This is a genomic window from Neorhizobium galegae (genome assembly GCF_021391675.1).
GTDB classification, from domain to species: domain Bacteria; phylum Pseudomonadota; class Alphaproteobacteria; order Rhizobiales; family Rhizobiaceae; genus Neorhizobium; species Neorhizobium galegae_B.
In genome coordinates this window covers 3,425,658-3,539,195 of sequence record NZ_CP090095.1, presented here as the reverse complement: position 1 = coordinate 3,539,195, position 113,538 = coordinate 3,425,658, and the positions used below count along the sequence as shown (strand labels likewise).

The 113,538-nt window shown below is 62.4% G+C and carries 107 protein-coding genes and 1 pseudogene (2 of these 108 running past the window's edge); 72 read left to right on the top strand and 36 right to left on the bottom strand.

The genetic code is table 11. The annotated features are described in order from the left end of the window. Positions 1–570, top strand: the 3' portion of a protein-coding gene (glgX, locus tag LZK81_RS17605; protein WP_233954076.1) for a glycogen debranching protein GlgX. 1,509 nt of this gene lie to the left of the window's left edge; 570 of the gene's 2,079 nt are visible here — the last part of the coding sequence; its start codon lies off the left edge, out of view; it ends in the stop codon at positions 568–570. A gap of 77 nt (positions 571–647) precedes the next feature. Here glgX and glgA read toward each other — a convergent pair whose 3' ends face one another. Next, positions 648–2,132 carry a glycogen synthase GlgA gene (glgA, locus tag LZK81_RS17600; RefSeq protein ID WP_233954075.1) on the bottom strand — a complete coding sequence of 495 codons (1,485 nt, stop codon included), beginning with the start codon at positions 2,130–2,132 and terminating at the stop codon, positions 648–650. A gap of 299 nt (positions 2,133–2,431) precedes the next feature. Next, positions 2,432–2,782 (bottom strand): DUF2934 domain-containing protein, encoded by a 351-nt coding sequence (locus LZK81_RS17595; protein WP_046608313.1) that lies wholly within the window; start codon positions 2,780–2,782, stop codon positions 2,432–2,434. A 173-nt stretch (positions 2,783–2,955) separates the two neighbouring features. On the opposite strand from LZK81_RS17595, the gene LZK81_RS17590 reads away from it, so the two are divergent. Further along, on the top strand, positions 2,956–3,204 hold the full coding sequence (locus LZK81_RS17590; RefSeq protein ID WP_233954074.1) for a hypothetical protein: 249 nt from the start codon (positions 2,956–2,958) through the stop codon (positions 3,202–3,204). Positions 3,205–3,311: 107 nt separating this feature from the next. Here LZK81_RS17590 and LZK81_RS17585 read toward each other — a convergent pair whose 3' ends face one another. After that, positions 3,312–3,809 carry a ferritin-like domain-containing protein gene (locus LZK81_RS17585; protein WP_037077652.1) on the bottom strand — a complete coding sequence of 166 codons (498 nt, stop codon included), beginning with the start codon at positions 3,807–3,809 and terminating at the stop codon, positions 3,312–3,314. Positions 3,810–3,893: 84 nt separating this feature from the next. Then, positions 3,894–4,286 (bottom strand): BON domain-containing protein, encoded by a 393-nt coding sequence (locus LZK81_RS17580; RefSeq protein ID WP_052756717.1) that lies wholly within the window; start codon positions 4,284–4,286, stop codon positions 3,894–3,896. 145 nt (positions 4,287–4,431) lie between these two features. Between LZK81_RS17580 and LZK81_RS17575 the strand changes: the two genes are divergently transcribed. Further along, the gene (locus LZK81_RS17575) at positions 4,432–4,761 is read left to right on the top strand and encodes a hypothetical protein (protein WP_046604393.1); all 330 of its coding nucleotides are present in this window, start codon (positions 4,432–4,434) and stop codon (positions 4,759–4,761) included. Between the two features lie 19 nt (positions 4,762–4,780). On the opposite strand, the gene LZK81_RS17570 is transcribed toward LZK81_RS17575, so the two are convergent. Both LZK81_RS17570 and LZK81_RS17565 read right to left on the bottom strand, forming a co-directional pair. Then, a complete protein-coding gene (locus LZK81_RS17570) occupies positions 4,781–4,960 on the bottom strand; it encodes a hypothetical protein (RefSeq protein ID WP_233954073.1) in 180 nt (59 codons plus the stop codon). A gap of 192 nt (positions 4,961–5,152) precedes the next feature. Next, the gene (locus tag LZK81_RS17565; RefSeq protein WP_046608317.1) at positions 5,153–5,353 is read right to left on the bottom strand and encodes a hypothetical protein; all 201 of its coding nucleotides are present in this window, start codon (positions 5,351–5,353) and stop codon (positions 5,153–5,155) included. A gap of 106 nt (positions 5,354–5,459) precedes the next feature. Here LZK81_RS17565 and LZK81_RS17560 point away from each other — a divergent pair, with 106 nt between their 5' ends. Then, positions 5,460–6,266 (top strand): Ku protein, encoded by an 807-nt coding sequence (locus LZK81_RS17560; RefSeq protein ID WP_233954072.1) that lies wholly within the window; start codon positions 5,460–5,462, stop codon positions 6,264–6,266. Between the two features lie 177 nt (positions 6,267–6,443). Here the strand turns inward: LZK81_RS17560 and ligD are convergent, their stop codons facing one another. Together ligD and LZK81_RS17550 are read right to left on the bottom strand one after the other, a co-directional pair. Next, a complete protein-coding gene (ligD, locus tag LZK81_RS17555) occupies positions 6,444–8,960 on the bottom strand; it encodes a DNA ligase D (RefSeq protein ID WP_233954071.1) in 2,517 nt (838 codons plus the stop codon). A gap of 2 nt (positions 8,961–8,962) precedes the next feature. Then, positions 8,963–9,811: a Ku protein gene (locus LZK81_RS17550; protein WP_233954070.1), complete on the bottom strand. Its 849-nt coding sequence runs from the start codon at positions 9,809–9,811 to the stop codon at positions 8,963–8,965. A 207-nt stretch (positions 9,812–10,018) separates the two neighbouring features. Here LZK81_RS17550 and LZK81_RS17545 point away from each other — a divergent pair, with 207 nt between their 5' ends. Further along, positions 10,019–10,510, top strand: coding sequence for a sigma-70 family RNA polymerase sigma factor (locus tag LZK81_RS17545; protein WP_233956602.1), 492 nt, complete (start codon positions 10,019–10,021; stop codon positions 10,508–10,510). A gap of 110 nt (positions 10,511–10,620) precedes the next feature. Here the strand turns inward: LZK81_RS17545 and LZK81_RS17540 are convergent, their stop codons facing one another. Continuing rightward, entirely contained in the window at positions 10,621–11,346 is a 726-nt protein-coding gene (locus tag LZK81_RS17540) for a glutathione S-transferase (protein ID WP_233954069.1), read from the bottom strand. Positions 11,347–11,524: 178 nt separating this feature from the next. Between LZK81_RS17540 and LZK81_RS17535 the strand changes: the two genes are divergently transcribed. Continuing rightward, positions 11,525–13,867: a glucose/quinate/shikimate family membrane-bound PQQ-dependent dehydrogenase gene (locus LZK81_RS17535; RefSeq protein ID WP_233954068.1), complete on the top strand. Its 2,343-nt coding sequence runs from the start codon at positions 11,525–11,527 to the stop codon at positions 13,865–13,867. A 73-nt stretch (positions 13,868–13,940) separates the two neighbouring features. On the opposite strand, the gene LZK81_RS17530 is transcribed toward LZK81_RS17535, so the two are convergent. After that, positions 13,941–14,216, bottom strand: a complete 276-nt coding sequence (locus LZK81_RS17530) for a BON domain-containing protein (protein WP_233954067.1) — start codon at positions 14,214–14,216, stop codon at positions 13,941–13,943. Between the two features lie 52 nt (positions 14,217–14,268). After that, entirely contained in the window at positions 14,269–16,212 is a 1,944-nt protein-coding gene (locus LZK81_RS17525) for a hybrid sensor histidine kinase/response regulator (RefSeq protein WP_046604399.1), read from the bottom strand. Between the two features lie 275 nt (positions 16,213–16,487). Between LZK81_RS17525 and LZK81_RS17520 the strand changes: the two genes are divergently transcribed. From LZK81_RS17520 to LZK81_RS17510, 3 genes are all read left to right on the top strand, one after another. After that, a complete protein-coding gene (locus LZK81_RS17520) occupies positions 16,488–17,090 on the top strand; it encodes a TetR family transcriptional regulator (protein WP_046604400.1) in 603 nt (200 codons plus the stop codon). 70 nt (positions 17,091–17,160) lie between these two features. Then, on the top strand, positions 17,161–18,318 hold the full coding sequence (locus LZK81_RS17515; RefSeq protein WP_233954066.1) for an efflux RND transporter periplasmic adaptor subunit: 1,158 nt from the start codon (positions 17,161–17,163) through the stop codon (positions 18,316–18,318). A gap of 26 nt (positions 18,319–18,344) precedes the next feature. Further along, a complete protein-coding gene (locus LZK81_RS17510) occupies positions 18,345–21,500 on the top strand; it encodes an efflux RND transporter permease subunit (RefSeq protein ID WP_046604402.1) in 3,156 nt (1,051 codons plus the stop codon). On the opposite strand, the gene LZK81_RS17505 is transcribed toward LZK81_RS17510, so the two are convergent. After that, a complete protein-coding gene (locus LZK81_RS17505) occupies positions 21,449–22,435 on the bottom strand; it encodes a LysR family transcriptional regulator (RefSeq protein WP_046604403.1) in 987 nt (328 codons plus the stop codon). The two genes, LZK81_RS17510 and LZK81_RS17505, sit on opposite strands and share 52 nt — an antisense overlap. A 181-nt stretch (positions 22,436–22,616) precedes the next feature. Between LZK81_RS17505 and LZK81_RS17500 the strand changes: the two genes are divergently transcribed. The 13 genes from LZK81_RS17500 (at position 22,617) to LZK81_RS17440 (ending at position 35,226) form a co-directional block, all read left to right on the top strand. Further along, a complete protein-coding gene (locus LZK81_RS17500) occupies positions 22,617–23,831 on the top strand; it encodes an ABC transporter substrate-binding protein (RefSeq protein WP_233954065.1) in 1,215 nt (404 codons plus the stop codon). Beyond that, positions 23,831–24,613 (top strand): ABC transporter ATP-binding protein, encoded by a 783-nt coding sequence (locus tag LZK81_RS17495; protein WP_233954064.1) that lies wholly within the window; start codon positions 23,831–23,833, stop codon positions 24,611–24,613. Before LZK81_RS17500 ends, LZK81_RS17495 begins: the two co-directional genes overlap by 1 nt. Further along, the gene (locus LZK81_RS17490) at positions 24,613–25,314 is read left to right on the top strand and encodes an ABC transporter ATP-binding protein (RefSeq protein ID WP_046604406.1); all 702 of its coding nucleotides are present in this window, start codon (positions 24,613–24,615) and stop codon (positions 25,312–25,314) included. Before LZK81_RS17495 ends, LZK81_RS17490 begins: the two co-directional genes overlap by 1 nt. 4 nt (positions 25,315–25,318) lie before the next feature. After that, the gene (locus LZK81_RS17485) at positions 25,319–26,206 is read left to right on the top strand and encodes a branched-chain amino acid ABC transporter permease (protein ID WP_046634394.1); all 888 of its coding nucleotides are present in this window, start codon (positions 25,319–25,321) and stop codon (positions 26,204–26,206) included. A 1-nt stretch (position 26,207) separates the two neighbouring features. Further along, positions 26,208–27,206, top strand: coding sequence for a branched-chain amino acid ABC transporter permease (locus LZK81_RS17480; RefSeq protein WP_233954063.1), 999 nt, complete (start codon positions 26,208–26,210; stop codon positions 27,204–27,206). Positions 27,207–27,275: 69 nt separating this feature from the next. Continuing rightward, a complete protein-coding gene (locus LZK81_RS17475) occupies positions 27,276–28,871 on the top strand; it encodes a GMC family oxidoreductase (RefSeq protein WP_233954062.1) in 1,596 nt (531 codons plus the stop codon). Between the two features lie 13 nt (positions 28,872–28,884). After that, positions 28,885–29,964, top strand: coding sequence for an enoyl-CoA hydratase/isomerase family protein (locus tag LZK81_RS17470; protein WP_233954061.1), 1,080 nt, complete (start codon positions 28,885–28,887; stop codon positions 29,962–29,964). Positions 29,965–29,987: 23 nt separating this feature from the next. Further along, on the top strand, positions 29,988–30,881 hold the full coding sequence (mmsB, locus tag LZK81_RS17465; protein WP_233954060.1) for a 3-hydroxyisobutyrate dehydrogenase: 894 nt from the start codon (positions 29,988–29,990) through the stop codon (positions 30,879–30,881). A 125-nt stretch (positions 30,882–31,006) separates the two neighbouring features. Continuing rightward, complete coding sequence (locus LZK81_RS17460; protein ID WP_046604630.1) at positions 31,007–31,210, top strand: DUF1059 domain-containing protein; 204 nt, start codon at positions 31,007–31,009, stop codon at positions 31,208–31,210. 209 nt (positions 31,211–31,419) lie between these two features. Next, positions 31,420–32,418 (top strand): sulfate ABC transporter substrate-binding protein, encoded by a 999-nt coding sequence (locus LZK81_RS17455; protein WP_233954059.1) that lies wholly within the window; start codon positions 31,420–31,422, stop codon positions 32,416–32,418. A gap of 80 nt (positions 32,419–32,498) precedes the next feature. Next, the gene (cysT, locus tag LZK81_RS17450) at positions 32,499–33,320 is read left to right on the top strand and encodes a sulfate ABC transporter permease subunit CysT (RefSeq protein WP_233954058.1); all 822 of its coding nucleotides are present in this window, start codon (positions 32,499–32,501) and stop codon (positions 33,318–33,320) included. A 2-nt stretch (positions 33,321–33,322) separates the two neighbouring features. Continuing rightward, entirely contained in the window at positions 33,323–34,210 is an 888-nt protein-coding gene (gene cysW / locus LZK81_RS17445; protein ID WP_233954057.1) for a sulfate ABC transporter permease subunit CysW, read from the top strand. Beyond that, positions 34,207–35,226, top strand: a complete 1,020-nt coding sequence (locus tag LZK81_RS17440; RefSeq protein ID WP_233954056.1) for a sulfate/molybdate ABC transporter ATP-binding protein — start codon at positions 34,207–34,209, stop codon at positions 35,224–35,226. The genes cysW and LZK81_RS17440 overlap by 4 nt, the downstream gene beginning before the upstream one ends. A 261-nt stretch (positions 35,227–35,487) precedes the next feature. On the opposite strand, the gene LZK81_RS17435 is transcribed toward LZK81_RS17440, so the two are convergent. The 3 genes from LZK81_RS17435 to LZK81_RS17425 form a co-directional block, all read right to left on the bottom strand. Beyond that, positions 35,488–36,588, bottom strand: a complete 1,101-nt coding sequence (locus LZK81_RS17435; RefSeq protein WP_233954055.1) for a DNA alkylation repair protein — start codon at positions 36,586–36,588, stop codon at positions 35,488–35,490. A gap of 130 nt (positions 36,589–36,718) precedes the next feature. After that, positions 36,719–38,155, bottom strand: a complete 1,437-nt coding sequence (locus tag LZK81_RS17430; protein WP_038549634.1) for an NAD-dependent succinate-semialdehyde dehydrogenase — start codon at positions 38,153–38,155, stop codon at positions 36,719–36,721. A 142-nt stretch (positions 38,156–38,297) separates the two neighbouring features. Further along, positions 38,298–38,870, bottom strand: a complete 573-nt coding sequence (locus LZK81_RS17425) for a cupin domain-containing protein (RefSeq protein WP_370649317.1) — start codon at positions 38,868–38,870, stop codon at positions 38,298–38,300. Between the two features lie 228 nt (positions 38,871–39,098). Between LZK81_RS17425 and LZK81_RS17420 the strand changes: the two genes are divergently transcribed. After that, positions 39,099–39,572, top strand: coding sequence for a VOC family protein (locus LZK81_RS17420; protein ID WP_046604419.1), 474 nt, complete (start codon positions 39,099–39,101; stop codon positions 39,570–39,572). A gap of 12 nt (positions 39,573–39,584) precedes the next feature. Continuing rightward, positions 39,585–40,079, top strand: coding sequence for an SRPBCC family protein (locus tag LZK81_RS17415; protein WP_046604420.1), 495 nt, complete (start codon positions 39,585–39,587; stop codon positions 40,077–40,079). Between the two features lie 95 nt (positions 40,080–40,174). On the opposite strand, the gene LZK81_RS17410 is transcribed toward LZK81_RS17415, so the two are convergent. Further along, positions 40,175–41,290 (bottom strand): acyl-CoA dehydrogenase, encoded by a 1,116-nt coding sequence (locus tag LZK81_RS17410; RefSeq protein WP_233956600.1) that lies wholly within the window; start codon positions 41,288–41,290, stop codon positions 40,175–40,177. Between the two features lie 174 nt (positions 41,291–41,464). Here LZK81_RS17410 and LZK81_RS17405 point away from each other — a divergent pair, with 174 nt between their 5' ends. Further along, positions 41,465–42,382: a LysR family transcriptional regulator gene (locus tag LZK81_RS17405; RefSeq protein ID WP_046604422.1), complete on the top strand. Its 918-nt coding sequence runs from the start codon at positions 41,465–41,467 to the stop codon at positions 42,380–42,382. Between the two features lie 148 nt (positions 42,383–42,530). Here the strand turns inward: LZK81_RS17405 and LZK81_RS17400 are convergent, their stop codons facing one another. After that, positions 42,531–43,958 (bottom strand): amidase, encoded by a 1,428-nt coding sequence (locus LZK81_RS17400; RefSeq protein WP_046604423.1) that lies wholly within the window; start codon positions 43,956–43,958, stop codon positions 42,531–42,533. Between the two features lie 150 nt (positions 43,959–44,108). Here LZK81_RS17400 and LZK81_RS17395 point away from each other — a divergent pair, with 150 nt between their 5' ends. The 22 genes from LZK81_RS17395 (at position 44,109) to LZK81_RS17290 (ending at position 66,446) form a co-directional block, all read left to right on the top strand. Further along, complete coding sequence (locus tag LZK81_RS17395) at positions 44,109–45,206, top strand: LacI family DNA-binding transcriptional regulator (RefSeq protein WP_233954054.1); 1,098 nt, start codon at positions 44,109–44,111, stop codon at positions 45,204–45,206. Beyond that, positions 45,203–46,237 (top strand): ABC transporter substrate-binding protein, encoded by a 1,035-nt coding sequence (locus LZK81_RS17390; RefSeq protein ID WP_046604425.1) that lies wholly within the window; start codon positions 45,203–45,205, stop codon positions 46,235–46,237. Before LZK81_RS17395 ends, LZK81_RS17390 begins: the two co-directional genes overlap by 4 nt. 100 nt (positions 46,238–46,337) lie before the next feature. After that, on the top strand, positions 46,338–47,180 hold the full coding sequence (locus tag LZK81_RS17385) for an ABC transporter permease (RefSeq protein WP_046604426.1): 843 nt from the start codon (positions 46,338–46,340) through the stop codon (positions 47,178–47,180). After that, on the top strand, positions 47,177–47,959 hold the full coding sequence (locus LZK81_RS17380) for an ABC transporter permease (protein WP_046624683.1): 783 nt from the start codon (positions 47,177–47,179) through the stop codon (positions 47,957–47,959). The genes LZK81_RS17385 and LZK81_RS17380 overlap by 4 nt, the downstream gene beginning before the upstream one ends. Then, positions 47,952–48,977, top strand: a complete 1,026-nt coding sequence (locus LZK81_RS17375) for an ABC transporter ATP-binding protein (RefSeq protein ID WP_233954053.1) — start codon at positions 47,952–47,954, stop codon at positions 48,975–48,977. The genes LZK81_RS17380 and LZK81_RS17375 overlap by 8 nt, the downstream gene beginning before the upstream one ends. An 11-nt stretch (positions 48,978–48,988) precedes the next feature. Then, positions 48,989–49,930, top strand: a complete 942-nt coding sequence (locus LZK81_RS17370) for a nucleoside hydrolase (RefSeq protein WP_233954052.1) — start codon at positions 48,989–48,991, stop codon at positions 49,928–49,930. Then, positions 49,927–51,714, top strand: coding sequence for an adenine deaminase (locus tag LZK81_RS17365; protein ID WP_233954051.1), 1,788 nt, complete (start codon positions 49,927–49,929; stop codon positions 51,712–51,714). Before LZK81_RS17370 ends, LZK81_RS17365 begins: the two co-directional genes overlap by 4 nt. 9 nt (positions 51,715–51,723) lie before the next feature. After that, positions 51,724–52,401: a phosphoribosyltransferase gene (locus LZK81_RS17360; RefSeq protein ID WP_046604431.1), complete on the top strand. Its 678-nt coding sequence runs from the start codon at positions 51,724–51,726 to the stop codon at positions 52,399–52,401. 92 nt (positions 52,402–52,493) lie between these two features. After that, the gene (locus tag LZK81_RS17355; RefSeq protein ID WP_233954050.1) at positions 52,494–53,543 is read left to right on the top strand and encodes a dipeptidase; all 1,050 of its coding nucleotides are present in this window, start codon (positions 52,494–52,496) and stop codon (positions 53,541–53,543) included. A gap of 47 nt (positions 53,544–53,590) precedes the next feature. Beyond that, positions 53,591–55,198, top strand: coding sequence for an ABC transporter substrate-binding protein (locus LZK81_RS17350; protein WP_233954049.1), 1,608 nt, complete (start codon positions 53,591–53,593; stop codon positions 55,196–55,198). A gap of 39 nt (positions 55,199–55,237) precedes the next feature. Further along, positions 55,238–56,284, top strand: coding sequence for an ABC transporter permease (locus LZK81_RS17345; RefSeq protein ID WP_370649349.1), 1,047 nt, complete (start codon positions 55,238–55,240; stop codon positions 56,282–56,284). Further along, a complete protein-coding gene (locus LZK81_RS17340; protein WP_233954048.1) occupies positions 56,281–57,213 on the top strand; it encodes an ABC transporter permease in 933 nt (310 codons plus the stop codon). The genes LZK81_RS17345 and LZK81_RS17340 overlap by 4 nt, the downstream gene beginning before the upstream one ends. Then, on the top strand, positions 57,210–58,055 hold the full coding sequence (locus tag LZK81_RS17335; RefSeq protein WP_233954047.1) for an ABC transporter ATP-binding protein: 846 nt from the start codon (positions 57,210–57,212) through the stop codon (positions 58,053–58,055). Before LZK81_RS17340 ends, LZK81_RS17335 begins: the two co-directional genes overlap by 4 nt. After that, positions 58,052–58,801 carry an ABC transporter ATP-binding protein gene (locus LZK81_RS17330; protein ID WP_233954046.1) on the top strand — a complete coding sequence of 250 codons (750 nt, stop codon included), beginning with the start codon at positions 58,052–58,054 and terminating at the stop codon, positions 58,799–58,801. The genes LZK81_RS17335 and LZK81_RS17330 overlap by 4 nt, the downstream gene beginning before the upstream one ends. Positions 58,802–58,882: 81 nt before the next feature. Continuing rightward, positions 58,883–59,812 (top strand): LysR family transcriptional regulator, encoded by a 930-nt coding sequence (locus LZK81_RS17325; protein WP_233954045.1) that lies wholly within the window; start codon positions 58,883–58,885, stop codon positions 59,810–59,812. Between the two features lie 145 nt (positions 59,813–59,957). Then, complete coding sequence (locus LZK81_RS17320) at positions 59,958–61,487, top strand: ABC transporter substrate-binding protein (RefSeq protein ID WP_233954044.1); 1,530 nt, start codon at positions 59,958–59,960, stop codon at positions 61,485–61,487. Between the two features lie 193 nt (positions 61,488–61,680). After that, entirely contained in the window at positions 61,681–62,631 is a 951-nt protein-coding gene (locus LZK81_RS17315; protein ID WP_233954043.1) for an ABC transporter permease, read from the top strand. Positions 62,632–62,641: 10 nt separating this feature from the next. Continuing rightward, positions 62,642–63,460, top strand: coding sequence for an ABC transporter permease (locus tag LZK81_RS17310; RefSeq protein WP_046604440.1), 819 nt, complete (start codon positions 62,642–62,644; stop codon positions 63,458–63,460). Between the two features lie 21 nt (positions 63,461–63,481). Then, positions 63,482–64,876 carry an amidase gene (locus LZK81_RS17305; RefSeq protein ID WP_233954042.1) on the top strand — a complete coding sequence of 465 codons (1,395 nt, stop codon included), beginning with the start codon at positions 63,482–63,484 and terminating at the stop codon, positions 64,874–64,876. 220 nt (positions 64,877–65,096) lie between these two features. Further along, positions 65,097–65,444 (top strand): DUF883 family protein, encoded by a 348-nt coding sequence (locus LZK81_RS17300; protein WP_046608358.1) that lies wholly within the window; start codon positions 65,097–65,099, stop codon positions 65,442–65,444. A 23-nt stretch (positions 65,445–65,467) separates the two neighbouring features. Further along, a complete protein-coding gene (locus tag LZK81_RS17295; RefSeq protein WP_233954041.1) occupies positions 65,468–65,899 on the top strand; it encodes a hypothetical protein in 432 nt (143 codons plus the stop codon). A 208-nt stretch (positions 65,900–66,107) separates the two neighbouring features. Beyond that, positions 66,108–66,446: a hypothetical protein gene (locus LZK81_RS17290; RefSeq protein ID WP_233954040.1), complete on the top strand. Its 339-nt coding sequence runs from the start codon at positions 66,108–66,110 to the stop codon at positions 66,444–66,446. A 25-nt stretch (positions 66,447–66,471) separates the two neighbouring features. Here LZK81_RS17290 and LZK81_RS17285 read toward each other — a convergent pair whose 3' ends face one another. Together LZK81_RS17285 and LZK81_RS17280 are read right to left on the bottom strand one after the other, a co-directional pair. Beyond that, positions 66,472–67,038, bottom strand: a complete 567-nt coding sequence (locus tag LZK81_RS17285; RefSeq protein ID WP_037077490.1) for an RNA polymerase sigma factor — start codon at positions 67,036–67,038, stop codon at positions 66,472–66,474. Next, complete coding sequence (locus LZK81_RS17280; RefSeq protein ID WP_037078171.1) at positions 67,035–67,217, bottom strand: NepR family anti-sigma factor; 183 nt, start codon at positions 67,215–67,217, stop codon at positions 67,035–67,037. The genes LZK81_RS17285 and LZK81_RS17280 overlap by 4 nt, the downstream gene beginning before the upstream one ends. 168 nt (positions 67,218–67,385) lie before the next feature. Here LZK81_RS17280 and LZK81_RS17275 point away from each other — a divergent pair, with 168 nt between their 5' ends. From LZK81_RS17275 to LZK81_RS17265, 3 genes are all read left to right on the top strand, one after another. Beyond that, positions 67,386–68,180 carry a response regulator gene (locus LZK81_RS17275; protein ID WP_046604444.1) on the top strand — a complete coding sequence of 265 codons (795 nt, stop codon included), beginning with the start codon at positions 67,386–67,388 and terminating at the stop codon, positions 68,178–68,180. Between the two features lie 81 nt (positions 68,181–68,261). Continuing rightward, entirely contained in the window at positions 68,262–68,426 is a 165-nt protein-coding gene (locus LZK81_RS17270) for a DUF1328 domain-containing protein (RefSeq protein WP_007758228.1), read from the top strand. Between the two features lie 163 nt (positions 68,427–68,589). Continuing rightward, positions 68,590–69,531, top strand: a complete 942-nt coding sequence (locus tag LZK81_RS17265) for a sensor histidine kinase (protein ID WP_233954039.1) — start codon at positions 68,590–68,592, stop codon at positions 69,529–69,531. A gap of 382 nt (positions 69,532–69,913) precedes the next feature. Here LZK81_RS17265 and LZK81_RS17260 read toward each other — a convergent pair whose 3' ends face one another. From LZK81_RS17260 to LZK81_RS17250, 3 genes are all read right to left on the bottom strand, one after another. Next, on the bottom strand, positions 69,914–70,840 hold the full coding sequence (locus LZK81_RS17260; RefSeq protein WP_046604446.1) for an ABC transporter permease: 927 nt from the start codon (positions 70,838–70,840) through the stop codon (positions 69,914–69,916). Then, entirely contained in the window at positions 70,833–71,843 is a 1,011-nt protein-coding gene (locus tag LZK81_RS17255; protein WP_046604447.1) for an ABC transporter permease, read from the bottom strand. Before LZK81_RS17255 ends, LZK81_RS17260 begins: the two co-directional genes overlap by 8 nt. 77 nt (positions 71,844–71,920) lie before the next feature. Next, positions 71,921–73,630: a peptide ABC transporter substrate-binding protein gene (locus tag LZK81_RS17250; RefSeq protein WP_046604448.1), complete on the bottom strand. Its 1,710-nt coding sequence runs from the start codon at positions 73,628–73,630 to the stop codon at positions 71,921–71,923. 325 nt (positions 73,631–73,955) lie between these two features. On the opposite strand from LZK81_RS17250, the gene LZK81_RS17245 reads away from it, so the two are divergent. Next, the gene (locus LZK81_RS17245) at positions 73,956–75,119 is read left to right on the top strand and encodes a M20 aminoacylase family protein (RefSeq protein ID WP_233954038.1); all 1,164 of its coding nucleotides are present in this window, start codon (positions 73,956–73,958) and stop codon (positions 75,117–75,119) included. A 16-nt stretch (positions 75,120–75,135) separates the two neighbouring features. Next, on the top strand, positions 75,136–76,983 hold the full coding sequence (locus LZK81_RS17240) for an ABC transporter ATP-binding protein (protein ID WP_046608361.1): 1,848 nt from the start codon (positions 75,136–75,138) through the stop codon (positions 76,981–76,983). Positions 76,984–77,047: 64 nt separating this feature from the next. On the opposite strand, the gene LZK81_RS17235 is transcribed toward LZK81_RS17240, so the two are convergent. After that, a complete protein-coding gene (locus LZK81_RS17235) occupies positions 77,048–77,569 on the bottom strand; it encodes a hypothetical protein (protein WP_233954037.1) in 522 nt (173 codons plus the stop codon). Next, positions 77,556–77,876, bottom strand: coding sequence for a nucleotidyltransferase domain-containing protein (locus LZK81_RS17230; protein WP_233954036.1), 321 nt, complete (start codon positions 77,874–77,876; stop codon positions 77,556–77,558). The genes LZK81_RS17235 and LZK81_RS17230 overlap by 14 nt, the downstream gene beginning before the upstream one ends. Positions 77,877–78,110: 234 nt before the next feature. Between LZK81_RS17230 and LZK81_RS17225 the strand changes: the two genes are divergently transcribed. The 8 genes from LZK81_RS17225 (at position 78,111) to LZK81_RS17190 (ending at position 87,348) form a co-directional block, all read left to right on the top strand. Then, positions 78,111–79,064, top strand: coding sequence for a sugar-binding transcriptional regulator (locus LZK81_RS17225; protein WP_233954035.1), 954 nt, complete (start codon positions 78,111–78,113; stop codon positions 79,062–79,064). A gap of 145 nt (positions 79,065–79,209) precedes the next feature. After that, on the top strand, positions 79,210–80,535 hold the full coding sequence (locus tag LZK81_RS17220) for an ABC transporter substrate-binding protein (protein WP_046608365.1): 1,326 nt from the start codon (positions 79,210–79,212) through the stop codon (positions 80,533–80,535). Between the two features lie 217 nt (positions 80,536–80,752). Beyond that, positions 80,753–81,625 carry a carbohydrate ABC transporter permease gene (locus LZK81_RS17215; RefSeq protein ID WP_037077461.1) on the top strand — a complete coding sequence of 291 codons (873 nt, stop codon included), beginning with the start codon at positions 80,753–80,755 and terminating at the stop codon, positions 81,623–81,625. Between the two features lie 9 nt (positions 81,626–81,634). Then, positions 81,635–82,459, top strand: a complete 825-nt coding sequence (locus LZK81_RS17210; protein ID WP_233954034.1) for a carbohydrate ABC transporter permease — start codon at positions 81,635–81,637, stop codon at positions 82,457–82,459. Between the two features lie 11 nt (positions 82,460–82,470). After that, positions 82,471–83,475, top strand: coding sequence for an ABC transporter ATP-binding protein (locus LZK81_RS17205; protein ID WP_046608367.1), 1,005 nt, complete (start codon positions 82,471–82,473; stop codon positions 83,473–83,475). 23 nt (positions 83,476–83,498) lie between these two features. Further along, positions 83,499–84,980: a mannitol dehydrogenase family protein gene (locus LZK81_RS17200; protein ID WP_233954033.1), complete on the top strand. Its 1,482-nt coding sequence runs from the start codon at positions 83,499–83,501 to the stop codon at positions 84,978–84,980. Positions 84,981–84,992: 12 nt separating this feature from the next. Beyond that, positions 84,993–85,703: an HAD family hydrolase gene (locus LZK81_RS17195; protein WP_233954032.1), complete on the top strand. Its 711-nt coding sequence runs from the start codon at positions 84,993–84,995 to the stop codon at positions 85,701–85,703. Between the two features lie 52 nt (positions 85,704–85,755). Then, positions 85,756–87,348, top strand: a complete 1,593-nt coding sequence (locus LZK81_RS17190) for an FGGY-family carbohydrate kinase (RefSeq protein ID WP_233954031.1) — start codon at positions 85,756–85,758, stop codon at positions 87,346–87,348. A gap of 27 nt (positions 87,349–87,375) precedes the next feature. On the opposite strand, the gene LZK81_RS17185 is transcribed toward LZK81_RS17190, so the two are convergent. Next, positions 87,376–89,130, bottom strand: a complete 1,755-nt coding sequence (locus tag LZK81_RS17185) for a peptidoglycan D,D-transpeptidase FtsI family protein (protein WP_233954030.1) — start codon at positions 89,128–89,130, stop codon at positions 87,376–87,378. Positions 89,131–89,494: 364 nt separating this feature from the next. Between LZK81_RS17185 and LZK81_RS17180 the strand changes: the two genes are divergently transcribed. After that, positions 89,495–90,208: a sulfate transporter family protein gene (locus LZK81_RS17180; protein WP_233954029.1), complete on the top strand. Its 714-nt coding sequence runs from the start codon at positions 89,495–89,497 to the stop codon at positions 90,206–90,208. 59 nt (positions 90,209–90,267) lie between these two features. Here the strand turns inward: LZK81_RS17180 and nth are convergent, their stop codons facing one another. Further along, entirely contained in the window at positions 90,268–91,071 is an 804-nt protein-coding gene (gene nth, locus LZK81_RS17175) for an endonuclease III (RefSeq protein WP_233954028.1), read from the bottom strand. A gap of 36 nt (positions 91,072–91,107) precedes the next feature. On the opposite strand from nth, the gene LZK81_RS17170 reads away from it, so the two are divergent. From LZK81_RS17170 to LZK81_RS17160, 3 genes are all read left to right on the top strand, one after another. Then, positions 91,108–91,590: a DUF2244 domain-containing protein gene (locus tag LZK81_RS17170; protein WP_233954027.1), complete on the top strand. Its 483-nt coding sequence runs from the start codon at positions 91,108–91,110 to the stop codon at positions 91,588–91,590. A 146-nt stretch (positions 91,591–91,736) separates the two neighbouring features. Continuing rightward, positions 91,737–92,618, top strand: coding sequence for a methylated-DNA--[protein]-cysteine S-methyltransferase (locus LZK81_RS17165; RefSeq protein ID WP_233954026.1), 882 nt, complete (start codon positions 91,737–91,739; stop codon positions 92,616–92,618). Between the two features lie 146 nt (positions 92,619–92,764). Further along, on the top strand, positions 92,765–93,013 hold the full coding sequence (locus LZK81_RS17160; RefSeq protein WP_037077420.1) for a PilZ domain-containing protein: 249 nt from the start codon (positions 92,765–92,767) through the stop codon (positions 93,011–93,013). 41 nt (positions 93,014–93,054) lie between these two features. Here the strand turns inward: LZK81_RS17160 and LZK81_RS17155 are convergent, their stop codons facing one another. Then, complete coding sequence (locus LZK81_RS17155; protein WP_233954025.1) at positions 93,055–94,059, bottom strand: sugar-binding transcriptional regulator; 1,005 nt, start codon at positions 94,057–94,059, stop codon at positions 93,055–93,057. A gap of 181 nt (positions 94,060–94,240) precedes the next feature. On the opposite strand from LZK81_RS17155, the gene tal reads away from it, so the two are divergent. Further along, positions 94,241–95,206: a transaldolase gene (gene tal / locus LZK81_RS17150; protein ID WP_046604464.1), complete on the top strand. Its 966-nt coding sequence runs from the start codon at positions 94,241–94,243 to the stop codon at positions 95,204–95,206. Positions 95,207–95,293: 87 nt separating this feature from the next. On the opposite strand, the gene LZK81_RS17145 is transcribed toward tal, so the two are convergent. The 3 genes from LZK81_RS17145 to LZK81_RS17135 form a co-directional block, all read right to left on the bottom strand. Then, complete coding sequence (locus LZK81_RS17145; protein WP_046624707.1) at positions 95,294–96,091, bottom strand: class I SAM-dependent methyltransferase; 798 nt, start codon at positions 96,089–96,091, stop codon at positions 95,294–95,296. Positions 96,092–96,215: 124 nt separating this feature from the next. Continuing rightward, positions 96,216–97,511, bottom strand: coding sequence for an MFS transporter (locus LZK81_RS17140; protein ID WP_046608376.1), 1,296 nt, complete (start codon positions 97,509–97,511; stop codon positions 96,216–96,218). A gap of 75 nt (positions 97,512–97,586) precedes the next feature. Beyond that, the gene (locus tag LZK81_RS17135) at positions 97,587–97,988 is read right to left on the bottom strand and encodes a MarR family winged helix-turn-helix transcriptional regulator (RefSeq protein ID WP_046604467.1); all 402 of its coding nucleotides are present in this window, start codon (positions 97,986–97,988) and stop codon (positions 97,587–97,589) included. 218 nt (positions 97,989–98,206) lie between these two features. On the opposite strand from LZK81_RS17135, the gene LZK81_RS17130 reads away from it, so the two are divergent. Beyond that, the gene (locus LZK81_RS17130; RefSeq protein ID WP_233954024.1) at positions 98,207–99,592 is read left to right on the top strand and encodes a hypothetical protein; all 1,386 of its coding nucleotides are present in this window, start codon (positions 98,207–98,209) and stop codon (positions 99,590–99,592) included. 227 nt (positions 99,593–99,819) lie between these two features. Here the strand turns inward: LZK81_RS17130 and LZK81_RS17125 are convergent, their stop codons facing one another. From LZK81_RS17125 to LZK81_RS17110, 4 genes are all read right to left on the bottom strand, one after another. After that, complete coding sequence (locus LZK81_RS17125) at positions 99,820–100,353, bottom strand: putative immunity protein (RefSeq protein WP_233954023.1); 534 nt, start codon at positions 100,351–100,353, stop codon at positions 99,820–99,822. A gap of 189 nt (positions 100,354–100,542) precedes the next feature. Next, entirely contained in the window at positions 100,543–102,039 is a 1,497-nt protein-coding gene (gene lysS / locus LZK81_RS17120) for a lysine--tRNA ligase (protein ID WP_233954022.1), read from the bottom strand. A 178-nt stretch (positions 102,040–102,217) separates the two neighbouring features. Continuing rightward, positions 102,218–103,675: a glutamate--tRNA ligase gene (gene gltX, locus LZK81_RS17115; RefSeq protein ID WP_233954021.1), complete on the bottom strand. Its 1,458-nt coding sequence runs from the start codon at positions 103,673–103,675 to the stop codon at positions 102,218–102,220. Between the two features lie 115 nt (positions 103,676–103,790). Then, complete coding sequence (locus LZK81_RS17110; protein ID WP_233954020.1) at positions 103,791–105,563, bottom strand: SLC13 family permease; 1,773 nt, start codon at positions 105,561–105,563, stop codon at positions 103,791–103,793. Between the two features lie 208 nt (positions 105,564–105,771). Between LZK81_RS17110 and LZK81_RS17105 the strand changes: the two genes are divergently transcribed. Both LZK81_RS17105 and LZK81_RS17100 read left to right on the top strand, forming a co-directional pair. Beyond that, complete coding sequence (locus tag LZK81_RS17105; protein ID WP_046604471.1) at positions 105,772–106,314, top strand: glutathione peroxidase; 543 nt, start codon at positions 105,772–105,774, stop codon at positions 106,312–106,314. A 59-nt stretch (positions 106,315–106,373) separates the two neighbouring features. Next, complete coding sequence (locus tag LZK81_RS17100) at positions 106,374–106,736, top strand: VOC family protein (RefSeq protein ID WP_046624713.1); 363 nt, start codon at positions 106,374–106,376, stop codon at positions 106,734–106,736. Between the two features lie 12 nt (positions 106,737–106,748). Here the strand turns inward: LZK81_RS17100 and LZK81_RS17095 are convergent, their stop codons facing one another. Both LZK81_RS17095 and LZK81_RS17090 read right to left on the bottom strand, forming a co-directional pair. After that, positions 106,749–107,516 carry a TerC family protein gene (locus LZK81_RS17095; RefSeq protein WP_046604637.1) on the bottom strand — a complete coding sequence of 256 codons (768 nt, stop codon included), beginning with the start codon at positions 107,514–107,516 and terminating at the stop codon, positions 106,749–106,751. A gap of 98 nt (positions 107,517–107,614) precedes the next feature. After that, on the bottom strand, positions 107,615–108,316 hold the full coding sequence (locus tag LZK81_RS17090) for a TetR/AcrR family transcriptional regulator (protein ID WP_046604475.1): 702 nt from the start codon (positions 108,314–108,316) through the stop codon (positions 107,615–107,617). A gap of 135 nt (positions 108,317–108,451) precedes the next feature. Between LZK81_RS17090 and LZK81_RS17085 the strand changes: the two genes are divergently transcribed. The 4 genes and pseudogenes from LZK81_RS17085 to xylB form a co-directional block, all read left to right on the top strand. After that, positions 108,452–109,666: an HlyD family secretion protein gene (locus tag LZK81_RS17085; RefSeq protein WP_233954019.1), complete on the top strand. Its 1,215-nt coding sequence runs from the start codon at positions 108,452–108,454 to the stop codon at positions 109,664–109,666. A 21-nt stretch (positions 109,667–109,687) separates the two neighbouring features. Then, a pseudogene (locus LZK81_RS17080) lies at positions 109,688–111,281 on the top strand (DHA2 family efflux MFS transporter permease subunit). 143 nt (positions 111,282–111,424) lie between these two features. Then, positions 111,425–112,465, top strand: a complete 1,041-nt coding sequence (locus tag LZK81_RS17075; RefSeq protein WP_233954018.1) for a LacI family DNA-binding transcriptional regulator — start codon at positions 111,425–111,427, stop codon at positions 112,463–112,465. A 22-nt stretch (positions 112,466–112,487) separates the two neighbouring features. Then, positions 112,488–113,538: the 5' portion of a xylulokinase gene (xylB, locus tag LZK81_RS17070; RefSeq protein ID WP_233954017.1), read on the top strand. 404 nt of this gene lie beyond the right edge of the window; 1,051 of the gene's 1,455 nt are visible here — the first part of the coding sequence; the start codon lies at positions 112,488–112,490; the stop codon falls past the right edge of the window.

Here is a 113,538-nt window from a genome sequence, read left to right as displayed (position 1 = left end):
ATCAATGCGGTGCGCGACCGCCAGAAGCGCAATTTCCTCGCAACCCTGTTCTTCTCGCATGGCACGCCGATGCTGCTTGCCGGCGACGAGTTCGGCCGCAGCCAGATGGGCAATAACAACGGCTATTGCCAGGACAGCGAAATTTCCTGGGTTCATTGGGAGAACCTGCCTGAGACCTGCGAGGAGCTGCGCGAGTTCACCCGCCAGATCATCAAGCTGCGCCGCGAACAGCCCTTGCTGCGCCGCGAGAACTGGCGCGACGGCCTGGAGATCAAATGGTTCAACGCCGGTGGCGGTTTTCAGACGCCGGAGCAGTGGGACGAAGGTTCCACGCTCGGCCTCCATATCGGCCGGACCGATCTTCGGGAAGAGGCGGGCATCTGGCACGACGTGCTGCTGCTCTTCAACCCGTTCGAAGGCAATGTACCGTTCCGCATCCCGCAGTTCGGCGAGGGCGGCTGGGTGCTTGAACTCACCACCTCCGACCTTTCCAAGCGCGGCCTGGTGATCACCAAGGAAAAGGATTTCGAGCTTGAAGCGCGCAGCCTGGCACTCTTCCGCAGGCCGTAAGGCCTTCGAACTTCTTGCCTATGCCCCATAAAAAACCGGCCTTCGAGCCGGTTTCTTTTTGTCCGCTGGCGGGAAGACTATAGCGTCGCGCGACGGATATCCGAGCTTGTCGAGGCAACATGACCGGACTTCAGCACCAGATTGGCATAAACGGCGGCATATTGCTGGGCACTGCGTTCCCAGGAGAATTTCGCCTTCATGCCCTGGTTCTGCAGCCGCGCCCACATCTTCGGGTCGCCATAGGCGTGCAGTGCGCGGCGAAGTGCGAGCCTCAGTCCGTCCGTGGTCACAGGATGGAACTGAAAACCGGTTGCGACGCGCGCCGACATGGCTGCGTCATTGGCATCGATGATCGTTTCCGAAAGTCCGCCGGTGCGGGAGACGACGGGGACGCAGCCGTAGCGCAACGCGTAGAGCTGGGTCAGTCCGCAGGGTTCGAAGCGGGAGGGCTGCACGATGGCGTCGGACCCGCCGTGGACCAGATGCGCCGTCGGTTCGTCGTAGCCGAAATGCACCGCCATCCGGCCCGGAAAACGCGCGGCGGTATCCGACAGAGCCCGCTCGATCTCGCGGTCGCCCTGCCCGAAGACGATGACCTGGCCGCCGTGGCGGATGATCTCGTCCGCCGTGTCGGCGAACATGTCGAAACCTTTCTGCCAGGTCAGCCGGCTAACGGCGGAAAACAGGGGGCCTTCCTGCGCTGGGTTCAGTCCGAATTTTTGAAGCAGCACGGCGCGGTTCTCGCGCTTACGGCGCAGCGTGCCGACATCGTAGTTGCGTGGCAGGTGTGGATCCGTCGACGGGTCCCAGATATCGAGATCGATGCCGTTGACGATGCCGCGCAGGACGGAGACGCGAGCATTCAGGACCCCGTCCATACCCATGCCGAAGCGTGGGGTGAGGATTTCCCGGGCATAGGTCGGGCTGACGGTGGTGATTGCATCGACCGTCTGCAGGCCACCCTTCAGAAAGCTGATATCGCCGAAATATTCCATGCGGTTCATGGAATAGGCCTCTGGCGGCAGGCCGATGCTCATCAGTACGCCGGCAGGATATTGGCCCTGGAAGGCGAGGTTGTGGATGGTCAGCACCACCGGCGTCTTGCAGCCGCGTTCGCGCATGTAGACGGAGGTCAGCGCCGACTGCCAGTCATGGGTGTGAACCAGGTCCGGAACCCAGCCCGGCAGTAATCCATCGGCGATTTCTGCCGCGGCGAGGGAAAGTGCGGCGAACCGTTTCCAGTTGTCGGGATGATCGATGCCCTCTTCGTCGACATAAGGGCCGCCGGGCCGGTCGTAGAGAGCGGGCGCATCGAGGATGAAAAGGCTGAGGCCTTCGACACGGGTATGGAGGAGCGCTGCTTTTTCGCCGAGCAGGTTGTCGAAGGTGACCAGCGGCATGGCGCTCTTCAGCTGCTGCATGACCTGGGGATAACCGGGGATCAGAGAGGTGGTCTCGATGCCGAGGGGGCTAAGCGCCTTGGGCAGAGATCCGGTCACGTCTGCAAGGCCACCCGTCTTCACAAGGGGGAAGATTTCGGAGGTGACCGAAAGAATTCTCATGCCGGGAAGCCCCCGCTTTCCATAACTTGTATTGATCCCCTGTTCCGCCGCGCTCCGCTCATCTCGACGAGGGTCGTCGATCGGGACGTAAGCGTTCATCATGCGTGCCTCCGCCATCTGCCAGTCTCACCCTCCAGAACGTTTTCGCCCTGGCCAACGTTCCTCCGTCAGGGCGGAACCGAGACCAAGTTCAGACGCAAAAGCCATTTCGATTTTCCAGGATAAACGAACCCGCGGCCGCGATGATATCAGTCGCCGCGACCAGTAACGATAGTGATGAAGCTGGGTGGCAGGCGGCGTCAGGCGCCAGCTGGAACCTTCTTGGAACGCTTCTTGGCCGGCTGGACTGCTTCCGGCATGGCAGCGGCCGGTGCCTTGGAAGTTGTCTTCGCCGGAGAAGCCTTGGCTGCGGCGGTTTTCGCCGCCGGTTTGGAAGTTGCAGCCTTCGACGCCGCTTTCGGCGGCTTCACGGAGGTGGCGGACTTGCCGCGCGATCCTGCCGCAGGCGATTTTGAAGCGGTCGGCCCGAGCGTCGCATATTCCAGCTTGGCTCTTTCCCAATGCTCCCTATCCTTGCCCGAGGGATAGCCTTCTTCTTCCCACAACGTGTAGGCCCGCTTTCTGATCCAGACTTCTTCGGATTCCGCCATTCTTGTCTCCATTCGCCCAAGCGCCCCAACGTGTGCGGCGCAGAAAAGTTCCCTGGTCAAAACGAAAAATCGCAACCGGCCGAGACATGGCCAACACTCGAAAAAAACTTCCCCGGAGGCGGAACTTTTGACTGTCGAATGTACTTATGGCCGCCGGGAAGGAGACACATCCAATGGGAAAGTACTGCGATATCGTTCCACACGCAACCGGCTGGGTCTACGTCATAGACGGCGTGCAGTCTGCGTCTTATTACCACACCTATGAACTTGCCATGGAGGCCGCCAAGGCCCATGTGGCGCGCGACCGAAGCGGCCGGGTGGAGATTTTCCGCCGACAGGCGCCGAACGGCGAGATGTTGCCGATTCCGACCATGCACGGACACGCCGATGCTTCGGTTCTGAGGCGATCTTTCCCGGCTTGAGGAGGCCGGAAGGGAGGAAAAACCCGGCGGCTGCCGGGTTTTTTGTATGTTTGGGTCACGAAAAAGACGCGGCCGAGGCCGCGCCCTTCTTCCGATCGCTCGAAATGTCACGCGGCCTTCTGGGCCGCCGTGTTGACGGCAGTCTTGGCAAGGGTCGTCAGAGCCTCGTCGGTCTTGCTTTCTTCGGCGAGCGTCTGTTCGAGAAGCGTTACCGCATCCCGGTGGCCGAGCTGTTGAGCCCAGGCGCGCAGGGTGCCATAGCGGCTGATCTCGTAGTGTTCGACCGCCTGCGCTGCGGCGAGCAGGCCGGCGTCGAGGGCCGGAGTGCCCTTGAACTCGTCAAGGATTTCCTCGCCTTCTTCGATGATGCCATCGATGGCCGGGCAAGTCTTGCCCTGGGCCCGTTTGCCGATGATCTCGAAGACCTGCTTCAGGCGATCGATCTGGCCTTCGGTTTCTTCCTTGTGCTTTTCGAATGCCGCCTTCAGCTTCGGATCCTGGGCGCCCCGCGCCATCTTCGGCAGCGCCTTCACGATCTGGCGCTCGGCGTAATAGATGTCCTTCAGGGTTTCATGGAAAAGGTCGTCGAGGGTCTTGTTGGCCATGGGTGTCTCTCCTTGTTGATGAGTATTCTTGAGGCAGGATTGCGAGGCATCTAACGAGTGACCGCCTCACAGGTTCCACGCAGATCAGTGCCTTTCGGGGGCTATTCGAAGATTGTTGCGGCAGGCGGCGACACCCTGGATGTCGAGGACGACGTCCTGGGCGCGTGCCTTGTCCGCAAGATGCGCAACGTATCCCTCCAGCGTCACTTCGCCGTTCTCCACCGAGACCGTCATGTTGGTCGGGTCGAGAAAGGCATCCTGTGTCAGTTGCTCATTCACGTCCTGTGCGATCAGATCGTCGGGGCGTTCGTAACCGTCCGGTCCCTTGCCGATCTGCTTTTCCTGCTCCGGTCCCTCGGCAAAGATATTGGCTTCGCCCTGAAGATAACCGCTTGGGCGGCTTTCCGCCGGGCCCTCCCATCGAGGCCATTGCGAGGTCTCGCCGGGACGGCCAGCTTTCGGCTGCTCATTCTTCATCGGCTTTCTCCTTCTCAGGGGCATGATCGCCCGCAGCGGAGAAACCCATGGTTGCCGGAAAGGTTCCGCACGATGTGATGGAACCGGAACGCATGACCTGCGTTTAGGTCTTCAACTATAAAAATGCTTACGACGGGAGAGAGACATGCAGGACAGGCTGAAGATCTATCGGCTGGTGCCGACGGCTGCCCCAAACGATCCGAGCTGGCAGAATTCGCCGCCGCATGGCGAAGTGCTGGTCCGGGCAAAGACCGCCGGCGATGCGCGGCTGGTGGCGAGCCAGGCGGAACTGGATTTCATGGAAATCGACACCTCGCCCTGCGAGGGCAATTCGACCGAGATGGCGAGCGCCTTCCGCAGCGACAAGCTCTATACGGTGATCGAGGATACTAGCTGCCGGTTCGCGCCGAACGGGCCGCGGGGCGTGATCGGTGGCCGGGTGCGCATCGACAACATGATTTCGACCAAACCCTGACTGGCTTGGACGGAGAGCATCAGCCGGCGCGGCCGTCGATCTTTTCGTTGAGTGCCCTCTGCAGCTCACGCGCCAGGTCGAGCAGCCGATCAGGAACATCTTCCTTCTCGATTTCGGTCAGAAGGACCGAGACCTTGCGGTTGACCCGCCGTCCCATTCTGACGTCCTGTTCCGCAACCGGAGTGTCTTGTTTCGTCATCCCGACCTCTGACGTGATCACCGCCGGCAGATCCGTTGCCGAACAATGTCCGCCCGCCATAACCCTACATTAGCTTTCCATACATCATTACGGCTAACTTCGAATATCCCGAAAAAGTCACAGAGGACAAATGAAATAAAGCGACTCCCTATCCGGGAGCCGCTTCATTTGTTCCAGAGGTTTTTTGGAAACTCAGTGCTTGGGCGGTTTCGCCGTGCCGGTGGGAATGGATGTCACCGTGCTCGAGACGGGATCGCTCGCCGGAAAGGTATCTTCCAGCCCCTCGTTGAGCTGCTCGTCCAGCTCCTTCTTTTCACCGCGCTGGCGAGCCGACTGCTCGGCTTTTTTGTGTGGGTCCTTCTGCACGGAGTTGGGAGTGCTGTTGGTGCTCATCTGATTTCTCCTGGCCTGTTTCATCACGAAAACGGTTTGGATCGAACGTTTGTTCCGGAACCAAGCGGAGGCGGCGCGGGTTATCGGGCAAACGAAGGAGTTTTCCGTGGCGCCGCGCGTATTCTGGAAAGGTTATCTGAAGCTCTCGCTGGTCACCTGCCGCGTGACGATGACGCCGGCCGTCTCCGAAGGAGCCAAGGTTCGGTTCCACAATATCAACAGCAAGACCAACAATCGCGTCCTCAGCCAGTATGTCGATGCCGAGACTGGTGAGGCGGTCGAGGACGAAGATCAGGTCAAAGGCTATCCGAAGGGCGAAGACGATTATGTTCTCCTCGAAGACGAGGAGATCGAGGATGTCGGGCTCGAAAGCACCCGTACCATCGATATCGAAACTTTCGTGCCGGCGGGCTCGATCGACTGGATCTGGTACGATCGGCCACATTACCTGGCGCCGGACGACGAGGTGAGTGCCGAGGCGTTTGCGGTGATCCGGGAGGCCATGGCAAAGACCGGTACCGGCGGCATTGCCCGGCTCGTCATGTACCGTCGCGAGCGGGCGGTTCTGCTGCTGCCCAAGGACAAGGGGATCGTGGTCTGGACCTTGCGTTACGGCGACGAAGTACGCGACGCCGACGAATACGCCACCGAGAAGCCGAAGGAGAAGGCCCAATCCGAACATCTGGCGATGATGAAGAAGATCATCGACGAGCGCACCGAAGCCTGGAAGCCTTCAATGGCGGACGACCCGGTCCAGGACCGGCTGCTCGAAATCATCGCCGAACGCAAGAAGAGCCGGAAGACCAGGAAGAAGGTCGAGGAGAAGACGCCCGAACGCACCAGCAATGTGATCGATATTACCGCGGCGCTGAAGAAGAGCCTGGAGGCGGAGCGAAGTTTGCCGCGGAAGTGAGGCGGTGCGGCATACTCCCATCTCCCCCTTGCGGGGGAGATGTCACCGAAGGTGACAGAGGGGGTGACGCCGCGAGTTCAATTGGCGATGAGTATGCGGCAGCACCCCCCTCTGCCCTGCCGGGCATCTCCCCCGCAAGGGGGGAGATTGGCAAGACGCAGCCTCTCATCTCAGCCTCTACCGCTTCTTCTTCCCGTTGAACTCAATCACCGCTTCCGCCTTGCGAAAATCTCCCCACGGATCGTTCGTCTGCTGGGCGATGCGCGCAGGCGCATTGGTAACCGTGAAATAGTTGGGGCCGATCGCTCCGCCGAGTTCGTCCCATTCGACCGGCATGGAGACTGGTGCGCTAGGCCGGGCACGGGTGGAGTAGGGCGCCACGGCGGTATTGCCGCGCCCGTTGCGCAGGTAGTCGATGAGGATCTTGCCGCTTCGCTTCGACTTGGTGATCGTCGAGACATATCTGTCTGGATCGTCGCCGGCCATGCCGTCGGCCAGCGCCTTCATTGCCGCTTTCACCTCCGGCCATTCCGCCTTGGGTTTGACGGGTGCGACGACATGCAGGCCCTTGCCGCCCGAAGTCTTGACGAAGGCCACCAGCCCCATGTCCTCGAAACGACGCTTCACGTCATGCGCCGCGGCAATGATGTCGGTCCAGGATACGCCTTCGCCGGGGTCGAGGTCGATATTGACCATGTCCGGCTTTTCCCAGTCGTCGAGGTTGGAACCCCAGGGGTGGATTTCCAGTGTCGCGCCCTGAACAAGGCCGAGCAGCCCGTCGAGGTTGCGGATGGTGATGTCCTCTTCCGCCGGATCGGCCGGGTCCTTCACCAGTACGGCATTCTCGGTCATGCCCTTCCAGCCGTGTTTCTGGAAGAAAAGCTGTTTGCCGATGCCGTCGGGTCCACGTACCAGCGCCAGCGGGCGATTGACGACGAAGGGCGCCATCAGCCGCCAGACTTCGGTGTAATAGTCGGCAAGCCCGGCCTTGGTCACGCCGGCATCCGGCCAGTAGACCCGGTCCGGATGGGTGAGATTGACCGTCCGCTTCGGCGGCTTCGGTTCTTCCACTGAATTCACTGGCCCGCCCTCCCGGACGATATCCCTCGGGTCCTTGTCTTCCCGCAAGCCCCGGAAGGCCGCATGGCGGATATGCGCATCCGCCGTCCAGCCGCGGAACTCCACTTCCGCCACCAGCTCGGGCCGCACGAAAACGACATCCTTCTTTTCCACCCCGGCAAGCTTTTCGTCAAACGGGCTTTCGTCGGCCTGGATCTCGGTGAGGCTCTTGAAGAGCGATTGCGCCACGGCGTTGGAATAGCCGGTGCCGACCCGGCCGGCATGCCGCAGCTTTCCCCTGTCGTAATATCCCATGACCAGCGATCCGATCGCCGTCCTGGAAACGGAGGAGGGGGCAAAACCCGCGACCACGAATTCCTGACGGGCCGAACATTTCGACTTCACCCAGTCGCGGCCGCGGCCGGGGCGATAGGGCGCTTCCGCGATCTTGGAGATGATGCCTTCGAGGCTCAGCCGGCACGCATGTTTCAGCACCAGCCCGCCTTCGTCGCCGAAATGCTCGCTGTAGCGCAGCGCCGGGCCGCTGCCTATCAGCAGCGTTTCGAGCGCCTCCTTGCGCTTCAACAGCGTGGCGCCCGTCAGGTCGTAACCGTCGAGATGCAGCAGGTCGAAGGCGTAGAAGGTGAACCGGTCGTCCCGGCCTTCGCTGAGGTCCTGTTGCAGCAGGGAAAAATCGGTGGCGCCGGAACCCGCTTCGACCGCTGCCTCGCCATCGACGATCGCCCTGGAAGCGGCGAGTTTTCCGAATTCCGTGATGATTTCGTCTCCGAACTTGTGCGTCCAATCCAGCCCGGTGCGCGTCAACAGCTTCACCTTGCCATTTTCGACACGGGCCTGCAGGCGATAGCCGTCGAGCTTGATCTCGTGGACCCAGCGTTTGCCCGACGGCGCGCTCTTCACCAGCGTCGCAAGCTGCGGCTCGACGAAATCCGGGAGCTCGGCTTTCCGGGCTCCCCTGATATTCGAAGCTGCGATGTCGGACTTTTCCGGTTCTGGATCGGATTTCGCCTTCGCTTTCGGTTTGGCCGTATTCTTTGCCGGCGGTGCCTTGCGGCCCCAGATTTCGTCCAGCGTCTTGCCCGACTTCACCGAAAGCGGCATTTCGTCGAGAATGTCCTTGTCGCCCTCGGCGCGGGCGAATTCGTCCTCGCCCTTCACCAGCAGCCAGTTCTCGTGTTTTTCGCCTTGCCTCTGGGCCATGCGGATCAGGTGCCAGCGGCCTTCCAGCTTCTCGCCCTTCAGCTCGAATTCCATATGGCCTTTCTTATAGCCCTTGTGAGGATCGCCGATGGGTTCCCAGGTGCCCCGATCCCAGAGCAGCACGGCGCCGGCGCCGTAATTGCCTTTCGGGATCATGCCTTCGAAACCGCCATAGTCGAGCGGGTGGTCTTCCACATGCACCGCAAGCCGCTTTTCGCCAGGCACGAAGCTCGGGCCGCGGGTGACGGCCCAGCTTTTCAGGACGCCATCCATTTCCAGCCGGAAATCGTAATGCAGGCGGGTGGCGTCGTGTTTCTGGATGACGAAACTGTTGCCGGTCGCCTTGGCCTTGCGACCGCGGGGCTCCGGAGAGGCCTCGAAGTCCCGCTTCTGGTTATAGGTTTCGAGCGCCATGATCAGCTCGCCTTTCTCTGCGGGGCGGCAGTCTTACGAGATACGGTTTTCTTGGCGGGGTTCTTCGATGCAGTCTTCTTGTCGCCGGCGCTCTGGCGCAGCGCATCGAGCAGGCTGGAAACCTTCTTCGGTTCCGGCTTCGTCTTCTTCTTGAGCTTGCGGCCCTCGATCTTGGCCTTGATCAGCTCCGCGAGCGCCGCCTCGTAGCGGTCGTCGAACTCGGCCGGATCGAACTCGCCGCGTTTGGTTTCGATGATGTGCTCTGCGAGGTCGAGCATCTCGCCGTCGATCTTGAAGGTCTTGATGTCGGAGAAGATTTCCTTGGCCGGCCGGACCTCGTAGTCGTAGTTGAGCGTGCTGGCGATCATGCCCTTTTCGCTCGGGCGGATAAGCACCGTCCGGAGCCGCCGGAAGAGCACCGTGCGGGCAAGTGCTGCGACATTCTTCTCCCTCAGCCCCTTGCGGATCAGCTCGAACACTTCTGCTGCAGGCTTGTCGGCCGGCGCCAGATAATAGGGACGGTCTATAAAGATGGTGTCGATGCCGTTGCAGGGGATGAAGGTCTCGAGTTCCAGCGTCTTGTCGCTCTCCGGCACCGCTGCCTTCACTTCGTCAGGCTCCAGGAAGACGTATTGGCCGCTCGAAACCTCGTAACCCTTGACGATGTCCTCGCTTTCGACCTGCCTGCCGGTGTCGGCATCGACCATCTGGCGATGGACGCGGTTGCCCGTCTCCCGGTTGATGATGTGAAAGCTGACGCGGTCGGATGTCGAGGCGGCCGTATAGAGGGCCACCGGGCAACTCAGCTCTCCAACCTTCAGGTACCCTTTCCAGTTTGCACGCGGTGCCATATGAGAACTCCCGGCAGAACTCCATGAAAGTCCTATCAACAGGCGTGCCGGGCGCTTTGTTCCGCGTGGGGAAAGAAGTGGTCTTCTCACGAAGATGAACAGGGCATTCATCTCAGCGGAACCAAATACGCAAGGCATGCGTTTGCCCCCGTCATTCCAGCAGCCATGAAGACTTCGGAGAGGTAGGCAACGGTGTCTGAATCACAGTTGAATGGTGATCCTGCACGTGCAGACATAGTAAGGCTTATTCCGGCTCTCCGCGCATTTGCCCGTACTTTCTGCCGCAATCCCAGCGATGCAGACGACTTGGTGCAGGAGACGCTGATGAAGGCGCTCGCCAATCTCGACAAGTTCGAGCCGGGCACCAAGCTGAAGAGCTGGCTCTTCACCATTATGCGCAACACCTTTTATACGCGCATCAAGGTGCTTGGCCGCGAGGCGCCGGGGATCGAGGAGAACATCTCCGGGGATACGCCGGTAGCGGCGAGCCAGGAGGTTGCTGCTCGGGCGCGGGAAGTTCAGCGGGCGCTTCAGAAACTGCCGCCGCATTATCGTGAAGTGCTGACGCTGGTCGCGATCCTCGGAGAAAGTTACGAGGCGGCGGCGGAGATTTGCGATTGCGCGGTGGGCACGGTGAAGAGCCGCCTAAACCGAGCGCGGCATCAAATTCTGCAGGAACTGGGAGAAGAAACCAACTGAGCTGCCGCATCGCGACAGCTTTTCTTTGGAGGTCGTCATGAAGTTCACATTGATCGCGGTGGCGATCGTCCTGGTGACGATCGCCCCGATTTTCGCGTTTATCTAGCCGATCAGAGCGGATCCTGGTCGAGGTCAGGGTAATGCCGGAATATGCCCGACTCGTTGAAGGCGAGCCGGCGCTTCGACTTCAGATAGGCTTCGATATTCGGACGTCCGGCGACCGCGTCGCGCAGCTTGGCGACGTTTGGATAATCGCCGTCGAAGTTTTTCATGGCGCGCGGGAAGGCGTAGTTGAGGCCCTCGGCGAGCTGGAAGAGCGACAGGTCGACATAACTCAGGGCTTCGCCCACCGCATGGCCGTTCTTTGCGGGATTTGCGGTGATGATGCGATCGAAATAGCCGATAAATTTCGGCACACGGTGCTTCAGAAAGGCCCTGGAACGAGCCTTGGCCTCCTGCCGCTGATCCTCGTAATAATCGGCGGTGCTGATCGGGTGGTGCGTGTCGTGCACTTCCGTAATGAAATCGGTGATCGTCAGCTGCAGCCCGTGGGCGAAGAGCCGGGATTTTTCGTCCTCCGGCACCAGATTCAGCTTCGGCCCGAGATAGTTGAGGATGTTGGCGACATGCGAGACGATCAGGTCGCCATCTTTAAGGAAGGGTGGTGCGAAGGGCATGTCGTAGCCGTGTTTGCCGTGGATATGGTCCATCATCTTTCCTGTGCCGCGATCGGTACGGGCAACATCCACATAGTCAGCTCCGGCCTCTTCCAGCGCCAGCCGCACAAATTCGCCGCGGCCCTGAAGGCCGTCCCAATAATAAAGTTCGTAGGTCATTTCAGTTTCGGACTCCCTTAAGCGAAGGCACAACCGGCTTGCCGGTGTGACTGTTCCTTTAAATCTGCATGACGGCAGCACAAGTTGGAACTTTTGCACAGAGGTTGGGTTGAAGGCTCGGATGGTGTCGCGACGTTTTTCGCGCCCGGCAGTTTCGCCTTTGGACAGGGTTTTGAATATGGCTATCAGGATTACCGCGATCCTTTTCACGTTGATCGGGGTGGCGCTGGCCATCGGCGGCGGGCAGCTGGTGATGCTCGGCGGCAGCGCCTACTACATCATCTGCGGTCTCGGCTTCGTGCTGACCGCCATCCTGCTTTTCCTCAGAAATGCCATGGCGCTCAGGGTCTATGCCGTGCTGGTACTGGCCTCGCTTGCCTGGGCGGTTTGGGAAGTCGGCCTCGACTGGTGGCAACTCGGCCCGCGCGGCGGGTTGATCATCCTTCTCGGCCTCTGGCTCTTGACCCCTTGGGTCCGCACCCCGCTCGGCTTCGCGAGCCCGACGGGCATGCGCTACGGCGCAAGCGCCCTGCCGCTCGGCATTTCGCTGATGATCGCGATCGTTGTCGCTGTCGTCTCGATGTTTCTTGATCCGCACGACCAGAGCGGCGAGCTTCCGGAACAGTCCGTCGCCGCGGCTCCGCCGATGGGTGGCAACGTGCCGCCCGGCGAATGGCACCAGTATGGACGCACGCCTTTTGGGCAGCGTTACTCGCCGCTCGACCAGATCAAGGTCGACAATGTCGCTCACCTCACGGAAGTGTGGCGCTACCAGACCGGCGACGTGAAGCGGCCTGACGATGTTGGCGAGACGACCTATCAGGTGACGCCGCTCAAGGTCGGGAATTCGCTCTATCTCTGCACGCCGCACAATCTTGCAATCGCGCTCGACGCCACGACCGGCAAGGAGAAATGGAAATACGACCCGAATTCCGGCATGAACCCCGACCGGCAGCACCAGACCTGCCGCGGCGTCAGCTATTACAAGGACGCGGCTGCCGCAGCCGGCAGTCCGTGTGCGGAACGGGTTTATCTGCCGACCTCGGACGCGCGGCTTATCGCGCTCGATGCCGCGAACGGTCAGGTCTGCACCTCCTTTGCCGACAACGGAACGCTGCAGCTCACCAGCGGCATGCGGTACAATCCGGCCGGTTACTACTACTCGACTTCGCCACCGGCGATCGCCGGCAACAAGATCATCATCGGCGGGGCGGTCAACGACAACTATTCCACCCAGTCGCAGTCCGGCGTCATCCGCGCCTTCGACGTCAACACCGGGCAGCTGATCTGGAACTGGGATTCGGGGAACCCATCTCAGACGCAGCCGCTGCAGCCCGGCCAGACCTATACGACGAACTCTCCGAACAGCTGGTCGGTGTTCAGCGTCGACGAGGAACTGGGCCTCGTCTATATCCCGCTCGGCAACCAGGTGCCCGACCAGCTCGGTATGGGCCGCAGCGAGAATGTCGAGAAATATTCCTCCTCGATCGTCGCGCTCAATCTTAATACCGGCGCCGATCGATGGGTGCGCCAGACGGTGCATCACGATCTATGGGACATGGACGTCCCCGCCCAGCCGGTTCTCCTCAACATCACCAGGAAGGACAATACGGTGGTGCCGGCGCTGGTCGGTCCGACCAAACAGGGCGACATCTACGTGCTCGACCGGCGCACCGGCGAACCGATCATCCCGGTCACCGAGGAACGGGCACCCGGAGGTGCCATCCCGGAAGATCGTACCGCGCCGACGCAGCCGACCTCGGCCTTGTCGTTCAAGCCAAGGCCGCTCGAGGAACGGGACATGTGGGGCATCACAATGTTCGACCAGATGGTTTGCCGCATCTGGTACCACCAGTACAACTATCTCGGCCGATACACCCCGCCGTCGCTCAAGGGGACGATCGTCTATCCCGGCAATTTTGGCACGTTCAACTGGGGCAGCGTCGCGGTCGATCCGGAACGGCAGGTGATGTTCGGCATGCCGACCTATCTCGCCTTCACCTCGAGGCTGGTGCCGCGCGCGGATATTCCGCCCAAAGGCCAGGACGAAAAAGCCAGCGAGCAGGGCCTCAATCGCAACGAGGGCGCGCCATATGGCGTCTTCATGGGGCCGTTCCTCGGACCGCTGCAGATTCCCTGCCAGGCGCCGCCGTGGGGCTACGTCTCGGGCGTCGACCTCAGGACCGGCCAGATCGCCTACAAACACCGCAATGGCACGGTCTATGACATGACGCCGCTGCCGCTGCCCTTCAAGCTCGGTGTTCCCGGCATCGGCGGGCCGATGATCACCAAGGGCGGCGTGGCGTTCCTCGGCGCTGCGGTCGACAACTACCTGCGTGCCTACAACCTCACCAACGGTCGCGAACTCTGGAAGGCGCGGCTGCCGGCCGGAGGCCAGGCGACGCCGATGACCTATGCGGTCGACGACGGCCGCCAGTTCGTGGTGATGGTGGCCGGCGGACACGGTTCGGTCGGCACCAAGCCCGGTGACTACGTAATCGCCTACGCGCTGCCGCGATAAGGCAGGCCCGAACAAAAAGGCCCCGAGCGTCCGACGCCCGGGGCCTTTTTCGTTCATCATCGGTGTCGGGAGGTCACCGCGGGCGGGTAAAACGGAGTCCGTTGCGCACGGTGGCCACTCCGGCGACGCCGAGTGCAACCTCCTCGGCTCGAGCAATCTCGCTTTCCAATTGGACTGTCCCGCTCAACGTGATCTCGGATCCACTGGCGATGACGGCGACGTCGCTTGCATCGATACCGCCGGCAGACGCCAGCGCATCGGAGACCGCCCCTTCGAGCGTTGCGCTTGGCGGAAATTCCGCCTCGACCTCAGGGGACGTCTCGTGAAAATGCTGATGCTTGAAGACCATTGTCGTACTCCGTTCTGGCACGGCACGACAACGCATGGAGAGGGCGATTGGTTCAGCGCCCGCCGGCGAGAACCGTGGCGATGATCTCCTCAAGCTGGTTCTGCGAGAAGGGTTTCGGCAGTCGCGGCAGGCGGTTGTCGCCGCCGGTGGGCAGTTCGGCGTAGCCGGTTGCCAGCACCACGGGAAGGCCTGGTCTTTCTTCGCGGATGACGGCGGCCAGTTCCGAGCCGGTCATGCGCGGCATCGAATGATCGGTGATCACGAGATCGATGTCATGGGCGCCGCTTCTCAGTTCCTTCAGGGCATCGGTCCCGCTATAGGCCTCGATCACGGTGTGGCCGAGATCCTCCAGCATCAGCGTGGTGTTCATCAGGACAAGCGCGTCGTCATCGACGGCAAGAATGGTCAGGCGTCCTCGGGGAGTTGCAACTGGTGAAGGCATTTTCTTCTCCGAAGACTGCGGACAATCGTTTGCATCTGCCGCAGGCAGATAGAGCGAAACAGTGGTGCCCTTGCCCTTTTGGCTTTCGATATCGAGTTTGCCGCCCGACTGCTCGGTCAGGCCCTGCACCATGGAAAGTCCGAGCCCCGTCCCCTTGCCGACACCCTTGGTCGTAAAGAAAGGCGTCGTCGCGCGGATCAGGGTCTCCTCGTCCATGCCTTCGCCGCTGTCGGCGACCGAGAGCCGAACATATCGGCCGGGCTTCAGCCTATCGGTCTTCTCGTCGGCCGAATACTCCTCGGCATTGATGACGATCGTGCCGCCGCCGGCCATCGCGTCTCGGGCGTTGACGACGAGGTTCAGAAGCGCGGTCTCGAGCTGAACCGGGTCGCTCGCGACGTACGGCAGGTTTTCGGCAAACCGGGTTTCCACGGAGGCGGAGGCGCTGAGCGAGCGCTGAACGAAATCCATCATGCCGCCTACGAGTGCCGGCACGTCGATGGCCTGCATGTTCAATTCCTGTCGCCGGGAGAACGCCAGCATGCGCTGGGTCAGCGCGGCACCCCGTTCGGCACCCTGAATGGCATTGTCCAGCAGAGGCGTCAGCGCCGGATCGTCGGGCAGGCGTTTCTTCAGGATTTCCAGGCTGCCCAGCACGGCCATGAGCAGATTGTTGAAGTCGTGGGCGACACCACCGGTGAGCTGGCCGATCGCCTCCATCTTCTGGGATTGGAAAAGTTCCTCGCGCGCCTGGGTGAGAGCCTTCTGCGCCTCGACTTTTTCAGTGATGTCGCGCGTGATCTTGGCGAAGCCGAGAAGCGTGCCTTCCTCGTTGCGGATCGCATCGATGATCACATGCGCCCAGAAACGTGTGCCATCCTTGCGCTGCCGCCAGGCTTCCTTCTCGAATCGGCCCTCGCGCCGTGCGGTCTCCAGGCTACGGTTGGGTTCGCCGCGCTCGCGGTCCTCCGGCGTGTAGAACTTTGAAAAATGCTGGCCGACGATTTCGTCCGCCGTATAGCCCTTGATGCGCGCGGCACCCGCGTTCCAGTTGCTGACACAGCCGTCCGGGTCGAGCATGTAGAGAGCATAGTCGGTGACCCCTTGGACGAGGAGCCGGAATTTCTCCTCGCTCAATCGGAGCTCCGTTTCGGCTTTTTTCCGTTCGGTCAGGTCGCGGGTCACCTTGGCGAAGCCGAGAAGCTCGCCGGAGCGGCCCCAGATCGGGTCGATGATGACATGAGCCCAGAAGCGGCCGCCGTCCTTGCGGACCCGCCAGCCTTCCTTTTCGAAGCGGCCTTCTGTCGCAGCGGTCCGCAGAGCGTGCTCGGGCGCCCGCGCCAACCGGTCTTCCGGGGTATAGAAGCGGGAAAAGTGTTCGCCGAGGATTTCCCAGGCCTCGTATCCCTTGAAGCGCTGGGCGCCGGGATTCCAGCTGACGATCTTACCCTCAGGGTCAATCATGTAGATCGCATAGTCGGTGATGGCGTCTACGAGAAGACGATAACGTTCCTCTTCAAGCAACGTAACGTCGTAACTTTGCGGCACACTCATCAATTGTCCCCGGCCCACGAAGTTTGTCGTCTAATGCGCTGTAACAACGAATAGTTGTGACTGTGCAACAGGATCATTACTCTTCCCCGGCCCACGAAGCCCGTGGTCTAACGCGACATAATGTCCAAGTCCCATTTTTGGTTCCCTGTTTCCCAAACTTTTTATTTTACGCCCCAAGCGGCGGCGAGCCGACAAGGGTTGACGGATGACAGGTTTTCCTTTACGACTGACGAAAGATGAAAATCGTCATACGTAAAACGAAAGACTTCAGCGGTATGGATACCAACGAAAATACGCTGGACACGTCGCGGCAGGACAATATCACCCGCATCCTCGATGCGGCGGAGCGGCTGTTCAAGCACTACGGCTATACCAAGACCAACGTTGCCGACATCGCCCGCGATCTCGGCATGTCGCCAGCCAACATCTACCGTTTCTTCTCGTCGAAGGCGGACATCCACAAGGCGCTGGCACATCGGATGTTGGAAGCCAGCCGTGCTGTGGCGCGCGCCAATGCGGCCCGTCCGGTCAGTGCGGCGGAGCGTCTGCGCGACCATTTCCTACAGCAGCATCAGATCACGGTGGAAACCTTTCTACATGAAAACAAGGTCCACGAGATGGTGGTCATTGCCATCGAGGAACAGTGGTCCGTCGTTGAGGATCATATCAAGCAGTTGCAAGCGATCGTCGCCGATGTCATCCGCGAGGGTATCGCCGTCGGCGAATTTCGTGAGCAGGATGCCATTCTTGCATCGGAGTGCATGTGTGCCGCTGTCGTCACGCTCTGCCATCCGCAGATCGTCGCGGAATGCTTGATCGAGGACCGGCGCATGATGCCGGCCGATCTCGTCGACTTCGCCCTCAGGGCCCTCAAGTAAACACTGACGCCCACTCCCATTGTTTACAGGGGCGTCTTGATCGAAAACCCGCCACCAGGAGTGCGGAACCATGTTTTTCGTAAAGACCAGACATAATGTCTCGTTTCTCATCAAGGGCCTTTTAGTCGCGACCGCGTTCGGCGCGCTGACGGCCTGCTCGGAAGAGAAAAAAGCCGAAGCACCGGAAGTCGTCCGCCCGGTCAAGGTGACCGAGGTTGCCGCTGCCGATCACGGCCGCAGGCTTCAATATTCCGGCTCAGTCAAGGCGCGCACCGAAATGAACCTCGGCTTCCGCGTCGCCGGCAAGATCACAGAGCGGCTCGTCGATGTCGGCCAGCGCGTTCGCCCCGGCGATGTGCTCGCAAAGCTTGACGCCGTCGATTACCAGCTCGCGGTGCGTCGCGCCGAGGCCGATCTCGCCTCCGCCCAGAAGCAGGTGGAAATCTCCGGCCTCGCCCGTCGCCGGGCCGAGACGCTTGCCGAGAAGAGCATTTCCTCTCAATCGCAGTTCGAACAGGCGCAACTCGCCAACGACCAGGCCATTTCGCAAAGGGAATCGGCCCAGTCGGCGCTCGACCAGGCTCGCAACCAGGTCGCCTATACGGAATTGAAGTCGGACCAGAACGGCATCGTCACCGCGGTTAGCGCCGATATCGGTCAGGTGGTCGCGTCCGGCACGCCGGTTCTCTCCGTCGCCGTTGAGGGCAGCAAGGAAGTGCAGATCGCCGTTCCGGAAATGGACGTCGCTCAGTTCAAGCCGGGCAAGACGGTGAAGGCCCGTTTCTGGTCGGCCACCGATCTCGTGCTCGACGGCAAGGTCCGCGAAGTGGCCGGCAGCGCCGATGCGCAATCGCGCACTTTCGCGGTTCGCGTCAGCCTGCCTGAGGATACGCGGGTCCTGCTCGGCATGACCGCGACGATCGAGGCGGACGAAGACAATGCCGTCGCGACCTATGCCGTTCCGCTTGCCGCGCTTTCCAAGAAGGACGGCCAGTCCGTCGTCTGGATCGTCGACCGGGGCAAGGGCACCGTCAACTCACGCACCGTCAAGGTCGCCGATTTCTCCGACGACGGCGTTCGTGTCGCCGACGGCGTTGCCAAGGGCGACCTCGTCGTCTCGGCCGGCACGCAGTTTATGAAGGAAGACATGAAGGTCAAGCTGCCGGAAAACATTGCCTCACGCTTCGGCAGCGTCAGCAGCCTTACCACCGCTTCGCTCGCGCCCTGATCGCCCGGCTTAAAGGACCCAAGACCATGAGCTCCTCTCATCAGGCAAATCCCCCGGAAAAGGGCCGGTTCAACCTGTCCCGCTGGGCGATCGCCCATCCGAGTATCGCCCGTTTTCTCTTCGGCCTCATCATCGTCATGGGTGCGCTCGGCGTCATGAACATGGGGCAGAAGGAAGACCCGGACTTCACCTTCCGCGTCATGGTCGTGCAGACCGTCTGGCCCGGCGCCTCCATTCAGGAGATGCAGGACCAGGTCGTCAACAAGATCGAGCGAAAGCTGCAGGAAACCCCGCATCTCGACTGGGTCAAGTCCTATACCCGCGCCGGCGTGGCGATCACAACGGTACAGATCAAGGGCGACACCAATACCGCCGAGGTCAACGACGCCTTCTACCAGGTCCGCAAGAAGATCGGGGACATCACCCAGGATCTGCCGGCCGGCCTGCTCGGTCCGTATTTCAACGACGAGTTCGGTGATACCTACATCACCCTTAATTCGATCAGCGGCGAAGGCTACAGCTATCCTGAGCTGAAGCAGTTCGCGATCGAGGCCCGCGACATGCTGCTCGCCACGCCCGGCGTCGAAAAGGCGGTCATTCTCGGCGACCAGCCGCAGAAGATCTTCATCGACGTATCGTCGAAGGCGCTCGCCGAGCGCGGCCTCACCGTTCTCAACATCCGCGACGCGCTGTCCGGCCAGAACAATATCGATCCAGCCGGGAGCGTTCAGACCGCCGATCGGTCGGTGCGGATTGCGGTCGAAGGCGGCGTCACCACCCCGGAAGACATCCGCGAACTGCGCCTCAAGGCCGGCAGCCAGGTGATCCGGCTCGGCGATATCGCCACCGTCACCGCCGGCCTCGAAAACCCCTATCAGCGCAAGTTCCGTTTCAATGGCCACGACAGCGTCCAGGTTGGCGTCGTCATGGCGAAGGGTTTCAAGGTAACCGACGTCGGGCACGAGATCGAAGCCACCTATGAGCGCTTCGAACAGACGCTGCCGGTCGGCGTTTCCGTCGAGCAGGTCTCCAATCAGCCGGAAGTCGTCACCGAAGCGGTCGGCGAATTCACCCAGGCCCTGCTGGAGGCGCTCGTCATCGTCCTCATCGTCTCGCTGATCTCGATCGGCTGGCGTTCGGGCATCGTCATCGCCATCACCATTCCGCTGGTTCTGTCAGCCACGTTCGCGATCATGTTCTACATGGGCATCGAGCTGCAGCGCATCTCGCTCGGCGCGCTGATCATCGCGCTCGGCCTGCTCGTCGACGATGCGATGATCGTCGTCGAGATGATGGAGCGGAAGCTGGAGGAGGGGCTCGCACGCCTCGATGCCGCCACCTTCGCCTACTCGTCCACCGCCTTTCCGATGCTGACCGGCACATTGATCACCACCGCCGGCTTCATCCCGGTCGGGTTCGCCGATTCCACCGCCGGCGAATACGTGCGCTCGCTGTTCTACGTGGTGGGCATCGCGCTCGTCGTGTCGTGGTTCGTGGCCGTCTATTTCACTCCCTGGCTCGGCTACATGATCCTCAAGCAGCGGGCGCACGCAGGCACCCATCACGATGCCTACGACACCCGTATGTATCGCGGCGTCCGGCATGCGGTCGGCTGGTCCGTGCGTCACAAGGCGATCGTGCTGCTTCTCACTCTCGGCGCCTTCGTCGGCAGCCTGTGGTCGTTCCAGTTCATCCCGCAGAGCTTCTTCCCACAGTCCTCGCGGCCGGAGATCCTGGTCGACATGTGGCTGCCGGAAGGCACGGCGATCGAGGAAGTCGAACGCCAGGCGAAAGCCCTTGAAGACAAGATCCTGCCCGACGCGGACAAGACCTTCGTCGCGACCTATATCGGCGAGGGCGCGCCGCGCTTCTTCCTGCCGCTCGACCAGCAGCTCCGCAATCCCAACTACGCGCAGCTCCTGATCATGTCGAAGGACGTCGAAGCCCGCGAGCGTCTGATCGTCAAGCTGCGCGCCATCCTTGCGCAGGACTTCCCGACCGTGCGCGGCAAGGTCGACCGCCTGTTCCTCGGCCCGCCGGTCGGCTGGCCTGTTCAGATGCGCGTCACCGGCCCGGATCCGGCGGAAGTGCGCCGCATCGCGGACCAGGTCAAGGAACGTTACCAGCAGCAGCCGCTGTTCGGCGCGATCCATGACGACTGGATGGAGCCGGTGACAGCCATGAAACTGGTCATCGACCAGGATCGCGCCCGGGCGTTGGGCGTCACTTCGCAGCGTGTCCGCCAGATGCTGCAGACAGCAGTCTCCGGCGCTCCGGTCAGCGACTTCCGCGATGGCGAGGAAACCGTCTCGATCGTCGTCCGCGAGCCGGATGCAACCCGCAACCTGCTCTCGGCGGTCCAGTCGGTCTATGTACCGACGGATTTCGGCGGCTTCGTCCCGGTCTCGCAGATTGCCAAGGTCGTGCCGGTCCTCGAACAAGGCATCGAATGGCGCCGTGACCGCCTGCCGACCATCACCGTCAAGGCAACGCTCCCGGATGGCGTCGAACCGACCCAGGTATCGATGAACCTCTACAGCAGCATGGCCGACCTGCGCGCCAGCCTGCCTGCCGGCTATCATGTCGAGATCCAGGGCGGTGCGGAAGATGCGGCCGAAAGCCAGAACTCGATCGCTGCCAAGGCGCCGATCATGCTCCTGGTCATCCTCGTGCTGCTGATGATCCAGCTGCAGCATTTCGGCAAGGCGATGCTGGTGCTGGCGACCGGCCCGCTCGGTATCATCGGCGCTGCCATGGCGCTGCTCATGACCGGTGCGCCGTTCGGCTTCGTGGCGATCCTCGGCGTCATCGCCTTGCTCGGCATCATCATCCGCAACTCGATCATCCTGGTCGACCAGATCGACCAGGACATCGCGGCCGGCATGGAGCGGATGGAGGCGATCGTCGGCGCGGCCGTACGCCGTTTCCGGCCGATCATGCTGACGGCGCTGACAGCCGTGCTGGCGCTGTACCCGATCTCGCGCGGCGTGTTCTGGGGGCCGCTCGCCTACGCAATGATGGGCGGCATCCTGGTTGCGACCGTGCTGACCATCCTTGTCCTGCCGGCCGCCTACGCCCTCTTCTTCGGCCGCGAGCCCAAGAAGAACAAGGACGACCGGTCGCCCGCCAATCAGGGCGACCTCTTCGAAAGCCGTGACGACCTGCCGATGGCAGCGGAGTAACGGCGAGCGCCTTCCTCGGGAGCCTGGTAACTCCTGAGGAAGGCGTCCTGATTTGCTTTGACGGACTGGAAGATATAGTCCCTGACCATCCGCACCCGGGGGATCTGGCTCAGGTCACGATGGCACATCAGCCAGTAGCCGCGCCTCAGTTCCACCTCGTCCGGCAGCACGATTTCGAGATCCGGCCGCGTGCGGGTGATGAAGTTCGGCAGCACGCAAAGACCGAGACCGTTCAGCGTCGCGGTCAGCTGCGCAAAGATGCTGGAGCTCTGGAAACGCGCCTTGATGCCCGGATGGACGTCGCCAAGATAGTCGAGCCCGGGCGCGAAGATCATGTCCTCGATATAGCCGATGAAGGGGTGCGACAGCAGATCCTGCCGGTTGCGGATCGGACCGGCCTTGGCCAGGTAGGATTTCGCGCCGTAGACGTTGAGACTGTAGTCGGTGAGCTTTTCCGTCAGATAAGGCCCGTCCTTCGGCGGATCGAGCGAGACGGCGATATCCGCTTCCTTGCGCGACAGCGACATGATCTGCTGGATCGTCACCAGTTCCAGCGAGATGTTCGGATGGCTGTCGCAGAAGCTGCGGATCTTGTCGGCGAAGAAGAAATTCGCAAACCCCTCCGGGGTGCTTAAGCGAACGACGCCACGCTGCGCCGTGGTGCCGGAGGCGACATCCGCCTGCAGCCGGTCGGCCTCGGTCTCGATGCGCTCCGCCGTCTCGATGAAGCGCTGCCCCATGCCGGTCAGGACATACCCACGTGGATTGCGCTCGAACAGTTTGACCTTGAGGGCGAACTCCAGCCGGTCGATGCGCCGGGACACGGTGGCGTGGCTGGTGCGCAATTGACGTGCCGCGGTGGACAGCTGTCCACTGCGCGCCACGGCCAGGAAATATTGCAGATCGTCCCAGGTGAAGTTCTGATTGGTGCTCAATTCGTTCCCGTCTGTTCAAAAATGCACAGATGCTGTTTGCAATTAATTACAGCGGCCTGCTTGCGTCAACGGCCGTTTTCCTGAACCATGCAATCCGGAGCAGCCGCTTTGAGGAGAGCGGCTCACCAATTTTGAACAGACCCTTCAAATTTTCTGGGCCTATTCTCTGGGAGGAGAAATTATGCACAAGTCAATTCTGACGTCATTTGTAACGTCCCTGGCCGTCGTTCTCGCAAGCAGCGCGGCATTCGCGCAGAGTGCGTCCGACAACAAGGTCAAGATCGGCATCCTGAACGACCAGTCCGGCGTCTATTCCGAGTTCGGCGGCAAGTCGTCGGTCGAGGCGGCCAAGATGGCGGTCGAGGATTTCGGTGGCAAGGTTCTTGGGGCTTCGATCGAGATCGTCGATGCCGACCATCAGAACAAGGCGGACATCGCCTCCAACATCGCCCGCCAGTGGTACGATACCCAGCAGGTCGATGCGATCATGGAGCTGACGACCTCGTCCGTCGCGCTCGCCGTTCAGGCGATCGGCAAGGAAAAGAAGAAGATCGACATCGTCACGGGCGCGGCGACCACCGATCTGACCGGCAAGGCCTGCAGCCCCTACGGCTTCCACTGGGCTTATGATACGCATGCGCTGGCGGTCGGTACCGGCGGCGCGCTCGTCAAGCAGGGCGGCGACAGCTGGTTCTTCCTCACCGCCGACTATGCCTTCGGTTATTCGCTCGAGCAGCAGACCGGCGACTTCGTGAAATCCTCCGGCGGCAAGATCGTCGGCGCGGTCCGCCATCCGCTCGCCACCACCGATTTCTCGTCCTTCCTGCTGCAGGCACAGTCCTCCGGTGCCAAGGTCGTCGGCCTTGCCAATGCCGGCCTCGACACGGCGAACGCCATCAAGCAGGCGGCGGAGTTCGGCATCACCGCCGGCGGTCAGCGCCTCGCAGCACTGCTCTTCACGCTCGCCGAAGTGCACGGCCTCGGCCTGCAGGCGGCCCAGGGCCTGACCCTGACCGAGGGATATTACTGGAACCTCGACGACAAGAGCCGCGAATTCGCGAAAAAGTTCTTCGCCCGTACCAAGAAGATGCCGAACATGGTTCATAGCGGTACCTACTCGGCCGTCACGCAATATCTGAAGGCAATCCAGAAGGCCGGCAGCGACGACGCGGATGCCGTCTCCAAGGCACTGCACGAAATGCCGGTCGACGATTTCTTCGCCCGCGGCGGCACGGTCGCCAAGAACGGCCGGATGATCCACGACATGTACCTGCTGCAGGTCAAGAAGCCGGGCGAAAGCAAGGAACCCTGGGATTATTTCACCGTACTCGCCACCATCCCGGGCAAGGACGCCTACATGGATCCCGCCAAGAGCGGCTGCGAACTGGTGAAGTAATGGCGGTTTCCGCGACAGCAAAACAAGAAGAGCCGCGGGTGGTATTGTCCGCCCGCGGCCTCTCGAAAAGCTTCGGCGCCTTCATGGCGGTGAAAAACGTCGATCTCGACGTCCATCACGCGCGCGTCCATGCGCTGATCGGCCCGAACGGCGCCGGCAAGACGACCGTCTTCAACCTGCTTACAAAATTCCTGCAGCCGACGGCGGGTTCGATCACGCTTCTGGGCACGGACATCACCAAAACTCCGCCGGACAGGATCGCCCGCATGGGGCTGGTCCGCTCCTTCCAGATTTCGGCGGTCTTTCCGCATCTGACGGTGCTCGACAACGTGCGCATCGCGCTGCAGCGACCGAACGGTCTCTCGACGCAGTTCTGGCTGCCGGTCTCCTCGCTCGACCGGCTGAATGCGCGGGCCGACGAATTGATCGAGTCGGTCGGCCTGAAGCGCGAACGCAATGCGCTCGCCGCCGACCTTTCCTACGGCCGCAAGCGCGTGCTGGAGATCGCCACGACGCTGGCGCTCGATCCCAAGGTGCTGCTGCTCGACGAACCGATGGCCGGCATGGGGCAGGAGGATATAGGCACCGTTTCCAACATCATCCGCGAGGTGGCGAAGACCCGCGCGGTGCTGATGGTCGAGCACAATCTCTCCGTCGTCGCCGACATCTGTCACCACGTGACGGTGCTCCAGCGCGGGGAGATCCTCGCCGAGGGCGACTACGCCGAGGTCAGCCAGGACCCGCGGGTGCGCACCGCCTATATGGGCACGGAGGAGGCTTGATGGCACCGTTGTTGCAAGTTTCCAACCTCAATGCCTGGTATGGCGAAAGCCACGTCCTGCACGGCGTCGACATGACGGTCGGCGAGGGCGAGACGATCACCATTCTCGGCCGCAACGGCGTCGGCAAGACGACGACGCTCAGGACCATCGTCGGCATCATCCGCGAGCGGAAAGGCGAAATCCGCTTTGCGGGCAAGGATATGCTCGGCGTGCCGCTGCATCGCACGGCGCATAACGGCATCGGCTTCGTGCCGGAAGAGCGCGGCATCTTTTCGACTTTGACCGTCGAGGAAAACCTGATGCTGCCGCCGGTCGTGGCTGAAGGCGGCATGTCGCTCGAAGAGATCTACGAGCTCTTCCCCAACCTTGAGGAGCGCCGCTCCAGCCCCGGCACCAAGCTTTCCGGGGGCGAGCAGCAGATGCTGGCGATCGCCCGCATCCTGCGCACCGGCGTCAAGCTGCTGATCCTCGACGAGCCGACCGAAGGCCTGGCGCCGGTCATCGTGCAGCGGATCGGCGAGGTGCTGAAGACGCTGAAGGAGCGCGGCATGACGGTGCTCCTGGTGGAGCAGAATTTCCGCTTCGCGAGCCGCGTCGCCGACCGGTTCTATCTGATGGATCACGGCCGGATGGTGGCGAATTTCCCGGTCGGCGAGCTGCCTGATCGCATGGACATGTTGCACAAGGTTCTGGGAGTGTGACGCTATGACGATGATCTTCGGCATACCGCTTCAGGCCTTTCTCGGGCAGCTCCTGATCGGCCTGATCAACGGGTCCTTCTACGCGCTCCTGAGCCTCGGCCTTGCGGTCATCTTCGGCCTTCTGCGCGTCATCAACTTTGCCCATGGCGCGCAGTACATGCTCGGCGCCTTTGCGGCGATGCTGATGCTGGAGTATTTCGGCATCAACTACTGGGCCGCGCTGATCCTCGGGCCGATCGTCGTCGGCCTGTTCGGAGCCATCATCGAACGAACGATGCTGTCACGGCTCTACGATCTCGATCCGCTCTACGGCCTGCTCTTCACGTTCGGCTTGGCGCTGACCATCGAGGGCACGTTCCGCTACCTCTACGGCGCGGCCGGCCAACCCTATTCGGTGCCGGCGCAGCTTGCCGGGGGCACCAATCTCGGTTTCATGTTCCTGCCGATCTATCGCGGCTGGGTGGTCGTCGTGTCGCTGGTCGCCTGCATCGGCACATGGCTGCTGATCGAGAAGACCAAGCTCGGCGCCTATCTTCGCGCCGCGACCGAAAATCCGGTGCTCGTGCAGGCTTTCGGCGTCAACGTGCCGGTGCTCCTGACGCTGACCTACGGGCTCGGTGCGGCGCTCGCCGCCTTTGCCGGCGTGCTGGCCGCGCCGATCTACCAGGTCTCGCCGCTGATGGGCTCGAACATCATCATCGTCGTTTTCGCGGTGGTCGTGGTCGGCGGCATGGGCTCGATCATGGGCGCCATCATCACCGGCTACATGCTCGGTATTGCAGAGGGCCTCACCAAGGTGTTCTATCCGGAAGCGTCCAATATCGTGATCTTCGTGATCATGGCAATCGTGCTTCTACTCCGGCCAGCCGGCCTTTTCGGACGGGATGCGTGAGATGAGCGAGATGACCCAAACCGCCGCCAAGCCGCATATCGAGCGCTCGGCCACCGCTTCCAGGACCTACACGATCTTCGTGATCATCGGCCTGGCGGCTCTGATCCTCGCGCCGATGTTCTTCTATCCAATCTTCCTGATGAAGCTCTTGTGCTTCGCGCTATTTGCATGCGCCTTCAACCTGCTGCTCGGTTATACCGGGCTCCTGTCCTTCGGCCACGCGACTTTCTTCGGCGGCGCGGCCTATTTCACCGCCCATGCGGTCAAGGAATGGGGCTTTCCGCCGGAACTCGGTATCCTGACCGGCGTCGTGGGCGCAGCATTGCTCGGGCTGATCATGGGGTTCTTCGCGATCCGCCGGCAGGGCATCTATTTCGCGATGATCACGCTCGCTCTGTCGCAGATGTTCTTCTTCTTCTGCCTGCAGGCGGAGTTCACTCAAGGCGAGGACGGCATCCAGTCGGTGCCGCGCGGCCATCTGTTCGGTTTCATCGATCTCAACAGCTCGACCAATATGTATTACTTCGTGCTGGGCGTATTCCTGATCGGCATGGTGATCATCTGGCGGTTCATCAACTCGCCCTTCGGCATGATCCTCCGGTCGATCCGCGAGAACGAGCCGCGGGCCATTTCGCTCGGCTACTCTGTCGCCCGCTACAAGCTCGGGGCCTTCGTGATGTCGGCGGCCTTAGCGGGCCTTGCGGGCGGGTTGAAGTCGCTGGTCTTCCAGTTCGCGACGCTCACGGATGTCGCCTGGCAGATGTCCGGCGAAGTGATCCTGATGACGCTTCTCGGCGGTATCGGCACGCTGATCGGGCCGATCTTCGGCGCTGGTCTGGTGGTCACGCTGCAGAACTATCTGGCGACGTCGCAATTTCCGGTGACGATCGTCACCGGCGTGATCTTCATGGTCTGTGTCCTCGTCTTCCGGCGGGGCATTATCGGGGAATTCTACGCCTCCCGGCTCGGCCGGAAGCTCGGTTTCGAGCATAGACGATAAGATAGAGGGAGGGTGCAGGGATGCGGCTTGCGGGCATGGTTCGCAGGGCGCTCTCCCTGGAGCATAAGCATGGAAAATTACGACTACATTGTCATCGGGGCGGGCAGCGCGGGCTGCGTATTGGCCAATCGGTTATCGAAGGACCCGGGCAACCGCGTACTGATCCTCGAAGCGGGCGGCAACGACAATTATCATTGGGTGCATATTCCTGTCGGTTACCTCTACTGTATCAACAATCCGCGCACGGACTGGTGTTTTACCACCGAGAAGGAAGAGGGGCTGAACGGCCGTTCGCTCTCCTATCCGCGTGGAAAGATCCTCGGCGGCTGCTCTTCGATCAACGGCATGATCTACATGCGCGGCCAGGCTTACGACTACGACATGTGGCGGCAGATGGGCTGCACCGGCTGGGGCTGGGACGATGTCCTGCCTATCTTCAGGAAGAGCCAGGATTTCTACAAGGGCGCCGATGACATGCACGGCGCAGGCGGCGAATGGCGCATCGAGAAGTCGCGGGTGCGCTGGGCCGTGCTCGACAGTTTCCAGAAGGCCGCCGAAGAGGCCGGTATTCCGATCGTCGACGACTTCAATCGTGGCAACAACGAAGGCTCAAGCTATTTCGACGTCAACCAGCGCTCCGGCATCCGCTGGAACACGTCCAAGGCCTTCCTGCGCCCGGCGATGAAGCGGCCGAACCTCACGGTGCTTACCAAGGCGCATGTTCGGAAGCTGATCATCGAAAACGGCGAGGTGAAGGGTGTAGAGTTCCAGCACGATGGGGTGGCGAAGAAGGCCTATGCGAAACGCGAAACCGTGCTCAGCGCCGGCGCGATCGGCACGCCGCATATCCTCGAGCTCTCCGGCATCGGCCGCGGCGATGTGCTCGCCAATGCCGGTGTCGAGGTGGTCAAGGAGGTCAAGGCTGTCGGGGAGAACCTGCAGGACCACCTGCAGCTCCGCCTCGTCTACAAGGTGACCGGCGTTCCGACCCTCAACGAAAAGGCGTCGAGCCTGATCGGCAAGGCCTCGATCGGCCTGGAATACGCCTTCCGGCGCTCCGGGCCGATGTCGATGGCGCCGAGCCAGCTCGGCATCTTCACCAAATCCGGGCCGGACAAGGAGACGCCGGATCTCGAATATCACGTCCAGCCCGTGTCGCTCGACAAGTTCGGCGAACCGGTCCACTCGTTCCCGGCAATGACCGCGAGCGTGTGCAATCTTCGTCCCGAGAGCCGTGGGTCCGTGCATCTGAAAAGCCCGGATTTCGCCGCGGCACCGGGCATCCATCCGAACTACCTGTCGACCGCCGCCGACCGCGACGTCGCCGTCAAGTCGATCCGGATCACCCGCGAGATCGTCAAAAAACCGGCGTTTGCGCGCTATCATCCGGAGGAATACAGGCCCGGCCCCTCCTGCGAGACCGATGCGGACCTCGAAAAGGCGGCCGGCGACATCGGTACGACGATCTTCCACCCGGTCGGCACCGCGCGTATGGGATCCGATCCGGACAGCGTCGTCGATCCCCGCCTGAAAATGCGCGCAGTCGGAAGGCTGCGTATCGCCGATGCCTCGATCATGCCCAATATAGTCTCCGGCAACACCAATTCGCCGACGATCATGATCGCCGAAAAGGCGGCCGAGATGATCCTGGCGGACAATCGGTAGACCGGAGAAACGCATGCCCGACACACCTGCCCAGAGCGACGAAGTCCTCATCGACCGTATCGGTTCGGCCGCCGTCATCCGGCTCAACCGGCCGAGGGCGCTGAACAGCCTGAACTTCGCCATGGTGCGGGCGATGAAGCAGGCGCTGGAGCGGTTTGCGCGCGATCCGGACATCTCCTGTGTCATCCTGAAAGGCGAGGGAGAGCGCGGTCTTTGCGCCGGAGGAGATATCCGGGTCATCTACGAAAGCGGCAAGTCGGACGATCCTGACGTCACGCGGTTCTGGCGTGAGGAATTCCCCGTCAACTATATGATCTCCCGCTACGAAAAGCCGTATGTGGCGCTGATGGACGGCATCGTCATGGGCGGCGGCGTCGGCGTCGCCTCGCACGGAAAACACCGGATCGTCACGGAGCGCACCCGTCTTGCCATGCCCGAGACCGGCATCGGCTACGTGCCCGATGTCGGCGCCACCTGGCTGCTTCCCCGCGCGCCCGGCGAGACCGGAACCTGGATGGGGTTGACTGGCGAGGTGATCGGCGCGGCGGACGCCATCTATACCAACCTTGCCGATGTCAACGTGCCCTCGGAGCGGCTCGGCCCGCTTGTCGAGGCGCTGGGAGAACTGAAAGGCGGCGCATCCGACGAGCAGGTGAGGGCGGTGATCGATCGTCTCGCCGTTACGCCGGGCGAAAGCCAGCTTGAGGCCCATCGCGACCTGATCGACCGGGTTTTTCGCTTCGATACGGTCGAGGAGGTTGTGGAAGCCCTGAATAGAGAGGATGATGAATTCTCCATCAGGACGCGCGACATCATCGCCAAGCGCTCGCCGACCAGCCTCAAGCTCGCGCTTCGGCTCATCCGGCGCGGCCGCGAAAGTTCGAGCCTGGTCGAATGCCTGGAGCGGGAATTTACCGCCGGCGCCGAAATCCTGCGCAACCACGATTTCTACGAGGGCGTGCGCGCCGCGATCATCGACAAGGATCGCAACCCGAAATGGTCTCCGGCAACGCTGGAGGAGGTCGGGGATACGGATCTCGACCGCTATTTCGCTGCGCGGCATCCGGTGCTGTTTCCGGATCACAGGCTTTAAGACAAGAAAGACGGGAGGAAGACATGACCAAGATCGCTTTCGTGGGCCTTGGCAATATGGGCGGGCCGATGGCTGCCAATCTCGTGAAAGCCGGTCATGAGGTGCGCGGATTCGATCTGTCGGAAGCGTCGGTGAAGGCGGCCGCCGAGACGGGCGTGATGGCTGCCGATGCGCTGGCGGAGGCGGTGCGCGATGCGGAATGTGTCATCACCATGCTGCCGAAGGGGCAGCACGTCACGGCCGTGTGGACCGATATCACCACGCTCATCCCCGAGGGCACTCTCGTCATCGACTGCTCGACCATCGACGTGGAAAGCGCCCGCAAGGCGCATGAACTGGCGGATGTCATGAACTGCATCTCGCTCGATGCACCCGTCTCCGGCGGCACCGGCGGGGCTGTGGCCGGCACGCTCACCTTCATGGTCGGCGGTTCGGAAAAGGCGTTCGCCCTGGGCAAGCCGATCCTCGAGGCGATGGGCAAGAAGATCGTCCATTGCGGCGACGCCGGCGCGGGCCAGGCGGCAAAAATCTGCAACAATATGATATTGGGCATCTCGATGATCGGCGTCTGCGAGGCATTCGGGCTGGCGGAAAAGCTCGGCCTTTCGCATCAGGCGCTGTTCGACGTCGCCTCCACCTCGTCAGGCCAGTGCTGGTCGCTCACCACCTATTGCCCGGTGCCGGGTCCGGTGCCCACCTCGCCGGCGAATAACGACTACAGGCCAGGTTTCGCCGCAGCGCTGATGTTGAAGGACCTGACGCTGTCGCAGGAGGCCGCAAGACAGTCTGGCGCAGCCACGCCGCTCGGTGCCCACGCGGCCGAGCTTTATGCCGAGTTTGAAAGGACCGGGCACGGCGCGAACGATTTTTCCGCCATCATCCAGATGCTGCGCGAGAAGGCCGGCAGGAACGGTTGAGTGGGAGCGCCCGTGTCTTGGAAGCTGCGTGGATAGACCCTTTGGCGTATGTTTCCTGCGGGCAAAGAGAGTAAAATCCGTGTCTTCCTGGCAGATCGATGTCAGGACTTGGGATGGAGGTCAGCATGGGACGCAAATTTATCGATTGCCGCGAGTTTCCGAGCGAGATGAAATGCACCGTAGCCATCTCGGCCGACAGCATGGACGAACTCGTCAACGCTGCGGTACAGCACGCCATTACCGTACACGGTCATCAGGATACGCCGGAGTTCCGTTCGGAAATCACCAAGGTCATCCACGAGATGGAACCGTCGCGCAGTGTCGCGTGAGGTATCCGTAATCGAGTTGCGGTGGCTTAGATGGCGCTTCCTCCTTCGACGGTGGGAGCGCTTCTCTGGAGCTTGAGCGAAAAGCTCCGCCAACATGGCGAAAAATGGACAAAATTTCTAAGGTGCTCGCAAAGCAGGGTGCGGGGTTTCTCGCGGTTTGATGGACATACCGGTAGTTTCATCGTCACCATCGAACACCGGAGACTTGCATGAACCGCCTCCTGATCCTCGGCACCGCCCTTATTGCTCCCTTGGCCGCGCTTTTTGTTACTCCTGCGCTGGCCCAGTCGCCGACGAAACTGCTCAATGCCTCCTACGACGTTTCGCGCGAGCTGTTCGTCGCCGAGAACGAGGCCTTCATCAAGAGGCATCCGGGCGTCGCCGTCGACCAGTCGCATGCAGGCACCTCGAAGCAGGCCCGTTCGATCGCCGAAGGCCTTGAAGCCGACGTCGTGACCTTCAACCAGTCGACCGACATCGATTTCCTCGCCAGACAAGGCTTCGTGGCCAAGGACTGGACCAAGGCATTCCCGAACAATGCCTCGCCCTTCTATTCCTTCCCGTCGTTCCTGGTGCGCGCCGGCAATCCCAAGAACATCAAGGACTGGGGCGATCTGGCCCGCGCCGATGTGCATGCCGTGTTCCCGAACCCGAAGACCTCGGGCAACGCCCGCTACACCTATCTCGCCGCCTACGCCTGGGCCAAGGAAGCCTATAAGGGCGACGAAGAGAAGATCGATGCCTATATCACCAAGATCTTCGACAATGTGCCGGTCTTCGATACCGGCGGCCGCGCCTCCACCACCACCTTCGTCGAGCGCGAAACCGGCGACGTGCTGATCACCTTCGAGGCCGAGACCCGCGGCATCGTCAAGCAGTACGGCGCCGACAAGGTCGAGAGCGTCATCCCGTCGGTCAGCCTGCTCGCCGAATTCCCGGTTGCGGTGGTCGAGAAGGTTGCCAAGAAGCACGGCACGGAAGCCCTCGCGAAGTCCTATCTCGACTTCCTCTACACGGAAGAAGGCCAGCGGATCGCTGCCCAGTTCGGCCATCGTGTCCAGAACGAAAAGGTCGCCGGCGAGTTCAAGGATCAGTTCCCGGCGATCCGCCTCGTCAAGGTCGACGACGTCTTCGGCGGTTGGGACAAGATCCAGAAGGACCACTTCGCCTCCGGCGGCACTCTCGACAAGCTGTACGGCAGCCGCTAAGCGCAGACTGGACTTCAACCAAGCCTCGCCCGGCGAACGAAAGTTCGCCGGGCTTTGCCGTGCAAAGAGGAATCGACCGCTTGAGACGCAATGTCCTGCCCGGGTTACGCCTGTCGCTGGGGGTGACGCTGTTTTATGTCGGGCTGATCGTGGTCCTGCCCCTGGCAGCTCTGGTCTTCAAGGCCGCGAGCCTCGGCCCGGAGGATTACTGGCGGATCGTCTCCTCGTCCCGGGCGCTCGCGAGCTATCGCGTCACCGTGCTTTCGGCGCTCGGCGCCACTGTCTTCAACCTGTTCTTCGGCCTGGCGCTCGCCTGGGTGCTGACGCGCTATCGGTTCCCGGGCTGGCGGATCGTCGATGCCATGGTCGATCTGCCCTTCGCGCTGCCGACGGCGGTGGCCGGCATTGCCCTGACGGCGCTTTTCACCACCAACGGCTGGTTCGGTTCCATCCTTGCCGAACTCGGCATCAAGGTCGCCTATACGCCGCTCGGCATCATGATCGCGATGTGCTTCACCTCGCTGCCGTTCATCGTGCGCACCGTGCAGCCGGTGCTGGAGGATCTGGATCCTGCGCTGGAAGAGGCGGCGCAGTCGCTTGGCGGCTCGGACTGGCAGATTTTCCGCAAGGTCATCCTGCCGCTTCTGACCCCGGCGTTGCTCGCCGGCGTGTCGCTCTCTTTCGCCCGCTCGCTCGGTGAGTTCGGCGCGATCATCTTCATCGCCGGCAACCAGCCGATGTCGACGGAGATCACCGCTCTTCTCGTCTTCATCCGGCTGGAGGAATACGACTACCAGGCCGCCGCCGCCGTCGCCTCGGTGCTGCTGATTGCGGCCTTCGTCATGCTCGCGCTCACCAACTGGATGCAGTCGCGGGCGCTTCGTTACACGGTGAGGGGGTGACCATGGGCGCGACCCGTACAGGCAGAAAGCCGCCGCGCGTCGGCGACCAGCCGCTCTTCCGCCGAATGCTGATCGGCATCGTTCTGGTGATCGTCGCCCTGCTGATCGTCGCGCCGCTGGTGGTCATCGGCGTCGAGGCCTTTTCGAAGGGGTGGTTTGTCTATCGCGACACGATCATTCATCCGGATACGCTGCATGCGATCGGGCTCACGGTGTTTCCGGCGATTGTCGCCGTGCCGGTCAACACGGCTTTCGGTATTGCAGCCGCCTGGTCGATCACCAAGTTCGATTTCTGGGGCAGGCGTTTCCTGCTGGTCGTCATCGAAATCCCGTTTTCGGTCTCGCCGATCGTCGCGGGTGTCGCCTATCTCTTCGTTTATGGTTTGCAGGGCGTCTTCGGTCCGGCGCTGGACGAATACGGGCTCAAGATTCTGTTCGCGATCCCCGGGATCATCCTCGCCTCGATGTTCGTCACCGCCCCCTTCGTCGCCCGCGAGCTGATCCCGCTGATGCAGGCGCAGGGCCGCGATCTTGAGGAAGCCGCCACCTCGCTCGGCGCGTCCGGCTGGCGCACCTTCTTCTCGGTGACGCTGCCGAACATCAAATGGGCGCTGCTCTACGGCGTCGTGCTCTGCAACGCCCGCGTCATGGGTGAGTTCGGCGCGGTCTCGGTCGTTTCGGGCAATATCCGCGGCCAGACCAATACGCTGCCGCTGCATATCGAGCTGCTCTATCACGACTACCAGGCGGCCGGCGCCTTTGCCGCGGCCTCTATCCTGGCGCTCATCGCCGTCTTCACCATCATCGCCAAGGTGGCGCTGGAGCGCCAGGGAGCCGGTCGCGCCCGTCGCCCGACTCTGGTCACCAATCCCGCGGAGAAAACCCAATGAAAATCCGCCTCGAAAACGTCGTCAAGACCTTCGAGACCTTTCGCGCCGTGCGGGATGTCTCGCTGGAGATCGAAAGCGGCGAACTCGTCGCGCTGCTCGGCCCTTCCGGTTCCGGCAAGACGACCATCCTGCGCATGGTCGCGGGCCTCGAATATGCCGATGGCGGCCACATCTATTTCGGCGACCAGGACGCCACCGACATTCCGGTGCGCGACCGCGGCGTCGGTTTCGTCTTCCAGCATTACGCGCTGTTTCCGCATATGACGGTGGCGGAAAACATCGCCTTCGGCATGAAGGTCTCGAAGGTGAAGCGCGAGAAGGCGGCGATCGAGGCGCGCGTCGTAGAGCTGCTGAGATTGGTGCGCCTCGAAGGTCTCGGCGACCGGTTCCCGGCGCAGATTTCCGGCGGTCAGCGGCAGCGCGTGGCGCTGGCCCGGGCGCTGTCGGTCGATCCCAAGGTGCTGCTGCTCGACGAGCCGTTCGGCGCGCTCGACGCCAACGTGCGCCATGACCTGCGCCGCTGGCTGCGCGAGATCCACCGCGAGCTCGGCATCACCACGATCTTCGTCACCCACGACCAGGAGGAGGCGCTGGATCTCGCGGACCGCGTCGTCATCCTGAAAGACGGCCATATCGTCCAGCAGGGTACGGCGGAAGAGGTCTGCCGCAATCCGCAATCCGCCTTCGTGATGAAGTTCCTGGGCGACGCCAACGTGCTCGCCGCGGAAGTGCGCGACGGCAAGGCTTATGCAAGCGGTGCGGCGATCGACGTTTCCGGCATGGCGGACGGCAAGGCGGAACTCTATGCCCGCCCCGCCGATCTCGACTGGTCCGCGCAGGGGCCTGGCATTCCGGCCAGCATCACCCGCGTGCTCGACCGCCCGGACGGGCGGCGGGTGCTGGCGACCACAGAGACCGGCGAACAGCTGGAATTCGACGTCGAGCCGGAGCGCGCACTGAGGGCCGGCGACGGCGGCTTCGTGACGTTGCGCAGGGCGAAGGTGTTTGCGGTCTAGGCGGTTCTCTTTGGGTCACTTTGCCAGGAAGAGATTCTAGCAATATAGGTCTGCGCCAGCCTCGCCCCCTCATCCGACCCTTCGGGCCACCTTCTCCCCGCTGGGGAGAAGAGGTTATGAGGCACTGTCTCTGGCTCCTTCTCTACCGAAGAGGGAAAAGGCGCTGACGCTCCCGTTCATCCTCTCCCCTCGGGGAGAGGTCCGCCGAGCGAAGCGGAGGCGGGGTGAGGGGGCAGCGCCTGCAAACTTGGCCGAAAGGGCTCAAGCCAGAAGCTCGAACGCACCCTCCGCCAGCACCTCGCCATTGACGATCAGCTCGACCGGATGCCGCCCTGCATAATGCACGCGGGTGGTGAAGTCGCGGATGGCGCGGCTGATCGTGAGTTCGCAAATCTCGCCGGCACCCAGCGTGATCTCCTTCCACTTGAAGACCTTCTTCGAGGTGCCGCCGGCCTTCTTGACGTAGTGGACCGCGTAGTCGATGACGAGCTTCTGCGGTGCGGACGCTGACGATACGAGCCTGGCCGATATCTTCACCGCGCCGCCGAGTTTCAACGACGATGGTGTCACCGCGAAACTCTCGATCTTCACCTCTGCCTTGTGACCGGCGCCGAAGACGTGGAGCGCCCGGGCGTCGCCCTTCTTGATCAGCGTGCGCAGCGCCTGTTTGATGATCCAGGCGGTGCGCGGGTCGTCCTTCGGCCAGTCGGTGATCCTGTCGAACACCCAGGCGGGGTGGTCCTTGGTAATGTCGTTCAGATGGTTGGCCACCGACTTGCGCACGTAAAGGCTCGGGTCGCTTCTCAGGTTTTCGAGGATCGGAGCGACAGGCGAGGGGTCGGCAATCAGGTCCTTCAGCTGGAAGGACCAGGGCAGGCGCGGCCGGCAGCCTTCGCTCGAAAGCCGGCGCACGTGCTCGTTGTCGTCCCGCGACCAGCGCTCCATCACGTTCAGCGTCCGGACGAGGTCCTTCAGGAGAAAATGCCGGATGGCGAATTCCGACGAGCCGAAGCGGGTGAAGAAGGCGAGCGCATCCATCGACAGGTCGAAATGGTCATGGCCGTGGAGCGCCACATATTCCGGCAGCACGATGGAGGCGAAGCCGTGGTTGATGCGGGGCGCCAGCGCCCGCAGGATGTCGATATTCTTTTCAAACCCGCCGGGCAGGACCGCATGGTAGGCGATGGCGATCTGACGCAGGCGCTGCATGATGCTCAGATCGTCGAGACCGGCTGAAGTCAGCGCTAGAAATCTCTCCCCATCGAAGCCGGGATGGATGGCCTTGGTCTCTGCCGCAAAATGCCGGAGGCGATCACGGTTGAAGATTTCCTTCAGGAGCGGTGCTGCTTCAGTCTCGGCCATGGCGCTTTATCCGATGTTCACTGTTTGTTTTGGTATTTGACTCGGGTGACACCGGCAAGGGCAAAAGAAAACGCCGGCCGGTGCGGGGGCACCGACCGGCGTCGAGAACTCGGTTCTAAAAAGCCGTCAGTCAGCTCATCTGGCTGACGAAGCGGGTTTCGAGATAGGCTTCGGTGGCTTCCGAGCCGCCTTCCGTGCCGTAGCCGCTGTCCTTGATGCCGCCGAACGGTACTTCCGGCAGCGCAAGGCCGTTGTGGTTGATGGTCAGCATGCCGGCTTCCACCTGGCGGCTCAGCGCATGCGCGGTCTTGACCGAGCCGGTGAAGGCGTAGGAGGCGAGGCCGAAGGGCAGGCGGTTGGCCTCGGCGATCGCATCGTCGTAGTGCGAGAAGCGGTTGATGATGGCGATCGGGCCGAAGGGCTCGTCGTTCATGATCTTGGCCGAGGTCGGTACTTCGGAGAGCACCGTCGGCTCGAAGAAGTGGCCCTTGTTGCCGATGCGGTGGCCGCCAGTCTTCAGCTCGCCGCCATGGGTGATGGCGTCCTGGATCAGCGCTTCCATCGCCGGGATGCGGCGCTCGTTGGCGAGCGGCCCCATGGTCACGCCGTCTTCCAGGCCGTTGCCGACCTTGATCGCCTGGGCCGCCTTGACGAAGCCGGCGGTGAACTTGTCGGCGATGCCGTCCTGAACGAGGAAGCGGGTCGGGGCGACGCAGACCTGGCCGGCGTTGCGGAATTTCGACATCGCGGTGACTTCGATCGCCTTTTCGAGATCGGCATCGTCGAAGATCATCACCGGCGCATGGCCGCCGAGTTCCATGGTGGCGCGCTTCATGTGCTTGCCGGCAAGGGCGGCCAGATGCTTGCCGATCGGTGTGGAGCCGGTGAACGAGATCTTGCGGATGACCGGATGCGGGATCAGGTATTCGGAAATCTCGGCCGGAATGCCGTAGACGAGGTTGACGACGCCTGCAGGCACACCGGCGTCGATGAAGGCGCGGATCAGTTCGGCCGGCGAAGCGGGCGTTTCCTCAGGCGCCTTGACGATGATCGAGCAACCGGTCGCAAGGGCTGCGGAGAGCTTGCGAACCACCTGGTTGAGCGGGAAATTCCAGGGCGTGAAGGCGGCGACCGGGCCGACCGGCAGCTTGATCGCCATCTGCGAGACGCCGCTCATGCGGGCCGGGATGATCTGGCCATAGGTGCGGCGGGCTTCTTCGGCGAACCAGTCGATCGTGTCGGCGGCGCCCATGACTTCCATCTTCGACTGGGCGAGCGGCTTGCCCTGTTCGCGGGTCATGTAATAGGCGATCTGGTCGACGCGCTGGCGCAGCAGGTCGGCGGCCTTGCGCATCAGCTTCGAGCGGTCGAAGGGCGAGGTGTCGCGCCAGATCCTGAAACCCTTTTCGGCGGCTTCCAGCGCCAGGTCCAGGTCCGCCTTGCGGGCATGAGCTATTTTCCCGATCACTTCTTCTGTCGCGGGATCGGAAACATCGATGGTTTCGCCGCCAATGGCATCGCGCCATTCGCCGTTGATGAAAAGCTTGACGTCGGGATAGCTATGCATGGTGTCCACTTTCGTTCTAATCGCTGGAAATGGCCGGGGAGGCGGCGCGGGGAGGAGATGAGGTGTGTTGATCTGACCTAAAATAATTGACAGGAACAATCAATATTCAGATGCGCAGGATGAAATCTTTGGTGCGCTGCGATTAAAGATAGGGTGGTGTTACGGCGCTTACTACCTCGCAGCGCTCATTTCCGACATTGCGATACCGATGCGGCAGGCGGCTGTCGAACAGGAAGGCATCGCCTTTCTTCAGGATGCGCGTCTGGCTGCCGACGGTGAGTTCAAGCTCGCCGGCGACCACGACGCCGCCTTCCTCCGCCTCGTGTTGCAGCATGGCTTCGCCGGTATCGGCGCCGGGCTCGTAGAACTCGTGGAAAATCTGGACGCTGTGGGATTTGGCGTCGCCGACCTGCAGCAGCGTCAGAGCGCCGGTCGAAAGCGGCGTCAGTTCATCGGCGCGGTAGAACACCTGGTCGACCGGCGGTAGCGTCAGCGCGAAAAAGTCGGTCAGCGGGTAGTTGATTGCTTCGAGGATCTTCTTCAGCGAGGCGACCGAGGGGCTCACCTTGTTCTTCTCGATCAATGAGACGAGGGAATGGGTGACGCCCGCCTTGACCGCCAGCGCCCGCTGCGACAGGCCGTGCTGCTTGCGCACCAGACAAAGACGCTCGCCGACATTGAAACCGCCACCGGCCCCTTCCGCCGCATTCTCCATGGCGTGCATTCTTCAAAACGACCTTTGTTTCATTTCCTCGCCGCCGATCACGGCAGCGTTTCACTGATACACCGAAGGCGGGAATTTCTCCAATGACGAAAAACGGCACTGTTGGTGAGTGGACGTAACTTTTTTCGGCTGGATGTCGGATTAGCGAAAGCACCTGCGTCTTTAAGATATGGTCGCCATCGGCGACCGCGCAACCAGGATTGAAAAGGGAGAAATGCAATGGCGAAGAACACGATCTGCCTATGGTTCGACAAGGACGCCGAAGAGGCTGCCCGCTTCTATGCCGAGACTTTTCCGGACAGCGCGGTCGGCGCCGTAATGCGCGCGCCCGGCGATTACCCGGACGGCAAGCAAGGAGATGTGCTGGTGGTGGAATTCACCGTTGCCGGAGTGGCATGCATCGGCCTGAACGGCGGCCCGACCTTCAAGCACAACGAAGCGTTTTCCTTCCAGATTTCGACCGAGGACCAGGAAGAGACCGATCGCTACTGGAACGCCATCGTCGGCAACGGCGGTCAGGAAAGCGAATGCGGCTGGTGTAAGGATAAATGGGGTATCTCCTGGCAGATCACGCCGCGCGTCCTCATGGAGGCGATGGCGGCCGGCGGCGGCGAGGCGAAACGTGCCTTCGAGGCGATGATGACCATGAAGAAGATCGACGTTGCGGCAATCGAAGCTGCTCGGCGTGGCTAGGGGAGGCAACCAATGGACGAAAACGTGAGCAATGGCCGCACGGCGGTCGTACGGAGATCCGAGCGCGAACTCGTCGTGACGCGCAGCTTCAACGCCCCGGTTCGCCTCGTGTTCGATGCATGGACCAAGCCCGAATTGTTCAAGCTGTGGTGGGCGCCCAAGTCCAGCGGCGTCCCGCTTCTCGCCTGCGAGATGGATGTCCGCGCCGGAAGGGGCTATAGCGTCACGTTCGGACATGACGCCGCAAACTCCATGACCTTCTTCGGAAAATATCTCGAAGTGTCGCCGCCCTCGCGCCTCGTCTGGACCAATGACGAAAGCGAAAACGGCTCCGTCACCACGGTCAGCTTCGAGGAGGAGGAGGACGGCAGGACGCTGTTGGTCCTGCATGAACTTTATCCTTCCAAGGAAGCGGCCGACGAGTCTTGTGCCGGCATGGAAGGCGCGATGCCCGAACAGTTCGGGCAGCTGGATGAACTTCTCGTCACCCTGGACGCGAGCGCCTAAATCCACGATCGCTGGTTTGGCCGAAACGCGGAAATAGGAAGGCCCGGCGCGCTGGAAAGCGGCCGGGCCGGTTTGTCGAAAGGGCGAAACGCTCTTTAGAAAAACGCCTGAATACCCGTCTGCGCGCGGCCGAGGATCAGTGCGTGGACGTCGTGTGTGCCTTCGTAGGTGTTGACCGTTTCCAGGTTCTGCGAATGGCGCATGACGTGGTACTCGATCTGGATGCCGTTGCCGCCGTGCATGTCGCGGGCTTGCCTCGCGATATCCAGCGCCTTGCCGCAATTGTTGCGCTTGACGATGGAGATCATTTCCGGGGCCATCTTGTGCTGATCCATCAGCTGGCCGACGCGAAGCGAAGCCTGCAGGCCGAGGGTGATTTCGGTCTGCATGTCGGCGAGCTTTTTCTGGTAGAGCTGCATGCCGGCGAGCGGCTTGCCGAACTGCTTGCGGTCAAGACCGTACTGGCGGGCGCGGAACCAGCAGTCTTCGGCGGCGCCCATGACGCCCCAGGAAATGCCGTAGCGGGCGCGGTTGAGGCAGCCGAAGGGACCCTTGAGGCCCGAAACGTTCGGCAGGATCGCATCCTCGCCGACCTCGACGCTGTCCATGACGATCTCGCCGGTGATCGAGGCGCGCAGCGACAGCTTGCCGCCGATCTTCGGGGCCGACAGGCCCTTCATGCCCTTTTCGAGCACGAAGCCGCGGATCTCGTTGTTATGGGCTTCCGATTTCGCCCAGACGACGAAGACGTCGGCGATCGGCGCGTTGGAAATCCACATCTTCGAGCCGCGCAGGCGGTAACCGCCTTCGATCTTTTCGGCGCGGGTCTTCATGCCGCCCGGATCGGAGCCGGCATCCGGCTCGGTCAGGCCGAAACAGCCGATCAGTTCGCCGGAGACGAGGCCCGGCAGATACTTTTGCTTCTGCTCATCGGAGCCATAGGCGAAGATCGGATAGATGACCAGCGAGGACTGGACGCTCATCATCGAGCGGTAGCCGCTGTCGATACGTTCGATCTCGCGGGCGACGAGGCCGTAGGCGACGTAGGAAGCGTTGGCAGCGCCGTATTCTTCCGGCAGGGTCACGCCGAGCAGCCCGGTCTGGCCCATCAGCTTGAAGAGGCCCTTGTCGGTCGTCTCGTCGAGATAGGCTTCCTGAACGCGCGGCAGGAGTTCGGCCTTGGCGAAGGCGGCAGCAGCGTCACGGATCATCCGCTCCTCGTCGGTCAGCTGCTCTTCGAGAAGAAAGGGATCGTTCCAGGAAAAAGCCAAGGGTCTGCCTCCGGTTTGAAATCTGGCAAGTTGAAGTTTAAAGGATTATCGCCAGCATAGCGCCGGAGAGCAAGCACCGTTTACTCATCAAGCCATGATCTATAGTAATAGGCGATGGTCAGCCTCTCGCGAAAACTGCTTCCCTCCACCTCCGCGCTCGCGGCCTTCGATTCCGTTGCCCGGCTCGGCAGTTTCTCAGGCGCGGCGGAAGAGCTGTCGCTGACGCAAGGGGCGATCAGCCGGCAGGTTTCCGGCCTGGAGGAGCAATTGGGGATCCAGCTTTTCCACCGTACCAGCCGCGGCGTCAGCCTCACCTCCGCCGGCGCCGACTATGCCAAGGCGGTGGCGAACGCACTGTCGCAGATCCGCTCCGCCTCGCTGCAGGTCATGACCAAACGGCATAGTGACCAGCTGAACCTGGCAATCCTGCCGACTTTCGGCACCCGCTGGCTGATGCCGCGCATCCCGCAATTCGTGGCAAGGCATCCGGAGATCACGCTCAATTTCGCCACCCGCATCGGGGTCTTCGATTTCGACCGCGACGGCATCGACATGGCGATCCATATCGGCCAGCCGGACTGGCCGGGCGCGGAATGCACCTTCCTGATGGAGGAAATGGTGGCGCCGGTCTCATCGCCGGCATTCCTCGCTTCGCACCCGATCAAAAAGGCCGAGGATCTGATGCGCCTGCCGCTGCTGCACATGGCCTCGCGGCCGGGGGCTTGGAACCACTGGTTCGAAAGCCTTGGCATCACCGGCACGCCGTCGCAGGGAATGCGCTTCGAGCAGTTCGGCAACGTCGCCCAGGCCTGTATCACCGGGCTTGGCGTTGCGCTGATGCCGCTTTTCCTGATCGACTCGGAGCTTGCGACCGGCCAGCTTGTCGAGGCCTTTCCGCATCAGGTCAGAGGCACCAGCGCCTATTACGCGGTCGCCCCGCTCAGCAAGACGGATTTCCACCCGGTCGTCGCGTTTCGTGCTTGGCTGATCGAGGAGATCGGCCGGTACAGGGAAGAAGTTGTGGGGTGGTAGCCACATCCATCTCCCCCTTGCGGGGGAGATGCCGGCAGGCAGAGGGGGATGGCTCCGCATATTCCATCGGCCGTTGAATTCGCGGTACCACCCCCCCTCTGTCATCTCCGATGACATCTCCCCCGCAAGGGGGAGAGGGCGAGTACCGTTAAAGCTTGGGCCGCTTATCCAACCAATCCGTGGCCGCTTCATAGGTAAGCGCAATCTCCAGTACTGCCTTGTCGGCGCGCGGGCGGCCGATGATCTGGATGCCGGCGGGCAAGCCGTTTGCGCCAAAGCCGGCGGGCATGGCGGCGACCGGCAGGCCGGCCATCGAGGCCGGGACCACCACCTCCATCCACCGGTGATAGGTGTCCATCGTCCGGGTGCCGATCTCCTTCGGCCAATGGGTTTCCGCATCGAAGGGGAAGACCTGGGCGGACGGCAGGATCAGGTAATCGTACCGGTCGAACACGGTCAGCAGGTGTTGATACCAGGCACTGCGGCGTTTCGAGGCGAAATGCACCTCGCGCGCGGTCATGTCGAGCCCGCGCTCGATTTCCCAGATGATCTCGGGCTTCATCTTGGCGCGCTTTTCCGGATCGTCGTAGTTGTCGCGCATGCCGCTCGCGGCGAGCCAACTGCGCAGCGTCGTCCAGGAGCGCCAGAGGTCGTCCATGTCGAAGTCCGGAACGAACGCGTCCACCGCGCAGCCGATTCGTTCGAAGACCGGAAGCGTCGCCCGGCAGAGTTCAAGCACGCCGGGTTCGAAAGGCAGGTAACCGCCGAGATCGCCGAGCCAGGCGACGCGGGCGCCTGAAAAGTCGCGGCTGTCATCTGGCGTCAGGTCCTCGGTCGGCAGGGATAGCGGATCGCGCGGATCGTAACCGGCCTGGGTCGAAAGCAAGGCGGCAACATCGCGCACCGTGCGGCCCATCGGTCCAAGGACGGAGAGCTGGCCCATGAAGTTCTCGAGCTTCAGGGAGGAGGGGACGCGGCCGAAACTCGGGCGGAAACCGACGACATTGTTGAAGGCCGCGGGGTTGCGCAGCGAGCCCATCATGTCGCCGCCATCGGCGACCGGCAGGAGATGGGCCGAAAGGGCCGCCGCCGCGCCGCCGCTCGAGCCGCCGACCGTCTTGGTCAGGTCGTAGGGGTTCCTGGTGATACCGTGCACCGGATTGTAGCTCTGCGAGCCAAGCCCCTGTTCCGGCGTGTTGGTCTTGCCGATGATGATCGCGCCGGCCGCGCGAATGCGCTCGACCATCACCTCGTCCTTCTCAGGCACGAAATCGGCAAAGATCGGCGAGCCGTAGGTGCAGCGGATGCCCTTCACTTCGCAGAGGTCCTTGATGGCGATCGGCATGCCATGCATCCACCCGCGCGATTTGCCTGAGGCAAGCTCTGCGTCGCGTTCCGTGGCCTCGGCCAGAAGCTCTTCCCGGCTGCGCAGGCTGACGATCGCGTTGATTGCGGGATTGAGCCTGTCGATCCGTTCGAGATAGGCCGTCATCACTTCGACGCAGGAGGCCCGGCCATCATGGATTGCTTCCGAAAGTGCTGTCGCGGAAAGGCCGGTTGTCTCGTCGTCCTGCATCACTGTTTCCTTATGAAACCCGAGGATTTCCACAGGTCGGGGCGGGGAAGTCAAGGCCGCATTGGGGATATCCGGACTGGTATTTACAAACGACTCGACAAAGTCTTTCGAGCAAAGTATTCGTGCTTAAACGTTTAATCAGAGCATCCTATGGCTTTACCTCGTCCCGGACCGAACATGAGCGCCATCGCTGCCGCCCTCGGCGTGTCGGCGGCGACCGTGTCGAATGCGCTTTCCGGCAAGGGACGCGTGTCGCCGGAGCTTATCGAGAAGGTGCGGGCCAAGGCAAGCGAGCTCGGTTACGTGCCGAGCCTGACCGCCCGGGCGCTGCGCACCGGCCGTACCGGCGTCCTCGGGCTCGTCCTGCCGGATATCGCCAACCCGCTCTTCCCGCAGATCGCCCAGGCGATCGAGAATGCGGCCTCGAATGCCGGCTATGGCGTGCTCATCGCCGACTCCCGCGGCGATATCGCGGCGCAGACCGAGGCGATCGGCCGGCTTCTGGAACGCGGCGTCGACGGCATGGTCATCGTTCCCCGGCGCGGCACGCGGATCGCCGATGTCGGCTGCCCCGTTGCCGTGATCGATACGCCTTCCACGCCCGGCAATACCGTTTCGGCCGACCATTGGGAAGGCGGCAGCCAGATGGGCCGCCATCTTGCAGAGCTTGGCCACCGCAAGGTCCTGCTGATCGGCACCAGCGCCTCCTCGAACGTGCAGAACGACCGCATCGGCGGGCTGAAGGCCGGCCTCGGCGCGCAGGTCGAATGCGATACGATGTGGATCGAGAAAGTCGAGGCGATTTCGGGCGAAGGCTGCCCGCTCGGTCTGGCGGACAAGGCCAGGGCGGGTTTTACGGCCTTTGCGGCTGTCTCCGATCTTTCGGCGCTTCGGGCGCTGACGGAACTGCAGCGCGCCGGCATCGGCGTGCCGGAAACGGTCAGCGTCACCGGTTTCGACGATCTCATCTGGTCGGCGGTCGTCACGCCGGCCCTCACCACGGTACGGATGGACATGGCGACGATCGCCGATCTGGCGATTGCCGCGCTGATCCGTGCGATCGAGCCCGAGGGAGAGGCCGAGAACGGAGCCGAGGAGGTTGCGACCGGCAACGTTACCTCCGAGACGGACCGCGTCCCGATGCAGCTCATCGCGCGCCAGTCGACGGCTGCCCCGTACGCCGGCCGCACACCGAATTTGCATGCCCCAACCCCCAACACGCCGACAGCAGGAGAAATCACATCATGAACAAGGTCATTCTTGCGTCGGGCGCCGCCCTGATGCTCGCCATGGGTGCCGCGCAAACCCCGGCCCTCGCCCAGGAAAAGACGCTGACGATTTCCGTCTATGCGCTCGCCCAGGACGAATACAAGCAGATCGTCTACGATCCCTTCCAGAAGATCTGCGGCTGCAAGCTGGTTGTCGAGACCGGCAACAGCGTCGAGCGCCTCGCCAAGATGGAGGCCAACAAGGCCAATCCCGTCGTCGACATGGCCGTCATCTCGATGGCGGATGCGCTCGCTGCCTCGCGCGCCGGCCTGATCGACAAGGTCGACACCTCGAAGATTTCGAATTTCGGCAAGCTCTATGACATTGCCAAGGATCCGAACGGCGACGGCATGAGCGTCGGCTACACGTTCTACGCCACCTCGATCGCCTATCGCTCCGACAAGATGAAGATCGACAGCTGGGCCGATCTGCTGAAGCCGGAATATGCAAGCCACGTCGCATGGCCGAACGTCACCACCAACCAGGGGCCGCCGGCGCTCTACATGCTGGGCCTGGCGCTTGCCAAGGACACCCCGGACCTGAAGGCTCCGATCGAAGCGGTTGGCGCCAAGAAGGGCGAGATCGTCACCTTCTACGAAAAGTCGTCGCAGCTGGTGCAGCTGATGCAGCAGGAAGAAATCTGGGCCGCGCCGATCGGCCGCTTCACCTGGGCGCCCTTCACCAAGCTCGGCTTCCCGATCGCCTGGGCCATGCCGAAGGAAGGCCAGACGGGCGGCATGAACGTCATGACCGTCACCAAGGGCTCCAAGAACCGCGATCTCGCGCTGCAGTTCATGGATTTCTGGCTCTCGACCGAAGTCCAGACCAAGCTCGCCGAAAAGCTGATCGACAGCCCGTCCAACAAGGACGTCAAGCTTTCCGAAGCGCTCGCCAACAACCTCACCTATGGCGAGGAAACGGCAAAGAGCCTGAAGCTGATCCCGTCCGCCGTCGCACTCGACAACCGTGCAGGCTGGATCAAGACCTGGAACGAGAAGGTCGGCCAGTAAGGGCCAACGCAACCACGGAATAGCCTCCCAAGGCTGAGGGATGCGGGCAGCGCGCCAATGCCTGTCCGCATCCCGACTTATTGAACAGGATCGAACCACCATGTTCCAGAACAGGGCTGAAGCGCTGGCACTTGCGCTGCCGGCCGCGATCTTCGCGGCGGCGGTGTTTCTCGTGCCTGTCGTGATCCTGCTATCGGATGGATTTCGCGTGCCGACCGGCGGCTGGACGATTTCCGCCTATACGGACTTCTTCTCCAATTCGCTGAACCAGACGGTCTTCCTGCGCACGCTCAGGCTCGGTGCGATTGTCACGATCGCCTCGGCGGTGATCGGGTATGCGGCGGCGTTCGCGATCGTCAGCCTGGAGCCCGGCGCCAAGGGCAAGGTCACCGGCCTTGTCGTGCTGCCGCTGATGATCTCGCCGGTCGCCCGCACCTATGCCTGGATCGTCATCCTCGGCCGCACCGGCATCGTCAACCAGGCTTTCCAGGCGCTCGGCATCACCGAGGCGCCATTGCGGATCCTGTTCTCGGAGACGGCTATTTTCATCGGCCTGCTGCAGCTCTTCCTGCCGCTGATGATCATCTCGTTGATCTCGGCGCTGGAAAACATGCCGAAGGACGCCATTCCGGCGGCCCGCGTGCTCGGTGCCAACTGGTTTCAGGTGTTCTGGAAGGTCATCCTGCCGCTCACCAAGGAAGGCTTGGTGATCGGTGGAACGCTGGTCTTCACCGGCTCGCTGACCGCCTATATCACTCCCGCGATCCTCGGTGGTTCCAAGGTGCTGATGCTCGAAACGCTGCTCTACCAGCAGGTTGCGGTCTCCAACAATTTCGTCGCTGCAAGCGTCATCGCCTTCATCCTGATCGTCATGAGCTTTGCCGCCAACATCCTCCTCAAGCGGGTCGCCACGGCGCGCAACAAGCAGAGGAGCCAGGCATGACGCTGCGCAGCCTCTTCATCCCGATCACGCTCTTGCTGGTGATCGCCTTCCTGATCGGGCCGTTCCTGATCATCGTCGCAGCCTCCTTCTCGGCCGGCGAGACGCTTGCCTTCCCGCCGCAGGGATTTTCGCTGCGCTGGATCGCCAAGGTGTTCACGGTCGAAAGTTTCCGCGCCTCGTTCGGCATGTCGCTGTTTTTGGCGATCGGGGGCACGGCGGCGGCGCTCATCCTCGGCATCCCGGCCTCCTACGCCCTGTCGCGCTACAAGCTGCCGGGCGCCGAGATCGTCCGGACCATCGTTTCGGCGCCGATCATCGTGCCGGGCATCATCGTCGGCCTGGCGCTGCTGCGCTATATCGTCGTGCCCTTCCAGGTCGGCATCACCCTGGCGCTGTTCCTCGCCCATACGGCGCTGGTCCTGCCCTATGCGGTGCGGGTCGTTTCCGCCAGCCTCGACAACCTGCGCTCCGACATCGAGGAAGCGGCGGTTCTTCTCGGTTCCTCGCGGCTCGGCGCCTTCTTCCGGGTGGTGATGCCGAACATCCGCGGCGGCATCATGTCGGCCTTCATCCTCGGCTTCGTCACCAGCTTCAACCAGGTGCCGGTCTCGCTGTTTCTCTCGGGGCCTGGCGTGCGCACCCTGCCGGTCGACATGATCGCCTATATGGAAATCGTCTTCGATCCGTCCGTCGCAGCGCTCTCCTCGCTGCTCGCCTTCCTCTCCATCGGCATCGTCTTTATTGCCGAACGTTTCCTGGGGTTCTCCCGCTATGTCTGATGCATCCTATCTCTCGCTCGAAAAGCTGACGCTCGCCTATGGCGATTCCGTCGCCGTCGCGAACCTCGATCTCGACATCCGCAAAGGCGAGCTGATCGCGCTGCTCGGCCCCTCCGGCTGCGGCAAGACCACGACGATGCGGGCAATCGCCGGCCTGCTGGCGGTGAAAAGCGGCCATGTCCGCCTCGACGGCGCCGACATCACCCGGGTGCCTGCCAACAAACGCGCCGTCGGCCTGATGTTCCAGTCCTATGCGCTGTTCCCGCATCTCTCCGTCTACGAGAACGTTGCCTTCGGGCTGAAGCTCAAGGGCATGCGTGGGCCGGAGCTCGAGACCAAGGTCCAGTCTGGCCTCAAGTCCGTCGGACTGTCGGCCTTCGCCAACCGCAAGCCGGCCGAGCTTTCCGGCGGCCAGCAGCAGCGCGTGGCGCTCGCCCGTTCGATGGTGATGGAGCCGAAGGTGCTGCTGCTCGACGAGCCACTGTCTAATCTCGACGCCCGCCTGCGGCTGGAAATGCGCACCGAGTTGCAGCGCGTCCAGAAGGAGACCGGCGTGACGATGATTTTCGTCACTCACGACCAGGCCGAAGCTTTGGCGCTCGCCGACCGCATTGTGGTCATGAAGAGCGGTAAGATAGAGCAGATCGGTTCGCCGGAAGACATCTACAACCGCCCGACATCGTCCTTCGTCGCGGACTTCGTCGGGTTCGAAAACATTTTCCCGCTCGAAAACGGAAAGATGAAGACCAGCGCAGGTCTCATCGATCTCTCGGGCAAGGCCCCTTCAGCGGCGGGCCTTGCTTGGCGGCCGCGTATGGTGACCCTGGGGACAGGTCCTTTCCAGGGCACCGTGCGCGGTACTTCCTTCGCCGGCGACGCACGGGAATACCTGCTCGATACCGCGCTTGGCCCGATCAAGGCAGAGGTCGAGGCAAGCCAGCCGGCGCATGCGCTGGGTGCCGGCCTCACCTTCGACCTGCCGGCCGAAAAGGCCGCGCCGCTCTCGCGATTCGTGTAGGATTTGCTGACATGGGTATCTGGATCGACACGGACATGGGTTTCGACGACATCGCTGCGATCATGGTCGCAGCGCATGCGGGGCTCGGCGTCGACGGCGTTTCACTGGTCTTCGGCAACGCGCCTATCGAGCATGTCCGCCGCAATGCAGCCGGCGCGGCCTCCGCTTTCGTCTGGCCCTTCCCGGTCCATGCCGGACGCGCTGCACCGGTGCTGGCCAAAATGGAGACTGCGACAGGCATACTAGGCCAGACCGGTATCCCGACCGCGGGCCGGGCCTTGCCCGAAGCGCCGGATGCGTTTCATACCGATGCCTTCGAGGCGCTCTGTTCCTGGCTCGAAAAGGGCAAAGGCGATGGTGAAGAGGGGGGCAATCGCCGCATCATGGCGCTTGGACCGCTCACGAATATCGCGGCGGTGGCGCTCGCCCGGCCGGATCTTGCAGCCAGAATCACCGATCTCACCTGGATGGGCGGCGGGGTCACCAACGGCAATCATACCGCATCCGCCGAGTTCAACGCCTTTGCCGATCCGGAGGCGTTGGCGATCGTGCTCGCTCACAAGATCCCGTTGCGGATGGTCGATCTCGATCTTTGCCGCAAGGTGCTCTGCGCGCCGGACGATGTTGCGCCGATCCGGGCTGCCGGCGGGCGTAATGCGGAACTGGTTGCCGATCTTCTCGCAGGGTTCGTGGCGATCGCCACCAGCCGCGGCCGTCCGGCCATGGCGCTTTACGATGCGGTCGCGGCCGTCGCCTTCGCCTTTCCGGAACATGTCACCTGGCGCGAGGCGCGCATCGATGTCGAACTGTCCGGCACGCTGACGCGCGGCCGCACCGTCGTCGAGACGCGCACCGGCCGGGGCGAATTCAACGCGGCCTATGGCGTCGATATCGACGTCGAAAAGGCGAGAGCCATCATTCTTGAAACACTGCGGGCAGAGGCAAGCTGGTGAAGAGTATCATCTCGAGTGTACAGGAATTCACCGAGCCGGGCTTACGTGACCGTGCCGTCACCGCCGCGCGTGGCGATGCGCCGTTCGACATCCTGATATCGGGCGGGACGCTGGTCGACATGGTGACCGGCGAACTGCGCCCGGCCGATATCGGTCTCGTCGGGCCGGTGATTGCCAGCGTCCACGAGGCCGGCTCCCGCTCCGATGCCGCGGAGATCATCGACGCGACGGGTACGTTCATCTCGCCCGGCCTCATCGACACGCATATGCATATCGAAAGTTCGATGGTGACGCCGGCGACCTATGCGGGCGCCGTGCTGCCGCGCGGGGTGACCACCGTCGTCTGGGACCCGCATGAATTCGGCAATGTGCACGGGACCGAAGGTGTCGCATGGGCGCTCGAAGCGGTGAAGCCGCTGCCGCTGCGCGCCGTCGTTCTGGCGCCGTCCTGCGTGCCGTCTGCGCCTGGCCTAGAAATGGCCGGGGCCGATTTCGATGCGGCGACGATCGAGGAAATGCTGTTCTGGCCGAAGATCGGCGGGCTTGCCGAGGTCATGAACATGCGCGGCGTCATCGACCGCGATCCGCGCATGAGCGCCATTGTGCAGGCGGCGCTGGTGTCCGAAAAGCTGGTCTGCGGCCATGCCCGCAGCCTCGCCGGGCCGGATCTCGCAGCCTTCATGGCGTCGGGCATTACTTCCGACCACGAACTCGTCTCCGCTGCCGACCTGATGGCCAAGCTGCGTGCGGGGCTGACCATCGAGATGCGCGGTTCTCACGACCACCTGCTGCCGGAATTCGTCGAGGCGCTCAACGCGCTTGGCCGCCTGCCGCAGACGGTGACGCTCTGCACCGACGACGTCTTTCCGGACGATCTCGTTGAGGGCGGCGGCCTCGACGACGTGGTGCGCCGGCTGGTGCGCTATGGCATGAAACCGGAATGGGCGCTGCAGGCGGCGACACTCAACGCTTCGGCGCGCCTCGGTCGTCCCGACCTCGGCCTGATTGCCGCAGGTCGCCGGGCCGACATAGTGCTCTTCGAGGATCTCGCGGATTTCCGCGCCCGCCACGTCTTTGCCAGCGGCACGCTGATCGCGCGGGACGGCGTCATGACGGTCGAACTCCATGCGACCGCCCCCTGCGTTCTGCAGGATTCGGTCAAGCTCAAGCCGCTTCGGGCGGAAGATTTCAAGCTGCCCGCAAAGGGCCGCAGAGTCAGGCTCGCGACGATCGATCGTCCGCGCTTCACGAACTGGGGGCAGACGGATGCGGATGTCGTCGATGGTTCCGTGGTACCCCCGGAAGGCACGACGTTGATCGCCGTGACCCACCGCCACGGCCGCGCCGACAGCCGCACCCGTCTTGGGTTCCTGACCGGCTGGGGCACCTGGAAGGGTGCATTCGCCACCACGCTTGCCCATGACAGCCACAACCTCACCGTCTTCGGGTCCGATCCGGCCGATATGGCCGCCGCCGCCAATGCGGTGATCGACGCCGGCGGGGGCATGGCGGTGGCAACCGGCGGCAAGGTCGAAGTCCTGTTGCCGCTGCCGCTTTCCGGCCTCGTCTCGGAGGCGCCGATGGCGGAGGTGGCCGAAGGTTTCAGACAAATCCGCGCTGCCATGGATGGTCTCGTCGACTGGCAGCCGCCTTATCTCGTGTTCAAGGCCTGTTTCGGCGCCACGCTTGCCTGCAATCCCGGCCCGCACCAGACCGATCGCGGCATTGCCGACGTCGCCACCGGCACGCTATTGGAATCGCCGATCCTCGAAATTCTCGAATAGGGAAAGCGAATGCAGCCGCATGATTTCTGGCAGGACGTCCATCCGGTAGGTTCGTTCGACAGGGCAGGGCCGTTTTCCGGCTTCTTCCCCGCGACATTGGACGACGGCAGCCAGATCCGGTTGCCGATCCGGCCGCTCGCCGACGGGGAGCACGCGCTCGCCTCCCTCATCATCAACCAGGCGAGTTTCGATGTGCAGGACGCGCTTGCCGCTGACCTAGCGCCCAAGATCGCCGCTTTTCGCCCGGAAGTCATCGTCGGCCTGCCGACTTTGGGCCTGACGCTTGCGGCTGCCGTCGCCCGCGCGCTCGGCCACCTGCGTTACGTGCCGCTCGGGACCTCGCGAAAGTTCTGGTACGACGAGAGCCTGTCGGTGCCGCTCTCCTCGATTACCACACCCGAACAGCAGAAGCGCCTTTATGCCGATCCGCGGATGCTGCCGCTGATAAAGGGCAGGCGCGTGGCGCTTATCGATGACGTGATTTCCAGCGGCACCTCGATCGTCTCCGGGCTGACGCTGATGGCCTCGCTCGGGATCGAGCCGGTGGTCATCGGTGCGGCCATGCTGCAATCGGAGCGCTGGCACGACAAGCTCGATGCGTTCGGCACGGAATGGCGGCCGCGTGTGACAAGCGTTTTCAGGACCCCGATGCTGAAGAAGGCGGGCGAGGGGAGCTGGATGCCCTGACGCGTTTTCCGGCTTGCGAAAGAGGAGCGGCTGGCTAGGATCGCCGCATTGCTCACCTTTGAACTTTCACAAGACAATCGGGAATAAACTTCATGGAACTGGTGTTCGACGGCCATAACGACGTGCTCCTGCGGCTCTGGCGGAACATGAAGGCAGGCGGCGACCCGATTGCCGAATTTGCGAACGGCACCCCGAACGGCCATATCGACGGGCCGCGTGCCAAGGCCGGCGGGCTCGCAGGCGGTCTCTGCGCCATCTACATCCCATCCGGCGAACTGGTGCTCAAGGAACCCGATCAGAACGGCCATTACGTCACGCCGCTATCCGTCCCGCTCGATCATCTTCCGTCGCTGACGACCGCGCTCGAAATGGCGTCGATTGCGCTCCGCCTCGACCGCGCCGGCGCCTGGCGGCTTTGCCGTTCGACCGCCGACATCCGCAAGGCGATGGAAGACGGTATCTTTGCCGCTGTCATGCACATGGAGGGCTGCGAGGCGATTGATGCGGATCTCGACAATCTCGAAGTCTTCCACGCCGCCGGCCTGCGTTCGCTCGGGCCCGTCTGGAGCCGCCACAACATCTTCGGCCATGGCGTGCCCTTCGCCTATCCGATGTCACCCGACACCGGTCCCGGTCTCACCGACCATGGCTTCGAACTGGTCAAGGCCTGCAATACGCTCGGCATCCTGATCGATCTCGCCCACATCACCGAGAAGGGGTTCTGGGATGTCGCGAAGACCTCCGACCAGCCGCTGATCGCCAGCCATTCGAACGCGCATGCGCTGACGCCGGTCGCCCGCAACCTCACCGACAAACAGCTCGATGCGGTCAAGGAAAGCGGCGGCCTCGTCGGTCTCAACTACGCGGTCACCATGCTGCGCCCCGACGGGCGCGACAATGTCGCCACGCCGCTTTCGGACATGGTGCGCCATATCGACCACTTGGTGCAACGCATGGGCATCGATCACGTGGCGCTCGGATCGGACTTCGACGGCGCCTCGATTCCCGAAGAAATACATGATGCTGCGGGCAATCAAAATCTGGTTGCGGCGCTCAAGGGAGCGGGCTACGCTGACGCAGAGCTGAAGAAGCTATGCCGGGAAAACTGGCTCAGAGTTTTGGGGAAGGCCTGGCACGAATAGGCTTCTTTCCAAAGGTCCAACGAACAAAAAACAGGGGAATGCAGACCATGATCAATACACTCAACAAGCGGCTCCGCGTGTTGTCCACGAGCGCGGCGCTGTCGCTGATGCTGCTCGCCGTACCGCAGGCCTTCGCGGTGACGCCGAAGGACACGCTCGTCATCGGGCTCGCCTTCGACGACATCATCACGCTCGATCCGGGCCAGGCGTTCGAATTCTCGGCCGGTGAGGTCAACGGCAACAGCTACGACCGCCTCGTCCGCCTCGACATCAACGACACCTCGAAGGTCACGCCGGACCTCGCCGAGAGTTGGAGCGTTTCCGACGACGGCCTGACCTACACGTTCAAGATCAAGCAGGGGCTGAAATTCGCCTCCGGCAACCCGATCACCGCCGAGGACGTCGCCTATTCGTTCGAGCGCTCGGTCAAGATCGACGGCCCTCCGGCCTTCATCCTCAACCAGTTCGGCCTGAAGAAGGACAACGTCGCCCAGAAGGCGATCGCCAAGGATCCGAGCACCTTCGTGCTCACCGTCGACCAGTCCTATGCGCCGTCCTTCGTGCTGAACTGCCTGACCGCGACCGTTGCTGCGGTCGTCGACAAGAAGGTTGTCAGTCAGCACGTCACCAACGACGACTACGGCAATGCCTGGCTGAAGACGAATTTCGCCGGCTCCGGCCCGTACAAGATCCGCGAATGGCGCGCCAACGAAGTGGTCGTGCTGGAGCGCAACGACAATTATTGGGGCGAGAAGGCCAAGCTCAACCGGGTCGTCTATCGTCACATGAAGGAAAGCGCCGCGCAGCGTCTGGCGCTTGAGAACAACGACATCGACGTCGCCCGCAATCTCGAACCGAACGATATCGAGGCGGTTTCGAAAAAGGGGCAGACGATCACCAGCGCGCCGAAGGGCTCGGTCTTCTATTTCAGCATGAACCAGAAGAACCCGAACCTGAAGAAGCCTGAGGTCGTCGAGGCGATGAAATATCTCGTCGATTACGATGCGATCGGATCGACCCTCATCAAGGGCGTGGGGCAAGTCCACCAGACCTTCCTGCCGAAGGGCATTCTCGGCTCGATCGACGACAAGCCCTACAAGCTCGATGTCGCCAAGGCGAAGGAACTGCTCGCCAAGGCAGGACTGAAGGATGGTTTCTCGGTGACCATGGACGTGCGCAACAACGAGCCGACCACCGGCATCGCGCAGTCCATCCAGCAGACCTTCGCCCAGGCCGGCATCAAGCTGGAAATCATTCCCGGCGATGGCAAGCAGACGCTGACCAAGTACCGTGCCCGCACCCACGACATGTATATCGGCTACTGGGGCGTCGACTACTGGGATCCGAACTCCAATGCGGAGACCTTCACCTCAAACCCGAACAATGCCGACGACGGCACCTCGAAGACGCTCGCATGGCGTAACGCCTGGGACATTCCGGAGCTGACGAAGGAAACCAAGTCGGGCTTCCTGGAACGGGATTCGGCAAAGCGGGCCTCGATCTACCAGAGCCTGCAGAAAAAGCTGCTCGCAAGCGGCCCGTTCGCGCTGATTTTCCAGCAGACGGAAGTCGCCGGCGTCGGCAAGGGTGTGAAGAACTTCAAGCTCGGCCCGACATTCGATACCAACTACGTGTTCTCGGTTTCCAAGGATTAAGCCTGAGAGGCCAGTTCCTTGACCTTACCCGAAACATCCGTGGCGACACGGCGCAATAGGCGCCGTGCATCGTCTGCCCTGGCCTCCGTCCTGCGTTTCGCGGTGACGGTGGTCACCACCATATTCGGCCTCCTGGTCGTCACCTTCTTCATCGGCCGGGTCATCCCCATCGACCCGGTGCTGGCGATCGTCGGCGACCGGGCGCCGGCCCATCTCGTCGAACGGACCCGGATCGAGCTGGGGCTCAACCTGCCGCTCTACCAACAGTTCGTCATCTATACGAAACAGGCGCTTTCCGGCGATCTCGGCACCTCGGTGCTGACCAGCAATCCGGTGCTCGAAGATATCAAGCGTGTGTTTCCCGCCACCATGGAGCTTGCGACGATCGGTACGCTGATCGGTTCGGTCCTCGGTATTCCGCTCGGTGTCCTCGCGGCGGTCCGGCGCGGCAGCATCGCGGACCAGGTCGTCCGTGTCATCGGCCTGATCGGATATTCGGTGCCGATATTCTGGCTGGGGCTGCTGTCGCTTGTGCTCTTCTATGCGCAGCTCAGGTGGGTCGCCTTCCCCGGCCGCGTCGACATCGTCTACGAATACAGTTTCACGCCGCAGACCGGCTTCTATCTTCTCGATGCCGCCATGCAGGGCCAGTGGGACGTGATGTGGGACCTGTTCCGGCACATCGCGCTGCCCGGGGCGCTGCTCGGCTATTTCTCGCTCGCCTATATCAGCCGCATGACCCGCTCGTTCATGCTGAACGAGCTTTCCCAGGAATATGTGGTGGCGGCACGCGCCAAAGGATTGTCGGAAACGCGGATCATCTGGTTCCACGCGCTGCGCAACGCCGGCGTGCCGCTGGTGACGGTGATTGCGCTGTCCTATGCGAACTTGCTGGAAGGCTCGGTGCTGACCGAGACCATCTTCTCCTGGCCGGGCCTCGGCCTCTACATCACCAACTCGCTGCAGAATGCCGACATGAACGCGGTGCTCGGCGGCACGCTGGTGATTGGAGCGGTCTTCGTCGGCATCAACATCTTCTCCGATCTTCTCTATCGGACTTTGGACCCGAGGACGCGTAGCCGATGAGTGCGACCGAAACCTCTCTCAAACCCTACAGCCGCGAATGGCTCCTCTCCGACCGGCCGACCTCGCGCCGCCAAGCGCGTTTCGGCCGGGCCTATATCGTCTGGCGCCGGTTTGCCGAAAACCGACTGGCGCTGATGGGGTTGGCGATCATCCTCGGGCTTATATTCGTCGCCGCATTCGCGGGCGTTCTGGCCCCCCACGATCCCGTTGTCGGCGACCTGCGCAATTCCCGCCTCTTGCCGCTCGGCTCCCCGGGTTATCTGCTCGGCACCGACGACCAGGGCCGCGATATCCTCTCGCGGCTGCTCTATGGTTCGCGGCTGACGCTGCTGGTGGTGGTGCTGGTGGCGATCATCGCCGCCCCGATCGGTCTTATCGTCGGCACGGTCTCCGGTTATGCCGGCGGCTGGGTCGATGCGGTGCTGATGCGGATCACCGACATTTTCCTCGCCTTCCCCAAGCTCGTACTGGCGCTGGCGCTGGTCGCGGCCCTCGGTCCCGGCATCGAGAACGCGATCCTCGCCATCGCCGTCACCTCCTGGCCGCCCTATGCGCGTATCGCACGGGCCGAGACGATGACCTTCCGCAATTCGGAATTCATCTCGGCGGTGAAGCTGATGGGCGCTTCGCCCTTCCGCATCGTGCTGCGCCACGTCATACCGCTCTGCGTCTCGTCGCTGATCGTGCGCGTCACGCTCGACATGGCCGGCATCATCCTTACCGCCGCGGGCCTCGGCTTCCTCGGTCTCGGGGCTCAGCCGCCGCTTCCCGAATGGGGTGCGATGATCGCCTCGGGCCGCCGCTTCATCCTCGATCAATGGTGGGTCGCCGCCATGCCGGGTTTTGCGATCCTGATCGTCAGCCTCGGCTTCAACCTGCTCGGCGACGGCCTGCGCGATGCGCTCGATCCGAAGGAGGCAGGCCAATGACGGTGCCGGTCAAGCCGCTTCTGACGGTGGAGGATCTGCGCGTCACCTTCCCGACCCGCACCGGCGACGTGCAGGCGGTGCGCGGCGTCTCTTTCGCGCTCGGCCGCGAACGGCTCGGCATCGTCGGCGAATCCGGCTCCGGCAAGTCGCAGACCGGGCGCGCGATCATGGGCCTGACCCCCGGCCACGCCAGGATCAGCGCACGAAAGCTGGCTTTCGGCGACCGGGATCTGCTCACCATGCCGGCCCGCGAGCGGCGCGACCTGCGCGGCAAGCAGGTGGCGATGATCCTGCAGGACCCGAAATATTCGCTGAACCCGGTGATGACCATCGGCCGGCAGATCGTCGAGACGCTGAAGACGCATGAGAAGATCTCGACCTCGGCGGCCAAGGCCAGGGCGCTCGCCATGCTGGAGGCGGTGCAGATCAGCGATCCGGAACGGGTCTTTTCGCTCTATCCGCACGAGGTTTCCGGCGGCATGGGGCAGCGGGCGATGATCGCCATGATGCTGGTCTGCGGTCCGGAACTGCTGATCGCCGACGAGCCGACCTCGGCGCTCGACGTCACCGTGCAGCTCGAAGTGCTGGATATCCTCGACAAGCTTGTGGCCGACCGGGGCATGGGGCTGATCTTCATCTCCCACGATCTCAGGCTCGTCTCTTCCTTCTGCGACCGGGTCATCGTCATGTATGCAGGCCGGATCGTCGAGGAACTGCCGGCCGCCAATCTCGCCGATGCGCAGCATCCCTATACGCGCGGGCTGCTCAACTGCCTGCCGACCATCGGCTCCGACCGGCATCCGCTGCCCGTGCTCGACCGCAAGCCGGAGTGGGCGCTATGACTTCGGCTCTCTCCATCCGCGACATGGTCGTCACATACGATGAGTTTGCAGCACTCGATCATGTCAACTTCGATATCGGCACGGGCGAATCCTTCGGCATCGTCGGCGAATCCGGTTCCGGCAAATCGACCCTTTTGCGTGCCGTCTCGGGTCTTGCGTCGTTCGACCAGGGCACGCTCAGCGTCAACGGCCGCCCTTATTCCGGCCGCAAGCGCGACAAGGAGTTCTACCGCACCGTCCAGATGGTGTTCCAGGACCCCTATGGCTCGTTGCACCCGCGCCAGACGGTCGACCGGCTGCTGCTGGAACCGCTCGTCATTCACGGTTTCACCGATATCGAGACGCGCATCAACCGGGCGCTGGACGAGGTCGGTCTCGGGTCGGGCTTCCGATTCCGTTATTCGCATCAGCTTTCGGGCGGCCAGCGGCAGCGCATCGCGATCGCCCGGGCGCTGATCCTGGAGCCGAAGATCCTGCTGCTCGACGAGCCGACCTCGGCGCTGGATGCCTCGATCCAGGCGGAAATCCTCAATCTGCTCGAACAGGCGCGCCGCGACCGCAACCTCACGTTCGTGATGGTCAGCCACGATCTCGGCGTCATCAGCCATATGTGCGAGTGGCTGGCGGTGATGAAAAACGGCAAGGTGGTCGAGACGGTGCCGCGGAAAGCACTGGAAAACCGCGAGTTTTCAGCCGATTATACCCGCCAGCTGCTCGTCGCCAGCGAAGGTTTTCGCCGCGGCTGACGGGCGTCTCGATTTTATCTGTGTCACTATCCCGGAACCGCTCCCCGCTTTCGGGCGACATGTTTCAGCCGGCAGGATCGCATGCAGCTTCGAGCGCTTATGTATTTCGACGAACTGGTCCGCACCAATTCGATGCGGGCGGCGGCCGAGAACCTGAATGTGGCGGCTACTGCCGTCTCCCGCCAGATCGAGAACCTCGAACACTATTTCGGCACACCGCTCGTCGAGCGCAGCAATCGCGGCATCAAGCTGACCGCCGCCGGCGAGCTGCTGGCGGCGCGGGCAGGGCGGACGCTGCGCGAGCTCGAACATGTCCACCAGCTGATCGACGACCTGCAGGGCCTGCAGCGCGGCAAGGTGGTGATCTATGCCAACGGCGCGACGGTCGCCAACCTGATCGCTCCGGTGCTTGCTGAATTCAGCCTGCGCTACCCGAAACTGCGGTTCGAGGTGGCGATCACCAGTGCGCGCGAGGCGGTCGAGGCGCTCGCCGCCGCCGAAGCCGATCTGGTCGTGACGCTGTTTGCACCAAAGATATCCGGGGTGAAGGTGCGGCTGCGCTCCGAAATCACCTATGACGTCATCATGGCCGCCGACCATCCGTCCGCCGGTGCGAGGGAACTGACCCTGCGCGACCTGATCCACATGCCGCTCGCTCTTCCGGACAAGAATTTCGGCGCGCGACAGGCCTTCGAGGAACTGTTCGCCAAGGACGGGCTGGAGCTCGATCCGGTCTTCGTCACCGGTTCCTTGGAAATGCTGAAGGAACTGGTGTTGCGTCGCGCGGCGGTCACGCTGCTGCCGGCGCTTGCGGTGCAGCGCGAAATCGATTCCGGCCAGCTTGCGGCGGTGCCGATCACCGCCGGCAAGGCGGTGCGCACGCCCATCGATCTCTGTGTCGCGCCGGACCGCCAGCTCTCGTTCGCGGCGGGCAAGCTCGTCGATTTCATCGAGCGCTTCATGCGCGGCGCCGATGCGCGCAAATCGGCGCCTAAAAGGGCAGGCGCCTAATTACGTCTGTGTAGCGTTTTCGGCTACACAGAGAACACAAAATTCTGCATTGTGTGTGCACCTGCGAAATGACACACTTTTGGCAATCGAAGATCCCGCAGGTGCCGATCAGGCGGGTCTCGTTCCAAAAAAAAGGGGATGACGGATGGGCAGGATGACACTTTTGAGCTCTGCTACCATATTGAAGAGTGCAGCTTTTGGCCTTGCGGTGAGCGCGGGCCTGCTTTTAGGGCAAACCGGCGCCGAGGCGGCGGCGAAGACCGCGATCACAGTCGGCATGACGGTTGAGCCGGCCGGCCTCGATCCGACGATCGCCGCACCGGTCGCGATCGGCCAGGTGACCTGGCAGAACATCTTTGAAGGCCTGACGACCATCGACAAGGCCGGCAAGATCCAGCCGCAGCTTGCCGAAAGCTGGCAGATCTCGCCCGACGGCCTGACCTACACGTTCAAGCTCCGCCAGGGCGTCAAGTTCCATAACGGCGTCGCCTTCGACAGCGCGGTTGCCAAGTTCTCGATCGACCGCGCCCGCGGCGCAGACTCGGTCAATCCGCAGAAGCGCTATTTTGCCTCGATCGATACGGTCGAGACGCCCGATGCTTCGACGCTGGTGCTGAAGCTCAAGCAGCCGGCCGGCAGCCTGCTTTACTGGCTCGGCTGGCCGTCCTCGACCATCGTCGAACCGAAATCGGCCGCCGACAACAAGACGACTCCGATCGGCACCGGCCCGTTCAAGTTCGTCAGCTGGTCGAAGGGCTCCAAGGTCGATCTCGCCAGGAATGCCGACTACTGGAACAAGGCCGTCTCCCTGAAGCTCGATACCGCGGCATTCCGTTTCATCAGTGATCCGCAGGCCCAGGCCGCGGCGCTGAAGGCCGGCGACGTCGATGCCTTCCCGGAATTCGGGGCGCCCGAACTGATCAAGTCCTTCGAGGGCGACAAGCGGCTGACGACGGTTATCGGCAATACCGAGCTCAAGGTCGTCGCCGGCATGAACAACACCCGTAAGCCGTTCAGCGACAAGAAGGTACGTCAGGCCCTGATGATGGCAGTCGACCGCGCCACCGTCGTCGAAGGCGCCTGGTCCGGTTTCGGCACACCGATCGGCAGCCACTACACGCCGAACGACCGCGGCTACAAGGATTTGACCGGCGTCTATCCCTATGATGCCGCCAAGGCGAAGGCGCTGCTGGCCGAGGCTGGCTTCCCGAACGGCTTCACCTTCACCATCAAGGCGCCGCAGATGGCCTATGCGCAGCGCACCTCGCAGGTGCTGCAGGCGATGTTTGCGGAAATCGGCGTGACGATGAACATCGAGACCACCGAATTCCCGGCGAAATGGGTGGCCGATGTGCTGAAGGCCGCCGACTACGACATGACCATCGTCGCCCATGCGGAGCCGATGGACATCGACATCTATTCCCGCGATCCCTACTACTTCAACTACAAGAACCCGGCCTTCAACGACGTGCTGAAAAAGGTCGAGATGACCTCCGATGCCGCCGGACAGGAAAAGCTCTACGGCGAGGCACAGACCATCCTTTCCAACGACGTGCCGGCGCTCTTCCTGTTCGTGATGCCGAAACTTGGCGTGTGGGACGGCAAGGTGAAGGGCCTGTGGGAAAACGAACCGATCCCGTCGAACGTTCTCACGGATGTTCATTGGGAAGAGTGAAGTTTCACGCGATGAATTGGAGTGGCGCGCGCGCGGCAGACCGATCTCCCCCCTTGAGGGGGAGATGCCCGGCAGGGCAGAGGGGGGTAGTTCCCCATATTCTTCGACAGCTGTGTTCGCGGCGCTACCCCCCTCTGTCATCTCCGATGACATCTCCGCCGCAAGGGGGGAGATCAGAGGGAGTGCGCCGCTCATGATCTCCATCCTCATCCGCCGAACCTTGAGCCTCGCCGTCACGCTGCTGATCGTCTCGTTGCTGATCTTCACCGTCATGGACCTGCTGCCCGGCGATCCGGCGGCGATCATGCTCGGCACCTCGGCGAGCCCGGAAACGCTCGCGGCGCTGCAGAAGCAGTTGGGTCTCGACCAGCCGCTCCCCGTGCGTTACCTCGCCTGGTTAGCCGGGGTCTTCCGGGGCGATCTCGGGCAGTCCTATACCTATGGCGTGCCGGTCGCGGGGCTGATCGGTGAACGGCTTGCGGTCACTCTGCCGCTGGCGCTGATCGCCATCGTGCTCTCGGTCGCGATCGCCATTCCTCTTGGCGTGCAGGCGGCGCGCAAGCACAATGGTGCCTTCGATTTCGTCGCCGGATTGTTCTCCTATATCAGCATCGCGGTGCCGGCCTTCTGGGTCGGGCTGCTGCTGATCATCCTGTTCTCCACCATGCTCGGCTGGATGCCGGCCGGCGGGTTTCCCGGCTGGGATGCCGGATTGTCCGCCGGCCTCAAGGCGCTGATCCTGCCGGCCGTCGCACTCGCCCTGCCGCAGGCCGGCGTGCTGACGCGCGTGGCGCGGGCCGCGGTTCTGGAGGTGATGAACGAGGATTTCGTGCGCACCGCCCGCGCCAAGGGCCTGAGCGAGGGCATCGCCATCTGGCGGCACGCCGTCCCGAACGCGCTGGTGCCGGTGTTCACCATGCTCGGCCTGCAATTCACCTTCCTGATCGCCGGCGCGGTGCTGGTCGAGAATGTCTTCAACCTGCCGGGCCTCGGGCGGCTTGCCTATCAGGCACTCTCCCAGCGCGACATCATCGTCATGCAGGATGTCGTGCTGTTCTTCTCCGCACTGGTGATCCTGATGAATTTCCTGGTCGATCTCGCCTATCTGGTCGTCGATCCGCGCCTCAGGGCCGGTGCACAATGAGGCGGGCACAATGAGGAAACTGCTTCGCCGCCCTGTCTTCCTCATCGGGCTCGTCATCACGCTGGCGCTGTTTGCCGTGGCGCTGCTGTCGCTCGTCTGGACGCCGTTCCCGCCGACGAAAATGAACATCGTCCACAAGCTCAAGGCTCCACTCGATTTCGGCCTCCTCGGCACCGATCAGTTCGGCCGCGACGTAGCCTCGATGCTGATGGTCGGAGCCTGGAATTCGCTGTCGACCTCCATTCTCGCGGTGCTTCTCGGGGCAAGCGTCGGCACGGCCATCGGCGTCGTCGTCGCCATGCGGCGGGGCTGGCTGGAACTCGTCGTCATGCGTGGCTGCGACATCATCTTCGCCGTTCCGCCAATCCTGTCGGCGATGATGCTCGGCGCCTTCATCGGATCGGGCCGGTTCACGGCGATCATCGCCATCGGCGTGTTCATGGTGCCGGTGTTTGCGCGGCTCGCGCTCGGCGCCGCCCTGCAGATCTGGACGCGGGACTATGTTACCGCCGCCGTCAGCATGGGCCGCCCGAAGTTGAAGATCACGCTCGTGCACGTGCTGCCGAACATCGCCAACCAGATCATCGTGCAGGTGACGATCCAGCTCGGCCTGGCGATCCTGACGGAAGCCGGCCTCTCCTTCCTCGGTCTCGGCATGCCGCCGCCGACGCCGACCTGGGGGCGGATGCTGGCCGATGCGCAGACTTTCCTCGGCCAGGCGCCGTGGCTGGCGCTGATGCCGGGACTCGCGATCGCGCTCGCGGTACTTGGCCTCAACATGCTCGGCGACGGCCTGCGCGACCTCCTCGATCCCCGCGACAATTCCTGATTTCGAAACGAAGATATTGCGATGAATGACCTCCTGAAACTGACGATCCGCGAACTGCTCGATCTTTATTCGGCCAGGAAGCTCTCGCCCTCCGAATATTGGCTGGCGGTCGAGGACCGCGTCGCCGCCTTCGAGCCGCACGTGCAGGCGCTCTATCTCTACGATCCGGACAGTGCCAGGGCGCAGGCCGCAGCCTCCACCCAACGGTGGACGAAAGGGGCGACGCTTGGGCCGCTCGACGGAATCCCGGTGACGCTGAAGGAGCTGATCGCCACCAAGGGTCAGCCGGTGCCGCTCGGAACCGCTGCGGTCGAACTGGTGCCGGCCACGGAAGACGCGCCCATCGCCGCGCGCATGAGAGAGGATGGCGCGGTAATCTTCGCCAAAACCACCTGCCCGGACTACGGCATGCTCTCCTCCGGCCTGTCGAGCTTCCATCACCTCAGCCGCAATCCTTGGGATCTCACCCAAAACCCGGGCGGATCGAGCGCCGGCGCGTCGGCCGCCGGTGCCGCCGGTTTCGGTCCTCTGCATATCGGCACGGATATCGGCGGCTCGGTGCGCCTGCCGGCCGGCTGGACAGGGCTGTTCGGCTTCAAGCCGAGCCAGGGCCGTATTCCGCTTGATCCCTATTATGTCGGCCGCTGCGCGGGGCCAATGACCCGCACCGTGGAAGATGCCGCCTTCTCCATGGCGACGCTGTCGCGTCCCGACTGGCGCGACGGCACCTCGCTGCCGCCCAACGATTTCGACTGGCTGGATTTCGATATCGACGTCAAGGGTCTGAAGATCGGCCTGATGCTCGACGCCGGCATCGGCCTTGCCGTGGAGGACGAGGTTCGCGATGCTGTCGTGGCCGCCGCCAAACGTTTCGAGGAGGCGGGGGCGGTCATCATCCCGGTCGAACCGGTCATCACCCGCATCATGCTCGATGGGCTCGACAGTTTCTGGCGTTCGCGATTCTGGGGCGATATCGAGAAAATGCCGGAAGAGCGCCGGGCGCTGATCCTCCCCTATATCTACCAGTGGGCGGAAGGCGGCACCTACATTTCCGGCGTCGAGGCGGTGCGCGGCTTCAACCAGACGATCGAGATGCGCAAGGCCTGCGGAAAGCTGTTCACGACCGTCGATGCGGTGATCTCGCCGACCAATCCGATCGTTTCCTATCCGGCGGACTGGGCCTCGCCGACCAACGATCCCTCGAAGCCTTTCGAGCATATCGGCTTCACGGTACCGTGGAATATGTCGGAACAGCCGGCCTCGTCGATCAACTGCGGTTTTTCGAAATCCGGCATGCCGATCGGCCTGCAGATCGTCGGCCCGCGCTACGACGACCTGCTCGTGCTGAAACTGTCCAGGGCCTTCGAACAATGGATCGGGGGCGTTTCTGCCTGGCCCGAGCCGCCGGCCCCTTAAGTTTTCCAAACGTTTCGGGCGATTTCCGCTTCGGTGCAACCGCGCCGGGGAACAATCGCGCCTTTGCAGCGTTCAACGGCGGCAACAAGAACCGTGAAGCGAGTGGTGTGCGCCGCTCGCTCGGGAGACCGATCCCGTTCCACGTTTCCGACGCCGTTGATTTCGCGCAAAGCCTTCCGCGGCGCGCATCCTCTAAGGTTCGCAAAACAGGAGATCCGATATGCCCGCAGCCAACCCCACGACCGACTTCGCCCGCAACGGCACCGGCCAGAATTCGTCAGCCAGCAAGGATCTCGAAGCCCAGATCCAGCAGCTCCGCGACGATATCGCTGCACTGACCCGCAGCGTTGCTGCCGTGGGTAATGAGAAGGCCAGCGAATACAAGGGCAAGGCTCGTCGCGTCGCCAGCGACGCTGCCGACGCCTCGATGCAGATGGTGGAAGCTGCGCGCGACCAGGCGCTGTCGATGGAAAGGGACCTGGAGCGTCAGATCCGCACCAACCCTATCCAGGCCGTCGCCATCGCCGCCGGAGTCGGCTTCCTGTTCGCGCTGCTGACGCGCCGCTGATGATGGCAGGACTTGGTCCCCTGTTGGCTTCGCTCGCCGCGATGGATGTCGCGGCGTTCACGCGCAGGCTCAAAAGAAACGCGATCCTCTACGCACTGGTGCTGCTTTTCCTGCTGACCGCCTATGGGCTGCTGGTGGCGGCGCTCGCCGTCTATCTTGCCGGCATATGGGGACCGCTGATGGCGTTGCTGGCAGTCGCCGGTGGGGCGCTTGTGCTGGCGTTGGCCGTCTATCTGTGCGTCGTGATCGCCAACGGTCTCGAACAGCGCCGCAAACGGGAAGCCGCGGCCTCCAACAGTTCCAAGGCGCTGATGATGACGGCGGCTCTGACGGCATTGCCGCTGCTTGTAAAATCTCGCCCACTGCTGCTCGTCGCGGTGGTCGGCGGCCTTGGCTTCCTCGCGGCGAGGACCATGGGCAATTCGGATCGCCGATATTCCGAGCCGGCCGAATAGGCGGATATCGTCGCACGATCAGATGAACGGTCGCCTGCCTCGCGCGGGCGGCCGTATTTTGCGTTCTGCAGAGCCTGCTCTCGACGAAAGAGCCGTCCGCGAAAAATTAGTAGGCTGGTTTCCCGTCGTCCTGTGTCTTTTGTGAATGACCACGCGATCTTTCGGTGGTCTAGCCCGATTTCGTTGTCGAAATTTCAGGCGGACTTTGTTGTTGCGAATCCTCGTTGTCGATCGGGAATTCCTGGTGGCCATGGAAGTGGAGACCGTGCTCACCGAGGCGCTTGCCTGCGAGGTCAAGGTCGCCACGCTGCACACCTATATCCTGGAACTGGAACGCGGCTGGTTCGACGTTATCGTCATCGATTCAGGGCTGATTGGTGGAGAGGCTGCGCTTCGACTGAGAGCTTCAGGCTCGGGTCTGGTGTTCACCACGCTCAGTGTCGAGGACATGGATGGTCTGAAGGGCTGGGACGGAATAACCGTCGTCGCCAAACCGTTCAACGACCACCACCTCGTCGTAGCCGTCAAAAACGCCGCCCGGGTGTGAGCGGCGTTTTCTCAAGTTTGCAAGATCAGCTGCCGAAGGCGCGTGACGTGATCGCTGCATCGCCTGCGTCGGGGCCGTAATCACCCTCGCCGGAAACGCCGAGCAGTTCCTGGAGGCGGGTGCGGGCGCGGCTGACGCGGCTCTTGATCGTGCCGACAGCGCAGCCGCAGATCGCAGCCGCCTCCTCATAGGCGAAACCGGCAGCACCCACGAGGATGATCGCTTCGCGCTGATCGTCGGGCAGCTTGTCGAGGGCCTTGCGGAAATCCTGAAGGTCAAGCCGGCCGTACTGTTCCGGATGGACCGAAAACCGCTCGCTGAACAGGCCGTCGCTATCCTGCACCTCGCGTCCGCGCTTGCGCATCTGGCTGTAGAATTCGTTGCGCAGGATGGTGAATAGCCAGGCCCGCATGTTGGTGCCGGCGGTGAAGCTGGTCTGGTTGGCCCAGGCTTTCATGATGGTATCCTGCACAAGGTCGTCCGCCTTGTCGTGACGGCCCGTCAGGGATACGGCGAATGCACGCAGGTTGGGCAGCGACGCGAGAAGGTCGCGCTTGAAGCCGCGATCGTCGATCTCGTCTTCCTTGCTCATTTTGCGTTCACCGGCTTGGCATTCTTCTCCGCCTGCTCCAGACGCTCAAGAAGATCGAGAAAACGATCAGGAATTCCTTCTTCCTGTACCGCGTCGTAGAAGTCCCGTAACTTGCGGGATATGGATGCATTCGGCGGCACCGCTCCGGGTCTGACTTCTTGGGATTGGATTGCTGTCATCTCTTCTTTTTTTCTGTTGTCGTCACTCATCACGCGGGCAGCCTGTTGCGATATCGTCGGGCAAAGGAATTCCTGGCGGCAAAAAAAGTTCCACTCTTGCGGAACTTTTTTTCCAGGCCCACGTTCATAGCAGGTCAATTGCCCGCTGGGCACCGAGGGAGATTTTGTATGTCACTCACCACACGCGTTGCGTCTCACCTTCCATATCTGCGTCGGTATGCTCGCGCCGTCACCGGATCACAGACTTCGGGAGACGCTTATGTCGCCGCGGTCCTGGAAGCTTTGATTGCAGACGTTTCGATATTCCCCGAAACGTCCAAGGACCGTGTCTCGCTTTATAAACTCTTTGTTGCAATCTTTGGTTCCACGAACATTGAGATTCGCCCCATCGAATCGCCGTTCGCCTGGGAGCAGCGCGCGGCAGCCAATCTGTCGATGCTTCCCTCTCAGTCGCGGCATGCCTTTCTGCTGGTCTCGGTCGAAGGTTTCAGCATCGAGGAAGCCGCCGAAGTCCTCGAAGTCAGCACTGCCGAGGTGAACCGCCTGCTCGAAGACGCGACCCGCGAAATCTCGCGGCAGGTGGCAACCGACATCATGATCATCGAGGACGAGCCGCTGATCGCGCTCGATATCGAGCAGATGGTGCAGGATCTCGGCCACCGCGTCACGGGCATCGCCCGCACCCACAAGGAAGCGGTATCGCTCTTCCAGTCCTCGCACCCGAAAATGGTGCTGGCCGACATCCAGCTTGCCGACGGCAGCTCCGGGATCGACGCGGTCAACGAAATCCTGAAGTCTTCGAGCGTGCCGGTGATCTTCATCACCGCCTTTCCGGAACGGCTTCTGACCGGCGAGCGCCCGGAACCGGCCTTCCTGGTCACCAAGCCGTTCAATCCGGACATGGTGAAGGCCTTGATCAGCCAGGCGCTGTTCTTCAACGAAGCCGTCAAGGCCGCCGCTTGATCCCATCGGCGGCGGTCGGGCCGGCAGGCCGGAACAATATACAACAGGTGGGCGTTCTGGCGCATCCGAAGAGGAAAACCCATGTTGTATTATGCTCTTGTCTGCCTGCTCGTGGCGATTTTCACCGGTGCGCTCGGCTTCAGCGGCATTGCAGGAACGGCAACCGGTCTGGCCCAGCTCCTGTTTTTCCTCTTTCTCGCACTGCTGCTGATATCGCTGGTCGTCGGGTTGTTCCGGCGCGTTTGACGTCCTATAAAAGGCGGATAATCATGCTCATAAATGCGGGTATCAATGCGTTCAGCAGGCGCCCGGTTTTCCCAGCTAGCCCGCGGACGGAGTGAGGAATTTGGTGCATCCCCTGACATGGCAGCAGGCTGGTCAGAGTGATGACAAGTTACGTGAATTTTTCATGCCGGCACTGGTGGATCTTGGCGCCAGCATCATGATCCAGGACGCCGGCCGGAATTACCTCTTCGTCACGCATCTTCCGGAGGTCTGGGCTGTCGAGCATGTCAAGACACCCACCGACGTCAGCCTGTTCGGCGAGGAGGTCGGAGCAAAGCTCGCGACCCTCAAGGACGGCATGACGGAAGCCGGGCGCAAGGGCCATATCGAGATTACCATCGGCACCGAGCAGATCTACGAGTTCCGGGTCCAGACGGTGGAGTTCTCCAATCGCGGCCTGCATTTCGTCACCACGATCATCGACCGTTCCGAGGAGCGTCACCGCGAGCGGCTGCTGCGCGCGCTGCTGCGGGAAGTCAGCCACCGTTCCAAGAACCTGCTTGCCATCATCCAGAGCATCGCGCTGCAGACGGCCCGTTATTCGGGCTCGCTGGAACTGTTTCTGCACAAGTTCCGGGGGCGGCTCTATTCCCTCTCGCAGAGCCAGGACCTGATCACCGATTCTAGCTGGCGCGGCGCCTATTTCTTCGAACTGGTGCAGCAGCAGACGGAAAAATACCTGCCCGAGAACAAGCACCTGGTGCGCGTCCACGGCGACAATATTCTTCTGACGCCGAACGCTTCGCTGCATATCGGACTGGCGCTGCATGAGCTGATCGTCAACGCGGTCAGCCACGGTTCGCTGTTGCGCAGCGGCCGGGTGATCAACGTCACCTGCACCCGCATGCACCTCAACGGCCATGACTCGCTCGAAATGATGTGGGACGAGGTGCTGGACGCCAGCCGGAGTCCCGAAGACAACGAGGACTCGCTGAAGGCGCATTTCGGCAGCACGGTGCTGGAACGTGTCGTGCCGGCCTCGGTCAACGGCAAGGCGCAATATGTCATCTCCAACGACCGCATCAGCTATCGGCTGGTATTTCCGCTGGAGAGCGGCGGAGAATGAAAGAGAGCCGGTAGTGATTGGTCGTTAGTGAGCAGTTTTCGAGGTCGGCCTTGACGTCTCGCAACGAAAATTTGCCAAATCTCGATCTGTCGTAGCGATTACTACCCACTACCCACTACCCACAAAACTGAGCTGGCTCGGTTCCGGTTGACGGAGCCGAGCCAGTTCGTCTCTTCGAGGGGGATTGAAGAGTAGGTCCGAAGGCTATGTAGGGCGGGGGACGGGGGGTCGCCTTCGAACAGTGATATAACGAGCGTGCCGGAAATAGGTTCCAGCTGTTCGAAACTTTTTTCTAAGTTTTTTTAAGGGCTGTTTTTGGCGGGGGCCGAATGAAAAATGGCGGCTTTGCAGCCGCCATTCGGATCGGTCCAGTGTCGCAAGATCAGTGCTTGAGCGCCCTCGGGTCGAGCGCGTCGCGGATAGCGTCTCCCATGTAGTTGACGCTGAGCACCGTGGCGGAGATTGCCAGTCCCGGCCACAAAACGCGCGAAGGCGTGAGTTGCAGGAAGTTTGCCCCGTCGAACAACAGCCGTCCCCAAGTCGGGAAATCCGAGGGAAAGCCGAGGCCGAGGAAGCTCAGCGCCGATTCAGTGATGATCGCCGAGGCGATTCCCAATGTCGCGGAAACCATGATCGAACTCAGCACGTTCGGCAGGATGTGTTTGAGGATGATGCGATATTCCCGCATGCCGCTCGATTTCGCCGCCAGGATGAACTCCTGACTTTTGACGGCCAGCACGTCGCCGCGCACGATGCGGGCGGTGTGCATCCAGCTGGTGATCCCGATCACGAAGACGATCAGGATGAAGATGCCGGTTTCGGGTCCGAATGCAGCCCGCAGGGTATCGCGGAACAGCATCAGGATGACGAGCAGCAGGGGCAGCAGCGGCAAGGCCAGGAACAGGTCGGTGATACGCATCAGCGGCCCGTCGAGCTTCCGGATATAGCCGGAAACCACTCCAACCAGCGTTCCGAGGAAGAGCGCCAGCAGCATGGCCGTGATGCCGACCGCAAGCGAGATGCGGCCGCCGGCGAGCACCTGGGCAAGCATGTCCTTGCCAAGGTTATCGGTACCGAACGGATGAGCCAGTGACGGCCATTGGTTCTTGTCGCGGATGTTGATGGCGTTCGGGGCCACGCGGTGGATATACGGCCCGACGAAGACCGCCAGGACTATGAAGGTAAAGACGATAAGCCCAACGACGCCGCCTCTATGGGCACGGAACTGGCGCCAGATGTCTGCGAGGGCCGATCGGGTGGGAGTTGCCGCCTTGGCGGGCGGCGCAGTTGCGACGGTCGCATCAGTCATAACGGATCCTCGGGTCAAGAATGCCGTAAAGCACATCGGCGATGAGATTGAAGAGCACGATCAGCACCGCGAAGATGAAGGTCAGGGTCTGGACGAGCGGGATATCGGCCCCCTGGACGGCGATGATCAGAAGTTGGCCCAGGCCATTCACGCGAAAGATCTGCTCGGTGATGATGGCGCCCGAGAAGATCGTCGGCACGCCGAGCGCGATCACGGTGACGACCGGGATCAGGCTGTTGCGCAAAACGTGGATGAGCAGAACCGATTTTTCCTTGACGCCCTTGGCACGTGCAGTGCGCACGTAGTCCTGGTGCAGGTTGTCCAGCATCGAGGCTCGGACGAAGCGGGTGATCTGCGAAGCGTTGAAGAGCGACAGCACCGCCACCGGCAAGGCCATCTGCTTGATCTGCTGGACGAAGCTCGAGAAGTCGGTGACAACAAGGTTGGTGTCATAGACCGACGGGAACCATTGCAGATACGAGGAGAAGATCACCACCAGCAGCACGCCGGTGAAGAAGGTCGGCACCGAATAACCGACCATCGACACGAACGTGCCGATCTGGTCGAAGATCGAATACTGCTTGTAGGCGGAGATGACGCCGATCGGAACGGCGATCAGCACTCCGAACACATAGGCGAGACCGACGACCCACAGCGTCTGGGGCAGGCGCTGGACAATCAGATCGACCACCGGGCTTCTGGTCGCCCAGGAAAGCACCCGCATGCGGTTTCCGTCGCCGAACTGCCAACCGGTCATGCGTTCGAGGATGTTGAGCGGTTCGTTGATGAAAAATTGCTGCAGCCAATAGAGGTAGCGGAAGAAGAATGGCTGATCGAGGCCGAGCGATGCGCGGATCTGTTCGCGGACCTCCGGCGGGATCGTCAACGGCAGGTCGCCGGTGGGATCGTTGGGTGCAAGATCAAGCAGCGCGAAAATGACGAAGCTGATGATCAGCAGCGTCGGGATTGCGAAGAGCAATCGCCGCAAAGTGTATGTGAACATCCATAAGTCTCCAGACTAGCACGGAGAAGAAAATGCGGGCGCCGGGCCTACCCTTGGGGCAGGCCCGGCGATCGGCATTACTTCGCGCGCGACCAGTCGGCGACGTTCCACAGTTCGCTATCCCACGCATTCATCTTCACGCCGGCGAGCTTGAGAGAATGCGAGGAGACGCTGCCGCGGTGGACGAGCGGGATATGCGCGCCTTCCTCGGTCAGCATGTCGTTGAGCTGCTTGGCAAGCGTGGCGCGCTTGTCGAGCTCGGCGGTCTTCGAAAGTTCGCCCAGGAGCTTGTCATAGGCCGGGTTGCAGTAACGCGGGATGTTCTGACCCTGCCAGCCGTTTGCCGGGCCGGGAACCTTGTCGCACAGCCATTCTGCGAGATACTTTTCCGGATCGGTGCCGTCGAAGTTGTTGGTGTACATTTCGACGTCGGCATAGAACTTCTGGAAGGTGTCCGGGCTTGCCGGATCGCCGCCGAAGAAGACCGAGGCGCTGGCATTGCGCAATTCGGCGCCGACGCCGATCTGCGACCACATGTCCTTCACCAGTTCCTGGGTCGCCTGGCGAACCGAGTTGGTGGAGGTCGCGTAGAGGTAGGAGAGCTTCACGCCGTTCTTGGCGCGGATGCCATCCGGACCCTTCTTCCAGCCGGCATCGTCAAGCAGCTTGTTGGCCGCTACGAGGTCCTGCTTCAGGCACCAGCTGTCGTTCTTGGTGGAAGCGACTGCTGCCGGTGCGGGCACGATGTTGCAGGTCGCCTTGCCGGCGGCACCGTAACCGGCCTCGACAATGATGTCGCGGTCGATGGCGAGCGACAGCGCGCGGCGGACTGCCGGGTCGGAAAGCGACGGATGCGGGCCGGCTTCCTTGGTGGAGCGCTTGGCGCCCAGCGACGGATCGGCATTGTAGTGGTTGAGGTTGATACGCTCGACCTGGGTGCCGAATGCCGTTTCCAGCTTGCCCTTGCCGGCGGCGACCATCTTGGCGAGGATTTCCGGCTCTACCTGCATGTTCCAGGCATAGTCGTATTCGCCGGTTTCGAGAACGGCGCGCGCGGCCGAGGCAGCATCACCGCCGCCCTTGAGGGTGACCGTCGCGAAGGCCGGCTTTGCCGCATCGCGGTAGTTCGTGTTGGCGGTCAGCGTGATGACGTCGTTCGGCTTGAATTCCTTGACGACGAAAGGACCGGTGCCGATCGGGCCGAAATTGGCCGAGGTGCAGCCCGGGGCTTTGGCGCCGACGCAATTTTCGAACTGCTTCTTCTGGATGACCGGCGACTGCGCGCCGACGAAGGCGCTGTAGGGATAGGGCTTCGGCTCGGTGAAGGTGATCTTGACCGTCTGTGGATCGGGAGCCTCGACGCTCTTGACGCCCTCGTACTGGGCGGCCTGGGCGCAACCGCCGTCCGGCGCGATGCAGTATTTCCAGGTGAAGATGACGTCGTCAGCCGTAAAAGGCGTACCGTCCGACCACTTGACCCCCGGCTTGATCTTCCAGGTCATGCTCATCAGGTCCTTGGCGACGCCGCCGTTCTCGACGGTCGGAATCTCGGTGACCAGCGTCGGTACGAGTTCGCCCTTTTCGTCGTAGCGGGCGAGCGGCTCAATGACCATGGAGGACGCGTAGACTTCCTTGGTACCCCCGGAGAGGTAGGGGTTCATCGTCGAAACGGCCTGCCAGAACAGGATCTTCAGATCCCCGTCGGTGCCGCGGGCCGCGTAGGCGGCCGAGCCTGCGAAGGCCAGGGCGGCTACGGTGCCGGCCAGAAGAAGTTTGAGGTTTTTCATGCTGCTATTCCCCTTGTCGTTCTCTTATGAGTTGTGGTTGGGCATGCCGGTCAAGCCGGCTTTTTATGCCTTGGGACTGCGAAGTCACCTTCCTCAACTTATTGACTTCGCAGCGTATTTCTTGTTCGGTCCTCCTCCGAAACTACCTTAAGAACAAGTTACATCCTGCCGCTTTTGGCGAGCATGATCAAATTTTGAGCCATCTAAGCATAGGCCTATTTTCCGTTCAAGCCGGAAAATTGAAGCTTGCAAAATCGTGTCTTCGCGTCGCAATATCCGCTCCGACCAGAGTGGGAAACAGCAAAAAAACAATGAGGTCTGCGTAATGCCAGTCATCAATCGCGTCGCCGAAATGCAGGATCAGGTCGCCGAATGGCGGCGCCATCTCCACGAGAATCCGGAGCTGCTCTACGACGTTCACGAGACCTCGAAATTCGTCGCCGAAAAGCTGAAGGCATTCGGTTGCGACGTCGTCGAGACCGGCATCGGCAGGACCGGCGTCGTCGGCATCATCAAGGGCAGCCAGGGCGATGGGCCGGTGATCGGTTTCCGCGCCGACATGGACGCGCTGCCGATCCTCGAAACCTCCGGCAAACCCTGGGCTTCCAAGACGCCCGGCAAGGCGCATTCCTGCGGCCACGACGGCCACACCGCCATGCTGCTCGGCGCAGCCCAGTACCTTTCCGAGACCCGCAATTTCAAAGGCTCGGTCGCGGTGATCTTCCAGCCGGCGGAAGAGGGCGGCGCGGGCGCGCTGGCGATGATCAACGACGGCATGATGGAGAAGTTCGGCATCAAGGAAGTCTACGGCATGCATAACGAGCCGCGCCTTCCGGTCGGCAGTTTCGCCACCCGCAAGGGCGGCATCATGGCGGCGGCCGACACGTTCGAGATCACCATCCACGGCCGCGGCAGCCATGCCGCGCAGCCGCACAATTCGATCGACCCGATCCTCGTGTCCTCACATATCGTATTGGCGCTGCAGTCGATCGTGTCGCGCGAGACCGATCCCCTGAAGTCGCTGGTCGTCACCGTCGCCTCGATCCATGGCGGCGAGGCGAGCAATGTCATTCCGGCCTTTGTGAAGATGACAGGTACGGTGCGCACGCTGCTGCCGGAAACCCGCGATTTTGCCGAGAAGCGCCTGAGCGAAGTGGCTCAATCGACCGCGATCGCCCATGGCGCGACGGCCGATGTCATGTATCGCCGCGGTTATCCGGTCACTTTCAACCACGATAACGAGACGGATTTTGCCATCGAGATCGCGGCCAAGGTTGCCGGTCCCAAGGCGGTGCAGACCGGCATGGCGCCGCATATGGGCGCGGAGGATTTTTCCTACATGCTGGAGAAGCGCCCCGGCGCCTTCATCTTCATCGGCAATGGCGATACCGCCAGCCTCCACAACGCAGCCTACGATTTCAACGACGAAGCAATTCCCTTTGGTGTCAGCTACTGGGTCACGCTCGCCGAAACCGCGCTCGCAGCCTGATCCGAAGGAGATTTCCATGCTGCTTTCCGGCACTTCCATGGAACAGGGCGGTGGTTCGGTGACCCCGGTCCTGTCGGTCCGCAATCTTTCCACCTCGTTCCGGGTGAACGACGAATGGCGCACCGTGGTGCGCAACATCTCGTTCGACGTGGCACCGCGCGAGACGGTGGCGATCGTCGGCGAGTCGGGCTCGGGCAAGAGCGTCACCTCGCTGTCGATCATGCGGCTGCTGCCGAAGAATTCGAGCAAGATCGAAGGCCAGGTCTTCCTCAACGGCCGCGAACTGTTGTCGCTGCCGGAAGAGCAGATGCGCCGGGTGCGCGGCAAAGACATCTCGATGATCTTCCAGGAGCCGATGACCTCGCTCAACCCGATCTTCCCGATCGGCAAGCAGATCGCCGAGGCGCTGACCGTCCATACGGACATCAGCAATGCCGATGCCAAGGCCGAAGTCATCCGCCTGCTCGAAAAGGTGCGCATTCCCAATGCGTCGTCACGATTCGACGAATATCCGCACCAGTTCTCGGGCGGCATGCGCCAGCGCGTAATGATCGCCATGGCGCTCGCGGCGAGACCGAAGCTGCTGATCGCCGACGAACCGACCACTGCGCTCGACGTGACAATCCAGGGCCAGATCCTCGATCTCATCAAGGTGCTGCAGGAAGAGGAGGGCATGTCGGTCCTGTTCATCACGCACGACATGGGCGTGGTGGCCGAGGTTGCCGACCGCACGATCGTCATGTATCGCGGCGATGCGGTGGAGACCGGCGAGACCAGCGACATTTTCCACCGCGGCCAGCATCCCTATACCCGCGCGCTTCTCTCCGCCGTGCCGCGGCTCGGTTCGATGGGCGACCGCAAGCTGCCGCTGCGTTTCCCGATCATCGACGTGAAGACCGGCGAACAACAGCCGCTCGCCGATGTCACCGACACGGTCGGCAAGGGCAAGACGCCGATATTGGACGTCAGGGACCTGACGACCCGCTTCGACATTCATTCGGGCCTGTTCGGCCGCAAGTCCGGCGCCGTGCATGCGGTCGAAAAGGTCTCCTTCAATCTTTTCCCGGGCGAGACGCTGTCGCTCGTCGGCGAATCGGGCTGCGGCAAGTCGACCACCGGCCGTTCCGTCACCCGCCTGATCACGCCGACCAGCGGTGAGGTTACGCTCGACGGCTATGAGGTGATGAATCTCGACCCGCCGACGCTGCGCCTGATGCGCCGGTCGATCCAGATGGTCTTCCAGGATCCGTTCGCCTCATTGAACCCGCGCATGAGCATCGGCTCGGCGGTCATGGAGCCCTACGTGGAGCACGGCCTCGGCACCAAGAACCAGGCCCGCGACAAGGCCGCCAGCCTGCTGGAGAAGGTCGGCCTTTCCGCCGACATGATGAAGCGTTTCCCGCACGAGTTTTCCGGCGGCCAGCGCCAACGCATCGCGATCGCCCGCGCCCTGATGCTCGACCCGAAGATCATTGTCGCCGACGAAGCGGTCTCGGCGCTCGACGTGTCGATCAAGGCGCAGGTCTGCAACCTGCTTCTCGACCTGCAACAAAGCCTCAACCTGGCTTTCCTGTTCATTTCCCATGACATGGCCGTCGTCGAGCGCGTCAGTCATCGGGTGGCGGTCATGTATCTCGGCGAGATCGTCGAGATCGGCCCGCGCGCCGCGGTGTTCGAAAACCCGCAGCATCCTTATACGAGGAAGCTGATGTCGGCGGTGCCGGTCCCGGATCCGTCCCGCCGCCGCATCAAGCGCAACATGTCCACCGACGAGATCAAGAGCCCGATACGTCCGGTCAACTACGTGCCGCCGAAGCGGGAATATCGCGAGGTTTCCGCGGGGCATGTGGTGCAGGTGGCGTAGCACATCGAGACCGTTGGGAGCTTGGGCTCGTTACATCCACCCCGCACGATCCGGATCGTGCGGGTTACCGACCGGGGGCGCCGGCTGTTCCATCGCCGTCATCCGTATCTTCAGCGGCCATCGTTTTTTCCAGCCGGACAACGGCATTCACGAATGATGGAAATGCTTTGCGAATTCGATCCAGGTTCTCGATCACCTTGTCGGGTTTCAGGTCGAATCCGTATCGGTGCCGAACGAGATGGCGGAAGGCTTTCAGTTCCGTCAGAGACTCGTATAGCTCCGGGTCGATAACGGACGGCCGTATGCCGTCGATTTCGGCTGACATCTGGTCCAGAACGTCCTGGTGCATTGTCGGTCCGCTGGGAACGAGACCGTCCACGTCCCGTGCCAGGCTCAGAAGACTGTCCTCAATGCCGTTATAGACGTTATGGATACCCAATGAGATGGCTGACAGTGCGCCCCATTCTCCATCGGAAACCTCCTGGGAATGTCGCGCGAAAAAGATTTCGAGCTGTTCCAGCTCCCGTTCCGCGCGCGCGATCTTTGGTGACAAGCGTGAAAAAGCCGGAAGGCTAAACGCAGCCATCTAAAAGCTCCTGTACCCTGTCGGCGGTCATATCGGCCTCGAAGATCAGATCGTAGGGAATATCTGTCCCTCGCATGTGATCCGCGACGAGTCGTTCGATAAAAAGTCTGCGCGCAGGGTCGATCGGGCCGCTCACCAGGAGGTCGACATCAGAATGTAAATGAAAGCTGCGCTTCGCCAAGGAGCCGATGATGCGCATCTCGACGCCATGCTTGCGGGCGTCTTCAAGTATGCGTCCAGCGCGAACCGACGCGGTTTTATGTCGCGTTTCCGCTCGACGTTCGATCAGCGCTTCCATTCGGTTCATGCACGGGTTCCCGGCTATTACCATTCTTCTTCAGCCTATATCATTTCTGAGCGGGCTCAAAGGCAGCGCAACGGTCACCCGAGGGTAGGCGCGGCGACGATGCAGGCGCAATGCGGCCGCAATGGATTTTGATGTCGCAACAATTCCTCTCCGAATACCTATCATGCGGTTCTTCCAGCCGTTTGACAGACCATCCGAAACCATGGCAGCAACAGGTGGAGGAGAATTTCTGCCATGGCAAAACGGTCTGATACGCAAGGGCGGCTCGACGATGCGGCGCGGGCCGGTTGGCTCTACTATGTCGCCGGGCGCACCCAGGACGAGATCGCCGCAACCATGAGCATTTCGCGGCAGTCGGCCCAGCGGCTGGTGTCGCTCGCGGTTGCCGAACGGCTGATCAAGGTGCGCCTCGACCATCCGATCGCCGCCTGCCTGGAACTCGCCGAGGCGTTGCGCAAGAAATACGATCTCAAGCATGTCGAAGTGGTACCGAGCGATCCGGCAGGGAGTTCCAGCACCGTCGGCATCGCAGAAGCCGGCGCGGCCGAAATCGAGCGCTGGCTGAAGCGCCCGGACCCGATCGTCATCGCGGTCGGCACGGGCCGGACGCTGAAGGCTGCCGTCGACCAGTTGCCGCCGATGGAGTGCCCGCAGCACCGGATCGTGTCGCTCACCGGCAATATCGGGCCGGACGGGTCGGCCGCCTTCTACAACGTCATCTTCTCGATGGCCGACGCCATCAAGGCGCGGCATTTTCCGATGCCGCTGCCGGTTCTCTGTTCCTCGGCCGAGGAGCGCGAGACCCTGCACGACCAGGCGCTGGTGCGCTCGACGCTCAGGCTCGGGGCGCAGGCCGACGTCACCTTCGTCGGCATCGGCGAACTTGGGCCTGACGGCCCGCTCTGCGTCGACGGTTTTCTCGGCAAGGAGGAGATGCTGAAGCTGGTCCAGGAAGGGGCGGCCGGCGAGATCTGCGGCTGGGTCTATGACAACCAGGGTCGACTTCTCGCCAATTCCATCAACGACCGCGTTGCCAGCGTGCCGATCCCCCCTCGGGAGACCTCCTCCGTCATCGGGATCGCTCAGGGGCGCAAGAAATTCCAGGCGATTTCCGCGGCGCTCAAAGGCAATATCATCAACGGCGTGATCACCGACGAGGCGACTGCGGAGCAATTGCTCGGTCGTTGAGCAAAAATTACAAATAGCAAAATCAATCAGATAACCAATTTCTGCTGCGTTGCAGCGCGATTGGTGATTGACTTCGTCCGCCATTATGTGGGTAATTGCCCATGAGCAAAGCGAATGCTCGTTACTCATCTTCTGGGAGGAAGATATGACATTGAAGACGATTTTGCTGGGCGCCTGCTCGGCGCTGGCGCTTGCCGGCCTTTTCTCCACCGCGGCTTCGGCTGAAACCCTCACCATCGCGACCGTCAACAACGGCGACATGGTCCGCATGCAGGGCCTGACTTCCGAGTTCACCAAGGCGAACCCGGATATCCAGATCAACTGGGTCACGCTCGAAGAAAACGTTCTTCGCGAGCGCGTTACCACCGACATCGCCACCAAGGGCGGTCAGTACGACATCCTGACGATCGGCAATTACGAAGTTCCGATCTGGGCCAAGCAGGGCTGGCTGCTCGAGTTGAACAAGCTCGGCGACAAATACGACACCAACGACATCCTGCCGGCGATCAAGGGTGGCCTGACGGTCAACGGCAAGCTCTATGCCGCGCCGTTCTACGGCGAGTCGGCGATGATCATGTATCGCAAGGACCTGTTCGAGAAGGCCGGCCTGAAGATGCCGGAAAACCCGACCTGGGAATTCATCGGCGATGCGGCCCGCAAGATCACCGACCGCAAGACCGACGTGAACGGCATCTGCCTGCGCGGCAAGGCCGGCTGGGGCGAGAACATGGCCTTCATCACGGCGCTGACCAACTCGTTTGGCGGCCGCTGGTTCGACGAAAAGTGGAACCCGCAGTTCGACCAGCCGGAATGGAAGGCCGCTCTGCAGTTCTACGTGGATCTGATGAAGGATGCCGGTCCGGCCGGCGCCTCCTCGAACGGCTTCAACGAAAACCTGACGCTGTTCCAGCAGGGCAAGTGCGGCATGTGGATGGATGCCACCGTGGCTGCCTCCTTCGTCTCCAACCCGAAGGATTCTAAGGTTGCAGACAAGGTGGGTTACGCGCTCTTCCCGGTGAAGGGCGAGATGAAGAACCACGGCAACTGGCTCTGGTCGTGGAACCTCGCCGTTCCGAACTCTTCGAAGAAGGCTGACTCGGCGCAGAAGTTCATCTCCTGGGCAACCAGCAAGGAATATACCCAGCTCGTCGCCTCCAAGGAGGGCTGGGCCAACGTTCCTCCGGGCACCCGCACGTCGCTCTACAACAACGAGGAATACAAGAAGGCTGCCGCCTTCGCGGTTCCGACGCTTGCCGCGATGAACGCTGCCGACATCACCAAGCCGACCGTCAAGCCGGTGCCCTATACCGGTGGCCAGTTCGTGGCGATCCCTGAATTCCAGGCGATCGGCACCAATGTCGGCCAGCTGTTCTCGGCGGTCGTCGCCGGCCAGTCCACGGTCGCCGATGCGCTTGCCCAGGCCCAGACGGCTACGACGCGCGAAATGAAGCGCGCCGGTTATCCGAAGTAACCTCCAGAGCCTCGGCTGTCCGGTCATTCCTGCGCCGGACAGCCGGATCTTGCCGGCATCACCCGCCTTGACGATTTGAGGCAGGCCGTCGATCAGGCAAGGCAATCCGACAATAACCAGATAACAACAAAAAGCTGCATCCTGCGTCCGTCTCCTTCCCCAAAGAAAAAGGCGCGGGATAACTGGAACGACCACGTTCCACGGGAGGGCGTCTGATATGGCAACGCAAAACACCAAGACGTTGGCGCGCCTGATGATGGCGCCCTCTGTTCTGCTTCTTCTGGTCTGGATGATCGTGCCGCTGGCGATGACGCTGTGGTTCTCGTTCCAGAATTACAATCTGCTCGATCCGTCCAATGTCAGCTTCACGGGTCTGTTCAATTACCAGTTTTTCTATACCGACCCCGCCTTCTTCCAGTCGATCTGGAACACGCTGGTCATCGTCGGCGGGGTGCTCTTGATCACCGTCATCGGCGGTATCGCCATCGCGCTCCTCCTCGACCAGCCGATCTTCGGACAGGGGATCGTGCGCATCCTGATCATCTCGCCTTTCTTCGTGATGCCGCCGGTTGCGGCGCTGGTGTGGAAGAACATGATCATGAACCCGAGCTACGGGGTGTTTGCCGACATCTCGAAATTCTTCGGGCTCCGGCCGATCGACTGGTTCGCGCAATATCCGCTTTTCTCGATCGTCATCATCGTTGCCTGGCAGTGGCTGCCATTCGCGACGCTCATCCTGCTCACCGCCCTGCAGTCGCTCGACGGCGAACAGAAGGAAGCGGCGGAGATGGACGGCGCCAACTTCCTCAACCGCTTCATCTACCTGGTGGTGCCTCATCTCGCCCGGTCGATCACGGTCGTCATCCTCATCCAGACGATCTTCCTGCTCGGCGTCTATGCGGAAATCCTGGTCACCACCAATGGCGGCCCCGGTTACGCCTCCACCAACCTCGCCTTCCTGATCTACCGCACGGCGCTGCTCGGCTACGATGTCGGCGGTGCCTCGGCAGGCGGCATTATCGCAGTCGTGCTCGCCAATATCGTCGCCTTCTTCCTGATGCGCGCCGTCGGCAAGAACCTGGACCGGTAGGAGAAGATCATGGCACGCAATGTTACGACAAGACACAAGATCACCGCCACGGTCGCCGCCTGGATCGTCGCGCTGATCATCTTCTTCCCGATCCTCTACACGCTGATCACCAGCATCAAGACGGAGCCGGAAGCGATCGCGGGCTTCAGCCTGTGGCCGTCCGGGACGTTCGAGAATTACATCACGGTCCAGACGCAGCGCGACTACCTGAAGCCGTTCATGAATTCGGTGATCCTGTCTGTCGGCTCCACCATCCTGGCGCTGATCATCGCGATCCCGTCCGCCTGGGCCATGGCGTTCTCTCCGACCAAGCGGACCAAGGACATCCTGATGTGGATGCTTTCCACCAAGATGATGCCGGCGGTCGCGGTTCTGGTGCCGATCTACCTCCTGTTCCGCGATTTCGGCCTGCTGGACAGCCGCATCGGGCTGACCGTCATGCTGACGCTGATCAACCTGCCGATCGTGGTCTGGATGCTCTACACCTACTTTCGCGAAATTCCGGGCGAAATCCTGGAAGCGGCGCGGATGGACGGGGCGGGGCTCTGGCAGGAGATCGTCTACGTGCTGACGCCGATGGCGGTGCCGGGCATCGCCTCGACGCTGCTGCTCAACATCATCCTCGCCTGGAACGAGTCGTTCTGGACGATCCGGCTGTCGACCACCAATGCGGCGCCGCTGACGGCCTTCATCGCTTCCTTCTCCAGCCCGCAAGGCCTGTTCTGGGCAAAGCTATCGGCCGCCTCGACCATGGCGATCGCACCGATCCTCATCCTCGGCTGGTTCTCACAGAAACAACTCGTTCGCGGCCTCACGTTTGGCGCGGTTAAGTAAGGAAAACGGACATGGGCAGCATCACGCTCCAAAAAGTGTCGAAAGTGTTCGGCGAGGCCAAGGTCATTCCGTCCATCGACCTCGAAATCAATAACGGCGAATTCGTCGTCTTTGTCGGTCCCTCGGGCTGCGGCAAGTCCACGCTTCTGCGTCTGATCGCCGGGCTGGAAGACGTGTCCGGCGGGCATATCCTGATCGACGGCAAGGACGTCACCCAGGCCGCCCCCGCGGAACGCGGGCTTGCCATGGTGTTCCAGTCCTACGCGCTCTATCCGCATATGAGCGTGCGCAACAACATCGCCTTCCCGCTGAAGATGGCGAAGATGGAGAAGTCCGCGATCGACAAGAAGGTGACGGATGCGGCCCGCGTTCTCAACCTGACCGACTATCTGGAGCGCCGCCCCTCGCAGCTTTCCGGCGGCCAGCGCCAGCGCGTCGCGATCGGCCGCGCCATCGTGCGCGAACCCTCGGCCTTCCTGTTCGACGAGCCGCTTTCCAACCTCGACGCTGCATTGCGCGGCACGATGCGGCTGGAGATCAGCGACCTGCACCACCAGCTCAAGACGACGATGGTCTATGTGACCCACGACCAGGTCGAGGCGATGACCATGGCCGACAAGATCGTCGTGCTCAATCGCGGCAATATCGAGCAGGTCGGCTCGCCGCTCGAACTCTACAAGAGCCCGCGCAACCTGTTCGTCGCGGGCTTCATCGGTTCGCCGCACATGAATTTCGTCGATGGCGCCTATGCCCAGTCGAAGAACGCCAAGACCGCCGGCATCCGGCCGGAGCATCTGGGCCTGTCGAAGGACAGCGGCATCTGGCGCGGCACCGTGAAGGTCGCCGAACATCTGGGCGCCGACACGTTCCTGCACCTTGATGTCGAGGGCATCGGCCAGATCACCGCACGCTGCGATGGGGAATTCGGCGCCTATCACGGTGACACGGTCTACATGACGCCCGATGAGGCCAAGCTCCATCGGTTCGACGACAAGGGCCTCGCCCTGAAGGCCTGACGGGCCATATCGGAGTAAAGACAATGACTGTGAAGCTTTCGCTGGCGAGCTTGAATGACGCTGCGGCCACCGCCGCCGTGCCGGCCTATGATCCCAAAAGTCTGACCGCCGGCATCCTCCATTTCGGCGTCGGCAATTTCCATCGTGCCCACCAGGCGATCTATCTCGACGACCTGTTCAACACCGGCAAGGCGCATGACTGGGCGATCATCGGCGCCGGCGTGATGCCGTCAGACGGGGCCATGCGCGACAAGCTGAAGGCTCAGGATTTCCTCACCACCGTCGTCGAGCAGGACAACAACAGGACCGCCGCCCGCATCACCGCGCCGATGATCGACATCATCGCCCCCGGCGACGTTGCGACCCTGATCGAGACACTGGCCGACCCGAATATCCGCATTGTGTCGATGACGATCACCGAAGGCGGCTATTTCATCGATGCATCGGGTGGGTTCAACCCGGCCCATCCGGCGATCGCCGAAGACGGGAAGAACCCCGCGAACCCGAAGACCGTATTCGGCCTGATCCTTGCCGGCCTCAAGGAGCGCAAGGCGCGGGGGATCGCCCCGTTCACCATCATGTCCTGTGACAACATTCCCGGAAACGGCGAGGTAACGGAGAACGCCGTCATCGGGCTTGCCCGGCTTTCCGACCCGGATTTCGCCCACTGGATCCACCAGAACGTCGCCTTTCCGAACTCGATGGTCGATCGCATCACGCCCGCCACGGGGAGCCGCGAGATCGACATCCTCAAGAACGACTTCGGCATCGACGACAACTGGCCTGTGTTCTGTGAGGAATTCAAGCAGTGGGTGATGGAGGACAAGTTCCCCTCCGGTCGTCCCCGGCTGGAAGAGGTCGGCGTCCAGTTCGTGCCCGATGTAGCGCCCTACGAGCTGATGAAGATCCGCATTTTGAACGGCGGCCATGCGGCGATCGCCTATCCGGCAGCCCTTCTCGATATCCATTTCGTGCACGAGGCGATGGAGCACAAGCTGATCCGCGCCTTCCTCGAAAAACTGGAAAAGGACGAGATCATCTCGGTCATCCCGCCGGTGCCGAACACCAACCTCATCGACTACTACAAGCTGATCGAGCGGCGCTTCTCCAACCCCAAGATCGGCGACACCATTCCGCGTCTCGCGCAGGACGGCTCCAATCGCCAGCCGAAATTCATCCTGCCGTCGACCGCCGACCGGCTTGCCAAGGGCCAGGATATTATCGGCCTCTCGCTGGTCTCCGCGCTCTGGTGCCGCTACTTCGCCGGCACGTCCGACAGCGGCAAGGAGATCGTCTTCAACGACGCCAGCGCCGACCGCCTGAACGCCGCGGCGCTGAAAGCCAAGGATAACCCGGACGCCTTCCTTGCACTTGGCGATATTTTTGGAGACGTTGCGAAATCCGAGCTGTTCCGCACCCGCTTTGCGCATGCGCTAAAGACGCTCTGGGTTGAGGGGACGGCCAAGACGCTCGAGCTTTATCTCGGCGGCAAGCTGGTCAAATAGCGGGTGACGGACGTGCAACAGTCGGCGGGACCACTGGTGATCTTCGATTGCGACGGGGTCCTCGTCGACAGCGAGCCCGTTTCCGTGCGCGTGCTGGTCGATGCGCTGCGCCGCAAGGGGGTCGAGATGGATGCGGCTGAGGCCTATCGCCGCTTCCTTGGCCGCAGCCTCGGCACCGTGACGAAAACGATGCGCGAGGAATTCGGGGTCGAGGCGGACGACGGTTTCCTCGAGGACATGCGCCACGATCTCTACGCCCGCTTCCGCGCCGAGTTGCAGCCGATGCCGGGCATAGCCGAGACCCTGGACACGTTAGGTTTCCGTCGCTGCGTGGCGTCCTCCAGCCAGCCGGAGCGCATCCGCCTGTCCCTGTCGCTGACCGGCCTGATCGACAAGCTGGAGCCGAACATCTTTTCCGCCACGATGGTGGAAAAGGGCAAGCCGGCGCCGGATCTCTTCCTGCATGCGGCGAGCGAAATGGGCGCCGATCCCAGGAGCTGCATCGTCATCGAGGACAGCCCTGCCGGCATCCAGGCGGGCCACAGCGCCGGCATGTCGGTGTTTGCCTTCGTCGGCGGTTCGCATGCCAGCGTTCCCGGCTACCGGGAGCGCATCGATGCACTTTCACCGGAAGTCGTGTTTGACGCGATGCCGGATTTGATCCACCTTGTCCGGAAACATATAGAGGGTCGCAACGGCCCCGTTCAGCAGTCGGCACTTTAAGTGCGGCCTGCGGAATACCTGAGCGACCACAAGGGACAGGAAACAAATCCGGATGCGTGATCATCTCGTTGCGGTCGATATCGGCACGGGCAGCGCCCGCGCCGGCGTCTTTGATCGCGACGGGCGCCTGCTCGCCAAGGCCAAGCACCCCATCCTGATGTTCCGCCCGAAACAAAACCACGCCGAACACGATTCCGAGGATATCTGGGCCGCCACCTGCCGATCGGTAAGGGAGGCTATGGCGGAGGCCGGCATGACTGCCGACCGTGTCGCCGCAATCGGCTTCGACGCCACCTGTTCTCTCGTTGCCCGCGACCGCGAAGGCCGACCGCTCAGCGTTTCGACGACCGGCAAGGCCAATCACGACACCATCGTCTGGCTCGACCACCGGGCGATCAGACAGGCCGAGCAGCTTTCCGCCACCGGCCACAAGGTGCTCGAATTCTCCGGCGGCTCGCTGTCGCCCGAGATGGAAATGCCGAAGCTGATGTGGCTGAAACAGCATCTGCCGCAGAGTTGGGCGAGGGCGGGCTATTTCTTCGACCTCGCCGATTTCCTCACCTGGAAGGCGACCGGCTCGCCCGCCCGCTCCCGCTGCACGCTGACCGCCAAATGGAACTATCTCGCCCACGAAAAGTCGGGCTGGAGCGCCGACTACCTGGCGCTCGCCGGCCTCGAAGACCTTCTCGAAAAGGGCGGCCTGCCCGACGAGACGATCGGCGTCGGGGCAAGCGTCGGCGGCCTCAGCCGCCAGGCCGCCGAAGAACTCGGCCTCGACACGAAAGTGCAGGTGGCGCCTGGCATGATCGATGCCTATGCCGGCGCCTTTGGCGTCCTTGGCGGGGTTTCCGGCGGCGCGTCCGAAGGCTCCAAACTCGAAACCAGCGTGGCGCTGATCGGCGGCACGTCGAGCTGCATCGTCGCCTTCACGAAGGATTCCAAGCCCGGCCGCAGCCTCTGGGGCCCCTATTACGAGGCGATCCTGCCCGGTCACTGGCTGGTCGAAGGGGGACAGTCGGCGGCAGGTGCGCTGCTCGACCATATCGTGCTGATGCACGCCGCCGGCGGCGAGCCGACTGCAGAGCTTCACGGCCGCATCATCGCCCGCGTCGGCGAGCTGCGCACCGAGACCGAGGGCGATATCGCCCCGAACCTTCACGTCCTGCCGGATTTCCACGGCAACCGCTCGCCGCTTGCCGACCCGCACGCGACCGGCGTCATCAGCGGGCTGACGCTCGACACGTCCTTCGACGGCCTCTGCCGGCTTTACTGGCGCACCTGCGTCTCGATCGCGCTCGGCATAAGGCATATTCTCGACGCCCTCTCGGACTACGGATACCGCTTCGAAACCCTCCACGTCACCGGCGGCCACGTCAACAACCCGCTGCTGGTGGAACTCTACGCCGACGTCACCGGCCGCAAGGTGGTGATCCCGGAGAACCGCGATGCCGTGCTGCTCGGGACGGCAATGGCGGCTGCCGTGGCCGGCGGGGTGCATGGCTCGCTGTTCGAAGCGGGGCAGGCGATGGATGGCGGTGGAACCGAGCGGCTGCCAGACCCGGCGCGGGCCGAGCCGTACGGGCGGGATTACCGGCGGTTCCTGGCGATGGTCAGGCACCGGGAGGAGTTGCGGGGAATGATGTAGGCGCCTGTGCGGGGGCTACCCCACTGTCTAGTAGTTCACCAGCAGGTTTGGGGCACCCGAAGATCCGAAACGGGGCTGTACGCCGAGCAAAGGCGCTGATCGACCGATGATCTCCTTGATCATCGGGGCGGCGGTGGATGCCGCCGTGCGTCCGCCGTGTTCCCCTGTCTGCGGAGCATCGATTATCGAAAGCACGATGTATTTCGGTTTGTCCATCGGGAAGGCTGCGACGAAGGCGTTGAAATTGATATCCTTGGCATAACGTCCGTTGATCACCTTGTCGGCCGTGCCGGTCTTGCCGCCGACCTGGAAACCTTCGACCTGCGCACCGCGTCCCGAGCCCTTCACGCCGTTCCAGGTGAACAGGTAGCGCATATCGACGCTGGTGCCCTGCTTTATCACTGGGCGGGAAACCTGTTCGGCCTCTGCCCGGGAGCGGGGAAGAAACGTGGGAGGAACAAGAGTTCCGCCGTTGATCAGGGCGGCGGCGGCAACCGCGGTCTGCAGCGGAGTGGTTGCAACCCCGTGGCCGAACGAGATGGTGACCGAGTTGATCTTCTTCCATGTCTTCGGCTGGGTTGGCGTCGCCACGCCCGGCATTTCGGTTTCCATCCTGGACAGAAGCCCGAGCTTCGTGAGGAACTGCTGGTGGCCCTCGATCCCGACCCTGTCCGCCACCGCCGCGGTGCCGATATTCGATGAATACTGGAAGACTTCGGAGATCGTCAGCGGCCGGTTCTTTCCGCGGAAGTCCTTGATGGTGAAGCCACCCATGCGGATGGGCCGGGACGCATCGACGACGGAGTTCAGGGTGATCTTGCCTTCGTCCAACCCCATCGCCAGAGTGAAGCTCTTGAAGGTCGAGCCCATTTCGAACGTGGCGTTGCTCATCCGGTTGAACCAGCCCTTTTCATAGTCCTTGTCCACGCTGCCGTCGGGCAGCGTCCGGGAGGGTTCATTGAGGTCGTAGTCGGGCACCGATGCCATCGCCAGAACCTCGCCGGTATCGACATCGAGAACCACGGCGCCCGCAGCCTCGGCCTTATAGGCGGTCATCGCGTTCGCGACGACCTGGCGGACGATATTCTGGACGCGGAGATCGATGGACAGTCTGACGGGTTCGAGCGGGGCGCCCCCGGTCAGTCCGGCCAGGCGAAGATCGCCAAGACCCTGCTGATCCAGGTATCGCTCCATTCCGGCAAGGCCCTGATTGTCGACATTCACATGGCCGACGATGTGAGAGGCGGTCGCGCCGCCTGGATAGAACCGACGTTTCTCCGGTCGGAAGCCGATGCCGGGAATGCCGAGCGCCAGGATATCCGCCTGCTGTTTCGGGGTGAGCTGCCGTTTCAGCCACTGGAAGGCGGTCTGCGATCTCAGCTTCTTGTGGGTTTCGCTCCAGTCGAGGTTGGGGATGACGAAGGCAAGCTTTTCGACGACTTCGTCCGCATCGACGATCCGGCGCGGGTCGGCGTAGAGCGAGATCATGTTGAGGTCGGTGGCCAGCAACGCTCCGTTGCGATCGACGATGTCCGGCCTGGATGCGACGGGATTGCTGGAAATTGCTCCCGTCGCGGCCGGTTCGGCAAGACCGTATTGGACAAGGCGCGCGCCGACGATGAAATAGACCGCAAGGAAGCCGGCGATCAGGATCCCGAGCCTTTGCCTGGCCTCCTTTCTGCGGCTTGCGCGTGCGCCCAGGAAGGTCGCATTTTTCCCGACGACATTGCTCTTAACGATGAAATGTGCACGGCTTCTCAGCCGGACGACAAAAGAGATCATTCCGAACAAATCCAAAAAACATATCAGCCGAAGGCAAAAATTGAGCGGTTCGTCCGCCGCTGGATTGCAGCGTGCACGCGGTTGAACCGGAAGCCAACCGGAGAGTTCCTGGCGGGGCGAACATGTTTAAAGTTGTATTAATATACAATTAAAGTTGTGTTCGGTTGCCCGCGGAAAATTAACCGACGCCTGCCGGGCCGGCATCGTGTCATCCCATCTCCCACGCCAGTTCGGTCGGGCATGTTTGCGGTGTCGTATCGGCAGCTCTCACAGGGGCAGGGATACTGTCGCCTCGCTTTTGCCGCCCCTCCTTGCTCCGCCGCTCCCTCCCACCTACATCTCTCCCGCCAACCTGGAGACGCCGATGATACTCGACGCCGCACGCCTTTCGCTCGCCAACCTGTTTTCCCCCGAAACCCGTTCCGTGTTCTGGAAGACACTGGGTCTCACCGCGCTTGTGCTGATCGGTCTGTGGTTCGCGCTCCGCGAAGTCTTCATCCTTTATGCCTGGCCGTGGTTCGCGGGCTTTTTCCCGGACCTGCCGGATTGGGCGGGTTGGTTGACCCTGTTTGCGGCGATTGCTGCCGGCATCGGACTGGCGCTGGCGCTCGCTCTGCTGATCGCGCCGATCACGGCGCTGATCGCCGGCCTGTTCCTCGACGATGTCGCCGAAGTCGTCGAGAAGCGCGATTATCCGAACGATGCGCCCGGCAAGGCGATGCCGCTTGCCCAGGCGATCATCGGCTCGATCCAGTTTCTGGGCGTCGTCATTGTCGGCAATATCGTGGCGCTTTTCCTGCTGTTCATCCCCGGCATCAACCTGATCGCCTTCTTCGTGGTGAACGGCTATCTGCTCGGCCGGGAATTCTTCGAGTTTGCGGCGATGCGGTTTCGCACGCCCGCGGAAGCACGCGCCTTCCGCTCGAAACATTCCTCCACCGTGTTTCTGGCCGGCCTTCTGATCGCGTGTTTCCTGGCGGTCCCGATCGTCAACCTGCTGACGCCGCTGTTTGCCGCGGGCCTGATGGTGCATCTCCACAAGGCGGTCTCGAAGCGGGACCCCGGCTTCAAGCTTTAGGCGGGCAGGAATTGCCCAAAGGCGGCAAGCGCGAGGACTCCGAAGCGGCAATCGCTGCTCTACTCGACAGCCTCGCCGATTAGCTGCTGCGGCAATTCCACAAGCGGCGCCGGCACGTCGATGGTCTTTTCCGGCGAGCGGCAGAGATCGGCGATGACGCAGCGCTCGCATTCGGGCTTTCGCGCCTTGCAGCAGTAACGGCCGTGCAGGATCAGCCAGTGGTGGGCGTGGAAGAGATACTGGTCTGGGATCACCTTCAAGAGGTTTTCCTCGACCGCGTCGGGCGTCTTGCCCGGCGCCATCAAGAGCCGGTTGGCGATGCGGAAGACATGCGTGTCGACCGCCAGCGTCGGCACGCCGAAGGCCATCGACATCACCACATTCGCCGTCTTGCGGCCGACGCCCGGCAGGCGGATCAGCTCTTCGCGCGTCCTCGGCACTTCGGAGCCGAACTCGTCGATCAGCATGCGACAGAGCGCGATGACGTTCTTCGCCTTGTTGCGGTAGAGCCCGATCGTCTTGATATATTGGGTGACGCCTTCCTCCCCGAGGGCGAGCATCTTTTCGGGCGTATCGGCGATCTTGAAGAGCGCCCTCGTCGCCTTGTTGACGCCCGCGTCGGTCGCCTGGGCGGACAGTGCCACCGCCACCACCAGCGTGAACGGGTTCACGTGCTCCAGTTCACCCTTCGGCTCCGGCCGCTGTACCGAAAAGCGGCGAAAAATCTCTTCCATTTCCGCCTTGGTGTAGGCGGATTTGAAGCGCTTCGGCTTGGTCGCCGGCCGGGGTGCGGCCTTGCGCTCGGGCGTGTGATTTGACTTTTGCGGGGTGCTGGTTTTGGATTTGATCTTTGGAGTCGCCATATGCCTGTATAGGCATCCCGCAGGAGGGAAATCAACGTGGACGTTTCCGAGGAACAGCCCGTTTTCGCAGCCGAACTGACGCCCTACCGTTCGCTCGGCAGGACGGGCTTTCGCGTCGTGCTGGTGCTGACAGGCGGCATCTGCCTTCTCTATGGCGGCTTTTTCCTGATCACCGGCGCCTATCCTATCGGCTTCTTCTTCGGGCTCGATTTCCTCGGTCTCTACATCGCGCTGAAGATGAGCTACCGCTCTGGCCGCGCGCGCGAGGAAGTGACTGTCTCGCGCAGCAATCTGTCGATCCGGAAATTCTCGCCGACGGGGCGTGTCGTGGAGCATCGCTTCAATCCGTTCTGGGCGCGCTTCAACGTCCGCCGCCACGACGAGTTCGGCATAACCTCCATGTATGTGACGGGCGAGGGGCGCGGCACCGATATCGGCTCCTTCCTCAATCCGGACGATCGGGAAAGTTTCGCCAAGGCCTTCAGAGGAGCCCTGGCAACCGTCAGGCAGCGGGTTTAGGCGGGTTGGAAAACCTGCAATAGGGCAAGAAACGGGTGGTTTCGGTCAAGCCAAAGGGGCATGTAAGCAGCATACCAGTTGCACGGCGATTGTTGCGCGCCCAAGGTCCGGTTTGGACGGTGCGCCCGCTGCAGAGGAGACAAGCCATGAATGCTCTCGCCCAGATCAGTTCGCCGCCCGTCGACGTGACACCCGATGGCTCCGACTATGAAACCGTTCGCCGCGTCATCGAGATGATCACGCTCGACTACCGTGACCAGCCGTCGCTCGAGGCCATTGCGTCGGAACTCGGCCAGTCGCCGACCCAGCTCCAGAAGGTGTTCACGCGCTGGGCCGGGCTGTCGCCCAAGGCTTTTCTGCAGGCCATCACCCTCGATCATGCCAAGCGCCTGCTCGGCAAGGAGGAACTGCCGCTGCTCGAAGCCTCCTATGAGCTCGGCCTCTCCGGTCCCGGCCGCCTTCACGACCTGTTCGTCACCCACGAGGCGATGTCGCCCGGCGAATGGAAGGCGCGCGGCGGCGGCCTGACGATCCGCTACGGTTTCCACCCGTCGCCCTTCGGCGAGGCACTGGTCATGGCGACCGACCGCGGACTTTCGGGGCTCGCCTTTGCCGATCTCGGCCATGAACAGGCGGCGCTTGACGACATGATGCGCCGCTGGCCGAATGCCGAATATGTTCCCGACCAGGAGATGACGGCGCCCTATGTCGGCCGCGTCTTCGACCGTGCGAACTGGTCCTGCGACCAGCCGCTGAAAGTTGTGCTCATCGGCACCGACTTCCAGGTCCGCGTCTGGCAGAGCCTCTTGAAGATCCCGTTCGGCAAGGCCGTCACCTATTCCGACGTCGCCAACGATATCGGCCAGCCGACCGCCAGCCGCGCCGTGGGTGCGGCGGTCGGGGCGAACCCGATCTCGTTCGTGGTTCCCTGTCATCGGGCGCTCGGCAAGAGCGGGGCGCTCACCGGCTATCACTGGGGGCTGACGCGCAAGCGGGCGATCCTGGGCTGGGAAGCGGGAAACGCGTAAGTTCGGCGGTCAGGTTCCGTTTCCGGGCCGCAAGCCGGCAGATACCAGGTCGCCTGAAAAAGCCATGGGCGGCCTCCGAGGATTGCGGGATTGCCCATGGGGGCATATAAGCGAAACCTGAAATAGCTGTCGAAGGACGCCGTCAGGTGCATGAGCGCAGACACCAGAGATCGAAAAGCTTTCTAGGCGCCAAGATCATCTTCAATGGCGATCATTCGACCTTCGACTGCATCGTGAAGGAAATTTCGGCCGGCGGCGCGTTGATCAAGATCGAGAATGCCTTGTCCGTGCCGGAAAGCTTCGGCCTCGCCTTGTCAGATGGCCGACATTTCGAATGCGAAGTCCGCTGGCGGCGGATCAATTCCCTCGGAGTAGAGTTCCTGACCGCTGCCTGATTGCCCTTCCGTTCACGCGCAGGCAGTGGTGTGGCCAGGGGTCAGGCCGCCCCTTGTGCGCTCTCGGAGGCGTCGTTCAGCCGCAACAACTCCTTTGCCGCCGTCTCATCGGTAATCAGCGTATGGCACCCGACCCTGCGGATCGTGGCCCGGATCGCCACGGCCCGATGGGCGCCGCCCGACGACAGCACGATGTGCCTGGCCTTCCTCAGCGTATCCAGATCCACCGACATCACCCGCTCGTTCAGCTTGTGATCCACAGAGCGGCCTTCCTCGTCGAGAAAGTTGAACATCGTGTCGCAGACGCAGCCGGCCGCAATCAGCCGGTCGAGCTCTGCCTTGGAGATGAATCCTTCCGACAGGGAGGTGGAATGCAGCCCGATGTCGCCGCAGCTCACCACCGCAAGGTCGAGGTTTTCGGCGAGGTCGTAGATGGTCTTCAGCCCGCATTCCTCGATCAGCGCCCGTTTGGTCTTGACCGAATCGACCAAGAGCGGTGCCAGGAACATGTAGCATTCGGCGCCGAGCTGGCCGGCGAAGCGCCAGGTGTAATCGATCGGATTGGTCTGGTGCACCGCGACGATGCCGCCGAGCAGCGACACGACCTTGCAGTTTTTCCGCCGCGGCGGGCGAAAGCTGCCGAGCGAGGCAGTCATGGTGCGGCCCCAGCCGACGCCGATGGTCATGTCGTCCTGCACCACTTCGGAGAGGAACTGCCCGAGCGCCAGGCCGACCGAGCTGGCGAGCGCCGCAGCGCTGTTGTCGCGCGGCGCCGGTACGACCACGGCCTCGTCGAGCCCGTAGGCCTTTTCCAGGCGGATCGCCAGTTCGACGCAGGTGTCGATGCCTTCGCTGATCCAGATCTGGACCTCGGAGCGCTTCATGGCCTCGTCGAGCAGGCGGATCACCGTCGAGCGGCTCAAGCCCAACCGTTCGGCGACATCTTTCTGCGTCAATCCCTGGTTATAATAAAGCCACGCCGCGCGCAGCCGCATGGAGGCGGCTTCGGAATAGGCGGTATGGGTCTCGCGTCTGAGCCTAGCCAACGGGCCTCCGGGACGATGATGGACAAGCGAGATGATACTTGTTCCAACTGACACATATGTCAATTCCGAAGGACAAATGTCTTGACTTTTTAACCGTGGGCGGGGGATAGTTCCTTCCAACGCGCCGGAGGAGCCAAATCGCGCAACAGGCGTTTAGTTCTCCATATCGAGGAATATTCGGATGACGTCTAAACTAGAGCAGCTTCGTTCCATGACCACGGTCGTTGCCGATACCGGCGACATCGAGGCGGTCGCCCGCCTGAAGCCCGTGGATTGCACCACCAACCCGACCATCGTCCTGAAGGCGCTCGGCACGCCCATCTTCGCCGACAAGGTCAAGGAAGCGATCGCCTGGGGCCGCAAGCAGTCCGGCACTCCGGACGCCGTCGTGTCCGCCGTGGCCGACCGCCTGGCGATCACCGTCGGTGCCGCCTTGTCCGAGCTGGTCCCGGGCCGCGTTTCGACCGAAGTCGATGCCGACCTTTCCTTCGACACCGAAGCGTCGATTGCCAAGGCCCGCCAGATCATTGCCTCCTACAAGGAGCGCGGCATCGAGCGCGACCGCATCCTCATCAAGCTCGCCTCCACCTGGGAAGGCATCCGCGCCGCGGAAGTGCTGCAGAAGGAAGGCATCGACTGCAACCTGACGCTTCTCTTCAGTCAGGCCCAGGCGATCGCCTGCGCCGAAGCGAAAGTGTTCCTGATCTCGCCCTTCGTCGGCCGCATTCTCGACTGGTACAAGAAGTCGACCGGCCAGGACTACACCGCCGAGACCGATCCGGGCGTCGTGTCCGTCCGCGCCATCTACAATTACTACAAGGCGAATGGCATCAAGACGATCGTCATGGGTGCCTCCTTCCGCAATGCCGGCGAAATCGAAGCGCTGGCCGGCTGCGACCGCCTGACGATCAGCCCGGCTCTGCTCGACGAGCTCGACAAGGACACCGGCAAGCTAGAGCGCAAGCTCGTGCCGGAAACATTCAATGCGGAGCCCTTGCAGTCGCTCGACGAAAAGGCCTTCCGCTGGATGATGAACGAGGACGCCATGGCGACCGAAAAGCTCTCCGAAGGCATCCGCGCCTTCGCCAAGGACCTCGCGTCGCTGCGCCAGATGGTCAAGAAGGAACTGACCCTCGCGGCCGCCTGATAACAGCTTCCACCGCCGGCATGAAGAAAGGCCCGTCTCGCGACGGGCCTTTCTGTATTTGGCGAATGCTCAAGTCCGCGCCTGGGATCAGATCGGCTTTCTGCTGATGAACAGGCCGGTTTCCTTCTCCACTTCGAGCACGCCGTGGCCGCGCTCGAATGCGGCGGCGATTGCTTGCCGGAACGCGTCCAATTGAGCCTCGTCCGCGCTGTCGCCGGGCGGGTAGGAAGTCAGCGCCAGAAACACGTCCTCCGGCTCCGTGATCCGCATTCTTGCGGGGTGCTGCGCAAAGGCGACATCGCCGAACCTCGCACGCATCAGCTCCTCGGCCTTGTCGTATCCGAAGACGGCCGCGCTCGGATCGAACGGCTCGCTGCCGAAAACGGTGGTGAGTTCGTAGATCCCGCGCATGTTGCCCATGCCATTGGTGGTGACGGCGAGAAAACCTCCCGGCTTCAGCACCCGGAACATTTCCGCGATGCCGGCTGCCGGATCGGGGAGGTGGTAGAGCATGTGCATGGCGATGACGACATCGAAACTGCCGTTCTCGAAGGGCATGGCGGCGGCTTCCGCCTGATGGCCCGCGACCGATCCGAAGGGCAGGGGCATGCAGCGCGCGAGGGCCTCTTCCACCATTCCGGAGGACTGATCGGCAAGCGTGAGGTCGAGATCTTCAGGTATATCGTTGCTGACGGATGCCCAGAACCAGGCCGGGCCGCAGCCGATATCCAGGACGCGGTCGCCCTCCCGCAGGGGCAGTTGTCGCGCAACCCAGGGAAACCAGCCGGTTTCGGCGATCGTATATTCCCTGTTGAGGCGTCCGCGAGCAGCGAGCCTGCTGCTGTCGGCATATTGAACGGCGTTGCCCGAAGTGATCGATGACATGGTGCCTCCCGCGGCGATGGCGGCTCGCTTTGCGCACCAAATATCATATCCGGCGAGTTTGCAGTTTTGCAACGGCAGGTAATCTCCGGCGGCCGATGTCGACCGCCAGAGAGGTGTGGCGTCATCAGGCCGGCTGCGGCACCAGCTTGGCAGCGCCCGGCTTGCGCAGCAGCAGGACGGAGACCGCGGCGATCATGCACATCACGCCGGCGATCTGCAGGGCCGGCATATAGGTGTTGAAGTCGCTCTTCAGGAACCCGGCACCGAAGGCAGCGGTGGCCGCACCGATCTGATGGCCGGCAAACACCCAGCCGAAGATCAGGCCGGCCCGTTCGCGGCCGAATTCGGCGGCGGCGAGCTTCACGGTCGGCGGCACGGTTGCCACCCAGTCGAGGCCGTAGAAGATCGCGAAGACCGACAACTCGACGAAGCTGAAGCCCGAGAGGGAGAGGTAGACCAGCGACAAGCCGCGCAGGCCGTAGAACCAGAACAGCAGCCAGCGATTGTCGTAGCGGTCCGACAGCCAGCCGGCGAAGATGGTGCCGAAGAAGTCGAAGATGCCGATCACAGCGAGCGTGCCGGCGGCGGAAACCGCAGCCATGCCGAAATCGCCGCAGATCGAGATCCAGTGGGTCTGGATAAGCCCGTTTGTCGAGAGGCCGCAGACGAAAAACGTGCCGAACAGAACCCAGAATGTGCCGCTGGTCGAGGCGTGACGCAGCGCGCCGATCGGCGAATAGAGCGTCGCCAGGAACTTGTGGTCCTGCTTCGGCGCTGGCGTCACTGCGGTCTCGCCATAGGCCGGCAGGCCGACATCGGACGGATAGTCGCGCATCAGGAGCAGGACCAGCAGCATCGCGGCGGAGATGACGACGACCGTAAAGATGAGTGCGGTGCGCCAGCCGTAGGCTTCCGTCATGGCGGCGAGCAGCGGTAGGAAGACGAGCTGGCCCGTGGCGTTGCTGGCGGTCATGAGGCCGACGACAAGGCCGCGGCTCTTGGAAAACCAGCGGGTCGCGACCGTCGCGCCGAGGACCAGGGCCGTCATGCCGGTGCCGACGCCGATCACCACGCCCCAGAGCGCCACGAGCTGCCAGACCTGCGTCATGAACAACGACAGGACAATGCCGCTCATGATCAGAGCCAGAGCGAAGGTGACCACCTGGCGGACGCCGAAATGGTTCATGAAGGCGGCGGCGAACGGTCCGAGCAGGCCGAAAAGCACGAGGCGGACGGCCATGGCCGAGGAGATGTCGGCGATATCCCAGCCAAACTCCTGATGCAGCGGCTGGATCATCACGCCGGCCGAACCCATGGCGCCGGCGGTCGCCAGCATGGTCAGGAATGTGGTGATGGCGACCACCCATCCATAGTGCAGGTTTCTGACTGCCATCCATTGGGCGGCGCGATTGGAGATCATGGTCTGTCCCTTTCCTGGTCGTCGCCGCACCGGCAGCGTGAGATTTTCGGGTATATGCCCGCTTTTGCATAAAAATCAGAGGGCTGCGAGCAGCTCCTGCAATTGTCTGGTTTTCTCGGCCCCGAGCCGGGCTTCGATGTCGTCCTGGACGCCGTCCCAAAGGGGCGCGCCCTGCTTCAGAATCGCCGCACCCTTGGGCGCCACCGTCAGCATCGCCTCGCGCTGGTCCTCGCCATGGCCGATTGCCACCAGTCCCATGCGCTCCAGCACCTTGGCATTGCGGCCGACCGTCGACCGGTCCAGTTCCACCTGGACGGCGAGATCGGTCAGCGAGATAGGCGCCAGCCGGTTGATGTTGCGCAGCAGGCTGAACTGCCCGATGTTGACGCCGAGCGGCGCCAGGGCCTCGTCGTAGTAAGACGAGACCTTTCGGGAGGCCTTGCGCAGCAGAATGCAGTGGCAGGTGTCGTTCGGCATGGAGCGGGTATATACCCGCGGTTCGATTTGCGCAAGAGGGATGCATCAAAAACAGGGACGTTCCGGAATGAAGCACGCTGGCTGCGAGAAAGACCTCTGGATGGCGAAAAGAACCTCCCGGCTTAAAGCTTCCTCAACAAGAATAGGCGACTATCCCGGCACTATTCCATCCTGTTGTTCTGCGTAAAAATGGAGTTGACCATGCCGGAGTTCGGCAAGTGAAGGGTCTGAAGTTCCGGTTTTCCAAGAAGCTCGTCTTCATCCTCATGGGCAGTATCGTCGTGCTCGGCGGTGGCAGCGGCGCGGCGGCGGTGCTCATCGGCACGGACAAGATTCTCGGCCCCTCCTATCTGGAGATCAACGGGCTGGAATGCACCGCGCTCGAAACGGTCAAGATCAAGCGGGACCAGCGTTACTGGATCCGCAAATATGTGGTGAGCGACGGAACCGGCGACGGTCTGGCGCGCATCCGCACGGCCTTGCGCGTCGCCAAGGCGGTCCAGGAAAAGGAAAAGGCCGATCTCGTCCAAGTGGCGATGATCGACAAGGCCGGCCCCCGTGATCGTGCCCAGATGCGCGGCCGCGCAATCGGCGCCCAGGTCGTCTATATCCCGGATCCCAAAAAGGCGCCCGAGGGCACCGACGCCCAGCTTTATTCGGCATTCTACCTCGACGGCACCGCCAATTCGAACGGCGAATATTACGGCATGCGTATCGACCTGCCGCTCGAGGATGTCGAGGCGCTTACCGCCCGGCTGACCGATCACGCCGATTGCGTCGGCCCGGTCGTCGCCACGCCGGAAGGCGAACACGGCCAGAAGCCGAAGGCTGACGGTCACGGCGCGCCGAGCGCACCCGCCGGACACGGCGAACCGGTCGCCAGTAGTCATGGCGCCGCCCCTGCGGACGCTCAAGGCGCGCCGGCCGAGGGGCATGGCGGCGAGGTCGCGGCCAAGGAGAGCGGCGGCTTCTTCAGTTCCGTCACCGGCATGATCTTCGGCTCCGGGCAAGAAGCTCCTGCGCAAGGCCATGCACCCGCCGGTAATCCTGCCGCCCCTGAAACCCACGCCGCGGCCCCGGCTGCTGCCGCCCAAGCTGCCCCGGCCGCCGCCGCCGCGCATCCGGCGCCCGCGTCATCGAACAAGTCCGCCGCCCATCAGGTCCCAAATCAGGGCCAGGGCGACCAGAAGCCGGCCGCGCCCACCCAGGCCGCATCCGCAGAACCGAAAAAGGAAGAGGGCGGTTTTCTCGCCTCGATAATGGGTGTGTTCTCCGGCAGCGAGGCACAGGAGAAACCCGGCGCAGCCCCGGCGGCCGCCAAGGCATCAGAACCCGCGCCTGCGCCTCGCACGTCTGCGGAAGGCGGCAAGCGCTGGTCGAAGCAGACCGATGGCGATGCCGTTCGTTCAGACGCCAAGCCGCCGGAAACGGCGCATTCCGAAGCGGCTCCGGCCAAGACCGCCGGCGCCACGGACGCGGACGCCGCCGGCGCCGAATGGCTTGCAAAGCTCAGGGGCCAACCGGCTCCGGCCGCACCCGCGAAACCCGCCCAGGCGGCTTCAGCTTCGGATGCCAAGGGCCCGGCCGCGCAGGTCGTGCATTGAGAGTGGGGGAGGACCCCTCACTTGCGATTTCCAACTTGGCTTCGCAAAATATTGAAACTCCTATCTCTCCCGCTGGAGAGATAGGGATGCCGCCGCCGTGATCGCCACCACCCTCTCCGTCGTCATCCCTGGACGGTATTCACCGAGCCCCCCGACCCTTGCTAGGGTGGCGACTGAGCGTCGGATCTTGGTAGCTCTCCTAGTCGTAACTTCCCGGAGAGCCTTCTCTATTCAGCTTGTCGGAGCGAAGCATCGAGCTGACGGACCAGTTCGCCGACCCGTCCGCCGCCAGTTGGAGCGGCCGGATAACGCTTGAGGACGTCCACCACTACTGGATGCGGACGGATCGGTGTTTGCGCCATATGGCTAGCTTCGCCAGCGGGGTTCTCTTGGGCGGCGAGTTCAAACGCGCGCGCGGCGTGAGCGGCCGATCCGAGGATGTGCTTGACCTGAGCCGCCTTCGCCAGCGGGTGGAGGAAGGCCGCCCCGGCTGCCGCCAGCGCCGCGAGGGCGGCCTCGCTCGCGGCGGCCTTTCCGGCGTCGCGGGCTTCATGAGCGGCCCGTTGCGCGCCCCAGGCGCGGTCCCGGAGCGTTTTGGTCCGGCGGCCTCCGTCGGCGAAATCCTGCGCAGCATTGATCGCGTCCCATGGGCGCGGGTCCTCGGGGCGTTCACGTTCGAAGATCGCCAATGCGGATCGACCGCACGCTGCCGCATAACCAGTGACCTCGCGGAGCTCCGCCAGGCTGAGTTCGATGATCAAAGTGTCTTCCGCCATGGTCCCAAACGTTTCGGGTCGAACTTACCGGCATACGGTGCTGCTTCGCACCCGGACAGGCGATCATGAGGCCTGTTCCGGTGCCCACGACCGGCCCTTGTCGCTGGCGGCGTGTCCCCGTCTTCCTCAGGCTTGACCCGAGGATGACGGCATTTGCGGTGAGGTGAACCGCTATCAATCCGCCTTGGCGCGGCGCGCCGGGAACAGGATGACATCGCGGATGGACGGTGAATCCGTCAGCAGCATGACCAGACGGTCGACGCCGATGCCGAGGCCGCCGGCAGGGGGCATGCCCTGGTCGATCGCGTCCAGGAACTCGTCGTCGAGCTGCTTGTCCTTCTCGCCGCGGGCATGGGCCTGTTCGAGCTGCTCGACCATGCGCTTGCGCTGTTCTTCCGGATCGTTGAGTTCGGAAAACGCGTTGCCCAGTTCCCAGGCGTTGCAATAGGTCTCGAAGCGTTCGACGAGGCGCGGTTCGCCCGGGACTTCCTTGGCGAAGGGCGAGATGTCCTTCGGGAAGTGGGTGACGTGGCTTGGCTGGATCAGTGTGCCCTCGACCTTTTCCTCGAAGATGAAGGCGAGGCATTCGCCCCAGGTCCAGTCCTTCTCGACCGCGAAACCGGCGGCCTTGGCGGCGATGCGGGCTTCCTCGTCGGTCTTCATGGCAAGGAAGTCGATGCCGGTGGCTTCCTTGACGGCGTCGGGCATTGGCACGCGCTTGAACGGGCCTTTGAAGGAGAGTTCCTTGTCGCCGAACTTCACTTCGGTCGTGCCGTGGATGGTCATGGCGAGCGTCGAGAACAGGCGCTCGACGAGGTCCATGATGTCCTCGTAATCGGCATAGGCCCAGTAACACTCCATCATCGTGAATTCAGGATTGTGCCTGGTCGAGACGCCTTCGTTACGAAAATTGCGGTTGATCTCGAACACCTTGTCGGTGAGGCCCGAAACCAGAGTGCGCTTCAAGAACAGTTCCGGCGCGATGCGCAGGTACATGTCGAGCTTCAGCGTGTTGTGGTGGGTCTTGAAGGGCTCGGCGGTGGCGCCGCCATAGACCGAATGCAGCATCGGTGTCTCGACTTCCATGAAACCGTCGTTTTCCATGAAGCGACGGATGCCGGAGACGATGCGGCTGCGCTGCTGGAAGCGGAGCTTCGACTCCTCGTTGGTCATGATGTCGAGATGGCGCTTGCGGTAACGCAGCTCGACGTCCGACAGGCCGTGCCACTTTTCCGGCATGGGGAGCAGCGACTTGGTGAGCATGGTGATGTTCTGGGCGTTGATGGTGAGCTCGCCGCGCTTGGTGCGGCGCACGACGCCGGTGACGCCGATAATGTCGCCGATGTCGATCATCGGCAGCAGGTCGCGCGCTTCCTGCGGCGTGGTGTCCTTGTGGGAGAAGATCTGCACCTTGCCCGACGCGTCATGGATATCCATGAACATGCCGGAATTGCGCGAGGAATAGACCCGGCCGGCGACGGTGACGATATCCTGCGTCTCGACGTCCGCTTCCAGGTTCTTGTATTTCTCGGCCAATTCCGCATTGGTCATGGTGCGGTGGAAATGCGCCGGATAGACGTCGCCGATCTTTTCGCGCAGCAGAGCGAGTTTCTGGGCGCGCACCTGGGTGGCGTCGGAGGAGAGGGCGGTTTCGGTCGTGTTCTCGGTCATGGTTCTCGCCTTTTTCGGGCAGGTTTATGTTGTTTCGCCGGTGCGGCTGGCTCGGCTAACCCTCCCCCTTGTGGGGAGGGTCGGAGCGAAGCGACGGGGAGGGTTTTCCTGGATGTTAGGAAGAAAGGCCCCTCCCTAACCCTCCCCACAAGGGGGAGGGGACCCGTCGCGTATGCCTTTACTTTCCGTCGCCCACCATGGACGCCACCACCGTCGCGGCGATCTTCAGCCTCTGGCGCACCACCGAGCGGCCGAGCAGCGCCATCGAGTCGAACAACGGCAGCGAGCGGGACGAGCCCGACACCGCGACGAAGAGCGGCGGGGTGACGACGCGCAGCTTCTTGGCGAGCTTGTCGGCGACGGCGCGCAGTTCCGCATCGATCGTCTCGACATTCCATTCCAGGATCTTTTCGAGATCCGTTTGAACTGTGGTGAGGATTTCCAGCGTCTCGGCCGGGCTGGTCTTGAGGCCCGCAAACGAGGCCGGCGTCAGGCCGACATCGCTCGATAGCAGGAAGCCGGCGAGGTTCGGCAGTTCGCCGAGCTTCGAAATACGGCTCTGCGAGTGTTTCAGGCCTTCCGTCAGGCGACTGTTCTCCATGGCCCATTCCAGCACGCGGGCGACGAATTCGTCCGGCGACAGTTTTTCGCGCAGCCAGCGGCCGTTCAGCCAGTCGAGCTTCTGGATGTCGAAGATCGCGCCGGCCTTGGAGAGGTTGTCCGGATCGAACTTTTCGATGAGCTCGTCCATGGTCAGCATCTCTTCGCCTTCGGCGATCTGGATGAAGAACAGGCCCAGAAAGTTCATCAGCGCTTCCGGCAGATAGCCGAGCGCGGAATAATAGGAGATCGAGGTCGGGTTCTTGCGCTTCGACAGTTTCGACTTGTCGGCATTGCGCATCAGCGACAGGTGCATGAACACCGGCTGTTCCCACTCGAAATATCGATAGAGCAGGATGTGCTTCGGCACCGATGCCAGCCATTCCTCGCCACGGGCGACGTGGGTGATCTTCATCAGATGGTCGTCGATGACGTTGGCCATATGATAGGTCGGCATGCCATCGCCCTTGATCAGCACCTGCATGTCGACCGAATCCCACGGGATCGACACGTCGCCATAGACGCCGTCGTGGAAGTCGCAGGAGCCTTCGGTCGGGATCTTCATGCGGATGACCGAGCCTTCGCCGGCCGCCATCCTGGATGTCACTTCCTCGGCCGTGTAGCTCAGGCAGAGCCCGTCGTATTTCGGCGGCTTGCCGGCGGCGCGCTGGCCTTCGCGCATCTGCTCCAGCCGTTCGGGCGTGCAGAAGCAGCGGAAGGCATGGCCCTTGTCGAGCAGTTGCTGGGCATAGGGCTGGTAGATGTCCTTGCGGTCGGACTGGCGATAGGGACCGTAGGGGCCGCCGACATCCGGACCTTCGGCCCAGGTGAGGCCCGTCCAGCGCAGCGCGTCCAGCACCTTCTGCTCGAATTCCAGCGTCGAACGCGTCGCATCGGTATCCTCGATACGCAGGATGAATTCGCCGCCATGTTTCTTGGCGAAGAGATAGTTGAAGAGCGCGATATAGGCGGTGCCGACATGCGGCTCGCCGGTCGGCGAGGGGGCGATGCGGACGCGGGGCTTCGTGGCGATCATGAAGAATGCTCTATCTGTGGCGGCCTGAAAGGCGCCAAGCCTGTTTTTGAAATGCGGATTGGCGCAGGCTTAGGCCATATTCAGCCGCGAGCGTCAAGGTTTTTGGCCCTGAACCCTACCTTACCGGCCAGACATAGAGCAGCGCCGGCACGCTGACGAGGATGATCAGGAAAGAAAGCGGCAGGCCGAGCCTCGGATAGTCCGAGAACTTGTAGCCGCCGGGGCCGAAGACCAGCGTGTTGCACTGGTGGCCGACGGGGGTGAGGAAATCGCAGCCGGCGCCGATCGCCACCGCCATCAGGAACGCCTCCGGTCGAAAACCGAGATTGGTGGCGAAGCTCGCCGCGATCGGTCCCATGACGAGCACCGTCGCGGCATTGTTGAGGAACGGCGTCACCGCCATGGCCGTGACAAGGATCAGCCCCAGGGCACCCCCGGCCGGAAGCGTCGTGGCCACCTGGCCGAGCCAGCCTGCGATAAGCTCGCTGCCACCGGTCGTCCTCAGCGAATCTGAAACGGGGATCAGTGCCGCCAGCATGACGAGGATCGGCCCGTCGACCGATTTATAGAAGTCGTTGAGCGGGATCGCCCGGAAGACGACCATGCCGAGGGCGGCGGTGAAGAAGGCGACGGGAACCGGGGCGATGCCGACGGCGGTTGCGGCCATGGCAAGCGCCAGGATGACCAGCGGAATGAAGGCGCGCCGCTGTGTCCCGAGCAGGATTTCGCGCTGTGCGAGCGGCAGCAGGGAAAAATCCTGCAGCACGGCGGGCAGGTTCTTGCGGCTGCCCTGCAGCACCAGCACGTCGCCGGCCATCAGCGTCAGCTCGCCCAGCCGCTGCTTCAGCCGCTCGCCGCGCCGGCTGATTGCCAGAAGATTGATGCCGCGCGTATAAGAGAGCGCCAGTTCCTTGGCGGACAGACCCTTGAGCGACGATTCCTGGGTGATGATCGCTTCGACCGAGATCACGTCCGTCTGTGCCTGGCCGTTTTCCTTGAGCGGTTTGCCGGACAGCTTCAACCTGCCACCGGAGACGATCCGGTCGAGCGCCTTCGACGGGCCTTCCAGCATCACCACGTCGCCTTCGCGCAACTTCAGGTCCGGAAAGGGTGACATGCGGGCCGTGCCGCGCAGCACGGCGGTGGCCAGCACTTCGCCGTCGGCACGCTTCAGAAGTTCGCTGAGCGGTTTTTCCAACATCGTCGACTCGGCGGTCACGGAGACCTCGGACGTGTAGTTGGTGATCTCCACCGCCTCTTCGATCGAGCTGTTCTCTCGGGTGCGGCTTGGCACCAGCCAATGGAAGAAGAGCAGGAAGGTGATGCCGACGACGGTCAGGATTGCCCCCAGTGGCGTGAAGTCGAACATCGTGAATGAGGTGCCGGTCAGTTCCTCCCTCAGCCGCGAGACGACGATATTGGGCGAGGTGCCGATCTGGGTCATCAACCCGCCGAGCAGGGCCGCAAAGGCCATCGGCATCAGGTATTTCGATGGCGAGGCGCCGGATTTCCGGGCGAACTGGAAGGCGACCGGCATCATGATCGCCAGAGCGCCGATATTCTTGATGAAGGCGGAAAGCACCGCCACGACGATCATCAGCAGCGCGAGCTGCGTGTGCAGCGTGTTGAGGTTCGGGAAGAATTTCTTGATCGCGGTATCGACGATCCCCGACCGCGCCACGCCGGCGCTGACCACGAGCGCACTGCCGACGATGATGACGATGTCGTCCGAGAAGCCGGAAAACGCTCTGTTGACCGGCACGACGCCGAGCGCGACGGCCAGCACCAGCGCGCAGCAGGCAACCACGTCGTAACGGAACCGATCCCAGATAAAGACTGCCATCATGATGGCGATGACGGAAAACGCGAGGATCTGCTGAGTGGTCATGCCGCCCTTGACGTCGAGAGGGCCGGCAGAAGGATCACCGCCGGCAGAAGGATGGAGATGGTGCGGTCGCGCCGCCGATCAATGTAGCGAGGCGTTTAAAGTTCCAGCGCAGTGGGCGTCAAGGGGGACGCCTGTCCACTGGACAACGCAGGTCGCTTCGCTAGGGTATGGTTGTGGGCTATTGAATTGTTTTGAATGGAGATTTGTGATGACTGATGTTTTGAACGTGCCGGTGAAGCTGGCCGACGGCCGCGAGACCACGCTTTCGGAATACAAGGGCAAGGTGATGCTGGTCGTCAACGTCGCCTCGAAATGCGGCCTGACCAAGCAGTATGAAGGCCTCGAAAAACTCTACGAAGACAAGCGCGGCGATGGTTTCGTGATCACCGCCTTCCCGGCCAACAATTTCAAGGGCCAGGAGCCCGGCACGGACGCCGAGATCGTCGAGTTCTGCCAGCTCACCTACGATGTAAAATTCCCGATTTTCTCGAAGATCTCCGTCAAGGGCGAAGACAAGCACCCGCTCTACCAGGGCCTGACCGGCTCCGGCGTGCCGACCACCGGCGACGGCCCGATGAAGGAAAAGCTGCGCGGCTTCGGCATGGAGGTCGAAGACGGCGAGATCGTCTGGAACTTCGAAAAATTCCTGATCGGCCGCGACGGCGAGATCAAGGCCCGTTTCGCGCCTGATGTCGACGCGCAGGACAGCCGCCTGGTCGACGCGGTCGAGCGGGAACTGGCGAAGAACTGACAAGGCAGTAGGCCGCGAGTTGCGTCGCGGCCGTTTTGCTGGCTTCAGAGGGACAACCCGTGCCGCTCAGCCGTGTGACGATCTATGCGAAGGATGTCGAAGCGATGGTGCGTTTTTACGGGACGCATTTCGACTTCGAAGTCTTGCGATTGCCCGGTGATCGCATCGTCGAACTGGTCAGCAAGGATGGCGGCGCCAACCTGATGTTTCACCCGGCCGCCAAATCGCAGAAGACCGGCCAGGTGATCGTCAAACTGGTGTTCGACGTGGAGGATGTCGAAGCGTTCTGCCGCCGCGCGGCGGAACGAGGGCTGCAATTCGGCCCGATCCACAAGGCCGATGGCTACGAGTTCGCGAATGCCAAAGACCCGGGCCAGAACTCGATCGCGGTCTCCAGTCGAGCTTTCCGCAGAACGAAGTAAACTCTCCTCAACTCAATGCAGCGTCGTTCCGCCGCCCGTCTTCTTCTTGCGGGCGTTCTTGGCGAACATGTTGAGCGCTTCCACCGCCGCCGAGAAGGCCATGGCGGCGTAGATGTAGCCCTTGGGCACGTGCACGCCAAAACCTTCGACGATCAGGGTGCCGCCGATCATCAGCAGGAAGGCGAGTGCCAGCATGACGATGGTCGGGTTCTTCTCGATGAAATTGGCAAGCGGTGTGGCAGCGATCAGCATCACGGTGACGGCCGCCAGGACGGCGACCACCATGATCGGCAGATGCGGCGTCATGCCGACGGCGGTGATGATGCTGTCGATCGAGAAGACAAGGTCGAGCAGCAGGATCTGGCCGATTGCCGAGGCGAAGCTCATCTTGAGCACGTCCTTGCCAGCGCCGACCAGGTCTTCCTTGTGGTCGTCGACATCGACGGAGTGATGGATTTCCTTGGTCGCCTTCCAGACGAGGAAAAGGCCGCCGGCGATCAGGATCAGGTCCTTCCACGAGAAGCCGTGGCCGAAGGCCTCGAAGATCGGGTTGGTAAGTTGGACGATCCAGGCGACGGTGCCGAGCAGGGCGAGCCGCATGACGAGTGCCAGGCCGATGCCGATCTTGCGGGCACGCTCACGGTTTTCGGGCGGCAGCTTGTTGGTGAGGATGGAGATGAAGATGAGGTTGTCGATGCCGAGCACGACTTCCATGACGACGAGGGTGACAAGCGCCACCCAGGCGGCCGGATCCTGAACCAGCACGACGATATCCTGCATCAACATTCCCTTCTTTCAATCGCAAGGCGTAATTGCCTCCCCGATTTAAGGATTGATGAGCGGAAGACAAGAGGAGGTTGCGCTACAACCTCCTGAAATCAGGCATGTTCTTTCGTTTTTGCGGTCACGGAATTGTCATGGACGCCATAGGCTGCCATGAACACCCGGATCGCGCCCGTAACGACGTGGTCGATCTCGCTGAACGGTGGTGCATCCTTGAGATCGCCGAAAAGGCGCAGTTTGAGGAAGGTGCCGCTCACCATGTCGACGAATTGACGGGCTGCGAGATCGGTATCCTCCACCTTGAGATTGCCGAGTTCCACGTGACGCCTGATGAAATCGTCGAGCACGGTGCGGACGTTCTGGGACGACGAATTGAAGAAATGCCGGCAGAGGCTCGGCAGGCGATCGACGACGCCGATCACCGTACGCATCGCCTCTATCACCTGCGATGCGGTGATATGCGTCGCAAAACCCATGCCGAAGCGGTAGAGGCCGTCCTCGACTTCCTCGCTGCCGGCGAGGATATCACGCATGCGCAGCGTGATCCGTTCGCGCTCACGGGCAATGATCGCGCCGAACAGGTCTTCCTTGTTCTGGAAGTAGACGTAGATCGTCCCTTTCGAAACACCTGCCTCGCGGGTGATGTCGTTCATGCTTGCCGCGTCGAAGCCGAGCTTCATGAAGACGCGGTTCGCCCCGTCGATAATCTGCTCCCGTTTCGCCGGGTCCTCGCCCGCTGCGAAACGTCCGGCGGGAACCGGATCGGATATTTCCAGTTTCCTTGTCTGCCTGGCCATTTCGATGCCCTTTTTTAACCTTTTCGAACCGAGCGGTTCGATTGCTCTTGATATGTGTCATCGATGGGTCTATGTCAAGCTCGCTGAACCGATCGGTTCGATGGAATAAGACGCTCCCAAGACGGTAGATAGAAGATGACGTCCTCTCAGAATTCCGGCGCACTGCGCGCCGTGACGACGGAAAATGCTGGCCTCCCCAAGGCCGAGGCCCGCAAAGGCTCCCCGGCTGTAGAACAGCCCGCTGCGGCCGAGGCGATTGCGGCCCCCGCGGCCGCCAAGGCGCCTGAAAAGAAGAAACGCCGCGGTCTGCTGTTGCCGATCATTGCGCTTGCCCTCCTCGGTGGCGCTGGCTGGTATGGTTACAACTGGTGGATCGACGGTCGGTTCCTGGTTTCCACGGACGACGCGTATGTCGAAGGCGATATCGCGGTGATCTCGCCAAAGGTGTCCGGCTACGTCGCGAAGGTCAATGTTGTCGAGAACCAGGCCGTCAAGGCCGGCGAACCGCTCGTCACGCTCGACGACGGCGATTATCAGCTTGCACTTCGCAAGGCACAGACTGCTATCGAATCCGCCAAACTCGCTGTCTCCCGCATCGACGCGCAGATCGTCGGCGGCGAAGCGGCGGTGAAGCAGGCCCAGGCCCAGCAGGGCGCTCTCGAAGCCGCGGTTCGCGGTGCCGAGATCACCCAGAAGCGCGCGACGAGCCTGCAGGCAAGTGCGGTCGGCACCGCCGCGGCGCTCGACAATGCCGAGATCGCGCTTGAGCAGGCCCGCGCCAATCTCGTCGCCGGCCAGGCGGCCGTCGCGTCGGCCCAGGCCAATATCGGCCTCCTGCGTGCCCAGCGCGACGAGGCGGTCAATACGATCCATACCCAGGATCTTGCCCGAGACCAGGCCCAGCGGGATCTGAACTTCACGGTCCTGAAGGCGCCCTATGACGGCGTCATCGGCAACCTCTCGGTCCAGACGGGCGATCTCGTCTCGACCGGCAAGCGGCTCGCGTCGCTGGTGCCGCTGACCGAGCTCTATATCGAGGCGAATTTCAAGGAAACCCAGCTTGGCAACCTGCAGCCGGGTTCCAAGGTCCGCGTGCATGTGGATGCCTATGAGGATCACAACATCACAGGCACGGTGGTGTCGATCGCGCCCGCTTCCGGTGCCGTCTTCTCGATGCTGCCGCCGGAAAACGCGACCGGCAACTTCACCAAGGTCGTGCAGCGCGTTCCGGTTCGCATCTCGATCCCGAAGGAAGACCTCGAACGCCAGCACCTTCGCGCCGGCTTGAGCGTCGTCGTCGACGTCGATACCCGGACCGCGCCCGGCATTGGCGCCGTCGCTGCCAAGTAAAGAGAACCAAGGAGAGCGGCCATGGCAGGAGCAACGGCCACGGCGGGTCCGCCCCCTATGGCGATGCCAGCCGACCAGCCGATGGACAGACGCAAGCTCATCGCCTTCTTCGCGATGGTCTTCGGAATGTTCATGTCGATTCTCGACATCCAGATCGTCTCGGCCTCGCTCGCGGAAATCCAGGCCGGCCTTTCCGCCGGCTCGGATGAAATCGCCTGGGTGCAGACCTCCTACCTGATCGCCGAAGTGATCATGATCCCGCTGTCGGGCACCCTTGCCCGCATCATGTCGACGCGCATCCTGTTCTCCATGTGCGCAGCGGGCTTCACGCTGGCCAGCATCCTTTGCGCCACTGCCACGAATATCGACGAGATGATCGTCTATCGCGCCATCCAGGGCTTCATCGGCGGCGGCATGATCCCTTCTGGTCTTCGCGGCGGCCTTCACCATCTTCCCGCCGTCGAAGCGCAGCATCGTGTCACCGATCATCGGCCTCGTCGCGACGCTCGCCCCGACGATCGGCCCGACTGTCGGCGGTTACCTTTCCAATTCCTTCTCCTGGCACTGGCTGTTCCTGGTCAACGTCATCCCCGGCATCATCGTCACCGTCGTCACCTTCACGCTGATCGACTTCGACAAGCCGCAGCTGCAGCTGATGAAGAAGTTCGACTGGTGGGGGCTCGCCTCCATGGCTGTCTTCCTCGGTGCGCTGGAATACGTGCTGGAAGAAGGCAACAACAAGGACTGGTTCAGCGACGACAAGATCGTCATAGGCACCGTCTTCATCGTCATCGGCGCCTTGGTATTCTTCTGGCGTGCCTTCAAGGTCGAGTTCCCGATCGTCGATCTGAGGGCATTCGGCAACGCCAATTTCGCCTTCGGTTCATTGTTCTCCTTCATCATGGGCGTCGGGCTCTACGGGCTCACCTATCTCTATCCGCTCTATCTCGGTCGCATCCGTCACTACGATTCGCTGATGATCGGGGAGACGATGTTCGTTTCCGGCATCGCCATGTTCGTCTCGGCGCCGCTCGTCGGGCGGCTGTCGAACAGTGTCGACCTGCGCATCCTGATGGCCGTCGGTTTCGGCTCGTTTGCGATGGGCACATACTTGATGACCGGCATCACCGCCGACTGGGATTTCTACGAACTGCTGCTGCCACAGATCCTGCGCGGGTTCGGGATGATGATGTGCATGGTGCCGATCAGCAATATCGCGCTCGGGACGCTCGCGCCGCAGCGCATCCAGGGTGCGTCCGGCCTTTTCAACCTGACCCGCAACCTCGGCGGCGCGGTCGGCCTCGCCGTCATCAACACCGCGCTGACCCAGCGTTCCGACGAGCACTACGCCCGGCTTTCCGAACACGTCAACTACGGCAATCCGGCTGCGATGAACTGGCTCGACAGCGTCGGTGCCAACTACAATTCCTTCGGCCTCGACGGCAGCGCCGTCGCGCTGCAGAAGCTCTCCGGCATCATTACCCAGCAGGCCTTGCTGCTTTCCTTCATGGATGTCTTCTTCGTCCTGACGGGGCTGTTCGGCAGTCTGGTCTTCTTCGTCTTCCTGATCGCCAAGCCGGCCCGCCCTGCGGGCGCCGGTGGCGGAGGGCATTGATTGCAGCATTCCACCGCCGGGAAGGGGCCGCCACGCAAGTGACGGCCTTTTTCTTTTTTGGGATCGGCTTTCTTGAAACACGTACCTCAAATTTTGATTTACGTACCTCAGAATTTCCGCTAACACGGGCGGCGGAGGAATTCATGAAGCCCACTGTCCACGACATCGCGAAGATTGCGGGCGTCAGCCTTGCGACAGTCGACCGGGTTCTCAACGGCCGGCCGGGCGTGCGCTCCGTCACCCGCGGCAAGGTGGAGGGGGCCATCGCCTCGCTTGGCTATGTGCGCGATCTTGCCGCCGCCAACCTTGCCAAGAGCCGCACCTATTCCTTCGTCTTCATCCTGCCGGCCAACGACAATTCCTTCATGATCGGCCTGCATGAGGAAGTACGCGGCGCGGTCGCCCGCTCCAGCGCCGAGCGCACCGATATCCGCATCGCCGACGTGCCGCCCTTCGATCCGGGCGCGCTGGTTGCCGCCCTCGAAACCGTGCTCGCCGAAAAGCCGGCCGGCGTCGCCTTCGTCGCCATCGACGCGCCGGAAGTCCGTGCCGCCGCCGAGCGCCTGCGGCAGGCCGGCATCCCGATGGTGACCTTGGTCTCCGACCTGCCGGATTCCTCCCGCGACCATTATGCGGGCATCGACAATATCGCCGCCGGCCGCACGGCGGGCAGCCTGATGGGCCGTTTCCTCAGTGGCCCCCTGATGGAGGAACGGGGGGCGACCGTCGCGGTGCTTGCCGGCTCCATGCTGGTGCGCGACCATCGCGAGCGTCTGGAGGGTTTTTCGACGGTCATCGGTCAGGCCTATCCGAACGTTCACATTCTGCCCGTGCTCGAAGGCCGCGACGACCCGGAGCTCACTGAAACGATGATCGCCGATGCGCTGCGCCGCAATGCCGACATTGCCGGCATCTACAGTCTCGGCGCCGGCAATCGCGGTCTCATCCGCGCGCTACAGAAGGCGGGCGCTGTTCGCCGGCCGCTCGTCATCGCCCACGAACTGACCGCCTCGACCCGTGCGGCACTTGCCGACGGTGTCATCGACGCGGTGCTGAACCAGGATGCGGGCCACGAAGTCCGCAGCGCCATCCGCGTGCTGAAGGCCAAGGCCGACGGACTGCCGGTGCTCGCAGCACAGGAACGCATCCGCATCGACATTTTTCTGAAAGACAATCTGCCCTGAAGGCAGAAGAGGGAGTTGCACCATGTATCTCGGTCTCGATCTCGGTACGTCCGGCGTGAAGGCGATGCTGATCGACGGCGATCAGAGAATTATCGGTTCGGCGAGCGGCTCGCTGGACGTCTCGCGGCCGCATTCCGGCTGGTCGGAGCAGGATCCGGCCCACTGGATCCGCGCCACCGAAGAGGCCGTCGCCGGTCTCAAGGCGAAGTTCCCGAAGGAACTCGGGGCGGTGAAGGGCATCGGCCTTTCCGGCCAGATGCACGGCGCGACGTTGCTCGACGCCGAAGACAAGGTGCTGCGTCCCTGCATCCTGTGGAACGACACCCGTTCCCATCAGGAGGCCGCCGCGCTCGACGCCAACCCGATCTTCCGCAAGCTCACCGGCAATATCGTCTTCCCGGGCTTCACCGCCCCGAAGCTCGTCTGGGTCGCCAAGAACGAGCCGGAGATCTTTGCGAAGGTCGCCAAGGTGCTGCTGCCGAAGGATTATCTGCGCCTCTGGCTGACCGGCGAGCACATTTCCGAAATGTCCGATTCCGCCGGCACGTCCTGGCTCGATACCGGCGCCCGCAAATGGTCGTCCGAACTGCTTGCCGCGACGGGCCTTGACGAAAAACAGATGCCGTCGCTGGTCGAGGGCACCGAACAGGCAGGCAAGCTGCGCGGCGAACTTTCCTACAAATGGGGCATGGCCGAAGGCGTCGTGATCGCCGGCGGGGCAGGGGACAATGCGGCGTCGGCCTGCGGCATGGGCACGGTCGCGGAGGGTCAAGCCTTCGTCTCGCTCGGCACGTCCGGCGTGCTGTTTGCCGCCAACGCCGCCTATCTGCCGAAGCCGGAAAGCGCCGTGCATGCCTTCTGCCATGCGCTGCCGAAGACCTGGCATCAGATGGGCGTCATCCTGTCGGCGACCGACGCGCTCAACTGGTATTCGAACATTACCGGCAAGACGGCAGCCGAGCTCACCCAGGAACTCGGCGATGCGCTGAAGGTCCCATCGGGCGTCACCTTCCTGCCCTACCTTTCCGGCGAGCGCACGCCGCACAATGATGCGGCCATCCGCGGCGCCTTCA

Coding starts and splice junctions, on each gene's coding strand:
- LZK81_RS17360 (WP_046604431.1), top strand. CDS start 51,724: ATGCAGCCGCATGATTTCTGGCAGGACGTCCATCCGGTAGGTTCGTTC.
- glgA (WP_233954075.1), bottom strand. CDS start 2,132: ATGAGAATTCTTTCGGTCACCTCCGAAATCTTCCCCCTTGTGAAGACG.
- LZK81_RS17245 (WP_233954038.1), top strand. CDS start 73,956: ATGCCAGTCATCAATCGCGTCGCCGAAATGCAGGATCAGGTCGCCGAA.
- LZK81_RS17390 (WP_046604425.1), top strand. CDS start 45,203: ATGAACAAGGTCATTCTTGCGTCGGGCGCCGCCCTGATGCTCGCCATG.
- lysS (WP_233954022.1), bottom strand. CDS start 102,039: ATGACCGAGAACACGACCGAAACCGCCCTCTCCTCCGACGCCACCCAG.
- LZK81_RS17250 (WP_046604448.1), bottom strand. CDS start 73,630: ATGAAAAACCTCAAACTTCTTCTGGCCGGCACCGTAGCCGCCCTGGCC.
- LZK81_RS17300 (WP_046608358.1), top strand. CDS start 65,097: ATGCCCGCAGCCAACCCCACGACCGACTTCGCCCGCAACGGCACCGGC.
- LZK81_RS17325 (WP_233954045.1), top strand. CDS start 58,883: ATGCAGCTTCGAGCGCTTATGTATTTCGACGAACTGGTCCGCACCAAT.
- LZK81_RS17475 (WP_233954062.1), top strand. CDS start 27,276: ATGGAAAATTACGACTACATTGTCATCGGGGCGGGCAGCGCGGGCTGC.
- LZK81_RS17490 (WP_046604406.1), top strand. CDS start 24,613: ATGGCACCGTTGTTGCAAGTTTCCAACCTCAATGCCTGGTATGGCGAA.
- LZK81_RS17550 (WP_233954070.1), bottom strand. CDS start 9,811: ATGGCACCGCGTGCAAACTGGAAAGGGTACCTGAAGGTTGGAGAGCTG.
- LZK81_RS17595 (WP_046608313.1), bottom strand. CDS start 2,782: ATGGCGGAATCCGAAGAAGTCTGGATCAGAAAGCGGGCCTACACGTTG.
- LZK81_RS17305 (WP_233954042.1), top strand. CDS start 63,482: ATGAATGACCTCCTGAAACTGACGATCCGCGAACTGCTCGATCTTTAT.
- LZK81_RS17135 (WP_046604467.1), bottom strand. CDS start 97,988: ATGCCGAACGACACCTGCCACTGCATTCTGCTGCGCAAGGCCTCCCGA.
- LZK81_RS17385 (WP_046604426.1), top strand. CDS start 46,338: ATGTTCCAGAACAGGGCTGAAGCGCTGGCACTTGCGCTGCCGGCCGCG.
- mmsB (WP_233954060.1), top strand. CDS start 29,988: ATGACCAAGATCGCTTTCGTGGGCCTTGGCAATATGGGCGGGCCGATG.
- LZK81_RS17210 (WP_233954034.1), top strand. CDS start 81,635: ATGGCACGCAATGTTACGACAAGACACAAGATCACCGCCACGGTCGCC.
- LZK81_RS17225 (WP_233954035.1), top strand. CDS start 78,111: ATGGCAAAACGGTCTGATACGCAAGGGCGGCTCGACGATGCGGCGCGG.
- cysW (WP_233954057.1), top strand. CDS start 33,323: ATGGGCGCGACCCGTACAGGCAGAAAGCCGCCGCGCGTCGGCGACCAG.
- LZK81_RS17230 (WP_233954036.1), bottom strand. CDS start 77,876: ATGAACCGAATGGAAGCGCTGATCGAACGTCGAGCGGAAACGCGACAT.
- LZK81_RS17375 (WP_233954053.1), top strand. CDS start 47,952: ATGTCTGATGCATCCTATCTCTCGCTCGAAAAGCTGACGCTCGCCTAT.
- LZK81_RS17535 (WP_233954068.1), top strand. CDS start 11,525: ATGGCTATCAGGATTACCGCGATCCTTTTCACGTTGATCGGGGTGGCG.
- LZK81_RS17185 (WP_233954030.1), bottom strand. CDS start 89,130: ATGATCTCTTTTGTCGTCCGGCTGAGAAGCCGTGCACATTTCATCGTT.
- LZK81_RS17275 (WP_046604444.1), top strand. CDS start 67,386: ATGTCACTCACCACACGCGTTGCGTCTCACCTTCCATATCTGCGTCGG.
- LZK81_RS17350 (WP_233954049.1), top strand. CDS start 53,591: ATGATCAATACACTCAACAAGCGGCTCCGCGTGTTGTCCACGAGCGCG.
- LZK81_RS17570 (WP_233954073.1), bottom strand. CDS start 4,960: ATGACGAAACAAGACACTCCGGTTGCGGAACAGGACGTCAGAATGGGA.
- LZK81_RS17075 (WP_233954018.1), top strand. CDS start 111,425: ATGAAGCCCACTGTCCACGACATCGCGAAGATTGCGGGCGTCAGCCTT.
- LZK81_RS17585 (WP_037077652.1), bottom strand. CDS start 3,809: ATGGCCAACAAGACCCTCGACGACCTTTTCCATGAAACCCTGAAGGAC.
- LZK81_RS17330 (WP_233954046.1), top strand. CDS start 58,052: ATGACTTCGGCTCTCTCCATCCGCGACATGGTCGTCACATACGATGAG.
- LZK81_RS17220 (WP_046608365.1), top strand. CDS start 79,210: ATGACATTGAAGACGATTTTGCTGGGCGCCTGCTCGGCGCTGGCGCTT.
- LZK81_RS17430 (WP_038549634.1), bottom strand. CDS start 38,155: ATGCATAGCTATCCCGACGTCAAGCTTTTCATCAACGGCGAATGGCGC.
- LZK81_RS17520 (WP_046604400.1), top strand. CDS start 16,488: ATGGATACCAACGAAAATACGCTGGACACGTCGCGGCAGGACAATATC.
- LZK81_RS17575 (WP_046604393.1), top strand. CDS start 4,432: ATGCAGGACAGGCTGAAGATCTATCGGCTGGTGCCGACGGCTGCCCCA.
- LZK81_RS17395 (WP_233954054.1), top strand. CDS start 44,109: ATGGCTTTACCTCGTCCCGGACCGAACATGAGCGCCATCGCTGCCGCC.
- LZK81_RS17510 (WP_046604402.1), top strand. CDS start 18,345: ATGAGCTCCTCTCATCAGGCAAATCCCCCGGAAAAGGGCCGGTTCAAC.
- LZK81_RS17265 (WP_233954039.1), top strand. CDS start 68,590: ATGCCGGCACTGGTGGATCTTGGCGCCAGCATCATGATCCAGGACGCC.
- LZK81_RS17280 (WP_037078171.1), bottom strand. CDS start 67,217: ATGACAGCAATCCAATCCCAAGAAGTCAGACCCGGAGCGGTGCCGCCG.
- LZK81_RS17500 (WP_233954065.1), top strand. CDS start 22,617: ATGCACAAGTCAATTCTGACGTCATTTGTAACGTCCCTGGCCGTCGTT.
- LZK81_RS17285 (WP_037077490.1), bottom strand. CDS start 67,038: ATGAGCAAGGAAGACGAGATCGACGATCGCGGCTTCAAGCGCGACCTT.
- LZK81_RS17540 (WP_233954069.1), bottom strand. CDS start 11,346: ATGACCTACGAACTTTATTATTGGGACGGCCTTCAGGGCCGCGGCGAA.
- LZK81_RS17565 (WP_046608317.1), bottom strand. CDS start 5,353: ATGAGCACCAACAGCACTCCCAACTCCGTGCAGAAGGACCCACACAAA.
- LZK81_RS17515 (WP_233954066.1), top strand. CDS start 17,161: ATGTTTTTCGTAAAGACCAGACATAATGTCTCGTTTCTCATCAAGGGC.
- gltX (WP_233954021.1), bottom strand. CDS start 103,675: ATGATCGCCACGAAGCCCCGCGTCCGCATCGCCCCCTCGCCGACCGGC.
- LZK81_RS17190 (WP_233954031.1), top strand. CDS start 85,756: ATGCGTGATCATCTCGTTGCGGTCGATATCGGCACGGGCAGCGCCCGC.
- LZK81_RS17270 (WP_007758228.1), top strand. CDS start 68,262: ATGTTGTATTATGCTCTTGTCTGCCTGCTCGTGGCGATTTTCACCGGT.
- LZK81_RS17495 (WP_233954064.1), top strand. CDS start 23,831: ATGGCGGTTTCCGCGACAGCAAAACAAGAAGAGCCGCGGGTGGTATTG.
- LZK81_RS17180 (WP_233954029.1), top strand. CDS start 89,495: ATGATACTCGACGCCGCACGCCTTTCGCTCGCCAACCTGTTTTCCCCC.
- LZK81_RS17255 (WP_046604447.1), bottom strand. CDS start 71,843: ATGTTCACATACACTTTGCGGCGATTGCTCTTCGCAATCCCGACGCTG.
- nth (WP_233954028.1), bottom strand. CDS start 91,071: ATGGCGACTCCAAAGATCAAATCCAAAACCAGCACCCCGCAAAAGTCA.
- LZK81_RS17455 (WP_233954059.1), top strand. CDS start 31,420: ATGAACCGCCTCCTGATCCTCGGCACCGCCCTTATTGCTCCCTTGGCC.
- LZK81_RS17260 (WP_046604446.1), bottom strand. CDS start 70,840: ATGACTGATGCGACCGTCGCAACTGCGCCGCCCGCCAAGGCGGCAACT.
- LZK81_RS17380 (WP_046624683.1), top strand. CDS start 47,177: ATGACGCTGCGCAGCCTCTTCATCCCGATCACGCTCTTGCTGGTGATC.
- LZK81_RS17165 (WP_233954026.1), top strand. CDS start 91,737: ATGAATGCTCTCGCCCAGATCAGTTCGCCGCCCGTCGACGTGACACCC.
- LZK81_RS17425 (WP_370649317.1), bottom strand. CDS start 38,870: ATGGAGAATGCGGCGGAAGGGGCCGGTGGCGGTTTCAATGTCGGCGAG.
- LZK81_RS17460 (WP_046604630.1), top strand. CDS start 31,007: ATGGGACGCAAATTTATCGATTGCCGCGAGTTTCCGAGCGAGATGAAA.
- LZK81_RS17085 (WP_233954019.1), top strand. CDS start 108,452: ATGACGTCCTCTCAGAATTCCGGCGCACTGCGCGCCGTGACGACGGAA.
- LZK81_RS17410 (WP_233956600.1), bottom strand. CDS start 41,290: ATGATCCGTGACGCTGCTGCCGCCTTCGCCAAGGCCGAACTCCTGCCG.
- LZK81_RS17485 (WP_046634394.1), top strand. CDS start 25,319: ATGACGATGATCTTCGGCATACCGCTTCAGGCCTTTCTCGGGCAGCTC.
- LZK81_RS17340 (WP_233954048.1), top strand. CDS start 56,281: ATGAGTGCGACCGAAACCTCTCTCAAACCCTACAGCCGCGAATGGCTC.
- ligD (WP_233954071.1), bottom strand. CDS start 8,960: ATGGCGCTCGAAACCTATAACCAGAAGCGGGACTTCGAGGCCTCTCCG.
- LZK81_RS17145 (WP_046624707.1), bottom strand. CDS start 96,091: ATGTCATCGATCACTTCGGGCAACGCCGTTCAATATGCCGACAGCAGC.
- LZK81_RS17235 (WP_233954037.1), bottom strand. CDS start 77,569: ATGGCTGCGTTTAGCCTTCCGGCTTTTTCACGCTTGTCACCAAAGATC.
- LZK81_RS17110 (WP_233954020.1), bottom strand. CDS start 105,563: ATGACCACTCAGCAGATCCTCGCGTTTTCCGTCATCGCCATCATGATG.
- LZK81_RS17415 (WP_046604420.1), top strand. CDS start 39,585: ATGGACGAAAACGTGAGCAATGGCCGCACGGCGGTCGTACGGAGATCC.
- LZK81_RS17405 (WP_046604422.1), top strand. CDS start 41,465: ATGGTCAGCCTCTCGCGAAAACTGCTTCCCTCCACCTCCGCGCTCGCG.
- LZK81_RS17590 (WP_233954074.1), top strand. CDS start 2,956: ATGGGAAAGTACTGCGATATCGTTCCACACGCAACCGGCTGGGTCTAC.
- LZK81_RS17480 (WP_233954063.1), top strand. CDS start 26,208: ATGAGCGAGATGACCCAAACCGCCGCCAAGCCGCATATCGAGCGCTCG.
- LZK81_RS17355 (WP_233954050.1), top strand. CDS start 52,494: ATGGAACTGGTGTTCGACGGCCATAACGACGTGCTCCTGCGGCTCTGG.
- LZK81_RS17335 (WP_233954047.1), top strand. CDS start 57,210: ATGACGGTGCCGGTCAAGCCGCTTCTGACGGTGGAGGATCTGCGCGTC.
- LZK81_RS17580 (WP_052756717.1), bottom strand. CDS start 4,286: ATGAAGAATGAGCAGCCGAAAGCTGGCCGTCCCGGCGAGACCTCGCAA.
- LZK81_RS17435 (WP_233954055.1), bottom strand. CDS start 36,588: ATGGCCGAGACTGAAGCAGCACCGCTCCTGAAGGAAATCTTCAACCGT.
- LZK81_RS17215 (WP_037077461.1), top strand. CDS start 80,753: ATGGCAACGCAAAACACCAAGACGTTGGCGCGCCTGATGATGGCGCCC.
- LZK81_RS17315 (WP_233954043.1), top strand. CDS start 61,681: ATGATCTCCATCCTCATCCGCCGAACCTTGAGCCTCGCCGTCACGCTG.
- LZK81_RS17200 (WP_233954033.1), top strand. CDS start 83,499: ATGACTGTGAAGCTTTCGCTGGCGAGCTTGAATGACGCTGCGGCCACC.
- LZK81_RS17420 (WP_046604419.1), top strand. CDS start 39,099: ATGGCGAAGAACACGATCTGCCTATGGTTCGACAAGGACGCCGAAGAG.
- tal (WP_046604464.1), top strand. CDS start 94,241: ATGACGTCTAAACTAGAGCAGCTTCGTTCCATGACCACGGTCGTTGCC.
- LZK81_RS17310 (WP_046604440.1), top strand. CDS start 62,642: ATGAGGAAACTGCTTCGCCGCCCTGTCTTCCTCATCGGGCTCGTCATC.
- LZK81_RS17320 (WP_233954044.1), top strand. CDS start 59,958: ATGGGCAGGATGACACTTTTGAGCTCTGCTACCATATTGAAGAGTGCA.
- LZK81_RS17530 (WP_233954067.1), bottom strand. CDS start 14,216: ATGGTCTTCAAGCATCAGCATTTTCACGAGACGTCCCCTGAGGTCGAG.
- LZK81_RS17090 (WP_046604475.1), bottom strand. CDS start 108,316: ATGGCCAGGCAGACAAGGAAACTGGAAATATCCGATCCGGTTCCCGCC.
- LZK81_RS17400 (WP_046604423.1), bottom strand. CDS start 43,958: ATGCAGGACGACGAGACAACCGGCCTTTCCGCGACAGCACTTTCGGAA.
- LZK81_RS17470 (WP_233954061.1), top strand. CDS start 28,885: ATGCCCGACACACCTGCCCAGAGCGACGAAGTCCTCATCGACCGTATC.
- LZK81_RS17105 (WP_046604471.1), top strand. CDS start 105,772: ATGACTGATGTTTTGAACGTGCCGGTGAAGCTGGCCGACGGCCGCGAG.
- LZK81_RS17140 (WP_046608376.1), bottom strand. CDS start 97,511: ATGATCTCCAATCGCGCCGCCCAATGGATGGCAGTCAGAAACCTGCAC.
- LZK81_RS17095 (WP_046604637.1), bottom strand. CDS start 107,516: ATGCAGGATATCGTCGTGCTGGTTCAGGATCCGGCCGCCTGGGTGGCG.
- LZK81_RS17370 (WP_233954052.1), top strand. CDS start 48,989: ATGGGTATCTGGATCGACACGGACATGGGTTTCGACGACATCGCTGCG.
- LZK81_RS17205 (WP_046608367.1), top strand. CDS start 82,471: ATGGGCAGCATCACGCTCCAAAAAGTGTCGAAAGTGTTCGGCGAGGCC.
- LZK81_RS17440 (WP_233954056.1), top strand. CDS start 34,207: ATGAAAATCCGCCTCGAAAACGTCGTCAAGACCTTCGAGACCTTTCGC.
- LZK81_RS17525 (WP_046604399.1), bottom strand. CDS start 16,212: ATGAGTGTGCCGCAAAGTTACGACGTTACGTTGCTTGAAGAGGAACGT.
- LZK81_RS17240 (WP_046608361.1), top strand. CDS start 75,136: ATGCTGCTTTCCGGCACTTCCATGGAACAGGGCGGTGGTTCGGTGACC.